The 115,343-nt window shown below is 41.4% G+C and carries 94 protein-coding genes, 1 tRNA gene and 1 riboswitch (2 of these 96 cut by a window edge); of the genes, 46 read left to right on the forward strand and 49 right to left on the reverse strand.

What is annotated here, in order from left to right; all coding sequences use genetic code 11:
- The 3 genes from ACHUGF_RS00255 to ACHUGF_RS00265 all read right to left on the reverse strand — a co-directional run.
- A protein-coding gene (locus ACHUGF_RS00255; protein WP_394128761.1) for a Na+/H+ antiporter NhaC family protein crosses the window boundary here: on the reverse strand, positions 1 to 1,375 show its 5' portion. It extends 203 nt beyond the left edge of the window; the window shows 1,375 of its 1,578 coding nt (coding positions 1-1,375); its start codon is at positions 1,373 to 1,375; its stop codon lies off the left edge, out of view.
- Between the two features lie 76 nt (positions 1,376 to 1,451).
- Positions 1,452 to 1,666: riboswitch (Lysine riboswitch) on the reverse strand.
- 327 nt (positions 1,667 to 1,993) lie between these two features.
- The gene (locus tag ACHUGF_RS00260; RefSeq protein WP_394128762.1) at positions 1,994 to 2,917 is read right to left on the reverse strand and encodes an electron transfer flavoprotein subunit alpha/FixB family protein; all 924 of its coding nucleotides are present in this window, start codon (positions 2,915 to 2,917) and stop codon (positions 1,994 to 1,996) included.
- Position 2,918: 1 nt separating this feature from the next.
- The gene (locus ACHUGF_RS00265) at positions 2,919 to 3,668 is read right to left on the reverse strand and encodes an electron transfer flavoprotein subunit beta/FixA family protein (RefSeq protein WP_394128763.1); all 750 of its coding nucleotides are present in this window, start codon (positions 3,666 to 3,668) and stop codon (positions 2,919 to 2,921) included.
- A 421-nt stretch (positions 3,669 to 4,089) separates the two neighbouring features.
- Between ACHUGF_RS00265 and ACHUGF_RS00270 the strand changes: the two genes are divergently transcribed.
- From ACHUGF_RS00270 to ACHUGF_RS00290, 5 genes are all read left to right on the forward strand, one after another.
- Positions 4,090 to 4,497, forward strand: a complete 408-nt coding sequence (locus ACHUGF_RS00270) for an H-NS histone family protein (protein ID WP_394128764.1) — start codon at positions 4,090 to 4,092, stop codon at positions 4,495 to 4,497.
- A 110-nt stretch (positions 4,498 to 4,607) separates the two neighbouring features.
- Positions 4,608 to 4,994, forward strand: coding sequence for an Rcs stress response system protein RcsF (gene rcsF / locus ACHUGF_RS00275; protein WP_394128765.1), 387 nt, complete (start codon positions 4,608 to 4,610; stop codon positions 4,992 to 4,994).
- A 112-nt stretch (positions 4,995 to 5,106) separates the two neighbouring features.
- A complete protein-coding gene (tsaA, locus tag ACHUGF_RS00280; RefSeq protein ID WP_394128766.1) occupies positions 5,107 to 5,853 on the forward strand; it encodes a tRNA (N6-threonylcarbamoyladenosine(37)-N6)-methyltransferase TrmO in 747 nt (248 codons plus the stop codon).
- Entirely contained in the window at positions 5,850 to 6,458 is a 609-nt protein-coding gene (locus tag ACHUGF_RS00285; protein WP_394128767.1) for an acyltransferase, read from the forward strand. The genes tsaA and ACHUGF_RS00285 overlap by 4 nt, the downstream gene beginning before the upstream one ends.
- Positions 6,459 to 6,604: 146 nt before the next feature.
- Positions 6,605 to 8,320 (forward strand): proline--tRNA ligase, encoded by a 1,716-nt coding sequence (locus ACHUGF_RS00290; protein ID WP_394128768.1) that lies wholly within the window; start codon positions 6,605 to 6,607, stop codon positions 8,318 to 8,320.
- 100 nt (positions 8,321 to 8,420) lie between these two features.
- Here the strand turns inward: ACHUGF_RS00290 and ACHUGF_RS00295 are convergent, their stop codons facing one another.
- Positions 8,421 to 9,791, reverse strand: coding sequence for a sensor histidine kinase (locus ACHUGF_RS00295; protein WP_394128769.1), 1,371 nt, complete (start codon positions 9,789 to 9,791; stop codon positions 8,421 to 8,423).
- A 12-nt stretch (positions 9,792 to 9,803) separates the two neighbouring features.
- Positions 9,804 to 11,360 carry a DUF3369 domain-containing protein gene (locus tag ACHUGF_RS00300; protein WP_394128770.1) on the reverse strand — a complete coding sequence of 519 codons (1,557 nt, stop codon included), beginning with the start codon at positions 11,358 to 11,360 and terminating at the stop codon, positions 9,804 to 9,806.
- A 368-nt stretch (positions 11,361 to 11,728) separates the two neighbouring features.
- Between ACHUGF_RS00300 and ACHUGF_RS00305 the strand changes: the two genes are divergently transcribed.
- Both ACHUGF_RS00305 and ACHUGF_RS00310 read left to right on the forward strand, forming a co-directional pair.
- On the forward strand, positions 11,729 to 12,862 hold the full coding sequence (locus ACHUGF_RS00305; RefSeq protein ID WP_394128771.1) for a patatin-like phospholipase family protein: 1,134 nt from the start codon (positions 11,729 to 11,731) through the stop codon (positions 12,860 to 12,862).
- Between the two features lie 247 nt (positions 12,863 to 13,109).
- Positions 13,110 to 13,979 (forward strand): tetratricopeptide repeat protein, encoded by an 870-nt coding sequence (locus ACHUGF_RS00310; protein ID WP_394128772.1) that lies wholly within the window; start codon positions 13,110 to 13,112, stop codon positions 13,977 to 13,979.
- A 66-nt stretch (positions 13,980 to 14,045) separates the two neighbouring features.
- Here the strand turns inward: ACHUGF_RS00310 and ACHUGF_RS00315 are convergent, their stop codons facing one another.
- Positions 14,046 to 14,588: a YfaZ family outer membrane protein gene (locus ACHUGF_RS00315; protein WP_394128773.1), complete on the reverse strand. Its 543-nt coding sequence runs from the start codon at positions 14,586 to 14,588 to the stop codon at positions 14,046 to 14,048.
- A 233-nt stretch (positions 14,589 to 14,821) separates the two neighbouring features.
- Here ACHUGF_RS00315 and ACHUGF_RS00320 point away from each other — a divergent pair, with 233 nt between their 5' ends.
- Positions 14,822 to 15,313 carry a glutathione peroxidase gene (locus ACHUGF_RS00320; RefSeq protein WP_394128774.1) on the forward strand — a complete coding sequence of 164 codons (492 nt, stop codon included), beginning with the start codon at positions 14,822 to 14,824 and terminating at the stop codon, positions 15,311 to 15,313.
- Between the two features lie 1,627 nt (positions 15,314 to 16,940).
- Here ACHUGF_RS00320 and ACHUGF_RS00325 read toward each other — a convergent pair.
- The 4 genes from ACHUGF_RS00325 to ACHUGF_RS00340 all read right to left on the reverse strand — a co-directional run bounded on the left by ACHUGF_RS00325 (position 16,941) and on the right by ACHUGF_RS00340 (position 21,368).
- Positions 16,941 to 17,912: a PstS family phosphate ABC transporter substrate-binding protein gene (locus tag ACHUGF_RS00325; RefSeq protein WP_394128775.1), complete on the reverse strand. Its 972-nt coding sequence runs from the start codon at positions 17,910 to 17,912 to the stop codon at positions 16,941 to 16,943.
- Positions 17,913 to 18,185: 273 nt separating this feature from the next.
- Positions 18,186 to 19,481, reverse strand: a complete 1,296-nt coding sequence (phoR, locus tag ACHUGF_RS00330) for a phosphate regulon sensor histidine kinase PhoR (protein ID WP_394128776.1) — start codon at positions 19,479 to 19,481, stop codon at positions 18,186 to 18,188.
- A 104-nt stretch (positions 19,482 to 19,585) separates the two neighbouring features.
- On the reverse strand, positions 19,586 to 20,272 hold the full coding sequence (phoB, locus tag ACHUGF_RS00335) for a phosphate regulon transcriptional regulator PhoB (RefSeq protein WP_394128777.1): 687 nt from the start codon (positions 20,270 to 20,272) through the stop codon (positions 19,586 to 19,588).
- A 169-nt stretch (positions 20,273 to 20,441) separates the two neighbouring features.
- Positions 20,442 to 21,368, reverse strand: coding sequence for a porin (locus tag ACHUGF_RS00340; RefSeq protein WP_394128778.1), 927 nt, complete (start codon positions 21,366 to 21,368; stop codon positions 20,442 to 20,444).
- A 294-nt stretch (positions 21,369 to 21,662) separates the two neighbouring features.
- On the opposite strand from ACHUGF_RS00340, the gene rdgC reads away from it, so the two are divergent.
- Complete coding sequence (gene rdgC, locus ACHUGF_RS00345; protein ID WP_394128779.1) at positions 21,663 to 22,574, forward strand: recombination-associated protein RdgC; 912 nt, start codon at positions 21,663 to 21,665, stop codon at positions 22,572 to 22,574.
- A 1,500-nt stretch (positions 22,575 to 24,074) separates the two neighbouring features.
- Here the strand turns inward: rdgC and ACHUGF_RS00350 are convergent.
- The 3 genes from ACHUGF_RS00350 to ACHUGF_RS00360 form a co-directional block, all read right to left on the reverse strand.
- A complete protein-coding gene (locus tag ACHUGF_RS00350; protein ID WP_394128780.1) occupies positions 24,075 to 24,413 on the reverse strand; it encodes an Mpo1-like protein in 339 nt (112 codons plus the stop codon).
- Positions 24,397 to 25,029, reverse strand: a complete 633-nt coding sequence (locus ACHUGF_RS00355) for a GNAT family N-acetyltransferase (protein WP_394128781.1) — start codon at positions 25,027 to 25,029, stop codon at positions 24,397 to 24,399. The genes ACHUGF_RS00350 and ACHUGF_RS00355 overlap by 17 nt, the downstream gene beginning before the upstream one ends.
- A gap of 154 nt (positions 25,030 to 25,183) precedes the next feature.
- Positions 25,184 to 25,567 carry a DUF3192 domain-containing protein gene (locus ACHUGF_RS00360; protein ID WP_394128782.1) on the reverse strand — a complete coding sequence of 128 codons (384 nt, stop codon included), beginning with the start codon at positions 25,565 to 25,567 and terminating at the stop codon, positions 25,184 to 25,186.
- Positions 25,568 to 25,715: 148 nt separating this feature from the next.
- On the opposite strand from ACHUGF_RS00360, the gene ACHUGF_RS00365 reads away from it, so the two are divergent.
- Together ACHUGF_RS00365 and ACHUGF_RS00370 are read left to right on the forward strand one after the other, a co-directional pair.
- The gene (locus ACHUGF_RS00365) at positions 25,716 to 26,036 is read left to right on the forward strand and encodes a hypothetical protein (protein WP_394128783.1); all 321 of its coding nucleotides are present in this window, start codon (positions 25,716 to 25,718) and stop codon (positions 26,034 to 26,036) included.
- Positions 26,036 to 26,809, forward strand: a complete 774-nt coding sequence (locus tag ACHUGF_RS00370; RefSeq protein ID WP_394128784.1) for a Zn-ribbon-containing protein — start codon at positions 26,036 to 26,038, stop codon at positions 26,807 to 26,809. Before ACHUGF_RS00365 ends, ACHUGF_RS00370 begins: the two co-directional genes overlap by 1 nt.
- Positions 26,810 to 26,855: 46 nt before the next feature.
- On the opposite strand, the gene syd is transcribed toward ACHUGF_RS00370, so the two are convergent.
- On the reverse strand, positions 26,856 to 27,512 hold the full coding sequence (gene syd / locus ACHUGF_RS00375; RefSeq protein ID WP_394128785.1) for a SecY-interacting protein: 657 nt from the start codon (positions 27,510 to 27,512) through the stop codon (positions 26,856 to 26,858).
- Between the two features lie 55 nt (positions 27,513 to 27,567).
- Between syd and queF the strand changes: the two genes are divergently transcribed.
- Positions 27,568 to 28,425 (forward strand): NADPH-dependent 7-cyano-7-deazaguanine reductase QueF, encoded by an 858-nt coding sequence (gene queF, locus ACHUGF_RS00380; protein ID WP_394128786.1) that lies wholly within the window; start codon positions 27,568 to 27,570, stop codon positions 28,423 to 28,425.
- A gap of 84 nt (positions 28,426 to 28,509) precedes the next feature.
- On the opposite strand, the gene ACHUGF_RS00385 is transcribed toward queF, so the two are convergent.
- The 3 genes from ACHUGF_RS00385 to fusA form a co-directional block, all read right to left on the reverse strand.
- The gene (locus tag ACHUGF_RS00385) at positions 28,510 to 30,381 is read right to left on the reverse strand and encodes a putative bifunctional diguanylate cyclase/phosphodiesterase (protein WP_394128787.1); all 1,872 of its coding nucleotides are present in this window, start codon (positions 30,379 to 30,381) and stop codon (positions 28,510 to 28,512) included.
- A gap of 479 nt (positions 30,382 to 30,860) precedes the next feature.
- Positions 30,861 to 31,826: a 4'-phosphopantetheinyl transferase family protein gene (locus ACHUGF_RS00390; protein WP_394128788.1), complete on the reverse strand. Its 966-nt coding sequence runs from the start codon at positions 31,824 to 31,826 to the stop codon at positions 30,861 to 30,863.
- Positions 31,827 to 31,998: 172 nt separating this feature from the next.
- The gene (gene fusA, locus ACHUGF_RS00395) at positions 31,999 to 34,026 is read right to left on the reverse strand and encodes an elongation factor G (RefSeq protein WP_394128789.1); all 2,028 of its coding nucleotides are present in this window, start codon (positions 34,024 to 34,026) and stop codon (positions 31,999 to 32,001) included.
- A gap of 373 nt (positions 34,027 to 34,399) precedes the next feature.
- Here fusA and ACHUGF_RS00400 point away from each other — a divergent pair, with 373 nt between their 5' ends.
- From ACHUGF_RS00400 to ACHUGF_RS00425, 6 genes are all read left to right on the forward strand, one after another.
- A complete protein-coding gene (locus tag ACHUGF_RS00400; protein ID WP_394128790.1) occupies positions 34,400 to 35,272 on the forward strand; it encodes a transcriptional regulator in 873 nt (290 codons plus the stop codon).
- Positions 35,269 to 43,758 (forward strand): phosphopantetheine-binding protein, encoded by an 8,490-nt coding sequence (locus tag ACHUGF_RS00405; RefSeq protein ID WP_394128791.1) that lies wholly within the window; start codon positions 35,269 to 35,271, stop codon positions 43,756 to 43,758. Before ACHUGF_RS00400 ends, ACHUGF_RS00405 begins: the two co-directional genes overlap by 4 nt.
- Positions 43,755 to 46,061, forward strand: a complete 2,307-nt coding sequence (locus ACHUGF_RS00410) for a PfaB family protein (protein ID WP_394128792.1) — start codon at positions 43,755 to 43,757, stop codon at positions 46,059 to 46,061. Before ACHUGF_RS00405 ends, ACHUGF_RS00410 begins: the two co-directional genes overlap by 4 nt.
- A complete protein-coding gene (locus tag ACHUGF_RS00415) occupies positions 46,058 to 52,135 on the forward strand; it encodes a hotdog fold thioesterase (protein ID WP_394128793.1) in 6,078 nt (2,025 codons plus the stop codon). Before ACHUGF_RS00410 ends, ACHUGF_RS00415 begins: the two co-directional genes overlap by 4 nt.
- A 9-nt stretch (positions 52,136 to 52,144) precedes the next feature.
- The gene (pfaD, locus tag ACHUGF_RS00420; RefSeq protein ID WP_394128794.1) at positions 52,145 to 53,776 is read left to right on the forward strand and encodes an eicosapentaenoate synthase subunit PfaD; all 1,632 of its coding nucleotides are present in this window, start codon (positions 52,145 to 52,147) and stop codon (positions 53,774 to 53,776) included.
- A gap of 112 nt (positions 53,777 to 53,888) precedes the next feature.
- The gene (locus tag ACHUGF_RS00425; protein WP_394128795.1) at positions 53,889 to 54,146 is read left to right on the forward strand and encodes a hypothetical protein; all 258 of its coding nucleotides are present in this window, start codon (positions 53,889 to 53,891) and stop codon (positions 54,144 to 54,146) included.
- A gap of 81 nt (positions 54,147 to 54,227) precedes the next feature.
- On the opposite strand, the gene ACHUGF_RS00430 is transcribed toward ACHUGF_RS00425, so the two are convergent.
- Entirely contained in the window at positions 54,228 to 55,109 is an 882-nt protein-coding gene (locus tag ACHUGF_RS00430) for a LysR family transcriptional regulator (RefSeq protein ID WP_394128796.1), read from the reverse strand.
- 95 nt (positions 55,110 to 55,204) lie between these two features.
- Here ACHUGF_RS00430 and ACHUGF_RS00435 point away from each other — a divergent pair, with 95 nt between their 5' ends.
- A complete protein-coding gene (locus ACHUGF_RS00435; RefSeq protein ID WP_394128797.1) occupies positions 55,205 to 55,573 on the forward strand; it encodes a DoxX family protein in 369 nt (122 codons plus the stop codon).
- Positions 55,574 to 55,786: 213 nt separating this feature from the next.
- Positions 55,787 to 56,872, forward strand: a complete 1,086-nt coding sequence (locus ACHUGF_RS00440; protein WP_394128798.1) for an acyltransferase family protein — start codon at positions 55,787 to 55,789, stop codon at positions 56,870 to 56,872.
- 106 nt (positions 56,873 to 56,978) lie between these two features.
- Here ACHUGF_RS00440 and ACHUGF_RS00445 read toward each other — a convergent pair whose 3' ends face one another.
- The 20 genes from ACHUGF_RS00445 to ACHUGF_RS00540 all read right to left on the reverse strand — a co-directional run bounded on the left by ACHUGF_RS00445 (position 56,979) and on the right by ACHUGF_RS00540 (position 76,560).
- Positions 56,979 to 58,409, reverse strand: coding sequence for a sigma-54 interaction domain-containing protein (locus ACHUGF_RS00445; protein ID WP_394128799.1), 1,431 nt, complete (start codon positions 58,407 to 58,409; stop codon positions 56,979 to 56,981).
- Positions 58,410 to 58,802: 393 nt separating this feature from the next.
- Entirely contained in the window at positions 58,803 to 59,213 is a 411-nt protein-coding gene (gene fliS / locus ACHUGF_RS00450) for a flagellar export chaperone FliS (protein WP_394128800.1), read from the reverse strand.
- 7 nt (positions 59,214 to 59,220) lie between these two features.
- Positions 59,221 to 59,538, reverse strand: a complete 318-nt coding sequence (locus ACHUGF_RS00455) for a hypothetical protein (RefSeq protein ID WP_394128801.1) — start codon at positions 59,536 to 59,538, stop codon at positions 59,221 to 59,223.
- 9 nt (positions 59,539 to 59,547) lie between these two features.
- Positions 59,548 to 60,918, reverse strand: coding sequence for a flagellar filament capping protein FliD (gene fliD, locus ACHUGF_RS00460; RefSeq protein WP_394128802.1), 1,371 nt, complete (start codon positions 60,916 to 60,918; stop codon positions 59,548 to 59,550).
- A gap of 87 nt (positions 60,919 to 61,005) precedes the next feature.
- Positions 61,006 to 61,410 carry a flagellar protein FlaG gene (locus ACHUGF_RS00465; RefSeq protein ID WP_394128803.1) on the reverse strand — a complete coding sequence of 135 codons (405 nt, stop codon included), beginning with the start codon at positions 61,408 to 61,410 and terminating at the stop codon, positions 61,006 to 61,008.
- 161 nt (positions 61,411 to 61,571) lie between these two features.
- Positions 61,572 to 62,387, reverse strand: coding sequence for a flagellin N-terminal helical domain-containing protein (locus ACHUGF_RS00470; protein WP_394128804.1), 816 nt, complete (start codon positions 62,385 to 62,387; stop codon positions 61,572 to 61,574).
- 334 nt (positions 62,388 to 62,721) lie between these two features.
- Positions 62,722 to 63,540 carry a flagellin N-terminal helical domain-containing protein gene (locus ACHUGF_RS00475; protein WP_394128805.1) on the reverse strand — a complete coding sequence of 273 codons (819 nt, stop codon included), beginning with the start codon at positions 63,538 to 63,540 and terminating at the stop codon, positions 62,722 to 62,724.
- A gap of 113 nt (positions 63,541 to 63,653) precedes the next feature.
- Positions 63,654 to 64,853, reverse strand: a complete 1,200-nt coding sequence (gene flgL, locus ACHUGF_RS00480; RefSeq protein WP_394128806.1) for a flagellar hook-associated protein FlgL — start codon at positions 64,851 to 64,853, stop codon at positions 63,654 to 63,656.
- Positions 64,854 to 64,864: 11 nt separating this feature from the next.
- A complete protein-coding gene (gene flgK, locus ACHUGF_RS00485) occupies positions 64,865 to 66,781 on the reverse strand; it encodes a flagellar hook-associated protein FlgK (protein ID WP_394128807.1) in 1,917 nt (638 codons plus the stop codon).
- Complete coding sequence (gene flgJ, locus ACHUGF_RS00490) at positions 66,781 to 67,902, reverse strand: flagellar assembly peptidoglycan hydrolase FlgJ (RefSeq protein ID WP_394128808.1); 1,122 nt, start codon at positions 67,900 to 67,902, stop codon at positions 66,781 to 66,783. Before flgJ ends, flgK begins: the two co-directional genes overlap by 1 nt.
- A 29-nt stretch (positions 67,903 to 67,931) precedes the next feature.
- Positions 67,932 to 69,032: a flagellar basal body P-ring protein FlgI gene (locus ACHUGF_RS00495; protein ID WP_394128809.1), complete on the reverse strand. Its 1,101-nt coding sequence runs from the start codon at positions 69,030 to 69,032 to the stop codon at positions 67,932 to 67,934.
- 9 nt (positions 69,033 to 69,041) lie between these two features.
- The gene (flgH, locus tag ACHUGF_RS00500; RefSeq protein WP_394128810.1) at positions 69,042 to 69,716 is read right to left on the reverse strand and encodes a flagellar basal body L-ring protein FlgH; all 675 of its coding nucleotides are present in this window, start codon (positions 69,714 to 69,716) and stop codon (positions 69,042 to 69,044) included.
- A gap of 10 nt (positions 69,717 to 69,726) precedes the next feature.
- Positions 69,727 to 70,515 carry a flagellar basal-body rod protein FlgG gene (gene flgG, locus ACHUGF_RS00505; protein ID WP_394128811.1) on the reverse strand — a complete coding sequence of 263 codons (789 nt, stop codon included), beginning with the start codon at positions 70,513 to 70,515 and terminating at the stop codon, positions 69,727 to 69,729.
- A gap of 11 nt (positions 70,516 to 70,526) precedes the next feature.
- Positions 70,527 to 71,270, reverse strand: a complete 744-nt coding sequence (gene flgF / locus ACHUGF_RS00510; protein WP_394128812.1) for a flagellar basal-body rod protein FlgF — start codon at positions 71,268 to 71,270, stop codon at positions 70,527 to 70,529.
- Positions 71,271 to 71,522: 252 nt separating this feature from the next.
- The gene (gene flgE, locus ACHUGF_RS00515) at positions 71,523 to 72,884 is read right to left on the reverse strand and encodes a flagellar hook protein FlgE (RefSeq protein WP_394128813.1); all 1,362 of its coding nucleotides are present in this window, start codon (positions 72,882 to 72,884) and stop codon (positions 71,523 to 71,525) included.
- A gap of 83 nt (positions 72,885 to 72,967) precedes the next feature.
- Positions 72,968 to 73,753 carry a flagellar hook assembly protein FlgD gene (flgD, locus tag ACHUGF_RS00520; protein WP_394128814.1) on the reverse strand — a complete coding sequence of 262 codons (786 nt, stop codon included), beginning with the start codon at positions 73,751 to 73,753 and terminating at the stop codon, positions 72,968 to 72,970.
- Positions 73,754 to 73,777: 24 nt separating this feature from the next.
- Entirely contained in the window at positions 73,778 to 74,194 is a 417-nt protein-coding gene (gene flgC / locus ACHUGF_RS00525; RefSeq protein ID WP_394128815.1) for a flagellar basal body rod protein FlgC, read from the reverse strand.
- Between the two features lie 2 nt (positions 74,195 to 74,196).
- Complete coding sequence (gene flgB / locus ACHUGF_RS00530; protein WP_394128816.1) at positions 74,197 to 74,595, reverse strand: flagellar basal body rod protein FlgB; 399 nt, start codon at positions 74,593 to 74,595, stop codon at positions 74,197 to 74,199.
- Positions 74,596 to 74,749: 154 nt separating this feature from the next.
- Positions 74,750 to 75,583, reverse strand: coding sequence for a CheR family methyltransferase (locus ACHUGF_RS00535; RefSeq protein ID WP_394128817.1), 834 nt, complete (start codon positions 75,581 to 75,583; stop codon positions 74,750 to 74,752).
- A gap of 56 nt (positions 75,584 to 75,639) precedes the next feature.
- On the reverse strand, positions 75,640 to 76,560 hold the full coding sequence (locus tag ACHUGF_RS00540; RefSeq protein ID WP_394128818.1) for a chemotaxis protein CheV: 921 nt from the start codon (positions 76,558 to 76,560) through the stop codon (positions 75,640 to 75,642).
- 368 nt (positions 76,561 to 76,928) lie between these two features.
- Between ACHUGF_RS00540 and flgA the strand changes: the two genes are divergently transcribed.
- The 3 genes from flgA to ACHUGF_RS00555 all read left to right on the forward strand — a co-directional run bounded on the left by flgA (position 76,929) and on the right by ACHUGF_RS00555 (position 78,562).
- The gene (gene flgA, locus ACHUGF_RS00545) at positions 76,929 to 77,636 is read left to right on the forward strand and encodes a flagellar basal body P-ring formation chaperone FlgA (RefSeq protein ID WP_394128819.1); all 708 of its coding nucleotides are present in this window, start codon (positions 76,929 to 76,931) and stop codon (positions 77,634 to 77,636) included.
- A gap of 75 nt (positions 77,637 to 77,711) precedes the next feature.
- Positions 77,712 to 78,044, forward strand: coding sequence for a flagellar biosynthesis anti-sigma factor FlgM (gene flgM, locus ACHUGF_RS00550; RefSeq protein WP_394128820.1), 333 nt, complete (start codon positions 77,712 to 77,714; stop codon positions 78,042 to 78,044).
- A 92-nt stretch (positions 78,045 to 78,136) separates the two neighbouring features.
- Complete coding sequence (locus ACHUGF_RS00555; RefSeq protein WP_394128821.1) at positions 78,137 to 78,562, forward strand: flagella synthesis protein FlgN; 426 nt, start codon at positions 78,137 to 78,139, stop codon at positions 78,560 to 78,562.
- A gap of 85 nt (positions 78,563 to 78,647) precedes the next feature.
- Here ACHUGF_RS00555 and ACHUGF_RS00560 read toward each other — a convergent pair whose 3' ends face one another.
- From ACHUGF_RS00560 to ACHUGF_RS00570, 3 genes are all read right to left on the reverse strand, one after another.
- Positions 78,648 to 79,208, reverse strand: coding sequence for a chalcone isomerase family protein (locus tag ACHUGF_RS00560; protein WP_394128822.1), 561 nt, complete (start codon positions 79,206 to 79,208; stop codon positions 78,648 to 78,650).
- Between the two features lie 32 nt (positions 79,209 to 79,240).
- On the reverse strand, positions 79,241 to 79,720 hold the full coding sequence (locus ACHUGF_RS00565; RefSeq protein WP_394128823.1) for a DUF2947 domain-containing protein: 480 nt from the start codon (positions 79,718 to 79,720) through the stop codon (positions 79,241 to 79,243).
- Between the two features lie 166 nt (positions 79,721 to 79,886).
- Positions 79,887 to 82,352 carry a 6-hydroxymethylpterin diphosphokinase MptE-like protein gene (locus tag ACHUGF_RS00570; RefSeq protein ID WP_394128824.1) on the reverse strand — a complete coding sequence of 822 codons (2,466 nt, stop codon included), beginning with the start codon at positions 82,350 to 82,352 and terminating at the stop codon, positions 79,887 to 79,889.
- 406 nt (positions 82,353 to 82,758) lie between these two features.
- Here ACHUGF_RS00570 and pseB point away from each other — a divergent pair, with 406 nt between their 5' ends.
- The 18 genes from pseB to ACHUGF_RS00660 all read left to right on the forward strand — a co-directional run bounded on the left by pseB (position 82,759) and on the right by ACHUGF_RS00660 (position 101,039).
- Positions 82,759 to 83,754 carry a UDP-N-acetylglucosamine 4,6-dehydratase (inverting) gene (gene pseB / locus ACHUGF_RS00575; RefSeq protein WP_394128825.1) on the forward strand — a complete coding sequence of 332 codons (996 nt, stop codon included), beginning with the start codon at positions 82,759 to 82,761 and terminating at the stop codon, positions 83,752 to 83,754.
- A complete protein-coding gene (pseC, locus tag ACHUGF_RS00580; protein WP_394128826.1) occupies positions 83,751 to 84,899 on the forward strand; it encodes a UDP-4-amino-4,6-dideoxy-N-acetyl-beta-L-altrosamine transaminase in 1,149 nt (382 codons plus the stop codon). The genes pseB and pseC overlap by 4 nt, the downstream gene beginning before the upstream one ends.
- Positions 84,896 to 85,585, forward strand: a complete 690-nt coding sequence (gene pseF / locus ACHUGF_RS00585; protein WP_394128827.1) for a pseudaminic acid cytidylyltransferase — start codon at positions 84,896 to 84,898, stop codon at positions 85,583 to 85,585. Before pseC ends, pseF begins: the two co-directional genes overlap by 4 nt.
- A 4-nt stretch (positions 85,586 to 85,589) precedes the next feature.
- On the forward strand, positions 85,590 to 86,705 hold the full coding sequence (gene pseG, locus ACHUGF_RS00590) for a UDP-2,4-diacetamido-2,4,6-trideoxy-beta-L-altropyranose hydrolase (RefSeq protein WP_394128828.1): 1,116 nt from the start codon (positions 85,590 to 85,592) through the stop codon (positions 86,703 to 86,705).
- Entirely contained in the window at positions 86,698 to 88,920 is a 2,223-nt protein-coding gene (gene pseH / locus ACHUGF_RS00595; protein ID WP_394128829.1) for a UDP-4-amino-4,6-dideoxy-N-acetyl-beta-L-altrosamine N-acetyltransferase, read from the forward strand. Before pseG ends, pseH begins: the two co-directional genes overlap by 8 nt.
- On the forward strand, positions 88,917 to 89,642 hold the full coding sequence (locus ACHUGF_RS00600; protein WP_394128830.1) for a VOC family protein: 726 nt from the start codon (positions 88,917 to 88,919) through the stop codon (positions 89,640 to 89,642). Before pseH ends, ACHUGF_RS00600 begins: the two co-directional genes overlap by 4 nt.
- Positions 89,643 to 89,663: 21 nt before the next feature.
- The gene (gene pseI, locus ACHUGF_RS00605) at positions 89,664 to 90,713 is read left to right on the forward strand and encodes a pseudaminic acid synthase (protein WP_394128831.1); all 1,050 of its coding nucleotides are present in this window, start codon (positions 89,664 to 89,666) and stop codon (positions 90,711 to 90,713) included.
- Between the two features lie 3 nt (positions 90,714 to 90,716).
- Positions 90,717 to 92,264, forward strand: coding sequence for a glycosyltransferase family 61 protein (locus ACHUGF_RS00610; RefSeq protein WP_394128832.1), 1,548 nt, complete (start codon positions 90,717 to 90,719; stop codon positions 92,262 to 92,264).
- A 36-nt stretch (positions 92,265 to 92,300) separates the two neighbouring features.
- Complete coding sequence (locus ACHUGF_RS00615) at positions 92,301 to 92,759, forward strand: acyltransferase (protein WP_394128833.1); 459 nt, start codon at positions 92,301 to 92,303, stop codon at positions 92,757 to 92,759.
- A gap of 61 nt (positions 92,760 to 92,820) precedes the next feature.
- Complete coding sequence (locus ACHUGF_RS00620) at positions 92,821 to 93,240, forward strand: sugar 3,4-ketoisomerase (RefSeq protein ID WP_394128834.1); 420 nt, start codon at positions 92,821 to 92,823, stop codon at positions 93,238 to 93,240.
- Positions 93,241 to 93,288: 48 nt separating this feature from the next.
- A complete protein-coding gene (locus ACHUGF_RS00625; protein WP_394128835.1) occupies positions 93,289 to 94,398 on the forward strand; it encodes a DegT/DnrJ/EryC1/StrS family aminotransferase in 1,110 nt (369 codons plus the stop codon).
- Positions 94,398 to 95,450, forward strand: coding sequence for a CDP-glycerol glycerophosphotransferase family protein (locus ACHUGF_RS00630; protein ID WP_394128836.1), 1,053 nt, complete (start codon positions 94,398 to 94,400; stop codon positions 95,448 to 95,450). Before ACHUGF_RS00625 ends, ACHUGF_RS00630 begins: the two co-directional genes overlap by 1 nt.
- Before the next feature lie 2 nt (positions 95,451 to 95,452).
- Entirely contained in the window at positions 95,453 to 95,974 is a 522-nt protein-coding gene (locus ACHUGF_RS00635) for an adenylyl-sulfate kinase (protein ID WP_394128837.1), read from the forward strand.
- Entirely contained in the window at positions 95,956 to 96,564 is a 609-nt protein-coding gene (locus ACHUGF_RS00640) for a hypothetical protein (protein WP_394128838.1), read from the forward strand. Before ACHUGF_RS00635 ends, ACHUGF_RS00640 begins: the two co-directional genes overlap by 19 nt.
- Positions 96,561 to 97,298 carry a formyltransferase family protein gene (locus ACHUGF_RS00645; protein WP_394128839.1) on the forward strand — a complete coding sequence of 246 codons (738 nt, stop codon included), beginning with the start codon at positions 96,561 to 96,563 and terminating at the stop codon, positions 97,296 to 97,298. Before ACHUGF_RS00640 ends, ACHUGF_RS00645 begins: the two co-directional genes overlap by 4 nt.
- A complete protein-coding gene (locus ACHUGF_RS00650) occupies positions 97,291 to 99,669 on the forward strand; it encodes a PEP/pyruvate-binding domain-containing protein (protein ID WP_394128840.1) in 2,379 nt (792 codons plus the stop codon). Before ACHUGF_RS00645 ends, ACHUGF_RS00650 begins: the two co-directional genes overlap by 8 nt.
- The gene (locus ACHUGF_RS00655) at positions 99,669 to 100,283 is read left to right on the forward strand and encodes a glutamine amidotransferase-related protein (RefSeq protein WP_394128841.1); all 615 of its coding nucleotides are present in this window, start codon (positions 99,669 to 99,671) and stop codon (positions 100,281 to 100,283) included. The genes ACHUGF_RS00650 and ACHUGF_RS00655 overlap by 1 nt, the downstream gene beginning before the upstream one ends.
- 6 nt (positions 100,284 to 100,289) lie before the next feature.
- Positions 100,290 to 101,039: a phosphocholine cytidylyltransferase family protein gene (locus tag ACHUGF_RS00660; RefSeq protein ID WP_394128842.1), complete on the forward strand. Its 750-nt coding sequence runs from the start codon at positions 100,290 to 100,292 to the stop codon at positions 101,037 to 101,039.
- 39 nt (positions 101,040 to 101,078) lie between these two features.
- Here ACHUGF_RS00660 and ACHUGF_RS00665 read toward each other — a convergent pair whose 3' ends face one another.
- The 4 genes from ACHUGF_RS00665 to ACHUGF_RS00680 all read right to left on the reverse strand — a co-directional run bounded on the left by ACHUGF_RS00665 (position 101,079) and on the right by ACHUGF_RS00680 (position 104,059).
- Complete coding sequence (locus ACHUGF_RS00665; protein ID WP_394128843.1) at positions 101,079 to 101,330, reverse strand: hypothetical protein; 252 nt, start codon at positions 101,328 to 101,330, stop codon at positions 101,079 to 101,081.
- A gap of 1 nt (position 101,331) precedes the next feature.
- Positions 101,332 to 102,642 (reverse strand): motility associated factor glycosyltransferase family protein, encoded by a 1,311-nt coding sequence (locus ACHUGF_RS00670; protein ID WP_394128844.1) that lies wholly within the window; start codon positions 102,640 to 102,642, stop codon positions 101,332 to 101,334.
- Positions 102,643 to 102,705: 63 nt separating this feature from the next.
- Positions 102,706 to 102,781 (reverse strand) — tRNA-Arg (locus tag ACHUGF_RS00675).
- Between the two features lie 75 nt (positions 102,782 to 102,856).
- A complete protein-coding gene (locus tag ACHUGF_RS00680) occupies positions 102,857 to 104,059 on the reverse strand; it encodes a flagellar assembly protein T N-terminal domain-containing protein (protein WP_394128845.1) in 1,203 nt (400 codons plus the stop codon).
- Between the two features lie 316 nt (positions 104,060 to 104,375).
- On the opposite strand from ACHUGF_RS00680, the gene ACHUGF_RS00685 reads away from it, so the two are divergent.
- Both ACHUGF_RS00685 and ACHUGF_RS00690 read left to right on the forward strand, forming a co-directional pair.
- A complete protein-coding gene (locus tag ACHUGF_RS00685; protein WP_394128846.1) occupies positions 104,376 to 105,086 on the forward strand; it encodes a FlgO family outer membrane protein in 711 nt (236 codons plus the stop codon).
- On the forward strand, positions 105,083 to 105,532 hold the full coding sequence (locus ACHUGF_RS00690) for an LPP20 family lipoprotein (protein WP_394128847.1): 450 nt from the start codon (positions 105,083 to 105,085) through the stop codon (positions 105,530 to 105,532). Before ACHUGF_RS00685 ends, ACHUGF_RS00690 begins: the two co-directional genes overlap by 4 nt.
- Positions 105,533 to 105,615: 83 nt before the next feature.
- Here the strand turns inward: ACHUGF_RS00690 and ACHUGF_RS00695 are convergent, their stop codons facing one another.
- Positions 105,616 to 106,527, reverse strand: a complete 912-nt coding sequence (locus ACHUGF_RS00695; protein ID WP_394128848.1) for a DUF6268 family outer membrane beta-barrel protein — start codon at positions 106,525 to 106,527, stop codon at positions 105,616 to 105,618.
- A 236-nt stretch (positions 106,528 to 106,763) separates the two neighbouring features.
- Complete coding sequence (locus tag ACHUGF_RS00700) at positions 106,764 to 107,408, reverse strand: TetR/AcrR family transcriptional regulator (protein ID WP_394128849.1); 645 nt, start codon at positions 107,406 to 107,408, stop codon at positions 106,764 to 106,766.
- Between the two features lie 279 nt (positions 107,409 to 107,687).
- Here ACHUGF_RS00700 and ACHUGF_RS00705 point away from each other — a divergent pair, with 279 nt between their 5' ends.
- From ACHUGF_RS00705 to ACHUGF_RS00715, 3 genes are all read left to right on the forward strand, one after another.
- Positions 107,688 to 108,779, forward strand: coding sequence for an efflux RND transporter periplasmic adaptor subunit (locus tag ACHUGF_RS00705; protein WP_394129127.1), 1,092 nt, complete (start codon positions 107,688 to 107,690; stop codon positions 108,777 to 108,779).
- Entirely contained in the window at positions 108,776 to 111,847 is a 3,072-nt protein-coding gene (locus ACHUGF_RS00710; RefSeq protein WP_394128850.1) for an efflux RND transporter permease subunit, read from the forward strand. Before ACHUGF_RS00705 ends, ACHUGF_RS00710 begins: the two co-directional genes overlap by 4 nt.
- A gap of 163 nt (positions 111,848 to 112,010) precedes the next feature.
- Positions 112,011 to 114,020: a methyl-accepting chemotaxis protein gene (locus ACHUGF_RS00715; RefSeq protein ID WP_394128851.1), complete on the forward strand. Its 2,010-nt coding sequence runs from the start codon at positions 112,011 to 112,013 to the stop codon at positions 114,018 to 114,020.
- A 784-nt stretch (positions 114,021 to 114,804) separates the two neighbouring features.
- On the opposite strand, the gene cydX is transcribed toward ACHUGF_RS00715, so the two are convergent.
- Together cydX and cydB are read right to left on the reverse strand one after the other, a co-directional pair.
- Entirely contained in the window at positions 114,805 to 114,915 is a 111-nt protein-coding gene (gene cydX, locus ACHUGF_RS00720) for a cytochrome bd-I oxidase subunit CydX (RefSeq protein ID WP_394128852.1), read from the reverse strand.
- Between the two features lie 14 nt (positions 114,916 to 114,929).
- On the reverse strand, positions 114,930 to 115,343 hold the final stretch of the coding sequence (cydB, locus tag ACHUGF_RS00725) for a cytochrome d ubiquinol oxidase subunit II (protein ID WP_394128853.1). 726 nt of this gene lie beyond the right edge of the window; the window shows 414 of its 1,140 coding nt (coding positions 727-1,140); its start codon lies beyond the right edge, outside the window — the gene reads right to left on this strand; it ends in the stop codon at positions 114,930 to 114,932.

Here is a 115,343-nt window from a genome sequence, read left to right on the forward strand (position 1 = left end):
CTGTTGACGACAAAATAGTTGTGTCAGAAATCGGTGAACAATGGTCGCCAAATACTGCGCCCGCTAATACTGCAGATAACATAGGTAGCATCATAGTGCTATCACTACCCATCGCCATATCTGCTGCAATGGGTAGCATAATACCGAATGTACCCCAGCTAGTGCCGGTAGAAAATGCCGTTAAACCCGCAAGTAAAAATAACATGGCAGGTAACAAGGCAAACGGAATATTACCCGTGGCTAGGCTCGCCATGTACTTACCTGTTTCCAACTGACCAATGACACCGGCAATCGTCCAAGCAAACAATAAAATATAGATAGCAGGCAGCATTGATTTGGCGCCAACCAGCATGCCTTGAACAATCAGCTGACGATCAACTTTTTGTACAATTGACAACACTAGGGTGACAGCAAAGCCGATAATAGAACCGTAGAATAATGCCCATGCAACATCGGTATTTTCAAATGCACCAAGAATTGAGAATGCTTTGTCATCTGCCGCTAAAGCCGAAGCACCACTTGAAACCATTAAAGAAATAGTGGCAAATATCAAAGCCAAGATAGGCACAAATAATCCGTATATTTTACCTGTTTCACCTTCAGGCAAATCAGATGTCGCCCCAGGTGGTTGCCCTTTTGACTCATCAAACAATTCACCACGTTGCGCATTCAACTCATGTTGACGCATCGGTCCAACATCAAGAGTGAAGAAGGCGACGCAAAGTAACAATAACAATGCAAATACCGCATAAAAGTTCATTGGGATCATCTGTACAAATGCACTGAGATGACCAACTTCAGTGAAACCATGTGTTACCAGAATGCCGCCAATCAGTGCAATAATGTAAGCCCCCCAACTTGAAATAGGCGAGATAACACACACAGGCGCTGCTGTTGAATCTAACAAGTAAGCAAGTTTGGCACGCGAGATGTGGTAACGGTCAGTGATTGGACGAGAAATAGAACCCACGACTAAGCTGTTAAAGTAGTCATCAATAAAGACCACACAGCCTAAAAACATGGTCATTAGCTTTGCATCACGCTTATTACGAATGCGTTGTCTTGCCCAATGAGCAAATGCACGAGAACTACCACTCACAGTAATGAGCGCAGTGATCATGCCTAGGAAAATTAAAAAGCCCAGTAAATAAACGTTCCAGTCATTAACTGCACCGTCTTCCCAAAATAACCCTGTAACCGTATCACCCATGAAACTTGCAGTGTTTATTGGTGAAAAGTCGGTTAAAAGCAGTGCACCAATAATGATCCCCACCCCAAGAGAAAGCAGTACTTTGCGAGTCACAACCGCAAGCAAAATAGCAATAACAGGAGGTAATAGAGACAAAGCCGAGTCGGCATAACTTGTAATTATCATTTTCTTATATTTTCTTCGTTGAATACGAGTGAAGAGAAACTGATAAGGTAAGATAATATAAAATATCATCTGAAGACTTTTCAGTAGCACTCCACAGTAACTCGATATCAGTTGATATCATCTCGCTTATGTCGCCATAAACATTACTATGACAGTGCAGTTCCTTTCGGAAACTGCCCCAACAGCGTGTTTTGATATACACAACTGCTTCGGCATCAAACCCTTTCCAGTTAAGTTATTGGCATCACCCAACTTAACTTTACTCTTACCTGATGCGCCTCTACTAAGTATTGATAACAATCTAAGAAGTGATTGCTATCAACGCTCAGACCCATACAAACATAGAGTATTAGATTATTGCCAGCCTAAATTAGCTTATAGAGTGATAAATAACATCTCAACCTAAAACTGCGAACAACCCCACCTCAATTACAACAAGCCGACAACACAAATCACTGTAGTTATACTTTTTATCGTTTTTACTTTGTTTGGACAGTGATTGATGGTCTTGTAATATAATCCTTGGTCATAAATAGCTTTGCCATAAAAAAAGGTTCTCGTATACACGAAAACCTTTTATAAAGGCTTATTGCCCATTATGTGAATGGGCAGAGAAAGCTATAGCTGTGCATTCAGTGCTGGAATAGCATCAAACAAGTCAGCTTCTAAACCATAGTCAGCAACTTGGAAGATAGGCGCTTCAGGATCTTTATTGATTGCGACAATCACTTTTGAGTCCTTCATGCCCGCTAAGTGTTGAATAGCACCTGAGATACCGACTGCAATGTATAAGTCTGGCGCAACAATTTTACCTGTTTGGCCAACTTGCAAGTCGTTCGGCACAAAACCAGCGTCAACAGCAGCGCGAGATGCCCCCACTGCAGCACCTAGCTTGTCTGCTAATTGCTCAAGAATGGCAAAGTTTTCACCACTTCCCATACCACGGCCACCAGAAACAATCACCCCGGCGTTACCTAGCTCAGGGCGCTCTGACTCTGTCAAAGTTTGTGATACAAACTCAGTACGCGCTTCAATCACTTGAGATAATGCTTCAATCTCTGCATTGCCTGTAGGCTCAACGGCGTCAAACGCACTCGAACGTACCGTAATGACTTTCTTATCATCTAAGCTTTGTACTGTTGCCAGAGCATTACCTGCATAAATAGGGCGAACAAAAGTGTCAGCACTCACCACTTCGATTATTTCAGAAATTTGAGCAACATCCGCTAATGCAGAAACTCGTGGAAGTGTCGCTTTACCCACACTTGAAGCTGCCGCTAGTACATGAGAGTAATCAACTGCTATTGCAGCAATCAGTTTTGATAAGTTTTCTGCAAGGTGAGCGGCATAAACACTGGCATCAGCGACAAGTACTTTTGTCACGCCAGCTAATTGTTTAGCTTGCTCTGCAACTGCTTGGCAATTTTCACCTGCAACTAACACATGAATGTCACCACCAATAGCCGTTGCTGCGCTAACTACTTTAGCCGTATCAGATTTTAACTGCTGATTGTCGTGTTCAGCCAATACTAAAATAGTCATATTAAATCACCTTCGCTTCGTTTCTTAATTTCTCGACTAACTCTTCAACTGAAGAAACCATGATGCCTGCTTGACGCTCAGTAGGTGGCGTGACTTTTACCACTTGCTGATGCGACTTGAGCGCGACACCTAAGTCGTCAGGAGTCATTGTTTCTAACGGCTTGCGTTTCGCTTTCATGATATTAGGCAATTTTGCATATCGTGGCTCATTTAAGCGTAAATCAGCGGTCACAATTGCAGGTAAAGGCATAGCGAGTGTTTGTAAACCGCCATCAACTTCACGCGTCACAGTTAGCTTTCCATCATCTACTTTTACTTCTGAGGCAAAAGTGGCTTGAGGCATATCTGCAAGCGCTGCAAGCATTTGTCCTGTTTGGTTATTGTCACCATCAATAGATTGCTTACCTAGCAACACGATATCGGCCTGTTCTTTTTGTTGGATAGCATGCAAAATTTTCGCAATAGAAAGAGGCACTAAGTCGTCCGCTGCATCAACATGAATAGCACGGTCTGCACCTAAGGCCATTGCGGTTCTTAATTGTTCATGAACGGCTTTACTGCCCACACTGACCACAATGACTTCTGTGGCTTTGCCGGCTTCTTGTAAACGTACGGCTTCTTCTACTGCAATTTCACAAAATGGGTTCAACGCCATTTTAAGGTTTGCAGTATCTACATTAGTATTATCAGCTTTTACCCTGACCTTAACATTGGCATCGACGACGCGCTTAACTGGCACCAATACTTTCATATGGTTTCCTTCCTACATCTTCATGTATATGGGCGACACATTGGCTAATGCCAATGCAAGATAGCTCAACTGTACTTCCTGTTGACGTTAACGTCAATGGAGTTCAAACGCTTGTTTAGATTATTTTGTGCCTGTGTTTTGGCAATGAAATTTGACAACGACAAGAAATAGTTAAAAAAAAGTGTAATATTTACATTAAACCCCTCTTTTTTGTAAATATATTTTGAACTGGCTAAATAATAGATCTATTATTTAGCTGATTAATATAAAAACAACGAAGAAGTTAATATCATCTCTCCTATCAGAAGTTGATATCGTAAATAATATGCCCTTAGGTGCTATTATTTGAATTGAATAAGTTTAGTTTCATAAATAAGTTTTAAACATCAAGACAAGTTTAATAATCAGGACTAATACCACCATGAGTGATTTTTTAGATATTTTGACACACGGTCGTCGCTTTAAAGCCGCAGTAAAAGAGCTTTCACTAATTGAACTGAAAGAAACTGCTGAAAAACTAAATAAGATAATTGATGACCGTGAGCAACAACTGCAAGCAGAGCAAGCAGCAAATGCTGAAAGAAATGCTCGTATTGCTGATATTCTTGCGCAAATTGAAGACAGTGGCTTATCAATTGAAGACTTAGGTGATTTAGCTGCAGTTAAACCTGCTCCGAAGAAGCGTGCTCCTCGTCCAGCCAAGTATGAGATTACAGTTGATGGTGAGCACATTACATGGACTGGTCAAGGCCGTATGCCTACCGTATTTAAAAAAGAAGTCGACAGTGGCAAATCAATGGATGACTTCTTGATTCCTGGGATGAAATAACACCTTCTAACAATTATCTACTTTTAAGAGCCGAATCATTGATTCGGCTCTTTTACTCCAAAAGCAATTCCTCTAGACTTACACCACTACTAATCTCTTATGGCAAGCAAATGAACATATCTACACCTCAACTGATTGCAGTTTGTGGACTGTCTCTTCTTTTAAGTGCGTGCGCTGGAGAATACAGCTTTAACAGCAATTTAAATGGCGAAGCCATTAATGAATATTTTAAGCCCGGTGAAGTCACCCTTTATGACCAAAACAATCAACCAGCCAAAGGTTATACTATTTTAGGTTTGGTAGAGGGAAGTGATTGTCAGGTTGAGGCAAATGATGTGCCAGCAAGTGCAGCTCAAGCCAGGACTGAAGCAAGAAAAAAAGCAGCCGAAATGGGTGCTAATGGCATTATTATTCAACAATGCTTACAAAACGATAAACCAGATGACACCTGCGTTTCTCAATCATTTTGCATAGGCAAAGCCATTAAAACTCAATAATTGGCAATATCGTTTATTAACTAATCTGTGATGAGTTTTATATCGAATATATGCCTTTGCTAAATATTGATAATTAATATTTAACCTCAACCTAATTAAAGAACTCATAAACATGATCTCAACTGATTTTCAGTCAAATATCACTGCGGTAGCATATTGCCGTACGCCATATAAACAGAAGTTTGGCATTCCCAGACAACCTGGCTTAGTTGATGTTAAAGGCTGGGTAGAATTAGTTGGTGACTTTAATCATATTGATTGCGTCAGAGGCATTGAACAATACTCGCATATTTGGTTGGTTTTTTGTTTTCATGAAAACCTATCTCAAGGCTGGAAAACAACGGTTAAGCCACCACGTTTAGGCGGTAATGATAAGCTTGGCGTATTTGCAACGCGTGCGACCTTTAGGCCAAACGGTATAGGGCAATCTGTTGTTAAACTACATAGGGTAGTGCAAAAATCCGCTAAGGTTATGTTAGAGATCTCTGGTATGGATCTATTAGATAACACGCCAGTCATTGACATCAAGCCTTATATCCCCTTTTCAGACTCGTTACCTAATGCTGTAGGTGGTATGGCACAGCAAGCACCAGAGCTCATCAAGGTAAATTATTCGGCATTATCAATACAGCAGATAAATGCTTATCAAACTGCCCACCCTGAAATTGATGATTTTCAAAAATTAATTACAGGCGTTTTAGCTCAAGACCCAAGACCTGCATATAAAAAAGCAAAAGCGGATCCCAAAATTTATCAAGTGGCTTTGTATGATCAAGATATTTTATGGCAAGTGACCAGTCACCAAGTTCAGGTATTGGAGCTAAAACCCAGTTCCATAGAAAAGTTTGAAATGTCATGAATATTGATTATCAAACCCAGCATAAAAAGCGCCTATCTTGGATGCCTTGGTTATATTTTTCATTGAAACCCAAGCATCTAATTTGGGCTGAACCCTGGCAACAACATATTCAACAGCAATTAAGTCTTCTTGAGACAGTCGAAATAGGTAGTCATTGCTTTATTGCACCTGAAGCAAATATCTTTGCCGAACCAGGACGCACTATTACCTTGGGTGATAAATGTATGATTGCTGCTGAGTCTTTCTTACATGGTCCAATCACCATGGGCAATGAAGTCGCCATTAATCACGGTAGTAGCTTAGATGGGGGCAAAGCTGGTATCCACATAGGTGATCGTACCCGCATAGCCAATAATGTCACTATTTATGCTTTCAACCATGGTATGCAACCTGACTCGCCTATCTATCAGCAAGGTGTAAGCTCTAGAGGTATCACCATTGGTGAAGATGTATGGGTTGGTGCACAGGCTGGGATTGTTGACGGTGTCACTATTGGCAATCAAGCAATTATTGGCATGGGCTGTATTGTCACTAAAGATGTACCCGATTTTGCGATTATGGCCGGCAACCCAGCGAGAAAAATTGGCGATAGACGTGATAAATAAGTTTTAGTCTAATCTTGTTCTCTCCACTAGCTTTTATAAATGGCTCCTACTGTGTTTATTTGCCCCTTTGAGGCCAATTATCGAGTGACAACCTCACTTCAAGTGCTAAAATGTCGCTCATTATTAGCTACTATTGGATCTTGGGAATGCGAGTTAGCAACTACCTGCTTTCAACACAAAAAGAAACTCCTGCAAATGCTGAAGTAATCAGCCATCAATTAATGCTACGTGCGGGCTTTATCCGTCGTAATGCATCTGGTTTGTACAGCTGGCTACCATCAGGTTTACGTGTTTTACGTAAAGTTGAGGCGATTGTTCGTGAAGAAATCGAGAAAGCAGGTGGTATAGAAATACTCATGCCTTTAGTACAACCTGGTGACTTATGGCAAGAAACTGGCCGTTGGGAGAAGTTCGGTCCTGAATTACTTCGTTTCCAAGACCGCCATAACCGTGACTTTGTTCTGGGGCCAACCCATGAAGAGGTCATCACTGATTTAGTACGTAAAGAAATTAACTCGTACAAGCAGTTACCAACGACCTTATACCAAATTCAAACAAAATTCCGCGATGAAGTTCGTCCACGTTTCGGCGTGATGCGTGCACGTGAGTTTTTGATGAAAGATGCTTATTCATTCCACTTAACACAAGAGTGCTTGGATAATACTTATAGTGCCTTACACCAAGCTTACTGCAATATTCTGACTAGAATGGGGCTGGAATTCCGCCCAGTTATTGCAGATACCGGTTCTATTGGTGGTAGTGCTTCCCATGAATTCCATGTTTTGGCCAATAGTGGTGAAGACCTTATCGCCTATTGTACTGACAGTGATTATGCCGCCAATATTGAGAAAGCGGAATCTCCAATACCGACTACTGAACGTGCAGCACCAAACCAAAACTTGACCTTGGTTGATACACCAGATGCGAAAACAATCGCTGATTTAGTTGAACAGTTTGAACTAGACATTCAAAAAACAGTGAAAACCTTAATTGTAAAAGGCGCAACAGACGATGCACCTCTGGTTGCATTGGTTATTCGTGGTGACCATGAATTAAATGAGTTAAAGGCCGATAAGCATCAATTAGTTGCTGCGCCATTAGAGTTCGCTACTGATGAACAAATTCGCCAAGCGGTAGGTGCAGGTCCTGGTTCACTTGGCCCAGTCGATTTATCTTTACCAGTCATAATTGACAATGACGTTGCTGTAATGAGTGACTTTTCTGCTGGCGCAAATCAAGAGGGTAAACATTACTTTGGTATTAACTGGGAACGTGATGTACCACTGGCTGAAGCCATGGATATTCGTAATGTTGTTGAAGGTGAGCCAACACCTAATGGAGCGGGAACTTATGCAATGGCCCGAGGTATTGAAGTCGGACATATCTTCCAATTAGGTACTAATTATTCTGAAGCTATGGGTGCGACTGTACTGGATGAAAATGGTAAGTCAAAAGTCATGACCATGGGCTGTTACGGTGTTGGCGTAAGTCGCATTGTGGCTGCTGCTATTGAGCAAAACCATGATGACAGAGGCATGATGTTACCAGAAAGTCTAGCACCATTTACTGTGGGAATATTGCCAATGAATATGCATAAATCTCACCGCGTAAAAGAAATAGCTGAAAACTTATACCAAGAATTAACCGATGCAGGTTTCGAGGTATTATTTGATGACCGTAAAGAACGTGCTGGTGTTATGTTTAATGATATGGAATTAATCGGTCTACCACACGTTGTGGTAATTGGTGACCGTAACATCGATGCGGGTGTATTTGAATATAAATGCCGACGCACAGGTGAAAAGCAAGAAGTGCCTTTTGCACAAATCAGTGAATTTCTTAAATCAGCAAGTCACGGCTGAACACTCTCGCCTGACTGAAGTATTAAACAGATAGTAAGAATATAAAACGCACCTTAATCGGTGCGTTTTTTTTGCATTCCACTTAAAAGCTACACATACATTAATCCGGTGTATTTTTATCAATGATAATATCTATCTCAAGCCCTTGGTTAATACCAGAAATTATTTCGATCTTCCCTTTCAGCTTTTGCGTCACTAGATTATAAACAATTGACATACCCAACCCTGTGCCACCATCTTTGCGCGCCGTGGTAAAAAATGGTTCAAAGATTTTGTTTTTAACTTTATTACTTAAGCCTATTCCATTGTCTTTATAAAACATCTTAACTTTATCGCCTAAATCTTCAGCACCCAACACGATAATTTTTTCACCCGAAAAAGAAGGTGGATATGCGTGTCGAAAGCAGTTCGATACTAGGTTAGTAAAAATTTGCGCAATTGCACCGGGGTAGGAATCAATAAACACATCCTGATCTAAGTTGATGACTAACTGAATATTCTGTTTTCGTGTCAACGGCCTTAACGGGGATGATATCTGCTCCAAGTATTTAGTCAGGTTAAAATGTTCACGCTCTAATAATAATTGGTCGGCAGCCGTTCGTTTAAAATTGTGTACTAACTCTGCGGCCCTTGATAAGTTTCTTTCAACCAGTTGCAGTCCATCTGTCATTGTCTCAAGGAAGTACTGAAAATCTTTTTCTTCTAACTCTCCATTTTCAAACTTCACCTTTAATTTTTGCAGCTCATCGATACAATGGCTTGTTGAAGTGACTGAGATACCTAATGGGGTATTGACCTCATGAGCAACACCGGCGACTAAGTTACCTAATGCCGCCATTTTCTCACTTTCTATTAAATTATCTTGAGTAGATTTTAACTGACCAATAGTAAAATTGAGCTCTTCAGTACGGTTCTCAACCTCTCTTTCGAGCACAGCATTGGCCTGCTCTAACTTTTGTTGGAAGCTTCTAACTTGATTAGCGTTAACAGCTCGGCCATATAAATCAGCCATGGCACCGACAAAGACTTCTTCATCTCCTGACCATTGGCGGCATTGACCTCGGTGTTCGCAACAAATAATGCCTATCATGTCACCTTTATGTCTAATTGGACTATCAAGCATTGACACAATATTGTTGGGAACAAGATAAACCTGTTTAAACTCGGCCGTTGCAGAGTGTTCACAAGCATCTTCAGCTACAATGACTCTCTCAGAATCTAGTGCTTGAAAATAAAGGGGGAACTGCTCACGAGTTAAGGATATATTCTCTAAAGTGGCATTTTGATCCAGAAGCAGGATGCATTTAATTTCTTGTTTGTTTTTACACAAAAGCCAAATGCCGGCACGATCGATATTTAGCCCTTCACAAACAGATTTAATAATAAGCTGTGAGGCTCTATCTAAATCACCTTCATCGATGACACTTGAACGGCTAACAGACAGTAATATGTTCTCAAGGGAGCGTTTCATTATTCCTCCCTGTTATTCATTTTTCACGGCTTCATCAGGTAGCTCACGTTGAATTGCCACAAATTTAGGCATTAACTCAACAGTCGCCTCGCACAAAACTGGATCAAATTGCTTGCCAGACTGCTCTTTAATGTACTCTTCAACTTTTTCTGCAGGCCAAGCCGGTTTGTAGCTTCTTTTCGATAACAATGCATCGACCACATCAACTACAGCCATAATTCTACCTTCTAGAGGCGTTTCATCACCGACCAATCCTCGTGGGTAGCCTTGACCATCCCAGCGTTCATGATGCGTATAGGCAATGCGAGCCCCCATTTTAGCAATTATCCGATTCGAAGCCGCTAGTAAGTCATAGCCTTTTTCTGCATGGGTTTTCATGATTTCCCATTCATCAGCATCTAGCTTTCCTGGTTTATGCAAAATACTCTCTGGGATGCCAATCTTACCGACATCGTGTAATGGCGCCGCATAGCGAATTGTTTCGATAAAGTCTTCACTTAAATTTAAAAACTTCGCTAGCATCTCACACATAATTGCGACACGTCTTACATGGGCACCAGTTTCTTTACTGCGTTGCTCAATCGCATCACCAATAATGAGGATTAACTCTCTTTGGGTTTGTTGGACGTTTTCTTTACCTGATAGGTTCTCAAAAGTCAGGCTGACATTCGCAGCAAATAGCTCAAGAATGCGAACTTGCAAAGGGGTTAATGAGGTATCGTGTTTAATATATAGAAGGCTGGTTACATCTTTACCAAACTGGTAATAACCAACATAAATGTTATCGTGAACCACAGACTTTTTAAGAGCCATGGCTTCTATAATGTACTCTTTTACTTCTCCAGGCAGAGATTCAACACTATCAATCTCTTTATAGCTAACCATTTCACCGGTCGCTGCCAACAAATTCATTTGTGTATCTTGATATAAATCCTGGTGATAACTTGTCAAATATAATGCAGAGCTATTTAGGCTAAGTAATTGCAGGGTTTGTTCAAGTACAGCGCTTCCAAAATGATGTAAAGTTTGACTCTGTAATACTGATGAAGAGGCAGATATCACTCTCTCCATTCCTTTTTGGCTTTGCTCGATAATTTTGATATCTCGATAAGAGCGTAAGGAAGTGTATACACAGGATTTAAGTTTTACAGCAGTCAACTCTGTTTTAGCCTTGTAATCATTAATATCAAAATCTCTGATTACTTTTTCCTCTGGTGCACTCCCCGGTTGGCCGGTACGTAAAATAATTCGGGTGCAATGATTATCGAGTTCGTTTCGAATACGCTCTACTAGATTTAATCCGGCATGATCGTTTTCCATTACAACATCAACAAACGCTAATGCAATATCAGGTTCATCCCGAAGTAATGCAAACCCTTCTTCTGCACTATAACAAGAGTGAAATACAAGGCTACGCCCATCTAAACTAAAGTTACTCAGGGCAAACTTTGTCACTTCATGAATGCCGGGCTCATCATCAATGATAGCCACCTTCCAAGGCGGTAAACTCGACCGCTTATCTACTTTCCCTGAAGATGTCATTTCTGAAGATTTTTTAAACAGAGGCACACTATATCCTTAGTGATTTGGTCAAGATACACATCTCTTTTTGTTAGATTCGACACAGATATAAAAGAGACGTGGCAAACCGTATTTGTTTTTGAGAAATGCTAAACGTTGTTATAGTTAATAGCTGATAATGTGACCATTTGTCAAAGAATTGAGTGTTATTTATCTTCATAGAGCACTGCTTTACCACGTGCTATTGGCAATATAACTGTAAGTGACGATATAAAATCACTAACACATACTCAAAAAGATAGTATTTATGGCCTATCTACATGTAAAGTCGTGTTTTTTATCTAAACTTAATGGTAACAACTTAATAGTAACCATATTGTTTCACTTCGTATCGACCCAACCCCAAAGGAGGCAGTTTGAATTCTGATATTGCTTTAGTATTAGGAGGCGGTGGTGCAAGAGCGGCTTACCAAATTGGTGTGTTAAAAGCCTTGGTTCAATTTTACCCTCGCAATCATCATATTCCCTTCAATATTATCAGTGGCACATCTGCTGGTGCGATCAATGCAACATCGCTGGCAACACATGCATCCTGCTTTCATTTGGGCGTAAAAAAATTAGACTGGGTATGGCGTCATTTTCACACCGGAAAAGTATACAAATCTTCAATATCCGGTGTTGCAAACCATTTATGCAAAATGGCAATAAAAGGCATGCAAAATGATAGAGTCAGTACAGATGCGGGCAGTTTATTAGACAACCAACCACTCAGAGTATTACTGAATCAACTTATCGACTTTGCAAGAATTGATAGAAATATTGCCTCTGGTGCGTTAAAAGCAATCAGCGTCGACACCTCTTGTTATAATGACTCACATTCTTACAGTTTTTTTCAGAGCAATGATGCTATTTGCAATTGGCAAAGAGCGAGAAGACATGGTGTTCGCTGTTCATTACATACTGAGCATCTGCTTGCAAGCTCTGCTATTCCTTTAGTTTTTCCTTCAATTCAATTAAATCGCGCCTATTTTGGCGATGGTTCCGTTCATCAGCTTTCACCTTTATCCAGCCCAATTCATCTAGGGGCAAATAAATTGTTCATTATCAATTTAGACAGTCCTCATAAGCACAATTCAAATGAATTAACACATCACCCCAAGTCAGCAACAATAGCAGGCCATTTATTAGATACGATATTCTCTGACACCTTAAATAGTGACTTAGAACGATTGCAAAGAGTGAATCAGACACTGAAGCTCATACCGAAAGACAATCAGCAAGATTTGAAACTGCGCCAAATTGATACCTTAGTGTTTAAGCCCAGTGAAGACCTAAGTGATATCGCCTCTCGATATTATGATGAACTGCCCTTCGCTATTAAAACACTACTGAGGATGATTGGGATAAACGAGGAATCGGACTCAAGTATCGTATCGTACCTGTTATTTGAACCAGGTTACACTGCCACATTAATAGATTTGGGATATCAAGATGCCATGACACGAATAGATGAAGTAGCCGAGTTTTTTGGTGTTAATTTGAGAAAATAACCAAGCTAATAGCCTTATTGATAAGCTACGAACAAGAGTATGCAATTTTTAAATACATTCCACGGTATTGGAGCGTTTTTAACTGAGCCGGTAACACCAAGATTGACATAGCGCTATTAACTGTTACCAAGGTAATAGTGCTCAGTTCAAAAAAGTCTAAACGAAAGCATTAGTTCTTTCTTACTATAGATTTATGAGAATTTATCTTGGATATTATAAATTCAAATTTATAAATGGAACTTATAACGTGAATAAAATATCTTCTATTTTTCTAATCTTTACCTTTGCTTTAACAGTTGTTTCTTCTGTTGGAAACTCACAGGAGAAAGCGAACACAGCTCAACTTGAACCCTGTAATACTAAAGAGTGCAAAGAGTTCTTTAAAGCATACAAAATATTAACCAAACGAGGGCATTCTGAAGCCATGGCCACTTTGGCCGAACTATATTATGTTGGTTATGGAACAGAGCAAGATATAGAAAAAGCGCTAAAATGGTTTAGGAAAGCTGGCAAGTATGGCGTTTTGGCGGCAAAACATAAAGCTGGGGTAATATATCTACAAGATACTGAATTCAAAGACGTAGACAAAGGCATTGATTTACTAGGTTATGCGTCAAGACGTGGCTTTTCTCCATCATCATATTTACTTGGTAAAATATACTTAACTGATAGCTTCGTAGAAACGAATATTAAACTGGCCGATGAACACCTTTCAACGGCTTATAAGTTAAATAATAACGTGGCTAAACAATATGCCGAAAAGCTTTATCAGAACCCAGCAACACGTCAATTGGAGTTAACTGAACTATTTACGTTATACAGCAACGATTTATCTGCAAGTACAACCGTAGATGGAAGCGGTAGCAAAGTAGTTTTCCCAGTGAATGAAATGGAAACGATTACCGTTAGCGCTATGTCTTTTGAGGAATTATTTAGAGAACAAATTGCACGTTTAAATAACTCTCGACCTGACACAGAAACGGGGACTGGTTCTAAAATTGCTGGTAAATCATGTGCAGATCTTTGGGCGTGTAGTACAGAGCAAGATGGAGAAAGAATTAGAGATGTTTTATTTTCTGATTGGGGTCTTGTTGCTGCTAAATTTCGTTTAAATTAGAAAATAATAAGATGGATGGAGATACTCACCTCTCCATTCACCTTTCTTATCACTACATACAGAGCGTTAAAACCTAAGCGTTGCTCCTAGGTAATAGCCGCTGTCAAAGGTCACTTCACTTACCTTTTTATAATCAATATTTTTATTGCGGTAGCCTAGATGCAGTCCAAAATCTTCTGACAAATTTAATTGAACCTTAGCATCGTACTCTAAGTAACCTTCTACATTTGAAAACGATAATACTGAAGGCGCATAATAAGCTGATGCATGGAGCGAGATAAGGTTGCTAACCATTAGTCGATAACCACCACCCACTGCGATTGCACCACCACTGTTGGTCTCTTTAGCCCATGCATAAACCCACTTAGGGCCTATCTCTATATGATGTGGGCCATTATCTATGGTGACATGTACAGCAATATCAGCCAAATGCCCTTTATCTTCGGAGTATAAATACCCTAGCTTATAGTTAGCATTGGGGCTAATTTGATTACCTATACCAGCCGAAAAAGCATGCTCTCTTAAACCAATCGTTAACTCTTCTGCGTCCACTTGGTTTTGGACTAACCCAGTTGCAAGTACCGCACTCATTAGCACAATTTTTTTCATCGTTGTCTTCTTCTATCTGATTCCATCCTATTTAAAGACATTATATGTTCTTTCAATACATGAACTTAGTTAATACTTGACATCAGCAAGAACAATTACATGACGTCAACATTTATGACAATTTACGCTAACACCAACAACAGAAACCCAAAATACCGCAATTAAATTGTGCGCAATTTATTTGCGGGCTATTAATTTTGTGTGTATAGTTGATTTAACAAAGGAGAGAACCAATGCAGCAAACTATTTACCCATTTGAAGTCACTGATATCAGTGGTAAAACAGTATCTATGGAACAATTCCAAGGGAAGGTACTTTTGATTGTGAACACGGCCAGCAAGTGCGGATTTACTCCGCAATACAAATCTCTTCAAGCCTTATACGAGAAGTATCAGGAAAAAGGGTTGGTTGTTTTAGGCTTCCCTTGTAACCAATTTGGCCAGCAAGAACAGGGGGATAATGATGAAATCAACCAGTTTTGTGAATTAAATTATGGGGTTAAATTTCCACTATTTGCAAAGATCGAAGTGAATGGACCAAACACAACGCCTCTATATCAGTTTTTAAAACAATCAGCCAAAGGCCTGTTAGGAAGTGAATCAATCAAATGGAATTTCACCAAATTCTTAATTGATAATAGTGGCCAAGTTGTCACTCGCTTTTCTCCAGCAACCAAACCAGAAAAGCTAGAGAGTAGCATTGTTGATTTATTGAACAAGGCTTGATGTTCGACTATGCTCTGAATGAGGCTTACATAAATGTAAAGTTAACAATCCACCTTCTGTATAAGGTAGTTTTGTGTTTACCTACTAAAAGGCGCGTTTCAGGTACTTTATAGCCTAAATTACACCTATAAGCGGTAACATTTATGGCCGTTCAAACATGGATATTTAGTCGAGCCTTCTTATACAACAAGAAAAGGATGTGCTTACTACCAGATTAAATGACAGCTTTAAATAACATTGCATATCTGGCTCAATCTCAAACTAACATGCCATGTAAAGCGGAAAATGACAGACAAAGGCAATTGAATGATAACTACCTACTGAAGTAAATAGTTTTGGGACTATAAATAAAAGCCTTTAAAATCAGCCAATAACAAATAACGACTTAATTTTATACTTTTTTTGATTTTGTTTGAACTTTTTTAAGATATGACTCTCTAATCTTATAACAGTGACATTCACTTTGTTCATCATCTCCCTGGGACTTCTAGCGCAGTCCCCCTTGATCTAAAGTAGATCAGTAGGCAATCATTTGATTGCCTTTTTTTATGTCCATCATTCAGCGGGAAACGTTTAAGAAAATTAAATAAAAATCTGAACTTATAAAGTAATCTTCTGTCTATATAAGTATATGGCACATATCTAGGATTAAGTTTTAAGGTTCAAGGTGTAACCATTTTGTTTTCATCATCCCTCCATTGACTTTTGGTACTTGCTAGTTTGAATCAAAAGTGATTTACATGTTTTGGCAACCTATTTGGTTGCCATTTTTTTTGCTGTTAACTTAAGCAATGAAAGTTACTGGCTGAACCAATATCATAATCAAGAACGACTATTACAAAACATTTCGAAATAAAGCTAACGATCAAACCTATTGCCTTTCAATGACTTAGACGGGGACCACAGAAAGATTTGAATTTATCTAATTATTCTGTGAACTTTTATCAAAGAGCACGGTCTTATATTATGAACCGAATCTTATATCATTTTGAGTTTCATTGTTCATCATCATCCTCCCTTCGATAACTTTGTTATCAACCATATTGCAAATGCAGTATCAGCAACCTCAAAGTAGGTTGCTTTTTTTTATCAAAATTTCGAGATAGGAAAATAAATTCAATTGCATTTAAATTTGGTTATATTGGCTAAATCTGCTTGATGACATTCCCAATAAACACCACTACATGAAAGAAATTTTTGCTGTAAATAATTTGATATGACGCTATAGCGATGTGTAAGCAGCTTCTATGAAACAACTTGTTTCCGGTTAAGCAATTTTAGCTCATTACCCGTAAGTTAACCGTTAATCAATGATGTGGAATGAAAGCCCCCTAAAAGGGGGCGTTTCAGTTATTTTGTAGCCTCAGTAGCATCTATGAGTAATTATATTTAAAGCCGTTGAAAACATGGATGTTTTCGTCGAGCCATCTTTTAAAACAAAGAGGGGATGTGCTTGCTGCGTGCTTTAAATATCATTGCATAGCTGAATCAACCTCAAGCTGGCATGCCATACAAACAAAGATACAGGCAAACCCTAATTGATGATAACCACCTACTGAAGTAGGTGGTTTAGGGCTGAAAACAAAAAAGGCCTCCATAGGAGGCCTTTTAATATAAAGCTATTTGATTATAAACGAATACCAGCTTTAGCTAAGTCTTTTGCGACAACTGAAGATGGTAGTGGAACATAACCATCTTTTTCAACAATTTGCTGACCTTGCTTAGAAAGCATGTACTTAATAAACTCGCGATCCATTGGTGACAAATCTTTGTTTGGATGCTTGTTGATGTATACATATAAGTAGCGTGAAAGTGGGTAAGTACCTTTAGCTGCATTTTCATGTGTCGCAGCAATATACTTATCACCTTTCTTAGAAATGGCTACTGCTTTAACACCAGCAGTTTTGTACCCAATTCCTGAGTAACCAATTGCATTAAGAGATTGTGACACTGATTGAACTACTGATGCTGAACCTGGTTGCTCATTTACGTTTGGACGAAAATCACCTTTACAAAGCGCTTGCTTTTTAAAGTAACCGTAAGTACCAGATACTGAATTACGACCATATAACTGAACGTCTTTCGCACTCCAATTGCCATCTAGGCCAACATCGCCCCAACGTTTAACTTCGCTACCACCACACTTGTTAGTAGAAGAAAAGATTCCGTCAATTTGTTCAATGCTTAAACCTTGAATCGGGTTATCTTTGTGAACAAATACAGCAAGTGCATCAATTGCAACTCGGATAGCAGTAGGTTGATACCCGTAGTGCTTTTCAAACGCTTCAATTTCATTTGGCTTCATTTTACGGCTCATAGGGCCGAATTGAGAAGTACCTTCAGTTAACGCTGGTGGTGCAGTGGAAGAACCAGCAGCTTGGATCTGAATGTTTACATTTGGATAGATGTGTTTAAAATCCTCTGCCCAAAGTGTCATCATGTTAGCTAGGGTATCTGAACCTACTGAAGATAAGTTACCTGATACACCACTTGTTTTTTCATAAACAGGTAGCGTTTGATCAATCGCAGCCATCGCGCCTGCAGTGAATACACTAGCGGCAGTAAGGGTAAAAGCGCCGACAAGTTTTTTCAGTTTCATTGTATTGCTCCAAATTAAGCGTACTTAGTTTTTGTTGAACAAGCTCAGTATTAATTGCAACGATGACAAGTCTATTAACAAAAGATGACAAACTTATTACACAATTACATTTTTGTGGCATTTGTGTCTTTATCTTTTACAACTCGCTTTTCTATTGCTCAATCAAGTGATTTATTTAGTTAAAATATAAAAACCGCCAAATATAGGCGGTTTTATAAAAATTAAGATTCATTACATCGTTAATTAGCGACTTGCCAAGTCACCATTGAAGACTTATTGAGACTCAAGCAGAGGCAGGGCTATGACGAAACTGAAGGTACTGCCTTTTCCTAGCTCACTAGTCACTAACAGTTCACTGTGATGATGGTTTAAGGCATGTTTAACAATAGCTAAGCCCAAGCCACTCCCCCCAGTCTTACTTGAGCGAGCATTATCCACTCGATAAAACCGCTCAGTTAACCTGCTAATATGTTGCGGCGCAATACCTACTCCATTATCAGTAACTGCAAACTCTGCACCGGCAGCAACTCTTTTCCATGAGATTGCAATATGTCCGCCTGGCGCAGTGTAACGAATTGCATTTGAAATTAAGTTTGAACAGGCACTTCTTAATTGCAACTCAATTCCATGTACATTCAAGGTTTTGTCACAATCAAACGACAAAGTATAATCATCTAGCGCTAATGCTTGTGCCTCTTCTTTGAGCACCTCAAACATAAATTGCATATTTACAACTTGTGTCAAATCAACATCACCAGCAGCTTCAATGCGTGACAGTGCCAACAATTGCTCAACCATCGATTGCATACGAGTGGTTTGTTGCTGCATTAATGCCAGAGGTTTCGCGTTGTGAGACCCATCCCCTTCCATGCTTTGCATGATTTCAAGATACCCTTGCAACACAGTCAATGGCGTTTTTAACTCATGTGAGACATTCGCCACAAAATCTTTGCGCATGCCTTCTAGTTGATTAAGCCTTGTAACATCTCTCGCCATTAATAATAACTGCCTATCACCGTAACTCATGATGCGTATTTCTAATAGGCGGTTTTCTGATACTGGAGAAGGAATTTCTAACGGGACTTCATAGTCACCTTTTTTCAAATAATTGGAAAAGTCCGGGTGACGAATGAGATTATCAATTCTTTGACCATTGTCTTGTGGCCAAACAAACCCAAGCACAAGTTGGGCGAGTTTGTTACACCATAAAATGTTATAGGTTGAATCTAATACAACTGCTGCATCGGGTAATGCTTCTGCACCTTGTCTAAAACGGCCTAATAAAGAAGCAAGCTGCCCTACACGACGACGGTTCTTGCCTTGCAAACGATATATACCATTAAACACCCCTTCCCAACTACCTTGGCCTTGAGGTGGTGTAATGCGTCTATCTTTCCATAACCAAAAATTGAGTCGAGCAATTTGTCGATAGTGCCATACAAGTAATAAAATTGTACCAATAATCACAGTCCCCGTGACTTGGCCAATCATATAACCTAAAAGAAATAAAGCAGTGATTATCAGTGATAATCGGAGAATTAACCGATACCCAGAGTATGATTCAAGCATAATTAACCTAAACGGCAGGGTTAATAGCAACATTAACCCTTAATTATATTTGCTAATTTTTCAACACCATAACGTAATAGTAAGCGGGTGACTACCCAAAACAATTAACGAGTCGAAAATCGATAGCCAGCTCCACGTACAGTTTGAATTAATTTATCATGACCGCCATGTTCTACAGCCTTTCTCAAACGACGGATATGTACATCGACAGTCCTGTCTTCAACATACACATTCGTTCCCCATACATTATCTAACAGCTGCTCACGGCTATATACACGCTCAGGGTGGGTCATAAAGAAGTGTAATAGCCTAAACTCAGTTGGGCCCATGTCTAATACGCTTTCACCGAAGCTCACACGATGGCTAACCGGATCCAGTTGTAAGCCCTTAACATCAATCACTTCTTCTAAACGAGTTGGGGCGCTACGACGTAATACAGCTTTAATTCGCGCCACCAATTCTTTTGGAGAAAAAGGTTTGGTGATGTAATCATCTGCACCAACCTCTAGGCCTTTAACTTTATCTTCCTCTTCACCACGTGCGGTAAGCATGATAATTGGGGTTTGACGGGTAAACTCATCTTGCTTGAGTCTTTTCGCTAATTGAATACCACTACCGCCAGGGAACATCCAGTCCAAGAGGATTAGATCTGGGTATGGTTCTTTTAGTAGCTCCAATGCTGAATCAAAATCTTCAGCTGCGCTGGTCGTAAAACCATGTTGTTCCAATACGAAAGTCAACATTTCACGAATTGCTGCTTCGTCTTCTACTATTAAAATCCTTGCTGTCATAATCGCTTTCTATAGGTGATTTGCCACAGGGTTATTATTGGTCACTTTTATTACAGATTTATGATCAACGGGTTATCTACTGTCATAATAGTTCAATTTAGGTCATAAAAATATCATTGAACTGAAACGCAAAAAGGGCCGAAGCCCTTTATTATTAGCGCAACAAATTTTAGAAGCTGTGCTCTAAGCCAATACCGAAGTATTTATCATTATCATCACCTGATTCAGGTGTGTTATGCGTATAGAATGCAAATAGTTTAGTAGGCTTAGCAAGTTTGTAATCACCACCTACTGACCATGAATCACCATGGCTCTCATTTTCTTGATACTGCGCTTTTAAAGTCACATTATCAATCTTGTAAGAAGCACTCAATAGGTAACCGCTATCTTCAACGCCGCTATCTAACTCTTCTTCTTGTTGGTACATACCACCGATAACTAGCCCAGCAATTTTACCTTGAACTGTTGCACGAACAATGTCATAACCTGCAACTTTTGAGTCATAAGCAATTGCAGCGTAAACGGGTGTATTGTTTAAACGTGAATCACCGTACATTGCAGCTAAACTGAAACCATCTTCGCCTTCTTGCTTGTTATCATCAGTCGCAGCGTAAGTTACGCCCGCTTGAAAGTTATTGAATGATGGCGTGACATAAGTAGCAGTTTGGGCTAAACGGTTTTCACCTGCAAATACATTTTTCAAATCACCGTCAAGGTCGTTGAACAAGTCAACACGTCCTTGAGATTTCTTTAACATTGTGTCGTTACGACCTACAGAGATGGCACCAAAATCACCTTTTAAACCTACAAACTGGTTACGAGCAGTAAAATTACTAGAACTGCTATTACCCGTATCTACTTGATATTCAATAGTGTAGAAGGCTTCAATTGAACTGTTGATTTCAAAAGTACCTTTAAGCCCGAAGCGTGAAGCATTACTTTGAATAGTCGTCTCGCTCTCACCCGCTATATCATTCGATTGCGCTGTCACATTTAACTTACCATAAAAATTGATAGGCTCTGCAGCATAGGCACTAGTCATTGAAACTGAAGCGATTGCGCTCGCAAGTAGAGTTTTGGTTAATAGTTTCATCATTTCATCCTTTGTGACGTTTAATCGTCTGGTTATCGTTTTGAACGACGGCAATTCTGCCGATGAAATGTTTCAAAATTATTTCAGCTTTTAATAATATAGCTATCACTATACTTTTTTTGCTTTTTCCATAAAGCTCAATTGCTTGTAACTACAGATGAACAGCGGCCTCCAGCCTTTCATGACAGTTTTATTAAATTGGAGGAGACTAACTAAGTTGAGACCAATTGATTGTTTACCCTTACTGCATCATGCCGTAAACTGCATCACAATTTTGTTTCACACTTAGGTAACTGCATGTGGTTTAAAAATCTCACCTTATATCGTTTCAACAAACCTTTTACAACGGATACTGAGTCGCTCGAGTCAGCATTATCTGATTTCACTTTTTCTCCTTGTACTAGCCAAGATGTCAGCAAGTTTGGTTTCAGCTACGCGCTAGGTAAACAAGGACAAGCATTAGTACATAGCGCAGAAAACCGTCATTTAATTAGTGTGACCAAAGAAGAGAAAATTTTGCCTAGTCAGGTGATTAAAGAAGCTTTAGATGAGAAAGTTGCTGAAATAGAAGCAGCAGAAAGCCGTAAAGTCACTAAGAAAGAAAAAGACACCATTAAAGACGAAATTACCATGACATTGCTGCCTCGTGCTTTTTCCCGCCGCAGCCAAACTCGTGCTTTAATTATGCCTGAATTAGATATGATATTAGTTGACAGCTCAAGTGCTGCAAAAGCAGAAGAGTTATTAGCCTTGTTACGTAAAGCTTTAGGTAGCTTACCCGTCATTCCAGTTCACTTTACCACGCCTATTGAAAACACGATGACGCAATGGTTGAAAGATGGCCAAGCACCTCAGCCTTTCGAAATGCAAGATGAAGCTGAGCTAAAGTCTGAATCAGATGAAGGTGGAATAGTTAAGTTTAAGCAGCAAGTTTTACAAGAAGATGAAGTACTAGCTCACATTGAAACGGGTAAGCAAGTCCATAAACTAGCATTGCATTTTGGCCAGTCTATTGCTTGCGTATTACAATCTGACGCTAGCGTTAAGCGCATTAAGTTTTCTGAAGAATTCAGAGCAAACAATGATGAAGTCGGTACCGAAGATCCATTAGCTCGCCTTGATGCAGATTTTGCGCTAATGGGCAGTGAGTTAATCGCACTTATTAATGGCTTAAAAGATGTATTAGGTCCATTAGAGCAACAAGTTTAAATGCTATTGCGCTAATTTTTTTCTTTAGCAAATACAAATAAAGAAAGGCCGCGATGTTGCCATCGCGGCCTTCTATTCTCTTGTTAAGCCTTCCCGCTATTTATAATGCTCCCTGCACCAATCCATGCGTATAATTTGCGTCCTGCACTTTCCGTGTTCATTCCGTGATTTCCGTGTACTTGCGTACTTCCTTCTTTCTCAGCTGTCCTTTTACTGAGCCTGCTCAATCCTAAGCGTGTCCTATATCTTCCTTGAAATTCCTTTTTCACCGTATACATCTTGTATTGGTGTGTTGCTGTCCTAGCAATATTATCATCCTGATAATATGAATCCTACTTTCCGACTTCTATGTCAGTCAGCTGCGACCTCATCCAATGACATCACGTTTATCCATAACTTGCTTATTCAGCAACGTCCAATGGCATCCCATCCACTCTGCCTTGAGTGATTCCAGCTCCTTGGAATGAATATATAGTAAGTGAAAAACGAAGACGATAGTACTAGCCGTTAACAGTTTAAACATAAAATTAACAACACCAAACCGCCTACAAAAATAACAAACTATTTAAAACCAAACACTTAGAATTAACGCCGTATATAAAACCTAAGTATGAACACCTACTTATCTCACACGCGTGTGAGATATATCTCACAAATTTTTTATCAATTTGGTAAGCATCTCATTTTTACATCAAGCTGATGTTCTGTTCAGTGAAAATCTGTAGTTGTGTTTCTAATTTGTTGCACATAAACATTCGAGCTAAAAGAATTAGTGGATCAATAAGGTGAACTTTATTGCACAATCAAATATTTAAAAAAGGCTTTATAAGGGGCTAAGGTGAATTGTCGATATAAGCGATATTTACAAACGAAAAAGGCACAACCCTATAAGGGTTGTGCCCATTTTCGCTCTGTCAGCTACCTTGCTAAATTAAGCTCCCTGCCCATCCTTGCTATAAACAAATCCCTATGTGTCCATTTCCATATAACTCAAATTCCATGTAAAAATTTACTTTGAGGGTCATTCCTTTGAACAGCCATCCTTTGACTGAGCACTCATATCCTTATGAGGTTCCTAGACATCCTTGCCAATCCATCCATTATTCCTTGTGCTAATTTTCATTAACACTCATCCTTGATTCGGCTATCCCTTTACCGAGCTTATGCATTAATCCCTATGCGTGTCCTACTATCATCCGTGAAATTTGTTGTCATATTTTGATTAACTTCCATCTTGGATGTTAATCAAATATCTCATCCTGAGAGTGCTAAACAACTTAATTAATCCACACAAATAGTATATCTATTTACGCAATATTTTTAACAGTCTCGCAAACAAAAAAGAAATAACCAAGGTACTTTTTTATACAAGCACAAAATGTAAGCGTTTGAAATATAACCATTAAAAATCACTAAGGTAGGAAGGAGTTAAGACTTGTCAGTATAAAGACCTACAACAATGTAAGATATCTCTCACAAACCAAGAAGGGAAAACACCAATTAGGCACTTCTAATAAAGATTTTCTTTAACATTTGCCAAAACATAACCCAGTCGCCTAGCAGGCTGTACAGTGGATAAGTAAATGTTGCTGGTCGGTTTTTCTCAAATACAAAATGGCCAACCCAAGCAAACCCATAGCCAATCACAGGTAATAAGAAAACCATCCACCATGTTTGAGTTATTAAGATATAACCGAATACCAACACAATCAGTAATGAACCGGCAAAATGTAACCATTGGCATACAGGATGCTGATGCTGTGACAAATAGAAAGGATAAAAGTCTTTAAATTTAGTGTACTCTTTTGGCTTCATTGTTGTTTCACTTGTGCTTTTCATAAAACAATACATCGCCAACTTGGCTACCGACTTTAACAGGTGCAATCACTTTAAAACCTTGCTTTACCAATAATGCCTCGTGTTTTTTGTTATTCACAAATACACCAATGCCATCAATATCCACTTGTTCATCACACCAACTCAATACCGCTTGTACTAATCGAGCCCCCAATCCCTTATTTTGTTCATTAGGAGTCAACGCAATAAATTGCAAAATTCCACACTGACTTGATGGTAAGTGCTCTAACATACTGGCTTCTTTTTTTATCAAGCCTTGAGTTGATTTCCACCCAGTTCCTAACACCATTTTCAAGCGCCAATGCCAATAGCGAGTTTCTCCTAGTGGAACTTGCTGTGTGATAACGCAAGCGACGCCTAGCAGCTTGTCTTCATCAAATAAGCCGATTAGTGGCTGATCTTGTTGCCACAACTCGTTCAATTCTTCGCGAATCGCCGCACGCAGCTTTTGTTCATACTGTGCAAGATCACCTTGGTCCAGCAACTCAACGAAAAAAGGGTCATCATGATAAGCATTGTAGATAATTGAGGCTGCAACCCTGAGATCTTCAGCAGTTAAGTAGACTGCTCGCAGCTGATCTAATGTAAATGCTTCCATTTGCTTGAATCCGTTTCTGATTAGTTATTAACCAATAACTTAGCAATTTAACAATTTAGAAACAATGGTTATTTTAGATATGAACAGAGAAATAAAATCGCCTTGCATAACACATGCAAGGCGATTGAGAATTTGGAGCAAAATGGATTATAAATTAGATTTTTCCGTAGGCTGAATCACCCCAACCAATTAACTTATTATCGCGAATAACAACTGGCGTACATTCATCTTTTGTAGTTTTGCCGTCGCCTTTAGCCCATTGGGTACGATAGAAGAATACCTGTACTTCTTGTTTTTCGCCTTCACTATTAGGGCTTAGGTGTGCTTCACTGAAATCAGCTGTGCCCATTATTACAAGTACTTGATCGCGGGTCATGCCCATCTGTAGTTTTGTAAGGTTACTGCGATTTGTTGCTTGTTGCACTTCCCAGTAGTTATCACCACGACGAGATTCATGATCTCCAACATTTAATACACAGCCGCTCATGGTAAGTGTTGTTGCCGCAATTAATAAGCTAGCTAATAGTTTTGATTTCATCTTTATTCCTTTTTGATAAACTACTCTGACAAGGTTTACTAAGCTACTTTCATGCCAAAAATACAACAGATTGATTTATATGAACTTTTAAATTAACACTCATACTATTTGTGCATGTTTCACCATAATGTAAGGAATTTCACTAATCATGAGCTCAATTAACCACGTTTTGAGTGCTGCCAAAGCGATTGCAGACAAAGGACATACTCCTAACATAGCCTTACTTAAAGGAAAGCTTGGTAAGCAAGTTCCCATGCCGACACTCATTCAAGGTTTGCGTCAATTTAAAGCCATGTCGGACCAAGAGATCCAATCAATAAACGCTTACGTTGAACCTGCACAAAAAAATACACAGCCAGTTCAACCCAACATCGAACAACTGATGCAGCAAGTAAGTGAAATGCAAAGCCAGATAAAACAACTTGAGTCGCGCATATCTCAATTAGAAAGCCTACAGGATACAAAATAATGTTTGTGGTTGAATTACGCTTTGAATGTTTTGCAGATACGACGATTACTGCGGCAGAGAAAGCCATTAACAATTTATTAGAAGCTTATCGGGCCAATGGTCAAGTCTTAGGTAGAGAGTTTGCGGTAGCATTTAATGAAGGCGAATTTAAAGTCAGAATGTTACTTCCTGAGAAGACAAGCTTACATCCACGCAATCACAGTTACTGGGTAAAAGTGGCCCTAAATGATTTAACCAATGCAAAAATATTAGCACCGCGAGAAAAGTACATTGGCCAAGATATTAATTCTGAAGTAAGTAATGTTGAACAGCCTAGCTGGCAAGTCTTATATACCAGCTATGTGCATATGTGCTCACCTGTAAGAAGTGGTGATAACTTACTCCCTATCCCGCTGTACCACCTGCCAGCTACTTTTAACGGTGATCACAAAAGGATAATTAAGTGGCAAACAGAGTGGCAAGCTTGTGACGAACTACAAATGGCAGCCGCCACCCAAGCCGAATTTGCCGCACTGACTGAAATAACCTCACATGAAAGTGACTTATTTCGCCGAGGATGGGATTTGCGCGGTCGTATTGAATACCTCACGGGCATCCCCACTTACTATTACTTGTATCGTGTCGGGGGTGAAAGTCTAGTTAGTGAGCAAAATCGCACGTGCCCGAAGTGCGGCTCAGAAAACTGGAAACTAGCGACCCCTTTATTGGATATGTTCCACTTTCGTTGTGAACCTTGCCGTATCGTATCGAATCTATCGTGGGATCATCAATAGCACAGTATTTATAAGGCCAAAATCTCAACTTTACACAGGCATAGTACTAAAACTTATTGTGCCCCATAAGGCTGGCCCACATACCTTTGATCCGTTGCCATATTCCAGGGTGAGATGCGATAACATCTTGCTCGGCTTGTGGCATAATCGCTGGCTTAACTACCACATTGAGCTTAGGTAAAAAATCAGCTAATGACTCAGCAAGTTGGGTTTTAGGTTTATCACCGGGAATCTCAAGCCAAACACTACCTGTTTCGTTATCTACCGTAATCATTTGGTCGCCATCAGCTATCACTCCAATAAACCAAGTGGCAGGTTGTTTTAGTTTTTGCTTCATCATCAAATGACCAATGATATTTTGCTGTAAATACTCAAAATCTTGTTGATTCCATGCTTGCAGCAATTCCCCTTCACCCCATTCAGAATCGAAACTTAAGGGAGCACAATAATATCTGCCAAAAAATGCATTGATATCATCATGCAGTGTCATTTCCAGAGCTTGTGCCACATTGTCAAAACCTCCTGAGTTTTGTCTCTTTACAGGTTGCCAGAACACAGCGGTATCATGGGTTAACTCCTGCTCACCTTCTATACAAGGAGAGGCTTCTCCTAAGGGGTAATATCGCGGTAATTCAGACAAAGCATTGTCATAGGCTTTTAAATATCGTTGAATGAAATTATCTAGGGCTGATGAACAAGACACTATAGCTTCTCGTGGTTTATAATAGTGACCATATTTTGACATGGAATAAGATTAGATGACACAAAATCATGACCCATACAGTGAAGCGAAAGAGTTAGCAGGTTTAACTTTAGGCAAGCAAACTGCTTACCAAGAACATTATGACGCATCACTGCTGCAAGGGGTTGCTCGTAAACTCAATCGAGATGCGATTAATTTACAAGATGATTTACCTTTTCATGGTAGTGATATTTGGACCGGTTACGAACTTTCTTGGCTCAATGCGAAAGGTAAACCTGTCGTAGCTTTACTTGACGTAAATCTAGACATCAAAAGCACGAACCTAATTGAGTCTAAATCTTTTAAGCTATACCTAAACAGTTTTAATCAAACTCGCTTTGATTCAGTTGATGCTGTGCAGCAAACCATCTCAAAAGACTTATCGGCATGTGCTAATGGTGAAGTTTCAGTGAAAGTCATTGAACCTAAGCATTTTAGTCATGCGCGCATAGTAGAATTACCTGGTACTTGCATTGATGACTTAGATATCGAAGTTGAAGATTATCAGTTTAACCCAGAGTATCTCGTTGATAGCATTGACCAAGAAAAGAATGTTGCTGAAACAATCAACTCTAACCTACTTAAATCAAACTGTTTAATTACTTCACAACCCGACTGGGGTAGCGTGATGATCCGCTATCAAGGCCCTAAAATCGACCGAGAAAAGCTGCTGAGATACCTTATTTCATTCAGGCAGCATAATGAGTTTCATGAGCAATGTGTTGAGCGTATCTTCATCGATTTAAAACGATTCTGCCAATGTCAGAAGTTAACTGTGTACGCCCGTTATACTCGTAGAGGTGGGCTGGACATAAACCCGTTTCGCTCAGATTTTGAAAACACCCCAGAGTCTATCCGTCTAGCTCGCCAGTAAACCCAAGCTTCTCAGCCACATAACGACATAGTACTTATGTGGCTGTAGCCAATATTCATTGTGCATAGACTTTATTGTTTCGATTTAACCTTGCTGGTTTGCTTGCACGCTTTTATCAATAAACAATAACTTGGTAGCCTCATCAACCGGCATGGGCTTGGCAAACAGGTAACCTTGCACCTGATCAAAACCAATATTCTGCGCCATCCGCAAATGGGGGTAGGTTTCAATCCCTTCTGCGACAACTGTTTTACCTAGTTGCTGGCACAAAGGTACCAGTGCCCGTAAGATATTTTCCGTCGCTTTATCCGCTGTCATTGATTTGATAAAGCTATGATCAAATTTAATTTTATCGGCAGGAAATGACTTCAAATAATTTAATGATGAATAACCCGTACCAAAGTCATCCAAAGAAATATTCACCCCCAAATCACTTAAGCTCGCTATTGCATTTTGCCCAAGGCTAATACTTTTCATTGCCGATGATTCTGTAATCTCAATATTAAGACGATTAACATCTCGCCCTAGCTTCTCCAACAAGGCTTTAGCCGAAGTCATATACTGGCTGTCATTTAACCCTTCAGCAGACAGATTAATCGCAATTGACTGGTTAAATGCGTAGTTTTTCTGCCAATCTTCCAGTACTTCAATGCTCTTTGCTAATACCCACAGGTCTAGCTTTGGCATCAACTGTAACTGAGATAAAAAGGGAATGAACTCGACTGGGGAAAGAATGCCACGGTGTGGATGCTGCCAACGTACCAGCACCTCAAAGCTCTCAACTTTATTTGCACTTACATTGTAAATCGGCTGCAAATATAAACAGAATTCATCATTTTTCAGTGCACGGCGCAGTTCATGCTCTAAAGATATTGAACTGATATGTTCTGGGGTTAAGTCACTGTAAAAGTGACATTGACGTCCACCCATTTTCTTAGCTTGTGATAAAGCACGCTGCGCATTCAGTAATGTCACGTCATCTGCTTGATGTTTATCAATTTTCGCTGCGCCTAAACTGAGATCTATATGCACAGGATGATTAGGAATTGCCACTGATCTCGCCATGGTTTTACGTAACATTTCTAACTGTTTTGGTGTTGCAATACTGGCATTCATAACACACGCAAACACATCACCACTAAGCCTTGTTTTAGCAATTGCAGTTTCAGGCATTTGTTTAAAGAAATCAGCCAATGCAATTAACACTTCATCACCGAGTTTGACACCACCTGCTTCATTTATACGTTTAAAGTTATCAATACCAAACAGCACAACTAGCGCATCATCATCGTTATTTAACACACCAGCTTGCCAACGTTTAATCGCTTGCTCCAGACCTTCACGATTATTAAGACCTGTCAAAATGTCTTGGTGGCCAATCACATTAAGTCGCTCACGCATCGACTGCTGCTTAGCTTGCTCAAATTCCAGCAACCACATCACTAAGCCTAAACCAATAGTCGAATAGGCGAGTAACTCAAAAGCACCATGGTAACGGACAATATCTGCGATTAAATTCCACTCTCGAGAAAAGCTTGCCAACCCCAGCAGTAACATTTCTAAACCCAGCAAGAAAAAAGTAAGGGTAACAATGTTGCGGCCTGTGCTTTGTTTATTAATTTTCTTAAAGAGATAATATCCACAAAGGCAGAAGCAAAGACCACCGAATACATAACGACTACTCGTGCGGATCATATGTCTTAATAAAGCAGAGTCAGGGTCAAAGGCATACAGGGTGGCTAAAACAACACCTAAGGCAATGCCGATGTACATCAGGTGCTTTTCATATTTAAAAGGAGTTGATTGGGGACGGGCAAGTTCGAAACACCCTAACAATAGCCACAAGATTTGCAGGAAGCCGGCACAGAGCTTTAGGGTGCTAGCGATATACATGCCAAATGAGTGATAAGCCACACCTTGTTTAGCCAATATAGACAACACAATACCTAAACTCAAAAAAAGCGCCAAGCACGCAAAGCTCTTTGCCCAGTACTTTAAATATGGGCGCCTGTAATGACGAAAGTAATGAGAAAACACGATACTTATGATTATCGCGCTAAATACTTGAAGGCTAGAAATCACCAAATAGGTCATAAAAAAGCTCAATCCTATGCTTACAAAGTCAATGTCATCATTTGAGTGATAATCTTATTATAAAACCGTTACCAACATGACTAACACTAGCACGTATACCGAGTTTCTCGTCAAAGTTCAAAGTCTTTATATACGCACAAGCCATTTCTCAAGTAAAAGACCAGACAGAATTGCTGGTCACATCTAAAACAACAGAATTAAATACTGCAAAGCACTGACTAACAGAATAAAAGTTTAGCTCGCTTTACATTAATAACACTTCCACCCCAATTTTACTTATTTGTCACAAACTTTGTCAGTCGACACTATTTCAGCTCAAAGTATTTATGCTAGGTGGCATATCAGCGGCGCTGTTGTAGAAATATATTTGACCAATCAATGAACTTGGCAGTGACTGGTGCAGGTTGCGCACCATGATATGAATGAGACCGTTCACTGCATTCATTGGGTAGCACTGCAGCATCATTGATTGTCCCTTGATGCTGAAAATATACACTCATGGCAAAGCGATACTCCTCATCTAAACGACCTAAAAAACAGCGCCAATGGCTTTCATCGGAACATTTCAACTGACTGTGATAAGTATTGTTGTTATCAAGCAAATGACGGTTTATCTGCAAAGTAACTTGAGAGCTTATTTGAAAATATTGCTTGTCGGTAACACTCGCTTCAATTGGATTTGTTGCTTCTTGCTGATTTATTGCAAGCCATTGCCAAACTATGTTTTCAAGGTCAAAACTAAATGCCTTTAGTGATAACGATAAGCCTAAGCCTGTCGCTTTAATAAATGACTCTTTTAGTGCCCATAAATCAAAAAATCGCTCACGCTGCTGACTTTCAGGTAACACCAATAATGCAGCTTCTTCTGGTTTTGAAAAATAATGATGTAAAATTGAATGGATATTCGTGCTTTCTCGGCGGCGTTCAATATCGACTCCCAATTGAATGGGCATTGAAGCGTCCTCTTTTGAGTGAATAACCCCAATAAGCAACCAGTTACCACTGTGACTTAAATTAAACTGCAAGCCAGTTTGTTTATATTGCACAGCCGATAACCTAGGTTTGCCTTTCTCACCATACTCAAATTGCCATTCGTCTGGTTCGATATTAACAAAGCTAGATAATACGCTGCGCAAATACCCACGCACCATTAACCCTTGCTGTTGAGCAGCGTGTTGAATAAAACGATCCACTTTATTTATCTCAGCGTCAGATAACCATGAACGCACAATAGAGACGGTTTTCTCATCTAATAAATTGGTATCTAAAGGACAAAAAAATAATTGAATAGTGGGTAAAGGGCTCAAACAAATCTCACATTTATAATAGCAATAAGACATTGTCGCTTGTTCTAGGTCGCTAATTCAACACATAAACAATGTTGATTGAAAATGTCGCATAAGGTTTAAACAAATAAAAAGGGTTAAGCCATCCTTAACCCTTTGCATATCATCTGTTATTTAAAAAAGTATTAGCCAATCAATCTACCAGTGCTTTTACCGCCTTTTCAGGTAAAACATCATAACGGCTAAACTGCATTGAAAACTGACCTTCTCCACCGGTCATAGATTTCAGCTTTGAAGCGTAGCTACTGACATTGGCAAGTGGCACTTCAACACTGACTTCAACAAGTCCATTGGCATTTGCCTGCGTTCCACAAATAATGCCTCTAGATGCACTAATGTCACCCGTCACTTCGCCGACATGTTCTTGCCCAACTAAAATGCTCATATCAACTAATGGTTCTAACATTACAGGTTTTGCTAACGAGACTGCTTCTATAAAAGCTTTTTTACCCGCCATCACAAAGGCAATTTCTTTAGAGTCTACACTGTGATGTTTGCCATCCAATAACGTGACTTTTATGTCTTGTAATGGATAGCCACCTAACTCACCGGCTAGCATGGCTTCTCGCACGCCTTTCTCTACTGCTGGAATATATTGACTTGGCACTGAGCCACCAACCACCTTCGAAATAAACTCAAAGCCTTCCCCACGCTCAAGTGGCTCTATGGCTAATTCAACTTCACCAAATTGGCCAGACCCGCCTGATTGTTTTTTATGGCGGTAACGGCATTGTGCTTTCTCGGTGATGGTTTCTCGATAAGCCACCGCCGGCGTATCAGTATCCATGTCGAGGTGGAACATATTTTGCGCTTTTTCAAGCGCAATTTTTAAATGCAAATCCCCTTGACCTTGCAATACGGTTTGCCCTTCCACTTCACTTCGAGTGATGTGTAAACTAGGATCTTCAGCGACCAGTTTATTGAGAACATCGGAGATCTTTTGTTCATCACCACGACGTTTGGCTGATACAGCCAGACCAAAAATAGGTTGCGGCACTTCCAGTTCTGGTAAATGAAATTCATCTTCATCATGGCTATCATGTAATACAGAGCCAACAATTAATGCATCCAATTTTGCAATAGCACAAATATCGCCAGGAAACGCTTGAGATACATTAATTTGTTTATCGCCTTGAAGCTTCATTAAGTGAGAGACTTTGAAAGGTTTGCGGGCTTGGCCAATAAACAGCTTCATGCCAACATTCAGCGTCCCTTGGAACAACCTAAATACACCCAGTCTTCCTAAAAATGGATCAATTGAAACGCTAAACACATGGGCTAAAACATGATCAGTTGCCTTTTGTGTCACTGTTACTGGTGTCGCCTGTTCACCAAACCCTTTCATAAATTGTGGTGCATTGGCTTCAAGTGGACTTGGCATGAGTTTGATCAGCATTTCTAACAATGAGCTAATCCCAATATCTTGTTCTGCACTTGTAAAGCAGACTGGCACTAAGTGCCCCATTCTGAGTGCTTTTTCTAGCGGAGCATGAAGCTGCTGAGGCGTTAACGACTCACCTTGCTCTAAATACAAGGTCATTAACGCTTCATCTTCTTCAAGTACCGTATCAACTAGCTCATCTCTAGCACTAGCAGGTTGACTAAATAACGCCTCTGCACTTTCATCACAATGTAAATAACAATCAACAACGGCTTTTCCATCGGCACTGGGCAAGTTAACCGGCAAACATCCATGTCCAAATTGATGCTGAATGTCGATCATCACATCCGACACTCGCGTGAGATTACTATCAAGGTGGTTAATGGCAATAATCACCGCTTTACCTTGCGCTCTTGCAGCTTCAAAAGCACGTTTAGTCACAGACTCTATGCCAACAGCGGCATTAATAACTAACAATACTGACTCAACGGCAGGCAGAGGTAATAAGGCTCGCCCGAAAAAGTCAGGTAAGCCTGGCGTGTCGATAAAGTTGATATGATGATGTTGATACTGAAGGTGTAAAAATGAAGGCTCTAAACTATGACGGTGGGATTTTTCTTGGGCAGTGAAATCAGCATGATTTGTGCCCTTGTCGACCCTGCCCTTTAACGATATTGCTTTTGCTCTATACAGTAACGCTTCAATCAAGGATGATTTGCCAGCTCCAACATGTCCGAGCACAGCCAAATTACGGGTTTGCTCACTAGTAAACTCAGCCATAATGGCCTCCTGTTTTCACATTATTAAACTTTCCATATTCTTGTCTAACTTTGTTTACGTTTGGCTATTTATTGCGCATAAAAAATAGTATACGGGGCTAACAAGTCAGATGAATTGACCTAGATCAGTGTTTACATCAGCAACGTTTTTTATAACAAAACCACCCATTCAGCTTACAAGTGTCAGCTGATCCTGGTCATATCAGTGATTAATTAGTTTCGGGTGATTGTATCGACCCGAAACCTCAGGTACTCTGCATGCTCGATTGTGCTAAAACGCTAATTTTGAAGATGAACAAACGTTAATCTTCACGTTTTTATACCGAGTCCCAACAGATTATACGGAGTATTCATCGAACTATGGCAGTCCTTAAATGACCGCAAATAGAAAAGCTCACGCTGTAACTCAAACAGCCGCTAAGAAAGCCACATCAGAATCCGATGTTGCGATGGCCCCTGTTCGCCATCGCAATGCAACAACGACTCCTGAAATGCGTCAATTTATTCAGACTTCCGATTTCAGTGTTAGTCAATTGGCTAAGATTCTTAATATCTCACAATCCACTGTCAGAAAGTGGCGCAATCGCGACTCAATCATTGATACGCCCAATACTCCGCATCATTTGAAAACCACTCTTTCACCAATGGAAGAATACGTGGTTGTGGGACTTCGTTATCAATTAAAAATGTCACTGGATAGATTGCTTCACGTCACACAACAATTTATCAACCCTAACGTCTCTCGCTCTGGTTTAGCCCGATGTTTAAAGCGCTACGGCATATCAAAACTAGATGAATTTGAAAGCCCTCATGTGCCTGAGCGTTATTTTAATCAGCTGCCTATTGTTCAGGGTACAGATGTAGCGACATATACACTGAACCCTGAAACACTCGCTAAAACCCTTGCATTACCTGAAGCGACACCAGATAACGTTGTACAGGTTGTATCGTTAACGATTCCACCTCAACTCACTCAAGCAGACAGTTATTCCATTTTACTCGGTGTCGACTTTGCAACCGACTGGGTGTATCTCGACATATATCAAGACAATCACACACAAGCGACAAATCGTTATATCGCTTATGTGTTAAAGCACGGCCCGTTTCATTTACGTAAGTTATTAGTCAAAAATTACCACACCTTTTTAGCCCGCTTTCCTGGCGCAACAGTTTTACAATCTACGGAAGCGGCAAACCAAATAAATAAATCAGCTAAGGATCAGCTGAACACTGGAGACTCAAAATGAGCCAAGCCCCTACAAATCCTGAGACAAACTCTCAAGATAATAACGAGTCGCAAGATACAAGACTGAATAAACGTCTTAAAGACATGCCCATTGCCATTGTCGGCATGGCCAGTATCTTCGCCAACTCTCGTTACCTGAATAAGTTTTGGGACTTAATCAGCGAAAAAATTGATGCTATTACCGAAGTACCTGATACCCACTGGCGCGCTGAAGATTACTTTGATGCTGACAAGAGCACGCCAGATAAGAGCTACTGTAAACGCGGTGGTTTTATCCCTGAAGTGGACTTTAACCCAATGGAATTTGGCCTGCCGCCAAATATCCTAGAACTGACCGATACTTCGCAATTATTGTCATTAGTGATTGCCAAAGAAGTGCTAGCAGATGCTGGTGTCACTTCTGAATATGACACTGATAAAATCGGTATTACTTTAGGTGTGGGCGGTGGCCAAAAAATTAATGCCAGCCTAACAGCACGTCTGCAATACCCTGTGCTTAAAAAAGTATTTAAAAGCAGCGGCCTAAGCGATGCCGACAGCGACATGCTTATCAAAAAGTTCCAAGACCAATACATTCACTGGGAAGAAAACTCGTTCCCAGGATCGCTTGGTAATGTTATTGCTGGTCGTATTGCTAACCGCTTTGACTTAGGCGGTATGAACTGTGTGGTTGATGCAGCATGTGCAGGTTCACTTGCGGCAATGCGTATGGCGTTAACCGAACTGGTTGAAGGCCGCAGTGAAATGATGATCACTGGTGGCGTATGTACCGATAACTCGCCATCGATGTACATGAGTTTTTCAAAAACCCCAGCGTTTACCACCAATGAAACCATTCAGCCATTTGATATCGACTCAAAAGGCATGATGATTGGTGAAGGCATTGGCATGGTGGCATTAAAACGTCTTGAAGATGCTGAGCGTGACGGTGACCGTATTTACTCAGTCATTAAAGGTGTCGGCGCGTCATCTGATGGTAAGTTCAAATCAATTTATGCACCTCGACCTGAAGGCCAAGCTAAAGCGCTGAAGCGTGCTTATGATGACGCAGGTTTTGCACCTGAAACCGTTGGCTTAATTGAAGCTCACGGAACAGGCACTGCAGCGGGTGATGTGGCAGAATTTAATGGTCTTAAATCGGTATTTGGTGAAAATGACTCAACCAAGCAACACATTGCTTTAGGTTCTGTTAAGTCGCAAGTGGGCCATACTAAATCCACAGCGGGGACCGCGGGTGTGATTAAAGCGGCATTAGCACTGCATCATAAAGTGCTGCCGCCAACCATTAACGTCTCAAAGCCTAACCCTAAGCTTAATGTAGAGGATTCACCGTTTTTCATTAACACTGAAACTCGCCCTTGGATGCCTCGCCCTGATGGCACACCACGCCGAGCGGGTATTAGCTCGTTTGGGTTTGGTGGAACTAACTTCCATTTAGTATTAGAAGAATACAGCCCTGAGCACAGCCGTGATGATAAATATCGTCAGCGCCAAGTCGCACAAAGCTTATTGATTAGCGCTGACAATAAAGCTGAGCTCATTGCAGAAATCAACAAGCTTAACGCTGAAATCAGCGCGCTTAAAGGCACAGATAACAGCAGCATCGAACAAGCTGAACTTGCCCGCATTGCTAAACTATATGCTGTTCGCACTTTAGATACTTCAGCAGCCCGTTTGGGTCTTGTGATCTCAAGCCTTAATGAATTAACCGCTCAACTTGGTTTAGCGTTAAAGCAGCTAAGTAACGACGCCGAAGCATGGCAACTACCATCAGGTACGAGCTATCGCTCATCTGCGCTCATCACGATTAATGCAAACCAAAAGACGACTAAAGGTAAAAAAGCGGCTAACGCACCGAAAGTAGCAGCATTATTTGCAGGACAAGGTTCTCAGTACGTCAACATGGGTATTGATGTTGCTTGTCACTTCCCTGAAATGCGCCAGCAATTAATCAAAGCCGACAAGGTATTTGCAAGCTTTGATAAAACGCCATTATCGCAAGTGATGTTCCCTATTCCGGCATTTGAAAAAGCAGATAAAGACGCTCAAGCTGCTTTACTCACTAGTACTGATAATGCGCAAAGCGCGATTGGTGTGATGAGCATGAGTCAATATCAACTGTTCACACAATCAGGTTTTAGCGCTGATATGTTTGCAGGTCACAGCTTTGGTGAACTTTCAGCTCTTTGCGCTGCTGGCGTTATTTCTAATGATGACTACTACCAACTTTCATATGCTCGCGGCGCTGCAATGGCAGCATCAGCAGTTGATAAAGACGGCAATGAATTAGATAAAGGCACCATGTACGCCATTATCTTGCCAGCTGATGAAAATGATGCCGCAAATAGCGATAACATCGCTAAGCTAGAAAGCTGTATTAGCGAGTTTGAAGGCGTTAAGGTGGCTAACTACAACTCAGCCACTCAGCTTGTTATTGCTGGCCCAACACAAAGTTGCGCCGATGCAGCTAAAGCCATTGCAGCGCTAGGCTTTAAAGCTATCGCGCTACCTGTTTCTGGCGCCTTCCACACACCACTTGTGGGGCATGCGCAAAAGCCATTTGCTAAAGCCATTGATAAAGCTAAGTTCACAGCGAGCAAAGTCGACTTGTTCTCAAATGCCACTGGTGACAAACACTCAAGTGACGCTAAATCAATTAAAGCGGCGTTCAAACAGCACATGTTGCAATCAGTGCGTTTCACTGACCAACTGAACAATATGTATGATGCTGGTGCGCGTGTATTCGTTGAGTTCGGACCTAAGAACATTCTGCAAAAACTGGTTGAAGCAACCCTAGGTAATAAAGCTGAAGCGATATCCGTTATCAGTATCAATCCAAACCCTAAGGGCAACAGTGATATGCAACTTCGTGTTGCAGCTATGCAACTTAGCGTTTTAGGTGCGCCACTCTCAAGCATTGACCCTTATCAAGCTGAAATTGCAGCTCCTGCTGTACCAAAAGGCATGAACGTTAAACTCAATGCAACCAACCACATCAGTGCACCTACTCGTGCCAAGATGGAAAAATCACTAGCAACAGGCCAAGTAACCTCTCAAGTTGTCGAAACAATTGTTGAGAAAGTTATCGAAAAACCTGTTGAAAAAGTAGTAGAGAAAATCGTGGAAAAAGAAGTCATTAAAACTGAATACGTTGAAGTAGCCTCTGGAACATCAACATCAGCCAACATTGCTCAGCCTCAATTAGCCCAATCGCATGTTGCACCGCAAACGGCTAGCACCTTAGATGCGTTTTTTAATGCACAGCAACAAGCCGCTGAACTGCATCAACAATTCTTGGCCATTCCACAACAATACGGTGACACCTTTACTCACTTGATGGCAGAGCAAAGTAAAATGGTTGCTGCAGGCCAAGCCATTCCAGAAAGCTTGCAACGCTCGATTGAGTTATTCCATCAGCATCAAGCGCAAACGCTACAAAGTCACACCCTGTTTTTAGAGCAGCAAGCTCAGGCAAGCCAAAATGCATTAAACATGCTAACGGGTCAAACACCTGTTACAGCTCCTGTTGTTAATGCACCAGTTGTTAATACGCCAGACGTTAATTCACCAGTAGTTGAAGCGGTGAAAGTAGCACCTCCTGTACAAACTCCTGTCGAAAACACGCCAGTAGTAAAAGCCACACCTGTAGCTCAACCAGCTGCGATGGCCGCTCCAGCCCCACGTGTTGAACCAGTTAAAGCACCGACTCCTGTAGCCGCTCCTGTAATAAGTGCGCCTGTAGCTCCTACTCCTGCAGGCTTAAGCGCTGGAACAGCTCTGAGCGCGCAAACAGCCCTGAGCTCACAAAAAGTTCTGGATACTATGTTAGAAGTCGTTGCTGAAAAAACCGGTTACCCAACCGAAATGCTTGAACTCAGCATGGATATGGAAGCTGATTTAGGCATCGACTCAATTAAACGAGTTGAGATCTTAGGTACTGTTCAAGACGAACTACCAACACTGCCAGAGCTAAGCCCTGAAGATTTAGCCGAGTGTCGTACTCTTGGTGAAATCGTTGACTACATGAACTCTAAGCTACCCGCTGCAGGCGCTAAGCTTCCTACAAGTGACGCTGAAGGCACTAAGCTACCCGCTGCAGGTTCTGCCCCAGTTGCATCACCAGTTCAGTCTTCGGCTACAGCACCAGGCCTTAGCGCTGAAACAGTTCTGAATACCATGCTAGCAGTCGTTGCTGAAAAGACCGGTTACCCAACTGAAATGCTTGAACTCAGCATGGATATGGAAGCGGATTTAGGCATCGATTCAATCAAACGAGTTGAGATCTTAGGTACTGTTCAAGACGAACTACCAACACTGCCAGAGCTAAGCCCTGAAGATTTAGCTGAGTGTCGTACACTGGGCGAAATTGTTGACTACATGAACTCTAAACTTCCTGCAAGTGCAGCTGAAGTAGCTCAAACCCAAACTGCGCCAGTTCAAGCTGCATCAGGCCTTAGCGCTGAAACAGTTCTGAATACAATGCTAGAAGTGGTTGCTGAGAAAACCGGTTACCCAACTGAAATGCTTGAACTCAGCATGGATATGGAAGCGGATTTAGGCATCGATTCAATCAAGCGAGTTGAAATTCTAGGTACTGTTCAAGACGAACTGCCAACGCTACCAGAGCTTAACCCAGAAGATTTAGCAGAGTGTCGTACACTAGGCGAAATTGTTGACTACATGAACTCTAAGCTACCTACAACTTCAGCTGCAGGCGCTAATACACAGGCCGCTGCAGGCGCTATGAACAGCACAGCCGTTGTAGCTCCAGTTGCTCAAGCTTCTGGTTTAAGTGCACAAACAGCCCTGAGCGCAGAGCAAGTTCAAAGCACTATGATGACAGTCGTTGCTGAAAAGACCGGTTACCCAACTGAAATGCTTGAACTAAGCATGGATATGGAAGCGGATTTAGGTATCGATTCAATCAAACGTGTTGAGATCTTAGGTACTGTTCAAGACGAACTGCCAACACTGCCAGAGCTAAGTCCTGAAGATTTAGCTGAATGTCGTACCCTTGGCGAAATCGTTAGCTATATGGGTAGTAAACTACCCGCAGCAGGCGCTATGAACACTAAGCTTCCTGCTGAAGGAGCTAATACACAGGCCGCCGCAGGGGCTGCTGCACCTTTAACACAAGCATCAGGTTTAAGCGCACAAGAAGTACAAAGCACGATGATGACTGTAGTTGCTGAAAAAACCGGTTACCCAACTGAAATGCTTGAGCTAAGCATGGATATGGAAGCGGATTTAGGCATCGATTCAATCAAACGTGTTGAGATCTTAGGTACAGTTCAAGATGAACTTCCGACGCTACCAGAACTTAACCCAGAAGATTTAGCTGAGTGTCGTACACTAGGTGAAATCGTATCTTATATGGGGAGTAAACTACCGGCCGCAGGCGCTATGAACACTAAGCTACCTGCTGAAGGCGCTAATACACAGGCCGCAGCAGGCGCTGCTCAAGTAGCTGCCTCAACCGCTGAAACAGCCTTGAGCGCCGCGTCAGCATTAACAGCAGAGCAAGTACAAAGCACCATGATGACTGTGGTTGCTGAAAAAACCGGTTACCCAACTGAAATGCTTGAATTGAGCATGGATATGGAAGCGGATTTAGGCATCGATTCAATCAAGCGTGTTGAAATTTTAGGAACGGTTCAAGACGAGCTTCCGGGCTTACCTGAATTAAATCCTGAAGATTTAGCAGAGTGTCGCACCCTAGGTGAAATCGTTAGCTACATGAACTCTAAGCTACCTGCTGAAGGCTCTAAACTCTCAACAAGTGCAGCTGAAGGCTCTCAGCCAACGCTAAGCTCAGCAGACACTTCACTTGCCACAGCTGAGTTAGCAACTGACTTACCTCCTCATCAGGAAGTTGCGCTAAAAAAGCTACCAGCGGCGGATAAGTTAGTTGACGGTTTTTCAAAAGACGCCTGTATCGTTATCAATGATGACGGCCATAACGCAGGTGTTTTAGCTGAAAAATTAGTAGCAACAGGCCTAACCGTCGCCGTTATTCGTAGCCCTGAGTCAGTGACATCTGCGCAATCACCGCTAAGCAGTGATATTGCCAGCTTCACTTTACCAGCGGTCAATGACGACGCGATTAGCGATGTTATTGCTCAAATTAGCAAGCAACATAAGATTGCCGGTTTTGTTCACCTACAACCTCAACTAACAGCACAAGGCGCTTTGCCTTTAAGTGATGCTGGTTTTGTAGCTGTAGAGCAAGCTTTCTTGATGGCTAAACACCTTCAAAAATCATTTGCTGAGCTGGCTAAAACTGAGCGCATAAGCTTTATGACCGTTAGTCGCATTGATGGTGGTTTTGGTTACTTAAACAGTAACGAGCTCGCAAAAGCAGAGCTCAACCAAGCGGCATTGTCTGGCTTAACGAAAACACTTAGTCATGAATGGCCAACCGTGTTCTGTAGAGCATTGGATATTACCCCAAGCTTTGAGGCTGTAGAATTAGCACAAGCCGTTATTGCAGAGTTATTTGATGTTGATACAGCAACTGCTGAAGTGGGTATTAGCGACCAAGGTCGTCATACTTTATCTGCAACGACAGCTGCTCAAATCCGTTACCAAAGCACATCTTTAAACAGCGAAGATAATGTATTGGTGACTGGTGGCGCTAAAGGTGTGACATTTGAATGTGCCCTTACCCTTGCCAAACAAACACAGTCACACTTTATCCTTGCTGGTCGCAGTGAGCACTTAGCGGGTGATTTACCTCAGTGGGCAAAGAGTGTCATAGCGGCTGCGCCTAACGTTAGTGAAGTAAACACAAGTCAGTTAAAAGCTGCTGCGATTGGTTTTATTCAATCTCAAGGTAACAAGCCAACACCTAAGCAAATTGATGCCTTAGTTTGGCCGATTACCAGCAGTTTAGAAATTGATCGCTCATTAGCAGCATTTAAAGCTGTCGGTGCAAGTGCTGAATACATCAGCATGGATGTCAGCTCAGATACCGCCATCAAGCAATCTCTTGCTGGCCTTAAACCGATTACAGGCATCATTCATGGCGCGGGTGTACTCGCTGATAAACACATTCAAGACAAAACCTTAGCTGAGTTAGGCCGTGTCTATGGCACTAAAGTGTCGGGCTTTGCTGGCATCATCAATGCGATTGATGCAAGCAAGTTAAAACTGGTTGCTATGTTCTCATCAGCAGCCGGTTTCTATGGCAATACTGGCCAAAGCGACTACTCAATGTCTAATGAGATCCTCAACAAGACAGCACTTCAACTTGCAGCTAACTACCCGCAAGCTAAAGTCATGAGCTTTAACTGGGGCCCTTGGGATGGCGGAATGGTCAGTTCAGCATTGAAGAAAATGTTTGTTGAGCGCGGCGTATACGTTATTCCACTCGATAAAGGCGCAAACTTGTTTGCTCACAGCCTATTGTCTGAGTCGGGCGTACAGCTATTAATTGGTTCAAGTATGCAGGGCTCAAGCTCAGCAGATAAAACAGGCGCAGCTGTAAAAAAGCTTAATGCGGACTCTTCGCTTAATGCCGAGGGTTCGCTGATTCTTTCTTTTACTACTCCTGCTAACCGTGTTGTCAACAACGCGGTTACTGTTGAACGTGTACTAAACCCAGTTGCAATGCCCTTCCTTGAAGATCATTGCATCGCGGGTAATCCAGTACTGCCAACAGTATGCGCTATACAATGGATGCGTGAAACAGCGCAACAATTGTGTGGTCTGCCTGTGACGGTTCAAGATTATAAATTGCTGAAAGGCATTATTTTCGAGACTAAAGAGCCACAAGTATTAACGCTGACATTGACGCAAACTGAATCAGGCTTAAAAGCACTGATTGCTAGTCGTATGCAAAGTGACGCCATTGATAGCTTGCTAAGACCTCAGTATCAAGCAAACCTGATTGTTAATGAGAAGGTTATTAATGAGAAAGTTGCTAAAGAAGCGGTTTCAACCACGCTACCAACAGCAGCAAAAAATGCGCAGCAATTAGCAAACTCAGACAAAGTCATTAGCACTGATAGTGAATTGTATAGCAATGGCAGTTTATTCCATGGCCCTCGCCTACAAGGAATAAAGCAGTTGTTAATTGCCAACGATGAACAATTGGTTTGTTCTGTTGAGTTGCCTCAAATTAATGCTTTAGATTGCGCAAGCTTTACACCGCAACTAGCGTTAGGTGGCAGTCAGGCTTTTGCTGAAGACTTACTTTTACAAGCCATGTTAGTGTGGGCGCGTATTAAGCATGATGCAGCAAGCTTGCCGTCGACTATTGGTAAGTTAACGACTTATGCACCATTTGCATCAGGCGATAAAGGTTACTTGGTGTTGAATGTGCTTAAGAGTACCAGCCGTTCGTTAACAGCTGACATTGCACTTTACCATCAAGATGGTCGCTTGAGTTGCACTATGAGCAGTGCAAAAACAACAATTAGCAAAAGCTTAAATGAGGCATTTCTTGCCCCTGCAAAAGCAATTGCTGACTTGCAGGAGTCTGTGTGAGCATTCAACTGACTGCAAAAACGGCTGCAATCAACAGTATGCGTATAGCCTTAAAACTGGTCGCGAATGATCAAACATCACTCGCACCAGCACAAAATGCTGATGACATATTTGCAGCCATAAAACCGTGTTCATTAGCGCAGGTCATTGGCGAGTCTGCCATTGACCTTGAAATTGATGTATCAAGCTTAGATGCTGGCATAGATAACCTTGCTACAGCAAGCCAACAAACGCTTAGCTTTAGTGATTATTTTGCCCAAGCGATTGCCCATATTGAGCAGCAACATACTGTGTTACTGAGCCATCCAGCAATACCGTATCGAGTATTGATGATGCCAGCCATTGTGGCGGCTAAGCATCGCTGTCATCCCCACGCCTATTTAACGGGTTTGGGAGAAGCTGATGATATGCAATGCGCAATGCAAAGCGCCTTAGCACAAGCTAAACGTGAGCACATTACTCCTACCTTGGTCGATGTCACTGAGTTAACTTGTTATAAAGACAAGTTTACTCAGCTTGTCATGTTGATAAGCCGTATTGCTGCACGTCGTTTACCTGACAGTAAAATGCCTACTGTCACTAGCGATAATAGTCATGCCATTTCAGGCGCAGATGCGAATAGCCTCAAGCAGAGCAATAGCAACCAAGCCAATGCCAAATATTGGTTTACCAAAATGCACCAAAACCGTGTTGCTAGCTTTAACTTTACTGAAAATGGCAAGCAACATGCTGCCGTTTTTGTTCAAGGTACTGAACTGGCGCAGGCCAGCTCGATGCTTGATGAAAACAGACTATTCTTCCCCCTAGCAGCCGACACCTCTGCTTGCATGACCCAATCTTTGCTTGAACTATTGGCGGCGCTCAACACGCTTAATCAGCAACAGAGCAATCAATTAGACAACCAGCAGCTTCAAAACAAGCCTCGCCATGTTATCTCTTTAATGCTCAACTACTTAAAGACATTTGATCAAACCAAACCCTTGTCTGCCGTTATCATGGCCAACTCTGTAGTCACTGCAATCGCAGAAATTGAAGCCATGTTAGCCAAAATCAGCACAGCAAGTGATGACACCTCTGGATCGATAAATGAACTTGAGTACAAAACGCCTTCGGGGAGTTGTCTAACCATCACTCAGCATGAAGCTCTTGGTCGCAGCGGCGTGTGTTTTGTGTATCCGGGTGTGGGCACGGTTTATCCGCAAATGTTTGCACAACTGCCACAGTACTTCCCCGCTCTGTTTGCTCAACTTGAACGTGATGGCGATGTTAAAGCCATGCTTCAAGCTGATTGTATTTATGCAGAAAATGCCAAAACCTCAGACATGAGTTTAGGCGAGCTTGCTATTGCAGGGGTTGGCGCAAGTTATATCTTGACCAAAGTGCTTACCGAACACTTTGCCATTAAGCCTCATTTTGCAATGGGCTACTCTATGGGTGAAGCATCAATGTGGGCCAGCCTTAATGTCTGGAAAACGCCTCACAATATGATTGAAGCCACTCAAACTAACAGTATTTTCACCTCTGATATTTCGGGCCGACTCGACTGCGTCCGTCAAGCATGGCAACTCGAACAGGGTGAAGATATTGTTTGGAATAGCTTTGTTGTGCGTGCTGCGCCGACTGAAATAGAAGCCGTGCTTGCCGATTACCCTCGCGCTTATTTAGCGATTATACAAGGTGATACCTGTGTATTAGCGGGTTGTGAGCAAAGCTGTAAAGCCTTATTGAAACAAATCGGTAAACGTGGCATTTCAGCAAATCGTGTCACAGCAATGCACACTACACCTGCAATGCTTATTCGCGATAATGTTCAAGCGTTTTATCAGCAGCCTTTACATGAGCAAGATGTTATTGCACCTTTCGCAAGCCAAATTAAATTTATCAGCGCTGCCAGCCAATTGCCGATTAATTTAACCAGTGAAGCGATTGCAGCATCCATTGCCGATACCTTTTGTCAGCCGTTAGATTTTACACAATTAGTCAATAATGCACGTCAATTGGGCGCCTCGCTTTTTGTCGAAATCGGCGCTGACAGACAAACGACAACACTGATTGACAAAATCTCTCGCACCTCTGAAATAGTGCAAACATGCCAAGCCATTTCAGTGAATGCAAAAGGCGATGATCAAACGGCGCTGCTTAAATGTATTGCTCAACTGATTACTCATAAAGCCCCAATTTCGCTCGATTATCTTATTGCGACCTTGTCGAGTTTACTGACGACAACATTGGCGGCAGAAAAACGAAGTAATCACCACACAGACAATATGTTGGCCCCTCAATTAGAAGGAGAACAATCTTGAGTTCTCAATCAAACGTTCCCAAAATTGCCATCGTAGGTTTAGCCACTCAGTACCCCGATGCTGATACACCAGCAAAGTTCTGGCAAAATTTATTAGATAAAAAAGACTCTCGCAGCACCATTAGTCAGCAAAAGCTCAATGCAAACCCTGCAGATTTTCAAGGTGTTCAAGGCCAGTCTGACCGTTTTTATTGTGACAAAGGTGGCTACATTCAAGACTTTAGTTTTGATGCCAATGGCTACCGTATTCCAGCTGCGCAGTTTAATGGTCTTGACGACAGTTTTTTATGGGCAACAGACACAGCGCGCAAAGCACTCAATGATGCTGGTGTGGATATCACTAACAGTCAAGATAATGCGGTATTAAATCGCACTGGTATTGTCATGGGTACCTTGTCGTTCCCAACGGCAAAATCTAACGAATTGTTTGTGCCGATTTATCACAGCGCCGTTGAAAAAGCGCTACAAGATAAGCTGCAACAACCCAGTTTCACATTGCAGCCTTTTGATAGTGAAGGTTATAGCGAGCAAACAACGCCAGCCTCTTTGTCTAATGGCGCCATTGCACATAATGCATCAAAACTGGTGGCCGATGCCCTTGGGTTAGGCGCAGCACAACTCAGCCTTGATGCCGCGTGCGCGAGCTCAGTTTACTCATTAAAGCTGGCTTGTGATTACTTGCATACAGGCAAAGCTGACATGATGCTTGCTGGTGCGGTTTCAGGCGCAGATCCCTTCTTTATTAACATGGGCTTTTCTATCTTCCATGCTTACCCAGACCATGGCATTTCTGCGCCTTTTGATAGTAATTCAAAAGGGTTATTTGCAGGTGAAGGTGCTGGCGTTTTGGTACTCAAACGTCTTGAAGATGCTGAGCGTGATGGCGACCATATTTATGCACTTGTCAGCGGCATTGGCTTATCCAACGATGGTAAAGGTCAATTTGTACTGAGCCCAAACAGTGATGGTCAAGTCAAAGCCTTTGAGCGTGCCTATGCAGATGCAGCCATGCATGATGAACATTTCGGCCCTGATAATATTGAGGTCATCGAGTGTCATGCCACTGGCACACCGCTGGGTGATAAAGTTGAGCTGACCTCGATGGAACGTTTTTTTAGCGACAAACTCAATGGTAGCCATACGCCATTGATTGGCTCAGCTAAATCAAATTTAGGTCATTTGCTGACGGCTGCAGGTATGCCTGGGATCATGAAAATGATTTTTGCCATGCGCCAAGGCATGTTGCCACCCAGTATCAACATTAGTTCGCCAATTACATCACCAAATCAGATGTTTGGCCCTGCTACATTACCTAATGATGTATTGCCTTGGCCTGATAAAGCGGGCAATCGTGCTCGTCATGCTGGTGTATCAGTATTTGGCTTTGGTGGTTGTAATGCCCACTTATTGATTGAGTCATATCACGGACAAACTTCAACAGCTCCAGCTGCTAATACCATTAATGCACAGTTGCCTATGCATATTACTGGCATGGCATCACACTTTGGGCCGCTGAATAATATTAACCGTTTTGCCAATGCAATAAACCAGCAACAAACGGCGTTTACTCCGCTACCGACAAAACGCTGGAAAGGCTTAGATAAACATCCTGAGTTATTGCAGCAGCTTGGTTTGGCGCAAACACCGCCAACAGGGGCTTATATTGATCAGTTTGATTTTGACTTCTTGCGTTTTAAAGTGCCACCTAATGAAGACGACCGCCTGATCTCGCAGCAGTTATTGTTGATGAAAGTTGCAGACGAAGCGATTCATGATGCCAAACTTGCATCTGGCAGCAAAGTCGCTGTACTGGTTGCAATGGAAACCGAGCTTGAACTGCATCAGTTCCGTGGGCGAGTTAATTTGCATACTCAAATCGCAGCTAGCTTAAATGCGCACGGTGTCAGCCTATCTGACGATGAGTACCAAGCCCTCGAAACCCTTGCGATGGACAGTGTTTTAGATGCGGCCAAGCTGAACCAATACACTAGCTTTATTGGTAATATTATGGCGTCGCGGATCTCATCGTTATGGGACTTTAATGGCCCAGCCTTTACGATTTCAGCAGGCGAGCAGTCGGTAAATCGTTGTATTGATGTGGCGCAAAACCTATTGGCCATGGAATCACGTCAAGAGCCGCTAGATGCCGTGATCATCGCAGCAGTTGATTTATCTGGCAGTATTGAAAATATCGTCCTGAAAACGGCAAGTCTAGCTAAAACGGGTCAACAACATCCGCTCAGTATTGGTGAAGGTGCAGGTGCGATAGTACTGCAGGTTGCCAACCAAACAGCGACTGACTCTGAACCGCTAGATTTAATTCATCAAGCACTTGGTGCAGTAGACACACCACTAGCGGCGATATCAGGTTCAGCAGAACGAAGCAGCAGTGACTCCATCAACTGCCATGGGGCGTTAAACAGCTACGCTACAATCAACAGCTTATCATTTGGTCACATCAGCCAACTTGAAGCCATGAGTGATGAATTACTCACCCCTGCAGGCTTATCGACAAGTGATATCGGCATGCTAGAGCTAAATCAAGCGCCAGACTTAACCCATATTGATTCAGCGCAAGCGCTATCTCAACTTTACAGTCAGTCTGCAACAACTCAAGCCAAGTCTTGTATCGGCCATACTTTTGCCGCTTCAGGAATGGCAAGCTTGCTGCACGGACTGCTCAATCAACAACAAGATGCGCATTCAGCCCAAACGCTTCAGCCCTTAAATACCATTGTCGCCACACTCAGTGAGAACCAGTGTTCACAGTTGCTGCTGAGTCAAATAGCTGAACAAATCTCGGCTTTAAACAATCGAATTAATACTGATATTGGGCAGCAAACCGCTAAAAAACTCAGCCTTGTTAAGCAAGTGAGCTTAGGTGGACGTGACATTTATCAGCATATTGTCGATACGCCATTGGCTGACATCGACAGTATTCGCGCTAAAACGGCAAATCTTATCCCTGCCGCAACCAATACAACGACGAACATGCTTGAGCGAGATCAGTTTGTGTCTCCAGAACAGACTCCTTTAACGCCAATGTTCGACAAGAATAACGCTATGACAACAGAGACTTCTATGCCGTTTTCAGATCGTTCTACCCAGTTCAATCCAGCTCCTAAAGCTGCAGCGCCTAATGCCAAAGCTAATGCCAAAGCTAATGCCAACGTTAAAGCTAACGTGACGACAGCAAACTTCACAGCAGCAAACCAAGTGCCACCAGCACATTTAACGGCTTTCGAGCAAAATCAATGGTTAGCACATAAAGCGCAATTAGCATTTTTAAACAGCCGTGAACAAGGTTTAAAAGTGGCTGATGCACTCTTAAAACAACAGCTTGCTCAAACCAATGGGCAACCCCAGAGTGGTTTCACACAACCTATGCCTGCAGCTAATGTGACAGTGCAAGCTGCAAATGTGTTAGCGCAGCCACTGACATCACAAGCGCCACAAGCCCCTGTTAAGCGTCCAAACCATGCCTGCGTGCCACCTTACACAGCGCCTACTCCTGCTGATAAGCCATGTATTTGGAATTACGCTGATTTAGTTGAATACGCTGAAGGCGATATCGCTAAGGTATTCGGCCCTGATTACGCTGTGATTGATAACTACTCGCGCCGTGTTCGCCTACCGACCACTGATTATTTGTTAGTATCTCGCGTAACTAAACTCGATGCGACCATGAATCAGTATAAACCGTGCAGCATGACAACAGAGTACGACATCCCTGAAGATGCGCCGTACCTTGTCGATGGTCAAATTCCGTGGGCGGTCGCCGTTGAATCTGGTCAATGTGATTTAATGTTGATCAGCTACTTAGGCATTGATTTTGAAAACAAAGGTGAACGTGTTTATCGCTTACTTGACTGTACCTTAACCTTCTTAGATGACTTACCACGCGGCGGTGACACACTGCGCTACGACATCAAGATTAATAACTTCGCTAAGAATGGCGACACCTTACTATTCTTCTTCTCGTATGAGTGTTTTGTTGGCGACAAGATGATCCTGAAAATGGACGGCGGCTGTGCAGGCTTCTTTACCGACCAAGAATTGGATGACGGTAAAGGCGTTATTCGTACCGACGATGAGATTAAACTGCGCGAAACTGCGCTAAACAATCCTAATAAGCCTCGTTTTGAGCCATTATTGCATTGCGCTCAAACTGAGTTTGATTATGGCCAAATCCATCATTTGCTAAATGCAGATATTGGTGACTGTTTCGCGGGCGAACATCATAAGCATCAACAAGCTGCAGGTAAGCAAGATTCACTATGTTTTGCGTCTGAAAAGTTCTTGATGATTGAGCAAGTAGGCAACCTTGATGTTCATGGCGGCGCATGGGGCTTAGGCTTTATTGAAGGTCATAAGCAACTGGCACCTGATCATTGGTATTTCCCATGTCACTTTAAAGGTGACCAAGTGATGGCCGGTTCATTAATGGCTGAGGGTTGTGGTCAATTACTGCAATTCTTTATGCTGCACATTGGTATGCACACGCTAGTTAACAATGGTCGCTTCCAACCACTTGAAAATGCTTCACAAAAAGTGCGTTGTCGTGGTCAAGTTCTACCGCAACACGGTGAACTGACTTACCGGATGGAAATCACTGAAATTGGCATTCACCCCCGCCCATATGCCAAAGCCAACATTGATATTTTGCTTAACGGAAAAGCGGTTGTCGACTTCCAAAACTTAGGTGTCATGATCAAAGAAGAAAGCGAATGTACTCGCTACCTTAATGATACGCCAGTTGTTGATACCTCTGCTGAACGAGTTAATTCAGCAACCAATAATATTCTATTCCCAGCGGCTTCAATCAATGCGCCACTCATGGCTCAACTGCCTGATTTGAATGCCCCAACCAATAAAGGCGTTATCCCACTGCAACATGTTGAAGCGCCGATAATTCCAGATTATCCAAATCGTACTCCTGATACCCTGCCATTCACGGCGTATCACATGTTCGAATTTGCCACTGGCAACATTGAAAACTGCTTTGGGCCGGACTTTAATATTTACCGTGGTTTCATTCCACCGCGCACACCATGTGGCGATTTACAGCTAACGACTCGGATTGTTGATATTCAAGGTAAACGTGGCGAATTGAAGAAGCCGTCATCGTGTATCGCAGAATATGAAGTGCCAACTGATGCATGGTATTTCGCTAATAACAGCCACGCCTCGGTCATGCCTTATTCAGTGTTGATGGAAATTTCATTGCAACCTAACGGCTTTATTTCAGGCTACATGGGCACCACATTAGGCTTCCCTGGTGAAGAGTTATTCTTCCGTAACTTAGACGGTAGTGGTGAACTATTACGTGATGTTGATTTACGTGGCAAAACCATTGTTAACGATTCAAAGCTATTATCAACCGTTATTGCTGGCAGCAACATCATTCAAAGCTTCACATTTGATTTAAGTGTTGACGGAGAGCCCTTCTACAAAGGCAGTGCGGTATTTGGCTACTTTAAAGGCGATGCGCTTAAAAACCAGTTAGGTATTGATAACGGCCGTATCACTCAACCATGGCATGTTGAAAATAACGTTGCTGCTGATATCACTGTTGATTTACTTGATAAGCAATCTCGCGTGTTCCATGCTCCCGCGAACCAACCACATTATCGCTTAGCTGGCGGTCAACTTAACTTTATCGACAAAGCTGAAATCGTTGATAAAGGTGGTAAAAATGGCTTAGGTTACTTGTCGGCATCTCGCACCATTGACCCAAGTGATTGGTTCTTCCAATTCCATTTCCATCAAGATCCCGTGATGCCAGGTTCATTAGGCGTTGAAGCCATTATCGAGTTAATGCAAACTTACGCCATCAGCAAAGACCTAGGTAAAGGTTTCACTAATCCGAAATTTGGCCAGATTTTATCTGACATCAAATGGAAGTACCGTGGCCAAATTAACCCATTGAATAAGCAAATGTCGTTAGATGTGCACATCAGTGCAGTCAAAGATGAAAACGGCAAACGCATCATCGTAGGTGACGCAAACCTCAGTAAAGACGGGTTACGCATTTACGAAGTAAAAGATATCGCTATCTGTATCGAAGAGGCATAAAGAACAAACATGACAATTAGCACTCATAACGAACAATTATCTCCTTGGCCTTGGCAAGTTGCCCCGACTCAGGCGAGCTTTGAACAAGCGCAAATGGCTAAGCATTTAAAAGATTTAAGCCAACCTTGCTACCTGATTAATTCTCCTGAGCAAGGTTTAGGCGTGTCTAATCAGGCACAAGTTATTAATAATCAACAAGCCCCTGCTACAGCATCGCTGCCTGTTAGTGCATTTGCCCCCGCATTAGGTACCCAAAGTTTAGGTGACAGTAACTTCCGCCGTGTTCATGGGGTTAAATACGCTTATTATGCTGGCGCCATGGCTAACGGTATTTCATCAGAAGAGCTCGTTATCGCACTGGGTCAAGCGGGCATTTTATGCTCGTTCGGCGCTGCGGGACTCATTCCATCACGTGTTGAGCAAGCCATTAACCGCATTCAAGCAGCATTGCCAAATGGCCCATACATGTTTAATTTAATTCACAGCCCAAGTGAGCCAGCGCTAGAACGTGGCAGTGTTGAGCTGTTTTTAAAACATAAAGTGCGCACGGTAGAAGCTTCTGCATTTTTAGGTTTAACCCCGCAAATTGTTTATTACCGCGCCGCAGGATTAAGTCGTGACTCACACGGTGAAGTCGTCATTGCTAACAAGGTTATCGCTAAGGTCAGTCGCACAGAGGTAGCCAGTAAATTTATGCAACCAGCACCTGCAAAAATGCTGCAAAAGCTTGTTGATGAAGGCTTGATTACCCCAGAGCAAATGGAGCTCGCCCAATTAGTGCCAATGGCTGATGACGTGACTGCAGAAGCCGATTCTGGCGGCCATACTGATAACCGTCCGTTAGTCACGCTATTACCAACAATTTTGGCGCTTAAAGACAAAATTCAAGCACAGTACCAATATAAAACGCCTATTCGAGTCGGTTGTGGCGGCGGTGTCGGAACCCCTGATGCAGCACTAGCAACCTTTAATATGGGCGCAGCATACATTGTGACAGGCTCAATCAACCAAGCTTGTGTTGAAGCAGGCGCCAGTGAACACACGCGTAAACTACTTGCTACCACTGAAATGGCCGATGTCACCATGGCACCAGCTGCTGATATGTTCGAGATGGGCGTTAAGCTACAAGTGGTTAAGCGCGGTACGCTTTTTCCAATGCGTGCTAATAAGCTTTATGAGATTTACACTCGTTATGAGTCGATTGAAGCCATCCCTGCTGAAGAGCGTGAAAAGCTGGAAAAACAAGTCTTCCGCTCAAGCCTTGATGACATTTGGGCTGGCACAGTGGCGCACTTTAATGAACGCGATCCTAAACAAATCGAGCGCGCCGAAGGTAACCCTAAGCGTAAGATGGCGCTGATTTTCCGCTGGTACTTGGGCTTATCAAGTCGTTGGTCTAATTCTGGTGAAGCAGGCCGTGAAATGGATTACCAAATTTGGGCAGGTCCAGCACTAGGTGCGTTCAACGAATGGGCAAAAGGCAGCTATCTAGATGATTACCGTCAACGCCATGCAGTAGACTTAGCCAAGCACCTGATGCACGGTGCTGCCTATCAGGCTCGTGTTAATCTGCTCACAGCACAAGGCATTGTATTGCCGGTTTCAATGCAACGCTGGCAGCCACAAGATCAGATAAATTAATCAAGTGACTTGATTACCGAAACGAGCATTATGGGTTAACATAGGCTGTATCAACCGTTAAGTAACACACTAATGGCAGTGCAAATGCACTGCCATATACAAGGTAATTTGAATGAGCGATACTCAAAAAATCGATTTTTCAGTGATTAACGACACCACGCTTGCGTCGTTTAACCAACACAAAAATTTGATCAAGCGAATGATGAAAGGTAATAGTGCACAATGTAGTGAGTGCAAACAACCTTTGACACTTTTGCTGCCGCCCAATGACAAAAATGCCAAGCCTATTGATAAAGCACCGGGTATCTACTGCAAAAAAGGCTGTACTGACATTGAATTAGACGTTGAAGCAGTGGCTATGTTGAAGTAGAGCAAATACTGCTTAGCAATTTCACATGATGATTTAAGGCACCTATTTGAGGTGCTTTTTTATTGCTGATTATCAAGGCTGTTATCTGAAGTATTCCCCTAAGAAGTCGACAAAAACCCTTATACGCTTTGGCAGGAATTCACTATTCTTATAAAGCAGGTACATTGGCAGCTTCATAGCATTATATTGCTCAAACAGTCTAATTAGCTGCCCGGATTGTAACTCATTTTCTACCATCCAACTTGGCATGGCCGCAATACCTCGACCCAACTTTGCCATTTGCACCAGTAACTCTGGGCTATCACTCCTCATCTTCTCATGAACTTTCACAGTTAACGCTTCTTTCCCCAGATTAAAACGCCATATATTCGACGGATTAGATAACGAGTAAGTTAAACAATGGTGATTGATTAGTTCATTGGGATGTGTGATTTCAGGTTGTGTGGCTAAGTAATCAGGTGAAGCAAAGACAACGAGTTCATTGTCCATTAACCATTTAGCTCTTAAGCCTGAATCGTCCAAATAAGTTGCTCTAATAGCAATGTCGACGTCTTCATCAACCAAATCAACGAATTTATCGGACACAGAAATATCTACGGATATGTCTGGGTGAATTTTCATAAATTCATGCAGAGGTTTAGATAGCATCTTAATACTAAAAGCACTTGGCACAGATAACTTCAACTCCCCAGTAACAGAAACTTGTTCCAGTCGAAGCTGAGACTCAAATAAATCAAGTTCATCAGTAAGCTTTACTGCAATGCCTAAGTATTGCTCTCCGCCCTTAGTGAGATTAATTGCCCGAGTATGCCGGTGGAATAATGTCACTCCAACTTGCTTTTCTAACCAAGCTATTTTCTTGCTCACGGCACTTTGGGTTGTATTTAGCTCTATTGCAGTTGAAGTAAAGCTTTTATGGTGTGCCACCCGAATGAACACTTTAAGACATTCAAACTTATCCATATCCATTCCATTTTGGAATTATAGTTAGTCAAATTCTAGCCTTTTTCAACCCATATTAGAATGGTTAAATACACATATTCATTAGGGAGGCAACCATGTTAATTATTCAAAGTGTTTTAGTTTTTTTCTTCTTGTTTGCGAGTTCCATCAAGATGTTTGGCTGGATCAATAAGGTGTTCACGCTACAGTTAGCGTTCTTTAAACGATATGGACTTAATCGTACTGCAATGTTTATAGTTGGCGCAATGGAAGCATTTGGTGCTTTGATAATGTTATCGGGTATGTGCATACAAGAGCAATTGTTAATTGCTATAGGTGCGGGCTTTTTCATTTTGACATCTATTGGCGCAATGTACTTTCATTTTCGATTTGATACTTGGAAAGATGCAGTGCCATCAATCATAACATTTGGCTTATCTTTAGTAGTAGCTTTGCCATATATCAGCACAATAACTCACAGTTAAACCTGAAACTTCAGGCCTAGTTACAGAACTAACTAATTAAAAAATAAAAATTACTTAGTTTCGATTAATTAAGTATGACAATGATACCAATGGACTGCACAACTCAATTTTGTAGCATGTTACTTATTGACTTACACTCTTAATGTATAAATGTTTTAATGGCACTATCTCATACAAGTGCTCTATCACATTGACTAAAAGGAAGTGTCTGTAGTGAAGCCCGTTAATCAACCTGCCAATAGTGCACCAAAACCTAAAAAAGCATTTTTAAATAGTATTAACCATTTTCGAGGCATTGCGATTATCTTTATTGTGATGGCTCACTGCTATCGTCCAGCGGGTTGGCAGGTAGAAACACTGGCCGATAAAGCCTGGTTCAACTTAATGATGAATGGCACTGTGTTCTTTGTGTTTATTTCTGGCTTTTTATTTCATCACGTATTTTCCCACCGTTTGGATTATAGAAAGTACATGACAAACAAAACTAAGTTTGTTTTTCTCCCCTATTTATTGCTCTCTATTCCCTGGATTGTGTGGCATATCACAGCAGGTACAACGCCGCAGATGCACCTGAACTACACTGAACTAACACATCCCATGAGTATTGCGAATTGGTATGTCATCACGGGCAGAACGTTAACAGCATATTGGTACATCCCCATGGGAATGATGCTTTTTGCTCTCGCACCGTGGGTTATGCACCTACTAAAGAAACAACAATTACTATTAATAGCCATTCCGTTGTTTATTGCAGCCATGATCATCCACCGCCCGCTCGCCAACCTCAATGCCATTCAATCTTTGGTGTATTTTTTACCGGTATATTTGTTCGGAGTGTGGAGCAGCGAAAATAAAAATAAACTATTCCCGTTCATCAATAAGTACTGGCTGGCGATGCTCGTCACTGCAATTGCATTAGCTATCATTCAAGCCCACTATTTTGGCGCGGGAACACTCAATAAAGCGGCATTTGAGTTAACCGTACCTGACTTGATGTTGCCTCAGAAAATGTTACTGGCATTAGTCATATTGGCTATTTTGAATAAATTTGAACATGTGCAAATCAAACCGTTACAAAAACTAGCTGATGTCAGCTTTGCGATTTACTTTATTCACCCTTGGATCACAACGCCGTGGTGGATGATATTTGATAGCCCCGACTTACTTCATATGGACAACCAAGGAAACCTCATCAGCACTTTGTTAGTCACCTTTGTCGTCATTGCCATATCCTATGTTATTGCTATCACTATAAAGCGGCTGATGAATAAGCGCAGTCGGTATTTAATTGGTTGGTAAATGGTCGAGAAAATAGATATGTAAAGTACAAAAAAGCGCACTGTTGTGCGCTTTTTATTAGTATGAATCGTTCAATCAAAAATAATGAAGACTTAATGCATATAATCTAGTCTTTGCTTAAACCGTACTTGCGCATTTTTTCCACTAACGTAGTGCGGCGAATTCCCAGCATTTCTGCAGCACGGGCAACCACACTGTCTTGCTGATCTAAAGCTTGTCTGATCATGTCTATTTCAAGCTCTGCCAATAAATCTTTTAAGTTAACCCCTTCCGGTGGTAACTCTGTTGGGAAGCGACTTTCAGGTATTTCAATCGGTTCATCATCAGTGAAAATCGATGCTAATGCGTCTCGCTCAAGTTGCTCTTCACTTACCTCAACGCAGTACTCAGGGACATCAATATGTCTGTACTTAAGGGGCAAGTCATTCACATCAACTAAACCACCTGGGTATAGAATTGTGAGACGTTCAACTAAATTAGATAACTCTCGTACATTGCCTGACCAGGTATGTTCTTTTAATGATTCAATTGCACGTTGAGTAAAACGAACTTTGCCTCGTCCCTCATTAAATACGCGGCTGACCAACTCTTGCAGCAATAACGGAATGTCTTCATTACGTTCACTAAGGGTTGGCATATCGATTGGAAAAACATTTAAACGATAATATAAATCCTCACGGAACTCATTACGTTCAATCATGCCTTCTAATTCACGATGAGTAGCTGCAACGACACGCACATTAGTAGAAATGGTTTTAGTTCCACCAACACGTTCGAAAACACGTTCTTGCAGTACACGTAACAGCTTAACTTGCATTTGCAGCGGCATATCACCAATTTCATCAAGAAACAGCGTGCCACCTTCTGCTAACTCAAACCGGCCCTTACGTGAGGAAATCGCACCGGTAAATGATCCCTTTTCGTGACCAAATAGCTCACTTTCAAGTAACTCAGGCGGTATAGCGCCGCAGTTAACAGGGATAAACGGCCCATCTTTTCGCTCTGAAAGATAATGAATATTACGTGCTACAACCTCTTTACCCGTTCCTGATTGGCCTAAGATCAACACAGATGCATCTGATCCTGCTACTTGACTGATCAAATGACGCACATTGGCAATACCTTCACTACGACCAACTAAGCTTCGAAATAATTTGGTTTGATTTGCACTGACTGGTGTTTGAGTTTTCTTCGCTTGACCAAAAACTTGGCAGAAATGGAGAAGTTCAGTTAGTTGGCCATAATTTAATGGCTCTTCAATCGAGCCTAATATATTTGACGAGTTAACTAACTCACTGCCATACAAGAGAATTGGTTGCCAAGGGGCAATCAAAGACAGGTTTTTAATGGAATCTTTGTCAAAGACATCAGTAGAGATGACCACAGCACGGTATCGAGCTTCTTCCACCATTTCAAGTTGTTTTTCTGGAGAAACAATTTCGCACTGCTCACCTAGAAACTCAAAAATACAACAAAGACGGGAAATGCGCTCTGATGGAGTACCGACAACTAATATTTTTTGTTCTATTTGCATCATTCAGAAGGCCAAAACTCTATTATTCATAAGTTTTATCGAATCATTTTACGCGAATCATAATTCAATCAACAGTAATGTTAAGTCACAAAATGTGACCCTCAATCAAGAATATGGACTAATTTATTAATAATTGCCATTTTCTACAGGTAACGCCATGCACTGATAACTCTATAGAGTCATAAGTCACACACGGTGTCAGGACTAAATTCGACACTACAAATAGTGTATTATCACACTGCCATTGGCAAGCTTATTGCTCATTTTATCTAACAATATCTTTATTTTAGCCCATGACTGCTTAAATTATCTGCGACTTATTGTGTATTTAACTAGCCGTATAGCTTAAACACAAAAATGGCGCTAAAAAGCGCCATTAATATGTTAACAATTTGTCTAGCCTGCAGAGGATTCTGCACTGATATGATGCTTATCTGTAGGAATGGCATCCCATCCTTCTTTAATCGTTCTCAATACATCAGTAACATCATCAATTGCCTGAACATCATTATTCATATTTGCTTCAGCTAACTTCACCAGCATAAAGTCATAAAGCCTAGCTAGGTTTGACGAAATCTCACCACCCTCATCCATGTTTAGGCTATTGTTCAAACCATTAATCAATCCAATAGCCTTGCCAATGAATATGCCCTTCTTCTCGATATCGTTTTGTTCAATGAAGTATCGAGCTTGAGCTAACCTCTCGAGTGCACCTGTAAACATCATTTGAATTATACGATGTGGTGACGCTACTGAAATCTCATTCTCAACCGATACTTTTCGATAAGATTGTAAAGAACCTCTCATTCTACACCTACCTGTTTGACTCTATGCTTTTATAGACATTCATTTTTTGCTTATTTGACTTACGTACACTGAGTAAGTCTTGACGATGCTTTAATGCAACTGTCGCTTTAGCCAAAAATACTTGAGTAAGATCAATCTCTTTCTGTAAGTCATTGGCAATAATTGAATCATCATCAATGAACTGACTTACAAAAGTTTGACGCTTATTAACCATATCTAGCAAAGACTGTACCAAGTCATCAGATTTATCATCTTCTGCTGGTGAACTTTCAATATCAATTAAAAGCTTTTCTATTTCTACATTTAATTCTGCTAAGTTTTTCATAGATTATTTTTAGCTATTTGGCACAAGCCCTGGTAATGAATTCAATCTATCTGTCAGGCTGGCACTTTGTGCATTTAATTGAGCAACAACAAGGTCCATTGCATTAAACTGTTTCGTTAATCGAGCCTCTAATTGCTCCATTTTTAACGTAAATGCGTCTCGCTGTTCATCTAGTCTTTTTTCACTTTTTGTATAGCTATTATTACGGTCATCAATAAGGCCACCGGTTTTAGTATAATTATCGACCAGGTCATCGAATTTATTTGCTAAGCCCGTTGTTTCTGTAGCAAAAATAGCCTCTAGTTTATCCATATCATTCGCGATAATGTCATCGAGCTTGTCATCATCAATTGACAGCTTACCGTAGCGATCTGTAGTAATACCAAGCTCATAGAGTGCTGTATCACTACCATCTTCTAATTCAACTCTGTCACTGAGTACATTTCGGAACTGCGAATTAATAGAGCGAAGCATCGCATCACCCTGCAAAACTGATGCTGTTTCATTTTCAGTATCATACTTTGAAAGATTGTCCACCGTCGTAATGAGGGAGTTGTACGCATCAACAAAACCTTGAACTGTTTCCTTAACGGCAGCAGAATCTTGAGCAATAGTTAAAGTGGAGGTTTCATTGAGGTCAGCTTTGGTTAAATCTAACGTGACGCCAGTAATTGCACCTTGAACAGAATTTGTCTGTGAAGTGACTTGTTGTCCATCAATATGCACAATAGAATTCTGGGCAGGCTGAAGCTCGGCTAAATTAGTTCCATTGAACATATCATTTAAACCAGTACCTGAAGTATCGGTCGCAGCGACTGACACTTGACTATCAGTTCCTTCAATATCTGAGCTAAATACTAGACGGCTACCATTATCACCGGTGATGACGGTTGCAGTAACGCCAGAATTGTCATTGGCATTATTGATTTTATTTGCAATCGAATTGAGATCATCAGTTGCTTCAATATCAACACCGAAAGATTCAGAACCAACAGTAAAATCTAAGCGGCCTTCACCCACTGTTTGTTGCGCATCAGTTGTATAAGCCCCACCCACCTTATGAACTTTAGCGAGCTGTTCAACTTGGATACTATAGCTGCCATTTTGAGCAGATTTAGTAGTAGATGCAGTAAAGAATGGACTATCACCCGTTGTAACGGTTCGATGGTTAATTAAGTCAACATCTTGCAAATTTTTCAGCGCATCTTGAAAGCTAGACAAACTACTCTTCAATGTTCCCATAGCAGAAACTTGAGCCTTGATCGTTTGTTCAGTTTTATCAAAAATCGCTTCTTTAGGCACTTTTTCGGCATCAACTAATGCGTTCACAATTGCCGCAATATCAAGGCCAGAGCCAATACCGGGTGCTGATAATGCCATAAGTTACTCCTAAAGGTGTTTGCAAGATAATGCAAAATACTACTCAAAATATTAAGCAAGAATCAAACCATTAAAGACGGTTTAAGTCTACACTTCAATTTTCATTAAAATTCCTGAGACCTCACTCAATTTCTCAGCTAACTTGAGTGCTTCCTCACTAGGAATTTGTCTAATAACATCACCAGAGTCAATATCTTGAACCTTAATGACCTGTTGTCCGGAGTCTTTATCTACAGAAAATTTTAGGCCTTTTTGCATCATTGCCACCATTTCTGTCAAATCATCTGCAATTTGCTCAATTTCATCGTCATTTTTTTGTTGTTTATTTTTTTCCGACTCTGCAATATCTTTAACAGCTTGGATAGACGAACTGCGACTGATACTGACTTGACCATTATTGGCATCAGCAGCTAAAGGTTCTTGATTCAATGTCTTCTTCGTATGTTCAGATTGTGAAATAAACTGTGCTGTTTGGGTTTGATTAATTTCCATGTTCTACCTCACTCTCCAAAAAAACTATACTTTCCTTTATTGATAAAGCATTTATTCCATCTAATGCCAGCTATCAATCAGATATACATTAAAACGACAAAGGGAGATCCGTAATCGAACCTCCCTATCAACTTACCACTTTGTTCTAGTTTATCTCTAGATTATAGAAGCGATAACGCTACTTGTGGTAATTGATTCGCTTGAGCTAGCATTGCAGAACCTGTTTGTTGCAATACTTGGTTCTTAGTCATCTCAGATGTTTCTTTTGCGAAATCCACATCAACAATACGTGATTTAGCATCTGCAACGTTAGCTTGCGTATTTGCACTGTTACTGATGTTGTGAGATAAACGGTTTTGCGTTGCACCTAATGTTGCACGTTGACCGTCAATAGTACCGATTGCAGCATCGATTGCTGCGATAGCTGCAGCACCACCACCAGCAGCAGTTACGTCAAGTCCACTTACCGCAAGAGTGTTTGAATCAGTTGCAGTAATAGAAATACTTACGTTTTCGCCACCTTTGTGACCTACTTGGAAATCTTTACTTGTGTAACCACCACTTAGAAGCTTGGTGTCACCAAATGCAGTAGTGTTTGCAATTGCAGTGATTTCAGTGGCTAGCTCATCAATTTCAGCTTGGATTGCTGTTAAATCAGCTGTTGAGTTTGCACCGTTCACAGATTGAACTGAAAGGTCACGCATACGTTGAAGCATGTTTGTTTGCTCTTGCATTGCACCTTCAGCAATTTGCGCTACCGAGATAGCGTCATTCGCATTACGCATACCCACTTCTAAACCACGAACCTGAGAGTTCAGACGGTTAGAAATTGCAAGGCCTGCTGCATCATCTTTTGCACTGTTAATTCTTAGACCAGAAGATAGACGCTCCATAGAGGTGGCTAAAGCACTACCTGATGCGTTTAAGTTTTTCTGAGCTTTCATCGATGTGACGTTAGTATTTACTGTAATAGCCATAGTGTTTTCCTCTATAAATTACCTGACTTAATCTTTAAGCCTGTTTGCTTTGGCTTAGCAAGTCAGGCATTTCAAACTGGTTACAGTATATTTAACGGCCAAGGGCTATTTTGCTTTAGTTATTTTTAGCAAAAAAGATCATTTTTTTTATCAAAAATAAATAAATCATTTATTTACAGACAGTTATAAAGTGGGTGGGGTTGTGATTTTCATTAAAACACTAGAAATAAATGTATAAACAGAGGAAAAACAAAGCGAGGAACAATGAAAAATATAACGCAGCCTCTTAGCTAGTCATAAATGAATAGCAAAGAGGCCTGAGTCACGGTTTAGCCTACCCTAGTAGCGACAATGCCACTTGAGGCAATTGGTTTGCTTGCGCCAACATTGACGAACCAGTTTGTTGCAGTACTTGGTTTTTGGTCATTTCTGCCGTTTCTTTTGCAAAGTCGACATCAACAATACGTGATTTCGCATCAGCAACGTTGGCTTGGGTATTAGCACTGTTGCTAATGTTATGTGCTAAACGATTTTGCTTAGCACCAAGTTCTGCACGTTGACTATCAATTTCTACTATTGCAAGGTCAATTGCGGCAATTGCAGTAGCGCCACCGCCAGCTGCGGTAACATCCAGTGCACTCACACCCAATGTATTTGAATCTGTTGCACCTAGTGTAATACTAACATTTTCACCGCCTTTGTGACCCACTTGAAACTCTTTCGTTCCATAGCCACCACTTAGCAATTTAGTATCACCAAATGCAGTCGTTGATGCAATTGCAGTAATCTCTGTAGCTAACTCAGTGATTTCAGCTTGTATTGCGGCTAAGTCTGCTGTTGAGTTAGCACCATTTACTGATTGAATTGACAAATCACGCATACGTTGCAACATATTCGTTTGCTCTTGCATCGCACCTTCGGCAATTTGCGCTACCGAGATAGCGTCATTAGCATTTCGCATACCGACTTCAAGGCCTCGAACCTGAGAGTTTAATCGGTTAGAGATAGCTAGACCTGCCGCATCATCTTTTGCGCTGTTAATCCGTAAACCACTTGATAGACGTTCCATTGACGTCGCTAGCGCTTGACTTGAAGTATTCAAGTTTTTCTGCGCCTTCATTGATGTGACGTTAGTGTTAACTGTAATAGCCATATTAATTTCCTCATTCTTAGTTTTGTTGCCAAGACTGTGGAGCTTGGCCGAATTTTACTTTCGATCGTGTTACGTCGTTTGAATCCTTTCTAGCGGTATACTATTCGTGCCAACTAGATATAGTTAAACAAAGACAGTGAACCTATTTTGCCAAAGGTGCTTGATACTGCATTTAACGCAAGTTGCTGCTTTTCAAACTCAGTAATCGCTTCGGCATAATCTAAGTCTTCCAACATTGAGAGCGCACTGCTATTCACAACTTGCTCTTCTTCATGGTTGCTTGTGAAACTTTCCAGTGACTTCAAAGTATTACCGGCAGTTCCCCTCGCTGTACTGACTTGATTTTGACCACTATCTATATTATTCAAGAGCTGTGCCAACTTTGATGCGTTTTGCGGCGTTTCTGTTGCTTGAGGGTCTTCAAGGTAAGCAATAGCATCATTTAAAGATTGCAAAATACTCACAGACTCCTGTGGTTGCATGGTAAAGCTGTCGCCTGCAACAGGCGTGCCTTCAATGCTTACCTCAATACCACCAACTGTCACAGGGTTGGTTGGATCGAAATTAGGGATCGTTGTCGTGACACCATTAGGATCAATCACTTGAAGATCGATCACCCCCGCGTTATCTACAAAATTAAAAGTGTAATCACCTTCTATATGCGCCGTTTCATCGACTATTTTGGCGCTATTGACGAATAAATCTCCCTGCTGAGACGCTAAATAATTGACGCCATAATCACCAAGCGGGTTTGGCGCATTCATAAATACTGCATCACCAGGGACATTCGTTGGTAATGTCACGCCGCTTGCCACAATCGCTTCTCTGATATTACTGTTACCGCTATATACGATATTGCCATTGCTATCAAAATCGAACGGTTTGATATTGCTATCTGTGCCAGCAAAGATGTAATTTCCATCTGCATCTTGTGAATTGGCTATCGACATCAGCTCTTCAAGACTTTGTTTCATCTCTTCGGCAATCATTTGCCGCTCATTGGGGGCTAAACTGCCGTTTGCCCCTCTTTGTAATTGTTCACGCATTGATGAAATTAATGTTTCAGCGCTACCAATTTTGCCTTCTGTCACAGCTTGATGCTTGTAGGCGTAATCAATATTCTTCATATATTGATCCACAAGCGCATTTTTTTGCTTAAGGTTACCAATACCAACAGCAGCAACAGGGTCATCACCAGCTGTGTTGACTTTTTTACCACTAGCAAGTTGCTGCAATATTTTGTTAGTCGCCGATTGCTTTTGCAAAATACTCGTAGTGTTTTGTTGATATACCTGTCCGGTTGAAATTCTCATTGACTCATCTCCTATCTAACCGAACTTATCAAAGTGTCAAAAATGGTTTGTGCTGTAGTCATGATCCGAGCTGAAGCTTGATAAGACTGTTGGAAACGAATTAAATTTGACGCTTCTTCATCGAGGTTTACACCTGATTCAGATTGAACACGATTGTAAGCTTGCTGATAGATCGCATCAGCAGAAATGACTCTGGTTTCAGCGGCCTTGGTTTTATCACCTATTTGCATTTTTGTGTCTTCAAACACACCAGAGAAGGTACTACCGCCACCATTCATGGTTTTAGCTTCCGCAAGTTCTGCCATAGCAATGACGTTTTTGTTATCGCCTTCTGAGAAATTTAAGTCGAAGGTAAAGCGCTCAGCTGTCGCGCCTGAAGTGTTTTCAACATTGAAGTTCATACCAAAGGCATCGATTTGAGGTGGCGTGTAACTACCAGTACCTAATGACACACCATTAGCATCAAATGCTTCGTATGTATTACCTGCTGTATCAATTTCAAAAGTAATTGATGAGCCAACCCCTTGAAAACCTGGATGACTAGGGTCCATACCATTGAGTGACACAGTGGCATTTGAAGTGTTATTTTCATCGACGATAATATTAGGGCCAGCAGCAGCGATACCTTTAGGGTCAGTCATTTCAACGGCAATACCTGTGGCAGCTGATGCAGTTGGCCTGATTTCGAATCGATCGCCATCATTCATCGCACCAGCGTCAATATTAATAGTAAAACCATCCCCACCACTTAACTCACCAGGAGGTGTAAAAGTCAAAGGTGTCACGCTACCCGTTTTAGTATCGGTCAACTCATAGGTACTTGGCGCGGTAAACTTTAACTCATAGCTTGCGCCAGTTAGATTTGAAGCATCATCAATATTTACCGACAGTGCCGCATTACCAGTGTTAGTAGAGAATCCACCAGCACGACCAGCAGCCATAATAGGATCGTTAATATCTCTAAAAATGTTGCCGCCAACTTCACCATTTAAATCAAAACCTTTAGCCTGCATTTGATTAAAAGCATCACTTACACCTAAAGCGAGCTGGCCTAGCTCAAGACTCGCTGAGGTTAAACTTTCATCTCGGAATTCAAATAAAGCACCAATCTTGCCACCTAACTTACTCGGGTCAACCACAATACTTTTATCACCCGTACTTGCCGTTAACCTAGGTTCATTAGGAAATGGGTCTCCTGAAGTCGTGCCCATCTCCATGGCAACTTCACCAGATACCAACATGACTGAACCACCTAGCATCACCGATTTTGCACCCGATTCAAGTGGAATTACATTTACCTGAGCATACTCACTTAGCTCAACAAGCAAGGCATCTTGTTTATCAAGTAGTTGAGGATCTTGATTGGGGTTTTGCATTAACTCTTGGTTAATGGCAGCCAGCTCCTTACCAATTTCATTCATACGAGAAGCAACTGACTCAATCTCACCATTCACCTGCTTCATCTGGTTATCAAGCTGCTTTTGCATTTGATTAATGGCATTGGCTAACTCTTGAGCGGAGCCTAGTGTACTGTCACGAAAACCGAGGTCACCGGGTTGGTCCGCTAAACTATTTAAACTAGCAAAAAAGTTATTTAACCCATTGGGCACCATTTCACCAACATTAGAAAATAACTGATCTAAGCCACTCATTTTACTGTAGGTGGTTTCAGCGGCTCCCATGGATGTTTGACCAATGCGCAGCTCTCTCGCTGCAAACTCGTTATAGATCCGCTTAACATCAGAAACATAAGAACCCGAACCAAAGAACTTATTGTCTAGTAACTGAGAATCTAAACTGCGCTGCTCAGCCACTTGGCGGCTATAACCTGCTGTATTAACGTTAGCAATATTGTTACTGGTCACCGCGAGTTGCTGTTGCGATGAAGAAATCCCAGTCCGAGCAATATTTAATAAGTTCATTGACATTATTCACTCTCCCTTTGTACTAAGGGCTTGATGCTTTCAGTAACCGAGTTCATCACTCTTAATACCTTGTTGGCATATTGTGGGTCTGTGGCATAGCCTGCTTGTTGCAACGCATGAATAAATTTAGCTGGCGACGCTGCCACATCTCTGGCTTGTTGATAACGCTCGCTCTGACTAATGAAATCGACAAAGTCATTGAAGCTTTGCTCGATGCTGTCGTACACACGAAACTCTGCCTGTTGGCGTACAGCGACACCTTGTTCATATTCAAGTGTGCTCACTGTGGCTTTATCACCCTGCCAACGTCCATCCGCTTTGATATTAAATAAGTTGTTACTCATATCGCCATCAGGCTGTCTAATCACTTTTTGACCCCAGCCTGTTTCTAAGGCAGATTGCGCAATTAACACGTCAGGGGTTGTACCCAATGATTCAGCAGCTTTCTTGGCGTGAGGGTATAACACTGAAACAAAATGCTCTGGGCTTTCAAATTGACTTTCTTTAACAGAGACACGAGAGTCATGTGGCAAACTGTTGCCGACTTGAGAAGGCATCACTTTGCCAGCTAAGATCTGCTGCATATCATCTTTAGCTTGGTTAGCTTGAACTGCGGGCGTGTGTAAAATGTTATGTGATAAGGCAATCTCATCACCTTGTGCCAATGATGCAACATCTAATTTTGCTTGTTCAATATCTTGCTGTTGTAATGGCGATTGGCGTGAGGGCATCTGAAAACCTGAAAGTTTATCAATACTCATTTGAGCTTGAGCATTGTAATTATCACGCAACATCGAAGCGGGTTTTACATCACTATTTTGTGGGTCAAGTTGTTGCACCATCAACTCTGCAAGGCCAAGCATCCCTTTTTGTGATAAATCAACAGACATTTGCTGATCACGCATTTGCTCAAAAAATTCAGTTGTATCACTATTGAGTGGACTGTCTGACTTAAACGCTGCGTTGGCATCACGCATGCTTTTCATCAGCATTTGAATAAAGATACCTTCAAACTGCTTTGCTGCTTGCTCAAGTGCCCCCTTCTCATCTTTCTGAGCCTGGGTACGTAATGAATCTAGTCCCCCCAGATCCAAAAAGTTTGATGAATTTGACAACTTTTCCATATGCAACCCATTCACAATAGTGACAAAAATTAGATGATGATAAGTTCACCATGCAAAGCGCCTGCCATTTTAAGCGCTTCTAATATAGCCAACACATCAGACGGTGCAGCTCCCACTAAATTGACTGCTCTGACTAGCTCATCTAACGACGTACCGGGGTCAAACATAAACATTCTGTTATCACTTAAATTAGCGTCAATGGTACTGTCATTTGTGACCACAGTTTCACCACCAGCAAGAGGGTTAGGCTGTGAAACCTGCGTAGCTTCAGCAATAGTGACGGTTAAGCCACCATGAGTGACAGCTGCGGGTAGCAATTTGACGTTCTGACCGACCACAATGGTGCCGGTTCTGGAGTTAACAATCACTTTGGCGGATTCGTCCGCAGGTTCTACTTCTATATTTTCAAGAGTGGCCAGAAATGACACCCGATGAGATGCATCTCTTGGGGCATTAACCTGAATCGAGCTTGCATCTAAGGCTCGAGCAATACCAGGGCCCAATAAGTCATTAATCGCATCAGCGGTACGCTTAGCTGTAGAAAAGTCTGCGCGACGTAAATTAAAGGTCAAATGATCACCATTATTAAACGGTGAGGTAACCCCACGCTCAACCATTGCACCTGCAGGGATCCGCCCTACAGTTGGCGTGTTCATGATCACTTGAGAACCATCAAGCCCCTCAGCACTAAAGCCACTCACCACCAGTGAGCCTTGAGCAATGGCATACACATTACCATCAACCCCTTTTAAGAAGGTCTGCAATAAAGAGCCTCCGCGTAAACTTTTCGCTTCACCAATACTTGATACGGTTACGTCAATAGTTTGACCGGGCTTTATAAAGGCGGGCATCTCTGCATGAACTGCCACAACCGCGACATTCTTCACTTTTGGGCGAACAGATTCAGGCAAGTTAATGCCGAAGTTTTTAAGCATCGTCTTAAAAGTCTGCTCGGTATAACGAGTCTTCTCACCGGTTCCAGGCAAGCCCACCACCAAGCCATAACCAACAAGTTGGTTAGTACGCACACCTTGAATATTGGCAATATCTTTAAGTCGTTGTGCAACAGCACTCGAGCTCAGCACCACACTCAATAACAATAAAGATATAAATAATGATTTAATTTTCATGGTCACTCCTTAGAAAGGCCACCATTCACCTAAAAAGAATTTACTCAACCAACCCACTTTTTGTGAGTCAGCAAAGGTGCCGGTTCCGCTATACTGAATACGCGCATTCGCTACACGGGTCGACTCGATGGTGTTATTCGGGCTAATATCTTCGCTACGAACAATACCTGTGACGCGTATAAACTCATCTCCGTTGTTGATCGATATCCACTTTTCACCACGAATGACGAGATTGCCATTACCTAGCACTTGCATAACATTGGCTGAAATACTGCCGCTTAAACTGTTAGATTGATCAGCATCAGCTTCTCGTTTGGTATTCATGCTATCGGTATAACGAAAATCTAATGGCACACCTTTCACGGTCACATTGCCGCCGCCAGCATAAATAGGTTCGACATTTATATTGTTGTCTTTGCTTATTTCGTTATTGGCGCTTTTTGAAGCTTGTGTCGACTCTTGAAGTACAACAGTAATAATGTCGCCGACTTTATGCGCACGAATATCTGAATATAAACTTGCTGCTTGGCTGTCCATAAAGATGGACCCTGTCAACTCCATCTGATTGCTTGGCGCTTCTGGGTACACTGGCGCATAAAAAGGATCGTCAGGTATCGGCTTTTGTTGTGTAGAGCCACAACCCACCAATAAAATAGACAATATCGCTAGTAGGTATTTACTCATAGCCCACCCCTTATAAATTCTGATTCACATAAGCCAGCATTTGATCCACGGCTGAGATGACCTTAGAGTTCATTTCATAAATGCGCTGACTTTGAATGAGGTTAACCAGTTCTTCAGTGACGTTTACGTTCGAGGTTTCCAACGCACCTTGACGAACTGAACCTAAACCATTTTCAGAAGGTGTTCCTTGAATAGGCGCACCACTTGCGCCAGTTTCGGTGTACAGATTTTGCCCTAATGGATCTAACCCAGATGGGTTAATAAAGTCTGAAACACTAAATTGACCAACAACCTGGTTTTCGGCGCCATCAGGTAACTTGACTGACACTTCGCCTTCAGCTGAGACCGTAATACTTGTCGCATCTTCTGGAATTGTAATGCCTGGGAGAACAACATAACCTGAACCAGGTGTCACAATTTGACCGGTATCATCAAGACTGAACTGACCATTTCGTGTGTAAGCCGTATTGCCATCAGGTAGCTGTACTTCAAAAAAGCCTGGTCCCTCAATCATGACATCAAGTGCATTATCTGTTGTTAGCATATTGCCTTGAGTAAACAATTTCTGAGTGGCGACCACTTTGGTACCCGCCCCCATGTTTAATCCATTGGGTAACTTAGTGTTATCAGCACTGATCCCGCCAGCCTGATTAACAGTTTGATAAAGTAAATCTTCAAATACGGCACGGCTTTTCTTATAACCGACGGTACTAGCATTAGCGACATTGTTAGAAATAACTGCAATGTCTGTTTGTTGGGCATCTAGGCCGGTTTTACTGATCCACAGAGCTGGGTGCATAATTCTTACTCCTAACTAACTCGTAATAACGAAGCTGATGCGCGATCGATTTCTTCAGCGTTTTTCATCATCTTCACTTGCATTTCGTATTGGCGTTGAATACTTATCATTGCCACCATTTCATCTACAGCATTGACGTTACTGCCTTCGACTGCACCGCTTTCCACATTAACAGTGTCATCTTGCGGCGCTGGTAAACCTGAAGTTAAACGGAATAATCCGTCTTCTCCCCGCATCATTTGCTCATTTCCAGGATTAACTAATTTGAGCCTAGCCACTTCCTCAATTACCTCAGCAGTAGCCCCTTGTGGACGCACTGAAATAATACCGTCAGGAGAAATTTGCACTTTATCGATGGGTAAAGGCAGCACAATGGGACCGTTTTCACCCATTACCGGTCTTTCTTGGTTATTAAGTAATAAACCGGTGCTATCGAACTTGAGACTGCCTGTTCTTGTATAGGCTTCCTGACCGTCAGCTCCTTGAACAGCAAGCCAACCATCACCTTTTATTGCCACATCCATATCCCGCCCGGTGGTTTTTAGCGGGCCAGCGGAAAAATTAGCACTTGGCTTTTCAATCATTGAAAATACCCGTGTAGGCATACCTTCACCGAAAGCTTGCATCGCACGAGCTTGAGTCATGTCAGACTTGAAGCCGTCAGTATTAGCATTTGCAAGGTTGTTAGCCCGCACTGCAAGTGCGTTCATTCCTTGTTTTGCCCCTGACATGGCAACATATAAGAATTTATCCATAACAGCTCCGTCAAACTTTCTACTTTAGCGAGAGATTAGTATGAACAAAGCAATCTCTATGCCAATGTAAAAACACAACCAAACTTAGTCGTTAAACTGTTGATTTAGAGGCACTTAAATTTTGATTGTTGGTGTTGAAATGTCGTGAGAAGCAGGGTCAAATTTCTAACGAAATAGTGGCCTGTTAAGGTAGAGATAACTGAGGTTAAAAGGAAAAGTGTTGCCGCTAACGGCAACACTTTTTCAAAGAGACTATCGGATCTGCAGTACTGTTTGGTTAAGTGTATTATTTACTTCTAGCGTACGTGAGTTAGCTTGGAAATTACGCTGAGCAGAAATGAGATCAACTAATTCAGTCGTTAGGTCAACGTTAGATTGTTCCAACGCAGACGAACGAATATTACCAAAAGTACCACTGTTCGCTTCACCAGCGAGTGCAGGGCCAGAATCTAAGCTGGCTTGCCATGCAGTGTTACCTACCTGAGTTAAGCCTTGCTCATTGGCAAAACGTACCAAAGCAACACGCGCCAACGGTACTGTTGAACCATTACTATAACTAGCATTCACTAGACCATCACTGCCAATTGAAACATTGGTTAAGCGTCCAACAGTACTACCATTTTGAGTTAATGCGGTGACTTCAAACGGTGATGCATATTGAGTAGGGTTATCAAAATCGATAGTTATTGTTTGTGTGCCATCCGCACCAGGGCCAAGAACATCAGCACCATTACTACCTAATTCTTCGGTGGTAATTGTCGCAGGGTCAGTACCAATATAAGCCCCTACATCATTGAACTGTACAACCGCACCAGTCCAACCACCAGTAGTTTGCGCAGAACTTGTCGAATCAGGGTTGCCATCACCCGTTGTATCCTGAGGGTATTGACCGGCAGCGCCAGACATATTGACCGGCTTCCCATCCATCGCATAATACGCGACCCAGTTGTTACTGCCTGAGTGCGAGCCGCCTTGAGGCTTAACAAAGTAAGTTGTTAAAATATGAGACTCACCTAAAGAGTCATATACCGTCACTGAAGTTGAGTTATTGTAAGTATCTGGATCATCTGGGTCAAAAGCTGCAGGATCAAGCTCATCAGCTCCACCATCAAGGTTCATTTGTAAGCCAACATTTGTTGACATCACAGGGCTACCAGCTGTATCAGGAATTTGAATTGGCTGCGTAGTCGTTAAGCTCACTGAAGTTGAGTTACCATCATCATCAACAGGAAAACCTTGTAAAAAGTTACCGTTAGAGTCAACCATGAAGTTGTTACTATCTACTTTAAATGCACCTGCACGAGTGAAAGATTGCTCACGGGAGATTTGATCTGGTGACGTTACAAAAAAGCCACCACCGCTAATCGCTAGATCCAGTGAATTATTGGTGAACTGTAAGCTTCCCTGATGAAACTGCTGGGCAACTTGTGTTGTAGTAACACCGCCACCCACTGCGGTTTTACTATTAGCAAAAATAGAGTTCGCATAGACATCGGCAAACTCCGCGCGAGACTCTTTAAAACCAATCGTGTTTACGTTGGCAATGTTATTTGCCGTCGTATTCAAGTCTTTCTGCGCTGCAGAAATACCGCTCAATGCAATATTAAATGACATAATACACCTCTATTCTTATTGCTTAATTCTGGTCAATTTATTAACAATAATGTGTAATCACATTCTGTCTGTAATGATTAAAACTATGTTTCTGAAACTGCTAATACGTCTGATAATAAAATGCCGCCAAGACCACGAAGATTCAAAATAGGTCCAGAAGACGTATTACCTAAAGACACGCTCGTCACATGTGCATAGGTCGAAACAGGTAACTCTTGAGACTGACCTTCAACATCACCACTGGCTTTTAACGAGTAAATGCCATCCGCAACAGGCTCACCTTTGCTATCTAGCCCATCCCATTCAACTTCGACATTGCCTCCTTCACTGCCATCAATTTCAAATGTAGTCACTAACTGGCCTGACTCATCTTCAACCCGGATAGTGATTTTCTCAATTGCTTCTGGTGTACTGACTACACCTGATACGCCGCCACTTTCAGCAGTAACATGGCCTGAGTCAGATGGAATAAGTACCTTACGACCCACTAAACTTGACGCTTGTAATGCCTGGCTGGAACTCATCACCTCATTGAGGTTCAAAATTTCCTGATTAAGATTGGCAATACCATCTACAGTTGAAAATGATGCCATCTGCGCAATCATCTGGTCATTTTCAACAGGTTTAAATGGGTCTTGCATTGACAACTGTTGACTGAGCAAAGCAAAAAAATCTTCCTGCTTAAGCATATTGTCATTGGGTTCTGGCGTTGCATTACTGTCAGGCAAACGCACATTATCTAAAAATGGATTACCAGTTGAAGATTCCGTGGTTTGCGGTTGCACAGATGCAGTTGTCGATGCTGACGTATTTGAACTGCTCGCCCCTACCTGAGGTAAAGACTGACTATATGGATTAACGAGGTTCACTTAATACCCCCTAGTAAAATCATGCTATTTACCCATTCTAAGTGTTTGTTGCAACATAGATTTAGTTGCATCAGCCACTTGTACATTCATTTGATACGAGCGTGAAGCGGAGATCATGTTTGCCATTTCTTCCATCACATTGACATTAGGCTTATAAATAAAACCATCAGCATCTGCCATTGGATGACTAGGTGAAAACTCTTTCAAAAGTGGCTTATCACTTTCAACAATTCCGGCCACCTTTACTGATGCAGCAGGACTCTGTTGTCCTTGTGCTCTGGCTAACTCAGCTTCAAATACCGGATGTCTTGCACGATAGGTTTGATCACTGCTACTTGATACAGACTCTGCATTGGCAATATTACTGGCAGTTGTATTCAACCGAACAGTTTGTGCACTCATACCTGAACCAGAGACATTAAAAATATTGAATAAACTCATTGCTAGTTCCCTGTCAATGCTTTACGCATGCCGTTGAATTTGCCCTCAAGAAAACCAAGTGACATTTGATACTCCAAGGTATTCTGCATAAAGGCCGATTGCTCTTGCTGCATATCAACCGTGTTGCCATCACCGGTATCAGGTTGATTAGGGACACGGTACTGAACATGTTGCTGAGTAAGCGCCGCCAAATCGAAATGTTTATCGGTTGTCTTGGTCATAGACAGACCTTGCTGGCGAGACTTTGCCGCCTGCATTGCCGCGTCAAAATTTACATCTTGTGCTTTGTAATGCGGAGTGTTGGCATTGGCTATGTTGCTCGATAACACCTCAGCACGTTGTGCACGTACGCCGAGAGAGTACTGATGAACGCCGAGTGCATTGTCAAAATTGATCGCCATAAAATTGCCTCCGATAACTAACTATAATTATCAAAGCAAAGGCTATGCCATTTCTATAGGAATGAGTGAAAAATATTGAGTTGAATTGAATAGCGCGCATTTCATAGAAAAATGCGCGCCAAAAGCATAATAAGCTGAATATTTAAATCAAAGGTTAGACTTTCTTCTGGTAATAAATACCTGGGTTACATCTGACCATATCAAATTCATCAGTTAAACCTGCAATAGACTCTGATGCACCTAAAAACAATATTCCCTTAGGGTTTAATGCGGCAGCAAATTGCCGCAGAATTTTCGCTTTTGCCTCAGGGGCAAAATAAATAAGTACATTTCGGCAAAAGATAATGTCGTACTTACCCAGTAAAGAATAACTTTCAAGTAAATTGTGTGCTCTAAAGTTTACTAGGCGCCTAACATTATCTTTAACTTTCATATTACCCGACGGCAAAGCATCAAAAAACTGACGCTTACGCTCTTCAGATAAACCACGGGCTAGAGCTAGACTGTCATACTCAGCTTCTTTACAGCGCTCTAGCATTGAAGGTGATAAATCGGTCGCTTGAATAGATGCGCCTCCAACAAACTGCCCAGGCCTTTTCTGCTGATATTCGAGAATTGTCATTGCCAATGAATATGGCTCTTGCCCAGATGAACACGCTGCCGACCAAATTTTTAGCGGCCGACCTAATTTGGCATAATTTGGCAGCAAAGTATTTTGCAATAGCTCAAAGGGGTAACGATCACGAAACCATAGGGTTTCATTGGTAGTCATCGCATCAATGACTTCAGCTCGTAGTTGCCTTTCTGTCGGCTTCATTGAGCTTTTAACTACCTCAGATAATGAAGGCAAATTATATTTCCCCATTAAAGGGGCTAAACGCGAACGCACTAAATATTGCTTATTTTCACCGAGTACAATCCCGCTGTGCTGCTCTAAGAACAGCCTGAATTGATTGTACTCTGACTCAGCAAGTGATTTGTTTGGCACATTTACTTCCTAAATAATGAGCGAAAACTCGCTCGATACAAGACACAGGGTCTAGCTTATAAACTTAAATGTTTATTTACGGATTCGGCTAATTCATCAGGGTTAAATTTAGCAATAAAATCATTGGCGCCTACCTTCTCAACCATTGCCTGATTGAACACACCACTTAACGAAGTATGTAACACAACCTTGATATCTTTAAGTTTAGGATCATCTCTAATTTCAGCTGTAAGAGTATAGCCATCCATTTCAGGCATTTCGATATCTGAAATAATTAATGGTATTTCAACAGACACATCATCCATCTCTGCTGCAACAGTTTTGAGTTTATCAAGCGCTTCCTTGCCATCTTTAGCAGTATCAATTTGTAGATTAAGCGATTCTAGTGAACGAATGATTTGCTTACGTGCTACAGCTGAGTCATCTATTACCATAATGTGGTAATTACGCTCTCTATCAATCGTTAGCGTCTCATTCACTTCATCACTGATCGCTGTTTTCACCGGTGAGATTTCATCAAGAATTTTTTCCACATCTAAAATTTCAACCAACTCACCTTCTATTTCTGTCACTGCTGTCAAGTAAGAGTATCGACCTGCGCCTTGCGGCGGTGGCATGATAGCTTCCCAATTCATATTGATAATACGCTCAACAGAGCTCACCAGAAATCCTTGAACACTTCGGTTGTATTCAGAAATAATAATGAAGCAGTTCTCAGTCGATTCTAATGGACGGCCACCCGTTGCTGCACTCAAGTCAATCACGGAAATCGTCGCACCGCGAATATGGGCCACACCTTTGATAAAGGGGTTCAACTTTGGGAGGCTGGTTAAAGGCGGACATTGTAATACTTCTTTCACTTTAAATACGTTAATACCAAAGCGTTGACGGCCGTTTAATTTAAATAGAAGAAGCTCTAACCTGTTTTGACCGACGAGTTGGGTGCGTTTGTTTACTGACTCAAGAATACTCGACATAACACTGCCTTGTTGTAGTTAATTTTATTTCTCATTCGCAGACTAAGAATAGTCGATAGCAAATCGGTTGCTATACAAATAATCGGCATATAATTGTTTCTATGTACCAAGAAAACAATTAAAGGCACACATTTTGCTGTTATCGTATTGAAACACCCTAAAAAGTGAATTCATTGACGTCATACATACGTATTGCATATAAAAACGCTATTTGAACAAATTGTCTGTTATAAAACTAACATTTATTGTCAAAAAGTCGACTTGCTAACAATTTGTAAAGCAATAGTAAACTGAAAATGCAGATTTAAGTTAGACAACACAATCAAAAGTATAGGTGAAATCTGGTAAAACTAACCAGTATCTTCAATATGAAAGTTAATTTTTTAATCATTTTTAGTCTGTATTTGAACATTTTACCTGCTTTCGCCGGTGAAGAATTCATCACACCTAGCTTATCGACCTTAAATGAACTTGCTAAAGAGGCTGTCGCAAAAAAAATTGAACCTCGACCAAACTCAAAAATTAACATTTTGCCGCAAAGCCTTGACGGTAGACAGCCTCCACCGAGGTGTATTGAACCAATTACTGCTACGTTAGCGACAGATAGGCCTATTGGCCGAACTAATACAGTCAAAATCAGCTGCAATAGCCCTGACTTAGCCTACCCTTGGCAAATATACCTTTCAGTAAGAGTAGAAGTGTTGTTTCCTGTTGTTATCGCTAATGAAATCATTAGTCCAGGTGAAGTGCTCACCCTAGATCAGATAAGTACTCGTTATATCGACCAATATAGCTTACGTGGAGACTACTATAGTCAAATAAGTGACGTCGTAGGCACACGGGTCAAACGTAGAGTAAGCAAAGAAACCCCTATCCTGAAACGTAATTTGTGTTTTGTTTGTAAAGGTGACGCAGTCTCTATATGGGCAATTACTCCCTCATTGCAAATAAAAACCTTAGGAGAAGCTATGCGTGATGGTAATGTGGGAGATGTCATTAGAGTAAAAAATACTAATTCAAATAAACAGATAGATGCCATTGTTATAGGCGTTGGCGAAGTCGAAGTTAAAATGTAAAATACCCCTAAAGGTTTTTCTTTGCTCGCCGATAGAAGGTCAGGGAAACCTAACTTCATAACGTTGGAGCCGACAATGGCAATTGACATTAACAAGATAAAAACTGCGACGAGTACTCCTTTGCACACGAATAAAGGTGCGAAAAACGCTCGTCAAGCTGAAACAGCACCTTCGCATTCTGCTGATAGTACTGTTAAAAGTGACTCTGTGAGTATTACATCACAAGCCCAAGGACTACAAAGCGCACAGGCAAAGATGGCTGAACTACCAGAAATCGACCAAGTAAAAGTTGCTGAGATTAAACAAGCGATTTCTGAAGGTCGTTATAAAGTTGACCCAGAAAAGTTGGCAGCAAACATTGCTAACTTTGAAGCTGAACTGTCGGGTTTAAACTTAAATAACGAGTAGCAGATTTTTGTTACTCTGATACAGCGCTAAGTTTTCTTTATTGAAGGCATGTTAATCTTATTCAAAAATTTAGCCACAAAATGAGTAACCTAATGACTGAACTACAACAAATGCTCTCTTCACAGCACGCAACTTTGGCGTCGCTGCGTCAAATCATATCTGCAGAAAAGCAGGCCTTGATAGATCAAGATGCGGACAAATTATTAGATATCGCAGCTCAAAAGCAAACTCATCTAAGCCAACTTGAAACTCAAGATAAAGCACTTGCTCAACACCCAGAGCACACCTTACTGGCAAGTGAAGCATCATTAGTCGAGCAAGTTCAAAAAGCCAAAAAATTACTTCAAGAGTGTAAAGAGCTCAATCAGCAAAATGCAAATTTGATTGAATTGAGTATGGCAAGCATTAATCGCTTTACTCAGGCGCTACAAGCAAGTAGAAACTCTTCTAGTATGACCTATGATGACAAAGGAAAAACCTCTACTATTTCAACCCTTGGTAGTGATTTCAAGGCCTAGATAGCATTACTAGTGGCCTCTTCATATTCAACATAGATACAAAAAAAGCGCCTTCTGGCGCTTTTTAGATTTATGCAAAGTCAGTTTATTGCGCGAGCATAGCCTTACGTAAACTGCGTTGGGCAGGCTTATCGCCTAACCAAATTTTCAGCAGCGCTTGTCTAAAGTCTTCACCTTCAATACTGCCTTGTGATTGACCATTCTTAAAGCTTTCAACCCCTTGGTCTTTAGTCGTGACAAAAGTAAATTGGTCACCTTCAGTAATTTCATCAGTGAACATTGCCATAAAGGTATCCACTTTCTCTTGTAGCTTTGGCAAATCATTACCCGCAGCTAGCTCAAAACCTTCTGTAATGGCGTCAGTCATTCGTTTAGAAGTAATCATGCCAGAAGTAATATTGAGTCTAACAGCAGCAACATTCTGCGCTAATACAGCTTCAAGTTGAGTCTGTGGTTCAGGCAAATATAAACTGCCAACATATAAGTCCATAAAGAACTTACTTCTCACGCCTGCACCGTTAAGCTTTAACTCTTGACCTTGTGCCGATACCCTAGTTTCTAACTCGATACCCGCGACTTGCTTAGCTTGTACACCCGCAGTCACCACTGACATCAACAATGCACCACAGCATAGTAATTTCTTCATTTGTATCCCCAAAATAGTAAAATTGAAGGTAACTATCCTCGTTGACCCAGTTTAAATTGGCCTGACTGTTCAAACATCACCGCTTGTTTATGCGGCGGTGCAATCAACAACGGGCCATCATCGAAAAATAAAAAACACTTCCAGTTGCGTACAAAAACGTCCCATCGAGTCTCAATGACTTGGTACTTTTCGTAGCAAAAAAACACAACGTCATCATCTAGCCAATCAATATGTTCAAATAAACCTTCTGGCAGACTATTGTCTTCTGAGTCCCAAGCGGATTGCCAATGCTCAGTTACACTCCAGGCTGAATCTTTAGCTGCCCAATCCCCTTTAGCAAATTGCTCAGCTCGACTACTTTTATTACTGATCCATTTATTCCACACTTGCATCGCACTCTTATCACTTAGCGGCTTTATCTGTAGTTGATCCGCTTCTGTGACAGGCAGATCTTTATGATTAAAAATCCACTTTCGTTTGTATTGATTTAGGGGGATATAAGTATGGCTCAAAGCATTTCCCAGTAGTTCAAATAATAAAGCGGGAATTATATGTGCTTTTAGTTAGCTTTGAAACCAAATGAGTGGGTTATATAAGCATCTTGTACTCAGATAGTGCTCGGCTCGGTACACAAGTTAATATGTCACCGAGCTCGAATATAAAATGTAAACAATGACATTACTTGTTAAGTTTATGTATATATTCCTGCGCTACTGTATTTGTAGGGGCCACATCTAATGCATTATTGAAAGCAGTTAATGCTGCATCTTGCTGATTGATATCATACATAAACACCCCAAGCGCCAACCAAGCGCTAAGATCTTGTGGATACCTATCTAGGTGATCTAAGTACAAATTAACAGACTCTTGGATATTACCTTTAATCTTCAACACTTGCGCATGTTGCAAGCAATGAGCATCAGTAAATTGAAATATGGCCTCAAAGCCTTCAATGGCTGTATCCAAGTTGTTCGTTCTTAATGATAAATTGATTATCTGCTTTAATTCCGCAAGTTCGCGATCATTTTTTGGCACCTTCAGAATACTAGCTAGAGCCTCTTCTAAATTATCTTCTATTTCTAACTTACTACTCAACGCCAGCAAGTATAACTTGTCAGCTTGTGAGTCACCTTTACCTACATATGGATGAAGAGAGTCAACCATCAACCTCAGACCAGGCAAGTGGCGCTCACCTCTTAAAAATAAGATTTTATTATAAACTGGCTCTAGTTTGGATAGTGATTTAATGTAGCTTTGGTAAGGCTTGCTAACCGGCTCAGCCTGGCTCATCAACTCATCATATAATTGAGTAAATTCTGGGTCATTATCTGCTAAATGACTGTGCATAGTTTGCCAAATAGCTATTCTAGCTGGCTGGTTTTGCTTAAGCCAAACTGGTGTTAATACATTTAATGGGGTGTTCTCATCAAGTTCACTTATGCGAGTAGACACATTTCTAGATGCAAGTTCAATCGCTGAAGACAAAGCGAGAATGGCAGATTTAAAACACTGATAGTAAAGCATTGTTTTTTCAATATCATTGTTTGTACCTGACTGCATTTGATCTTGAAACGCCAAAAAGTCCATAAAATGACGGTAACCATAAGTTTTCAATAACTTAACCAAAGCCTCATCTATCTGATTAATTTTAGTTTCATTCCGGTTGAGCTGTTTTTGTGCCTTAGTTAGCTGGTTAGGTTTTAGGCCAAGGTTTAACTGTTCACACAACTGAATCGACTCATGCACCAACCCTTTTAACTTATCTAAAGTGACCTGACGGCTGTTAAGCTGCTTACTAATCTGCTGCAGGGTCTGTTTAATATTAATCGCTTTAATCTTAGTATTGACGCTTAACAGTAGCTCTTTGGCATTGATAACAGGTTGCCCAATTCTGATATCTTCACAGGCAATGCAGTCAACGCCTTCAACTTTACCCGCTTGGGGCGCTAAGTTAATAAATTTAGCATCTTTGCTAGCTTCTACTTCTGTTTGTAAAGAGCGTAGCGCGGTAAACATTTGAATGGTGGTTTCAGCAAGCAGTCCATCATTAGTTTCAACCCATTGACCAATATGACCTAACATGACTGGGTTTATTTCAGCTTCTAAACTACCTTTTGCATGAGTATGTCCTTGAGGCGAAAAACACAGATCCACTCCACTGAAAATGATTTGTTTAAAGCCAGCTTCCACCGCAATACTCACTGCAGCATTTGTGACTGTTGGGCCTGCAAGAAAATAATTATCTTCTTGTTGCCATGGGTATTGGTTACCCAAATAACATTTTGTACCTGACCATTGTCCAACTATTTCAGAGGCTGCGTGGTAACCGTTAACCAATATGCAATGTTGCGCTAATTCAAAGAGTCCTCGGCTAACACTTAAACTTAAATTCAATGGGTCAATAGTCACCACAAGGTGTGGTGTAATCCCGGCTTTAAACAATTTGCCTGCGACTCTAGAAATTGCAATAACAAACAACCTGTCATTGTTGCTTTTTATCCAATCAATATGCTGATCTAACGAAGGCCCTCCTGCCACCACAATGCATGTTTTATTGTTAGTATCGATATCCTTCAATACCGACTTTGCACTGTATTGATTATCAGCAAGATTCTCTAGTTGCTTATCGACAAAACGCTGCACACACAAAATATTTGCTAATTGTAATGAAGACTGTTTTAACAATGATTGCACAGCATTTTTAAGAGGCAGATACCCTTCAAGGTGCAGTGCTGCTGCGCCAAGAGAGTCCGTTACTCGACATTCAAACTTTTCAAAATAAAGCTGAATCGACGGTTTAGCGAGCAGTAGCTGCAATTGTTGTAGATTACATACAAAAATATCGTTCTGTTGCTCAGGTTCTATCTCAATATTCAGTACTTGGGTAACTTCATCTAACTCAACAAAGATAAACTTACTGCCTTTAGGTAAATCCATTTCCATGACATAATTTGCTAATAAGCCAGAATCAAGACCGATGACAAGGTTCAATGTATTGGGCTGTAAAAAGTCGCTAAAGCGTGATTTAAACAAAGAAGATGAGTCTAACTTTTCAAACTGATTTTGATTAATTGCCGGAAAGTAATGCTCATCAAATCGACTTTGTTTGACTGTTTGTAGTGCTGGGTTGATTAACGTATCCATTATTTTCCTTCACAAATCTATTTTTCAGCGTCAAAAATTTATTGTTTGACCACAATAAATACACTGATTGTATGCATATTGATATTAATTCCATCAAATAAGCAATATCCAAGCCATAATCTCAAATACACATTTTCAGTAAACGAGATTAAATATACACCGTTATTTAAGCTTCCTATTTGCAGCTTGTAAGCCTTGTCATTCTCAGATGCACATCATCAATTTAAGATTAAAAAACAATCAAATAACTAAAGAGTTACTGTACAACATGAAATATAACTTGCCCAATGTATCGCAACTGGTCTATTTTTTGCTTTGAGTAAAAGATACTTTATAGTGTCATTTAATTAACACTGAATCTTGCTTGAAGCGTAAAAGGTTTGCACAAATCTTTTTAGGAGAAATTATGTTCAACAATAAGTCCATACTCATTACCGGAGGCACTGGCTCATTCGGGCATAAATATACCCAAACACTACTAGATAGATATCAACCTAAGCGGATTATTATTTTTTCTCGTGACGAATTAAAGCAATTCGAAATGCAGCAAAAATTCAATGCCCCTTGTATGAGGTATTTCATAGGTGATGTCAGGGATCCTGAAAGATTAAAGCAAGCCTTTAAAGATGTAGATTATGTAATTCACGCCGCAGCAATGAAACAAGTGCCTGCCGCTGAATATAACCCTATGGAATGCATCAAAACCAATATTCATGGCGCTGAAAACGTTATTCGTGCGGCTATTACAAATGGCGTATCCAAAGTGATAGCCCTCTCAACTGATAAAGCAGCAAACCCTATTAACTTGTATGGCGCGACCAAATTGGCCTCTGATAAGTTATTTATTGCCGCTAATAATGTGGTTGGTACAGGTAATACTAGGTTTGCAGCTGTACGCTACGGTAATGTCATTGGCTCGAGAGGCTCTGTTGTGCCTTTCTTCAAACAACGTATTGCAGAAGGTGCCACGTCGCTACCTATCACCCACCCTGACATGACACGTTTTTGGATTACTTTGCAAGATGGTGTCGACTTTGTGCTTAAAAACTTTAAGCGTATGCAAGGTGGCGAAATATTTGTTCCTAAAATTCCTTCTATCAAAATCACTGAGCTTGCCAAAGCTTATGCACCTGATTTAGATCAAGAGGTGGTAGGCATCCGCCCAGGTGAAAAAATGCATGAAATAATGTGCCCTGCTGACGACTCACACCACACAATTGAATTTGATGACCACTACGTTATCTCGCCCAGTATAAAGTTCTTTGGCAAAGAAATGGATTATTGCGTTAACGGTTTAAATGAGTCAGGAACACCCGTTGAACAAGGGTTCGAATATCACTCAGGTAATAATCAGCATTTCTTGACCATTGATGAAATCATTGAGCAGGATGCTATTGCATGATCCCGTATGGAAAGCAAAACCTTGATCAATCTGATATCAACCAAGTATTAGCGGTTCTGCAATCCGATTTCTTAACTCAGGGCCCAAAAGTGCCAGAGTTTGAGAAAGCCATGTGCAACTATACAACTGCATCTTTTGCTGTTGCAGTAAATAGTGCTACCTCAGCACTGCACATTGCTTGTCTATCCCTTGGCATCAATAAAAGCTCCCGAGTATGGACTTCACCCATATCGTTCGTCGCTTCTGCAAATTGTGCAAAACTATGTGGTGCAGAAGTTGACTTTGTGGACGTAGACCCTGCAACTGGCAACATGTGTGCTAAAGCGCTTGAGAACAAATTAATCAAGGCTAAACAACATAATAAATTGCCCGACGTCATCATCCCTGTGCATCTTGCTGGCCACCCATGTGATATGAAGCAAATAGCCCAGTTAGCAAAGGAGTATAGTTTTGCCATCATTGAAGATGCTTCTCACGCGATTGGCAGCGAATACCAAGGTGATAAAGTCGGCAGTTGTAGCCACAGCGATATTTGTGTTTTTAGCTTTCATCCCGTAAAAATTATCACCTCGGCAGAGGGCGGGATGTTAACGACAAACCAACCACAATTAGCAGAAAAACTGTCTCTATTGAGAAGTCATGGTGTCACCCGCCAGCTTGAAAGTCTAATCAGACCAAATGAAGGCGATTGGTATTATGAGCAACATGCTTTAGGACTTAATTACCGCATGACAGATATTCATGCAGCCCTTGGTGCAAGTCAGATGACACGATTGGATGATTTTGTTAAGCGTAGAAATGAGCTAGCAAAATATTATGCGCATTCACTCAAGTCACTACCATTAGATATCGTTTCACCTTTGGCTACGAGCTACTCTTCAAGACATCTATTTATTGTAAAGTTGCATGATAAGAGTAAGCGAAAAAAAACGTTTGAAAAAATGCGTGAAGCAGGCATTCAAGTACATGTTCATTATTTCCCAATTCACCTTCAACCTTACTATATGGAACAAGGTTTTAAAGAAGGTGACGTTGAACAAGCAGAGCTATTTTATCAACAAATTTTGACCTTGCCGTTATTCCCAGATCTCACTACTGAACAGGTCGATTATATTTGTCAGACTTTGAGCGATTGTTTGTCATGAATATCGCCATCATTCCAGCCCGAGGCGGCAGTAAAAGGATCCCTAAAAAGAACATCAAAGATTTTGCAGGTAAACCTCTGATTGCATACTCAATCGATGCAGCGGTTAATTCAGGTTGTTTTGATAAAGTCATCGTCTCCACTGACGATAGTGAGATAGCAGAAGTCGCAAGGTCTTATGGCGCAGAAACACCTTTTATTCGCCCTGATAATATTGCTGATGATTATGCTACAACTGCAGTAGTCATTGCCCACGCGATTGATTGGTGCCAACAGCAAAACTACTCTATAGATTTTGTTTGTTGTGTATACGCAACAGCACCTTTCATTCAAATTGAGCATATTAGAGATAGCCTTGCATTAATTAAACAGCATGGCAGTGCTAGCTATTGCTTCCCGGTATGTGAGTTTTCTTTTCCTATTCAACGTGCCATTTCAATTGATGAACATTCACGTGTGTCAATGTTCCAACCAGAACATTTTAATACTCGCTCACAAGATTTAACCCAAGGCTTTCATGATGTCGGACAGTTTTACTGGGGCAAACCACACGCATTTGTTCAGCAAATTCCGATGTTTTCTGAGGCTGCAATCGCCTACCCCATCTCGCGCAAGTGGGTCATCGATTTAGATACGCAAGAAGATTGGGAATACGCTTTGCTACTACAAAAAGCATTGAAAGGATAATACTTTGCAAGTCGTCATTAGAGTTGATGCATCCACGACCATGGGCACGGGGCACGTGTATAGAATGCTCACTCTAGCGACAAGGTTGCAGCAATCAGGCCATCAGGTGTTATTTGTTTCAAGAAAGCTCAATGGCAATCTATTTGACATTATTAAAGCTCAATTTGAACTTATAACGTTGCCCTCTCCTAAACAGCACTGCCAAAATGCCCACAACCAACATGGTGATTGGCTTGAAGTTGATTATGAAACAGAGATAAGTGAGATAACGTCGGTGCTTCGCCAATACCTCAATAATCTCAAGATAAACAAGTTTGATTGGGTAGTGGCAGATCATTATGCAATTGATCACACTTGGCACAGAGCGGTTAAAGCATTAACTCACGCGATTATGCAAGTCGATGATCTTGCAGATAGAAAACATGAATGTGACTTATTACTTGACCAGAACTTTTACTCTGATTCATCTGTTCGTTATCAGCAACATGTCCCTGCACAATGCATTACTTTATTAGGGCCTGAGTATGCCTTGTTACGTGATGATTTTTTGCCATACAGACAACAACTTAAGCCTTACTCTGAAAGAATCAATCAAAAAAGGGTTGTGTTATTTTTTGGCGGAATGGATAGAGATAATGAAACAGAAAAAGCGTTACTAGGATTGCTTGGCGTCCATTCTGACCATATTTTTGATGTGATTATTGGCCAGCATAACCCACATAAAGATCGTCTTCAGGCATTGTGTGACGCTGAAAAAAGTCGAGTGATATTGCATATACAAACTAAGAAAGTGGCTGCTATTTTCGCTGAGGCCTTTCTCTATGTTGGTGCTGTAGGCGCCACCACATGGGAGCGTTGTGTGCTTGGCTTGCCAGCGATTGTCTGTAGTCTCGCGCTAAACCAACGTCAATTGTCACAAGACTTACACCTCATTAATGCACATATGTATCTTGGTGAGCATACTAAGCTGTCTTCTGCTCACTACCAAGATGCTTTTCAGCGCATGATATCCGATAAAATGGCATTAACTTTGCAATCTAAGCTCTGTATGAAACTGATTTCAGGTAAAGGCTGTCAAAAAGTCGTCAGCACCATGGAAGAGATCCGAGCGAATGGCTAGATATTCCCTGCGTCAAGCTACAGATAATGACTTACATCAGGTGCTTCAATGGCGCAATCACCCTGATGTCAGAAGCGTAATGCTTACAGACCATGAGATTTCACTTGTCGAACATCAAGCTTGGTGGTCTAAGACCAGACAAGCTGAAGATCGCCAACTGCTTATTTTTGAATGCGATGAGACCGCGGTGGGGGTTATCAATATATACCAGTGGGAAAAGAGTGATGCTTCTGCCTGGTGGGGTTTTTATTTAGATAACGCCAGCTTAAATCAATCTCAAAAAACCACAATATGGATTAATCTAGAACAAGCCGTCATTGAATATGCTAATAAGACCTTGAAGTTACATCAGTTATTTTGTGAGACTAAGCGCCACAACACGCTCGCTTGGACCTTACATAAAAAAATGGGCTTTACTCAATGCCAACCACCAGCAAATGCAACAACGACAGACCAAGATGTTATCTATATGGTGTATACAAATGAAGCTAATGCACTAGACTCTCGCCCAGCTTTATATTTGTTAGCATCCCACAATACTGACTTTTTAACACAAGCATTAATTAAGCAAAGTGCTCATTACCCTCAATTGCCCTATCAAATTAAAAGCGTCGACTTCGGGCAATATCCAATCTTGCTGCATAGCCCAAAAGGTAGTGAAGATGCCTTAGGACTTCATCATCCAGATAATGCGTTAATGTTTATTGAGCGTATCGAAGACTTTTTAGAGGACAGCTGCGACACAATCACATTGGAAAACCTCGCTAAAGCAGAGGATAAATTCCAGGCATATATACAACTGATAGCAGCTGCAGCAAAAAACAATTCCAATGTGTTTGTGGCTGATTTGCAAGTGCATAAACCATTTCCACATAGTATTGAACAGCGAAAATGCAACAGCCCTTTGCAGCAATTAATTTCGAGCTGGAACCAATCCATTTATGATCTACAAAGCCAGCTAAATATCCATGTCCTGCCCTATCACAACCTTATAAACCAAATGGGTTGCGGGTTTTCTGATAAGTACTGGTATCTAGCCCGTGCACCATTTACGCCAATCGCATTAGAACACTATAGCAATATGATTATAGGTAGTGTGCTAGCCACTCATTCAAGAACAGCAAGAGTCATAGTGTTAGATTTAGATAACACTTTATGGAAAGGGGTCATTGGCGATGATGGTATTGAAGGTATTGAGTTAGGCGGTGATTATCCTGGGAATATTTATCAAGCATTACAAGAACTATTCCTGTCATTAAAACAACGTGGGCTGTTATTATGTCTGTGCAGTAAGAACACCGAAGCAGTGGCACTTCAGTGTATTAACCAACACCCCGAAATGAAGCTATCACAACAGGATTTTGTCAGCTGGCGGATCAATTGGCAGCCCAAATCGGGTAATATACAGAGCCTAGCCGAAGAGCTCAATATTGGATTAGCTTCTTTTTGTTTTATCGACGACAATCCCGTTGAACGTGCTGAAGTTGCGGCTAATTTACCTCAGGTATTTGTGCCAAACCTGCCTCAAGATCCCAGTCAGTGGTACCAATTTATTAGCCAATTACCTGAATTATGGCAATGCCACGTGACCGAGTCAGATAAAGCAAGAAATGAGCTTTACCAGCAACGCAAAGCATTGACTGTAGAAGCGGCATCGTTTTCTAATAGAACAGACTTCCTATCGAGCTTGCAAATGCACCTCGTCATCGAAACCTTATCAAAGGATAATCAAGCTAGGACACTGCAGCTATTTAATAAAACCAATCAATTTAATACAACAACACTCAGGTACCACCAAGCACAGCTTATAAAACTGGCCGAAGCTGATACCAGTATGGTGTTACATATCAAACTCAAAGATAAATATCGCGCACAATTTGAAGGCGTTGCAGCACTCGTCATCACTCACACAAACACGCAACAGTGGGTAATTGAAAACTTTGTCATGTCGTGTCGTGTAATGGGTCGAGATATAGAAAAAGTCATTATTGATGAATTATGCAAACTGGCACAAACACAACAAGCCAGCTCAATCATCGGACATTACATTGAGTCGCCCAAAAATGCACCCGTCAAAACGCTTTACAAAGATAATGGTTTCACCATAAAAGATAAAGATTGGGTAATAGCGCTACCTCAATCCAGCCAACAGGCAGATTTACCAGAAATAAAGGTTGATTGGCATACCCGTTCGATAGGAGAAAAAACGCAATGAGTCATTTATTTGCAGCATTAAATATTGAATATGTTGACCATTATGCAGTGACATGTCGTGACTTAAATCGCACGTTAACTGACTACCTTTCAATTAATGGCAGTCGACTAATAAGAGGTCCCGGTGAAAATCATGCACAAGATGTACGCTATGCATTTGTCGATTTGCCCGGCGCTGGCACCATAGAAATATTGGCACCATTATCAGCAAACTCCCCCATTAATGGCCATATATCATCTGGGGGCGGCGCTTATCACCTTTGTTACGCCGTGAACGATATAGATCAAGCTATTATTGCCGCTCAAACATGCCAAGCAAAAGTCATTGTAGAGCCGCGAGCAGACGATGCTTTTGACGGTAGAAAAGTGGCTTTCTTAATCCATGAAGACCACGGATTATTTGAGCTATTAGAAGCCAAACCAGCACAATTACAGGTGCAAGCATCAACGATTTGTACGGTGAAGGTACCTGTGCAAAAGACAGCCATCCACTGTGATAATGAGCGTCTATTGCTAAAGATTTATAACCAGCTATTTGATACCCAAGAAACTGACATCAGCAATGCAAAAATGGACGCACAACCTCAATGGGACTCATTTAAACATCTAGTACTGACGATGGAAGTCGAAAAAGCGTTCGACATCAATATCGGTACAACTGAACTGGCCAATATCACTGAACTTACCCAATTTAAACACTACCTGAAAAACCATGACAAGTAGAAATAGAGAAGTAGATGCCATATGAAAATAGCCAATAGAAATATCGGCCCCAGCGAGCCACCGTTCATTATTGCAGAAATGTCAGGCAACCATAATGGCGATATTAACCGTGCTATAGCCCTTATTCATGAAGCTAAAAAGGCAGGAGCAGACGCTGTTAAGCTACAAACTTATACTGCTGATACCATCACAATAAATCACGACAGTGAAGAGTTCATGATATCTGGTGGCTTATGGGATGGCTCAAAACTGTATGACTTGTATGAAAAAGCGCATACGCCATGGGATTGGCACGCACAATTATTTGAAGAAGCAGATAAAGCTGGCATCATAATTTTTAGTTCACCTTTCGATCCTACTGCAGTGGACTTTCTAGAAGAATTAAACGCCCCTGCATACAAAATTGCTTCTTTCGAATTAGTCGATATTCCGCTGATTGAGAAAGTCGCCAGTACTGGTAAACCCATAATTATGTCAACGGGTAATGCCTGCTTGGGTGAAATCGAACTCGCGGTCACTGCTGCTAGAAATGCTGGCGCAAAGGACATTGCGTTGCTGCATTGCACTAGCGGATATCCTACTCCCGCCTCCCAAGCAAACATATCAACAATGGCCGTAATAAGGGATACCTTTCAATGCCAAGTAGGCTTATCTGACCATACCCTTGATATTGGTGTCTCTGTTGCTGCTGTCGCACTCGGTGCGAGTATCATTGAAAAGCACTTCACCCTTTCTCGAGCTGATGGTGGACCAGATAGTGCCTTTTCGCTTGAGAAACAAGAGTTAAAACAGCTCGTGGACAATTGTCAAATGGCTTATCAATCCATTGGACACCCCAACTTCATCAGTACTGAGGCAGAGCGACAAACTAAGTGCCACCGTCGCTCTTTATATGTCACAAAAGCGGTTGCAAAAGGGGAAAAGTTAACTGCTAGCAATGTCCGTTCTATCAGGCCGAGTAATGGCTTATCGCCAAAACATTATCACACTGTCCTTGGACAGACGGCACTAAGGGACTTGCAGTTTGGTGAGCCACTAGACTGGACCATGTTCCAGAAAGCAAAGGACTAATGCATGTTTAGGTCATGGTTTGAAAAAGAAAGAATAATCATCTTTGGTACTGGAGGGATGGCTAAAAAACTCAGCAAAGATCTCCCTTTTAGTGTCAATGTATTAGGTTACAGTGATAACAATGCTGCAACTCATGGTAAACGCTTTCTAGGCAAACCTATCATTGCGCCAAAAGATATTGAATCTATTGATGTTGATTATGTTGTTATTGCGAGTCAATCTTACAAAGCTATCGAAGAAGGCTTACTGGCTCAAAAGATCATTTCCAAAGAAAAAATTGCGTATTTTTCAAAATATGAGATAAAACCCTCCGCCCTCAAAGAGCAAACGATTAAATGGTCATTTGAGTTTTTTTCTTATTGGTTAAACCCTGTCACTCGCAGCATGAGTCATCAACTTTTTGTTGAACCAGGTTGCCAACTAACTCCTATCAATTGGCTTGACACGCAATCAGCATCAATTCTCAAAGAGATTGAACCTCAAGCTATTTTTACTGGCCAAGGCCCTAAGTTTATAGAAAAGCCTCAGCAATTTGCCAAGGTCAATATGCCAGCGGTACGTGCATATCAATTCTCTAATACCTGCATAGAAAGCGCTAGTCGTTTATTCATTCAACATGACAAAGCGCTGCTAGAAAGAGGATTAGAAAAAGACTCTTTTCAAGGCGATTTTTGTGGTGGTGCCATTGTTCAACAAAGCCAAACAGCAGTCATACACAAGCAATACCCTACGTTAGAATTAGAAAAAGGCATTGTGATTAATGGGGTCGCTGAAAGTAATTATTATCATTGTATTATCGAAATACTGAGTCAATTATATTACCTCGATAAACTAGGGGCAGAATATGATGACTACCCTCTGTTGATATCAAAGAATATGCTTGCGATACCATCAGTCAATGATTGCTTTAATAGCCTGAATATAACCCGACAAGTTATCCCTTTGACTGCTGGCCACTTTTATAATGTAAAGCAGCTCTTAGCCATCACTACGCCGAATAATAATCTCGCAATAAACTTGAACTATGGGCACTGTGAACCATCACAAAACTACTTTAGACAGAATAGCCTAGATTACATACGTGAACATAGTTTAGCTCTATTGAACAATAATAAAGTTGAGGCTAATAGGCGCATTTTTATGGCTCGAAAAGGGCCTATCAGAAGCTACAATCAACAAGCTGTATTTGAATTACTCGCACAATATAATTTTGAATTAGTCCACACCGAAGAAATGACATTCTTAGAGCAAGTCGCGTTAATGCAGCAAAGCCAATATGTTGTCGGACCAACGGGCGCTGCTTGGACGAACTTACTCTTTGCCAACTCTGGAACGAAAGCCTTGTGTTGGCAAGCCGAAAACCTTGCTAATTTTTCATGTTTTTCTAACTTAGCAAATATCTATGGCGTTGATCTTGCCTATTTAACTTATAGTACAAGAGCCAAAAGTACCCGAGATTTATTTTATGAATCTTATCAAATAGATATTGATAAAATCGAATCTTGGTTAAAAAGTATTAATCTTCAGGTAGTGAGTTCTCGTGATGAGTAAAACCTATCGACTTTAAAATGATGAGTAGAGGTTGCAGTGTTCATACATAAATTAAGTGATGTTGCGAGCAGCAATATTGGTGAAGGAACAAGAATCTGGCAATTTTCAGTTATTTTAGAAGGTGCCAGAATTGGAAAAGATTGCAATATTTGTGCTCATACTTTCATTGAAAACAAAGTATTAATTGGTCATCGAGTAACAATCAAATCAGGTGTCTATTTATGGGATGGCATTTTTATTGATGATGATGTCTTTATTGGCCCAAATGCCACCTTTACTAATGATAAATACCCTATTTCAAAGGTGTACTCAAAAGATATTTTAGAAACAAAAATTGCAAAAGGTGTATCCATTGGTGCCAACGCTACCATTTTACCTGGAATAACAATTGGAGAAGGCGCAATGGTGGGCGCAGGGGCTGTAGTCACTAGAAATGTCCCATCTAATACCCTTGTCGTAGGTAATCCAGCCAAAGTCATTAAGGTTTTACGTTAGGAAAAATTGAGTTAAGCCATTTGGGCAACCCCAAATACAATAAGATTCTTCGGAGGTAAATATGAATAATGTGACCTTGATAAAGTCACCCAGTTTCGGGGACGAAAGAGGAACGCTCATAGCATTTGAATCTGCCATAGATATACCTTTCGAAGTGAAAAGGGTGTACTGCATATATCATACAGAAGCGGGCGTATCTAGAGGGTTTCATGCTCACCGGAACTTAAAGCAATTTATTGTCTGTGTTTCTGGCAATTGTAGATTCAGAGTGCATGATGGCAAACATGCTGAAGACTATGCTTTAAACAGCCCTGAAAAAGGCCTACTTGTTGAAGGACTGATTTGGCGTGAAATGCATGACTTTAGTTCTGATTGTGTATTAATGGTTTTAGCCAGTGAACACTATGATGAGCAAGACTATATAAGAGACTTTAAACAATTTATCTCAATCACTAGAGAAGAAAAATCTAGCGCTACCTGATTGATTTATTTTAAATTTAGCAACCATTTAATCCATGGCACTTTTTAAATGACAAAATTTCTTGATTTACATTCAGTTAATCAACCTCATTCAAATAAGATAAGGGATGCGGTAAATCGTGTTGTCGACTCAGGCTGGTACATAAATGGCAATGAAGTATTACAATTTGAAAAAGAGTTCGCTGAATTTTGCGGTGTTAAACATGCCATTGGGGTGGGTAATGGATTAGATGCGTTAACCTTAATATTAAAAGCATGGCAAGCATTGGACAAACTAAAGCCGAATGATGAAGTCATTATTCCTGCTAATACCTTTATTGCCACAGCATTAGCCGCAACCAACTGTCAATTAAGCGTGGTGCTCGCTGATATAAACCCTGACACGTTTAATCTTTGTCCTAAATCGGTTGAAAGCGTCATTACCGAGAACACCAAAGTCATCATACCTGTGCATCTATATGGCCAACTGGTTGATATGGATGCAATCAACCAAATCGCCAAAAAATACAACCTCTTGATACTTGAGGATGCTGCGCAAGCGGCTGGAGCTAGCGCTCATACAACGCGCTCAGGTAATTTGGGCGATGCAGCAGGTTTTAGCTTTTACCCCGGCAAAAACTTGGGTGCGTTAGGTGATGGGGGCATGGTTACAACAAATGATCCTCAACTTGCAGATAAAGTTAGGCTATTGGCCAATTACGGCTCATTGAAAAAGTACCAACACAGTGAAATGGGTAGCAACAGTCGATTAGATGAAATACAAGCTGCAATTCTTTCTGTAAAACTGCCCCACCTTGAACAAGAGAATATGCAACGACGCTTAGTTGCCGAGCACTACGACCAAGCCATTAATAATAAATTTATCAGTTTACCCAAATTATCTAGCGATAAACGTCATGTATGGCATCTATATGTCATCACAACAAAACACCGAGAAGCACTAATGCAACACATGAGCGAACAGGGTATTCAGACAGCTATCCATTACCCATATACCATTAATAACCAACAAACATATGCAAGTCACAACTTATTACCTCAGCCCAATGCTGAAGCAATGCAGGATCAATTACTGTCTTTACCTATCAGCCCCGTGCTGAGTATTGATGATCAACAACGTGTAATTGACGCGGTGAATAGTTTTACGGTGGATTCATAATGACTAACAGGCACACATACGCTCGGCTAGGTTTCCTAGTTCACGCCGCAGAACTCTGTGTACATTTCCACGCGACCTGGCTTCTATTGGACGTTTCTGAGTTTGATGTTGTGATATATGGAACGCCTTACGAAAGAAGGAAAACTCGACAACTTGTTAACTCCATCGGGGTTAGAGCTGTTGATGCAGAATCAGTCATTACTGATAAATATCAATATGACGTCCTTATTTCAAACTTAAGCCTATTTAAAATTGCAGATAAGCCACTGACTAAGATATTGGGCAAATTCAATATTCGGCAAATGTATGCGCTAGGCAAAGGCAAACATAATTTCGCAAGCTGGAACAGCCATTATGATCTCATCATGTGTTTTGGTCCGTATCAGCGTGAGCGAATGGCGACAGTGTGCAACACACCTACAGTTGAAGTGGGATATCCAAGATACGATAGATTTTTCAATGAAAGCTATAACCATAAAGGAATGATGGAAGAGCTAGGGTTAGATCCAAATAAAAAAACTATCCTTTGGTTACCGACATGGTTACAACTTTCATCCATGGATGAATACGCAGAAGCTATTTCAGCGATATCAAATCAATACAATGTCATTGTAAAAACCCACCCTTTGTCACTTGAGGCTGAACCAGAACGAATTAAAACACTCAACACATTCGATTTTACTGTGATGATCAATGATGTGTATGACAATCTGGATCTATTCATTATCAGTGACTTTGTGATTTGTGACTATGGAGGCACCGCTTTCGGTGCGTTATACCTAGATTTAAACTTGTTGTTAGTCAACGTGGAAGATGCAGAACAAGACTCTCTTTCAGGGGAAGACTCACCAGACATACTGTTACGTGAAAGCATTATTAATATCGACAAAACTCAAAAGCATCTACTCTCAGACATTTTGCAGAACCAATCACTTTGGGATAAGCAAAGGCAAATAAGGCAGCAATTGAGGCAAACCTATTTCACCAATGAATATGGCACTGCATCACAACGAGTGGTTGAAGTCATTCACCAACAACTTGAGCGAGGATAATCATGGTAATTTGGTTAATCGGTATGTCAGGGTCTGGAAAAACCACAATAGGGAAAGAGCTATTCCAGAAAATGCAGGCAACAAAGCCTAATACGGTCCTGATTGATGGCGATCAGATACGAGAGATATTCAAGCACGATAAAGGTGATGCGCCATACACAATATCAGGGCGAAGAGCTAATGCCGAGCGGATACAAGCATTGTGTTATTGGCTTGAGCAACAAGGCATTGATGTAGTGTGCTGCATATTGTCATTGTTTCAAGACATTCAAGACAACAACCGTCGCAAATTCTCTGAATACCATGAAGTATTTGTTGATAGCCCGATAGAAACACTCATTAAACGTGACAATAAAGGCCTGTATCAGTCAGCATTATCGGGTGAGCAAACGAATGTCGTCGGTATCGACATCCCCTACACGCCACCAGCAAGCCCAGATTTGATCATTAACAACAGCTATCAACAACAAGATATTGGTAAATATGTAGAAGAAATCATCACTAGATGCGAGTTAACCAAATGAGTTATCAATATGCTCAAGGGGATTTATTAGCTGCCCCACAAACATATCAATACAGTGCTTATCAGGGTAAAGCCCTTGTCACATGGTGGAATGAAAGTCGCCAGAGTGTTATTACATCTTTGCCTGAGGCGCAGCAAATAACGCTGCCAGCAATATCGATAGAGCACACTATTCAAGATGTAATTAATACTGGAAAGTTACTCAGTGCTATGTGTGTGGTATACCGCAATTATTCCTCACACGAGCATACAAAAATCCAAAACCAATTGCAGCATTGGTTAACCGTTTTAATTAAAAAGTTTGAGGTCAGCAAACGCCTATATGAGTTTTATGAAGCGCAAACACCTCACAAGCGAGCGAGTGATAACTATCAAGCATTAAACACCTATTTGTTACTAGCTGAGTGCCTGATCTATGAGTGGAAAGTTGCGCCTAAAAGTTACCTTGCCAGTACTTTGTTAAAAATCTGCGATACACTTTGCACTCAAATCACTCACATGACACAACAGCAAAAAGCTCAATTTTCTTGGGTATTACAGCAAGAAAAAACGCTTCTCGAAGCTATTATGAATGATGAGGTCGCACAATGAAGCAACTCAACATCATATTACTGTGCGCATATAGTGCTCGCTCGAACGCTTATTTACAGGCGATTTCACAACACCAAAAACTCAAACATCAAATAAAAGCAATCGTCACTTACGGTGAAGACAATTATTCGATTCAATCTGAAAGGCAATTATCTCCTGTGGTGTTAGAGGCGTTATTTTGCCCTGATCTCACCTTACCTATTTCAGATGTAATAGATAGTTTCGATTGTGCTAAAACACATATCGAACAAAAATTCCTTGAAAATCCATCATTGCAACAAACACTTGCATCATATGAGCCTGACATCATCATTTACTCAGGGTATGGTGGGCAAATAGTGCCAGAGTCAATATTGGGGTTAGCTAATGTACTGCATGTACATAGTGGCTACTTACCTAATTTCCGTGGCAGCACGACCCTTTATCATGAAGTCATTGAACATAGTCAATGCGCTGCAAGTGCTATTTATCTTGAAAAAGACATAGACACAGGCCCAATTCTTAATCGAGAGCGTTATCCACTTCCTCCAAAAGGAATGGATGTTGACTACCTTTATGACAACCTTATTCGTGCAGACCTATTAGTGAAAACACTTGTACAAATAATTAATAATTACCAGCAAGTCATGCCACAACATAGCGAAATGCCTGCGTATTACATTATCCACCCTTTACTCAAGCACCTCGCCCTATTCAAGATTGATGCTCAAAATGAAGGCTTAAACCATGATTGATTTCGGGACAAAGTCAGAAACCTTAGCCAAATTAAGCTCTCAAACCAAGCAGAGTCGAATTCTGCCATTGATGTATTTTACTCAGCAGCAGTGGATGACCTCTCCATCAGAAGTGCTGTATGAAATAAAGTCTCAATTTCGTGAAGGTAAAGTCATTGTCAGAAGCAGTGCTATCAATGAGGATGGTGCCAACTCATCTATGGCTGGTGCATTTACGAGCGTACTAGATATCGATGTCACTTCTGAACAACAACTTGAAGGCGCAATCAATGATGTCATTGCATCGTTTGCTAACACGCCAACACTGTTAAACCAAGTGCTGATCCAGCCAATGCTCAAAGACATACAGATGAGCGGCGTAGTGATGACCCATGATATTCAAAATGGTGCGCCTTACTACACCATAAATTATGATGATGAGAGTGGAAAAACTGACACTATCACGGGTGGAATCGGTACACAAAAAACAGTATTGATTTACCGTGGCACTGCATTAGCGGATATTCGCTCAAGCCGTATTAGGCAACTTATTGTCGCTTGCCAAGAACTTGAGCTGCTTTTTGGGAAAGTACCACTCGATATCGAGTTTGCAATAAATACGCTTGAGCAAGTCTATATTTTGCAAGTAAGAAGAATCACATTAAGTAACACTTGGCACCCACTAACTGAAAAGCGGGTAGCTAGGCAATTACACTTTGTCAGCCAGTTTCTCACTCAACACCTATCGCGAAAGCCAAATGTATTTGGGGAATCATCTATTCTTGGTAGCATGCCAGATTGGAATCCAGCAGAAATTATTGGGGCAACACCGAGGCCACTAGCAAGTTCTTTATACCGCTATGTGATTACCGACAACATATGGTTAGTTGCACGGGAAAAAATGGGTTACTACGCGCCAGCTCAAAGAGAGCTGATGCAAGTTATCGCCAATCACCCCTACATAGATGTGAGAACCAGTTTCAACTCTTTTTTACCAAAAAGCATCGCACCAGATGTCGCAGAACGATTAATCGATGCTTGGATAATGAGACTATCTTCACACCCAGAGTTGCATGACAAAGTAGAGTTTGAAGTTGCATTTACCTGCTGCTTATTCAACTTTAAATCACAGTTTACTTCTCGTTATCCATCCCTGCTATCTGATGACGAATTAGACAGCTATCAACAGCAATTAACCGCACTAACGATGGCAGCACTTCAAGATGAGGGGGACGGAAGTTTATCAAAAGCACTAAGCGATATAGACACACTGGCAACGATACCTTCTCACACAACACATGAGACTGCTGAAGCCCAAATATCACATTTAAAACAACAATTAGCGTTAACGAAAACATTAGGTACGTTACCCTTTTCAATTATTGCTCGACATGCTTTTATTGCTGAATCACTGCTTCATTCAGCTGTAGAGTACGGTGCCCTTTCCCCATCAAGGCTTAACCAATGGAAACGTTCCATCTCAACAGTTTCAGGCAAACTGACCCAACACTATGCAGACGTACTAAGTGGTTCACTGCATCGAGATGAGTTTATTAAACAGTTTGGCCATTTACGCCCTTCCACGTATGACATCACATCATTGAGATACGATGAAAGAAGTGACTTATTTACTAATTCAACAGAACACATTGCTAATAGCGCCAATGAGCTCGATGCCACATCATTCGAGTGGGCGCAAATAGAAACAGATAAGCTCACGACACTACTGCAGGAGAGTGGTTTAGATATTTCCGTTGAGCGACTTTTTTCCTATGCTCGTCAAGCGATTGAAGCCCGAGAGTATGCAAAATTTGTGTTTACAAAACACTTATCTGATTCTCTTCATGTTATTGAGCATTGGGGACTGAGTATTGGCTTATCAAGAGATGATTTGTCATACCTTGATTTAAAGGACATCATAGACACATTAACAGTTCCCCTTTTGGATACTCCTGATAGGCTATGGTTTGATAAAGTGAACCAAGCAAAATTAACCTACCAACAGTCCTGCTTATTGAAGCTCGGTCATTTGATCTGTCAGCCCGATGATGTATTTGTAGTGCCTTTGCATCGCGCCATGCCAAATTACATTACACTCGAAGTAGTAACCGGTACTTGCATCAAGCTAACAGCCGATACTTCTGCAGCAACTAACTTAGCCGGTAAAATTGTTTGTATAGAAAATGCCGATCCAGGCTTTGACTGGATCTTCACCAAGGGCATTTCAGGCCTCATCACTCAATATGGTGGAGCTAACTCCCATATGGCAATACGTTGTGCAGAATTTGGTATTCCCGCGGCCATCGGATGTGGAGAGCAACTATTTGAACAATTAGCACAATCACAGGTTGTACTTAATTGCCGTGATAAACAGATAGTGAAAACATCATAATGAAACGAATTGGCATTAGTTTAAGAAGTAGTCACGCAACTCACTATCACGAGCATAGAGACGCATTAGCTCGAGATTGGTATGCATTATTTGCTCAGTTTAAAAGTGACTTTACTTGGATAATGCTACCCAATATTGGACACGACATCGAAGCTTACATAAAGCAGTGGCAACTGGATGGCATTATTTTATCCGGCGGCGATGATATAGGCGCGGAGCCGATTCGAGATACAACCGAAGAGCATTTAATCAATTACTGCATCGATAACCAATTACCACTCCTGGGTATTTGTCGCGGCGCACAGTTGATAGCGTTGCATTATGGATGCAAGCTAACGCACATTGATACCAAGGACCATGTGAATAGTCGCCATCAATTCGCCACAACGACATTGCCTTGGGCGGCTTCACAGTTATTAAACGTAAATTCTTATCATTCATGTGCAGTACAACTGCCACTGCCGCCCCCCTTGAATACTTTTGCAACTGTTGAACAAGTTGCCGAAGGCTTTATACATCGTACAGCGCCAATTGTTGGCATCATGTGGCACCCCGAGCGAGAGAACAACATTAGTGATTTCGACCAACAATTATTTCAGTGGCTTTTTAAGTGAGGTAACGTGAAAGCAATCATTCTAGCTGCAGGCCGAGGCTCTAGGCTCGGAAACTTAACAGATAACGCGCCAAAACCATTAACAAAACTATTAGGTAAGCCATTGATAGAGTGGCAAATAGATGCTCTTCAACAAGCTGGGATTAACAGTATCAGCGTCATCAATGGCTACAATGGTCGTTTACTTGAAAAATACGGTGACTCACCAATTCACAACCCCAACTGGGATAAAGGCAATATGGTTCGAACCTTGCTGTGCGCCGACACATTATTGCAACAGCAAACAGTGATTGTGAGTTACGGGGACATTGTTTACCGCAATGATATTGTTAAACAGCTACTAAAAAACAACTCCCCTATTGCAACAACCTATGACACACAATGGAATCAACTCTGGTCAGAACGCTTTGATGATCCGCTTTCTGATGCCGAAACGTTTCAGCACAACAATGGACTATTGACCAATATTGGTGACAAGGCCACATCAATCAAACAAATTAATGGCCAGTATATGGGGTTAATTAAGTTCTCACCTTCAGGTTGGCAGCAAGTTAAAGCATATTTACACACGCTCAGTGAACAACAAATTAATCAACTCGATATGACATCGATGTTGTCTAATCTGCTTCACAATGGTGTTGATATTGCGGTAACACCAATCTCTGGTGGTTGGGTCGAGGTAGATAATCCGTCAGATATTGCATTGTATGAAGCAGCTATCTCACAGTCTAACTGGCATCATGACTGGCGCAACTAAAACTAAATCAGCGACTTTGACTGCAAAGTCGCTTAGCAATTAGCTATGTTGTTTGATAAGTTCAACTAATTCATACTCAAGATAATCGGCAAGTCCATGCCAGTCTTGCCTTTCTTGAGCTTGGAGTGCTAAACCCAGCAACTGCTGAAACTCAGGGGCATTTAATAGCGCTAGGTAATCTTTCTCTAGAGTATCTAAACATGTCACCAGCGCTTCAGCGGCCAAAGGTTCTTTGGCTTGTCTGAATAAGTGCGCTGTCCGGTTCAGTAACTCATAAATGGTTGGGGTCATGTTATTTGCCTCCTTGCTGAGTATAATTATCTTTCAATAACTCGACACCATGGATTTTCGCACCCTCTTCACTCGCTTGATAAAACTTGATATTGGCATGCCCAGAGATAAGCTGCTCAAGACTTCTTAAGTAACCGCGGAAATTTAAATCAGTTGCCACTTTTTCACCTTTCCCATTAATTACCCAATGCTTTTTAGTCTCTACACCTAACACACCTAATTTCCCATTCTCCCAAAAGGCATGTGTTCGATTATTCGGGTAAGAGAAATCTGTCCCAAAGAAGATGACAGATCTAGGAGACAGTTTTATCGCTAAATCAGCTGCTGGATGAAATACACTGCCATTCGCGAACAAGTTCAACCTAGGTAAAATAGCATTTAACGAAGCGTATAGTGCACTAGTGGTATAAGCACTATACCTCGGCCCTTTCCAAACATTAATTAAGCCAGGCTGCGTTCTTGGGAAATAAACTAATGAAGTAGCAGACAAGCACTCATGCCATACCATCGTTGCTGTAATTTTCTCATCTAACGTAACAATGATATCTGGCGTAATGCCTGCATTGACAAGCGCCTTCACAGCAACATCGACGCAAATCAACACATTGCCGTTTTGACGATGAAAATGTTTAATTGTCTCATACTGTGTTTCAAGCGTAGGCCCTGCAGCAACGACTAAAACTTGTTTTGCATCATAGCGTTCCAGTAGTAAAGCGGCGTCATCATCTCGCTTAATCAACGGCATCGTTTGGCTAATTCGCTCATTGATTTGAGGGTCATTTTGCTGATGTTTTATATTAGCAAACTCAACATTAAGCTGGTGCACCACCACATCACGAGTAATGGCATGCTCTTCGTCAGTTAACTGCAGATCTGCCGCTATCGGTATGAAATCATTTGGCAATTGGTACAGTGCAGGTTCATCAATTAAATTCACCCTGTCATCAGTCAACCATTCACTCTGATCGGTATAGGTGAGTAATAATTTCAATAGTGCAGCGTTAAGCAAATACACATCAATAGAGGTTAGCTTTTGATTATCCAGCAATAAACTGGGCACATCGCCCATACCAATACCAAACACATGCGCTTGGGTTGCTGAATCATCAATTGTATTTTCGATTAGTAACTGAGCTTCGGCAAGCCTGTCATGACGACTGCTTAACTGAATACCATTAACGGAAATCGTTTGATTATTGCCAGAGACTAAAGCGGCATCAAGACCATCAACATTTGCTAACTGTATTTGCTGTGCAATACTCGGCCAGCGTTGTGTAATGATACTGAGATTCGACTCAAGCAGTTCAGACATCCTAAATCCTTATTGGTGGTATGTATCAAATGCAATAGGTACAAGGATGTAAGGAAGTAGATATGGTCTCCCCACAAGGACTCGAACCCTGATCGGCCGCTTAGGAGGCGGCTGCTCTATCCTGTTGAGCTATAGGGAGACTGAGCTGATTATACTGAAATTCAGCACGATGAAAACCCTTATACTCAGTTTAAATCTGTTATCTTTTAATTGGTTAAATCTTGATCGCTATGTCACTAATCTGAATATTATCTGCCATCTCAATCCCCGTAATATTCGCTGTCGCGGTGTCCGCTGTCACTTGGTCTATTTGAACAGTTGCCCTACTTTTAGTTGCCACTGCACGCATCATATTTAGTCTGTCAGGGATATTACGTTGCAGTACAATTTGGAACTTATCACCCATTTTAACGCCGCTGTTTCGCCCCATGTTGATAATGATACGCTCGCCTTGGCGAGCTATAATTTGCCCAAGCAAAGGACGGCAGTTCAGCTCTTGATCCAATTCAGTCAAGCTCTGTTCAAACAGTTCAGTCAGTTTAGTACCATAAGCAGAAGCCCAGAATGTGCGTGAGTTGGTAGCTACAGCTTGATTACGTTTAAATTGCCAAGGGGCTGAAGTCATAAAAGATTTGTGCCATAACTGCTCGCCACTGATACCATGAAAAAGGGTTAACTTGTAACGCATTTGGCGTTCAGGGTAATGATTAATCAGGCCAAACAGATAGTTCTGCTCTTGTTCTGTCGACATATCCTCAATTTCAGCTTGAAGCATGTAGTGACTATCAGTGACTTTACTGGTCCATGTCGGCAAACTATTGCCGCGATAACTCGTTAATCTAATAGTGTTATCAATGCGTTCATTAGCAAATACCCGCGCAAAGCTATATTGGGAATATTCGTTAATCACTTCACCAAACTTTTCAGAAAAGTCGCGTTCAAAATCACTTAGTTGACCATAAGCGAGATCACGACGCTCTTTAATGTAGGCTTTGGGTAAGAAAATGGCAGCTCTTAATGAATGGGAACTACATTGTGCATTCACTTCCTGCTCTATCACTTCAAGTTGTAGCGTCACCGTCAAAACATCATCACTAATAATCTCACTGACCAGTTGGATGTCATTGGCAACTCCCATGCGTTGAATCGCAAATGAATCCTGTGTTAACTGTCCTTGTTGAGTCTGTTGCATGCTCGAAAAATTTACCCCAGCTTTTAAACTGGCGTAATTCAAAGCTTGGTTAATCGCCCCTTCACGCGCACGTTCAACATTGCCATTGACTATAGTTGCCGAGCCAGTGACTTGTACTTGCTCAGCCATTGCTGCAGATGAAAATAGCCATAACATTGCTAAGCACAGCAATAAACTGGATTTGTGTTTAATTAAAGAGGTTTTGACCGTGTTTAATTGCATCATCTTGTCCGCATGTCAGTTTTTTGTCTTTCATGTATAAACTAAATAAAAGCAAAAACTGTGCCTAAAATAATTTAAAAATTGAATCAGCTTTGCTCGCTATAAAACTCTCTTTGTATATCTGTAGGTAACAAGTTGAGTAACGCGTTTGGGGTGTTCGTTTTAGCTGTGCTACTGCATATTTTTCCCAAAAAGCAGATACACAAATTAAGCAGCATTGGTCAGACAAAATAGATAAAGTTCTTGTGATAAGTGCCGATAGCATAAACAGATAAGTTATATAGCCCTAAGGCTTGCTCTCACACTAAGGACATGTTGAATGGAAAATACATTTCTTCTGCCCATTACTGCAGTGGTTTTATTGGCATTAACTGGGTGCAATAGCACACCGGATACGTCAACTGATCCCAACTTCTTTCCCGCTGATGTTCACAGCAATATGCTAGTCTCAAGCGACGAACCAGAAGCACAAACCAATGAGCCGCAAACTCCTGCTATTAAAGCACCAAAGGGGCAAGTAAATAGATGGGCAACGGCGATAGCAAATGAGTTGGTAGCACACAACGATAGTCTGCGTAGCGACCAACCACTTGTGATTGCAACACCTGTATTAACGGGTAACTTCAACCAAACTAATGCGTTAGGTATGCAATTGCAGCAAGGGCTCATTAGCGCTTTTCATAAACAATATTTCAATGTTGTTGACATTAATGTCGCAAGCAATATTAGAGTCACTGAGCAAGGCGAGTTTTTACTTAGCCGAGACTGGCAACAATTGGCCAGTGACTTACCCGTCGCACACGTTCTTGTTTCCACCATGGAATTAACCCGTGAAGGTGTGGTTTATAACGGTCGTATCGTCAATGTCACGAATAACAGAGTTGTATCAACAACTCAGTCATTCGTTGCAGGGAATTCGTTATCAGGCTACTTGCAACCACCTCAAAAAATTGAACAACGTGATGGATTAATCTACCGTCATGCCGATGCTAGTCACGGCCGATATACAGTATTAGGAGATGCCAAATGAACAAGGTGTTGTTATTAATTGGCGCAATTGTGCTAAGTGGCTGTGTCAGTCAGGACAAATATGTACAATGGGAAACCGAAGCGCCTAATAGCTTCCCAACAATCACTGCTGTTGGTTACGCACCATTGGAAGGTCAACCTGGTAATAGTCAATCTCAAAAAGTGATTAACGCGATGCAAGCTTCAAAAATAGCTGCTTATCGCGAATTAGCAGAACAAGTGTACGGTCATAGGGTTAGTGCCAATAGTAATGTAGACGACTGGCTACTCACTGATGACAGCATAAAATCGAGCGTTAATGGTATTATTCGCGGTGCAAAAGTAGTTAAAACTTACCCATCTGGTGATTTTTATATCACAGAACTCTCATTGGACTTCGAACAGGTCTGGCAGCTTTATCAGCAGCAAAACCGTCCGAGAAAAGTGAAAGAAGTCACTTACTTCTAAAGATATTAAAAAACCGTTACCCGAGGGTAGCGGTTTTTTGTTGTTAACTCTAAATAACTCCGTATAAGAGGTGAAATAATTACCTAGAATTTCACGTCAAAGGCCAATGCACCGGCAACTTGGTTTTCAATATCTTCTGTAATATCAGGGCTACTCAGATTCATTTCACCACCAAAATAGTAACCTGCATAAGCAGAGAGACTGGTACTTTTAGATAATTGCCAACCCGCTCTTAAAAAGCCCACCCACTCTTCAATTTCAACTGTGATGTCGTCATTTTCAATCAAAAAGCGTTGCGTTCGTCTTGATGAACCAACTGAGAAATCCCAATCTTGATTCAACTGATAACGCAGCTCGAGGCCCGCTGGCCCACTGAAACCGACTTGGAAAGGGTTCGCTAACGACCAACGCTCACTTAGCTGCCAATCAATCGCTAAAAAAGGAACGACCTTACTTTCTTCAATGTCATTTAAATAGGCTGCACCTAATCCAATTGAATTACCAGACTCATAACGGTAAAGCCCCATGGCGACTAAACCATAACTTCTGGCATTTGATGAAGAGGCTGTGTTGGCATAGGCATATTGCATTTTAGGTGAAGCAATAAACATCCAGTGTTTGTTGGGACGGTAATTCACCGATAGCCCCACTTCATAACGATTAATAGAATCCCAAGGCACGCTGGCTGTAATAATGTCACTGTCTTGGTTTACATGCCAACCGTAATCTAAATTGTCATACCCGACACTCGCGCCGATAGACCATTGTCGGTTAATAGACATGGATGCCTCTAGATCCATCATCCAAACATTGCGTTTAAGTTGATTCCCATCATTACCAACATCAGCAGTACCTGTAGATACATGGGCTACCGATAGTTTAAACGGTGAATACTCATACTTTGCTATAGCTGGTGTTGTGATGAACAATGAACTTGCCATAAGTAAGGCAGTTTTTGTTGAAATCGTAGAGTTGACTCGAGAAGAAAGTGTCATAATTTTGCATCCATTCATAACTGTGGATTCTTGTTTTACTCTCACTCAACACTGGAACTAGCACTTTCATTCACCAAAACATAACTAGGAGATATTTTAGTGATAAAGCATGCCAACCATGAGAGTGGGCCTCTTTAAAACAATCATACGCAAAAAACGGTGACATAGTTTACATTTTTGTTATTTTTTTAATTTATACCTTTTATAGTCAAGTAATTAGAGTGGTCAAGTTCAATTTACGATCTTACTTCATAGGCTCGCAAAAACATGCTTGCAGTGTCAGCTAAATAACTTGTGCGCGACGCGGTTAATAATTGTGCATCTAAACCCAATTCAAGCCGCATTCTTTGCTCGCCAAATAACATTAAACAAAGTCGAACTGCACAATCGCGTGGTTTATCGAAGTGATACTTTCCGAGTTTATTGATTTCACAAAAGAAGCTTTCTAACAACTGAAATACATGCTCTGGACCAGCATCATAATAGAGTTGAGAGGTTTCTGGATGCGTATCATATTGCGCAACACAAGCTTTGAATACCGTCAACGCCTCTTCTGTCACTATCATTTCACCAAAATGCTCTGCAAAGGTGGCTAACGCCTTTTCAGGGTTAGCAGGATCATCTAGCAAATACCCCGTCAGTTGATGAACAACGCACTTTGATTCAATGGCGGAAATGAATAAGTCATCTTTAGATCCAAAATGAGAATAAACAGTTTGCTTTGATACACCCGCATGCTTGGCAACTTCGTCCATGCTGGTATTAGGGAAGCCATTATTACAAAACAATTCTATCGCTGACTGAAGCACCTGCCGACGTTTTTGTTCACTGCGGGACATTGGCACTTGTGCATCAGGATTAGTGATAATTTTTTTATTCATATAACGCTCTGCATTTTAAGATTTTTTGCTAATTCAGCTGCTGTATTCATTTAGCACTGACTGTATTAAATCACAAAATGGACTAGACAGTCTAGTTTTATTAAATTAGACTTCCCAGTCTAGTTAACATGTAATTAGCATTATGCTTACTTCAAATTAATCTAACTGCAGTGTTAACCCGTTTTCATTGATATCGATATGAGCCGTAATATCAGCTGCATGACGAAAAGGATCAGTAACATGACTGCACCACACGCACATAACTTAACTAAACGAGCAATGAATATTGGTTCAGGTCTATTACTAGGATTAGCGCTTTTTGGCTGCAGCAAGGCTGAACAAACAGTAACTGAATCTGTTCACTTACAAACTGTCAGCACTCAAAGCTTGGTTATGTCAGCTCAATATTCACAGCAGCAAACATACACAGGGATTGTTAAAGCCACTAACACTACGGGTATTGGTTTCGAGCTCGCAGGTAAACTCAATAGCATCCTAGTTGACAGCGGTGATGAAGTTAAACAAGGCCAAGTGCTAGCCACTTTAGATATCAGTTTATTACAAGCAGAAGAAAAACAGCTTAAAGCCTCATTACAGCAAACCCAATCAGACATAGATTTAGCACTTAGTAATTTAGAAAGGGTCACTAAGCTGAGCACACAAAATTACGCTTCCGCCCAGCAACTCGATGAAAACCAACAGCGAGTTCAAAATCTCAAAGCTAACAAACTGCGTTTACAAGCCAGTTTGCAAGCGACAGAATTAAAGTTGGAGAAATCATCGCTCATCGCGCCGTTTAACGGCCGGATCAGCAAGCGCCAACACAACTTAGGCGAGGTAGTTGCATTAGGTAGCCCGGTCTTCAAATTAATTGGCGAAGATGCGCCACTGGCCTATATTGGTGTCCCTGTTCAAGTCGCCCAAAGCCTAAAGCAACATCAACAAGTCAGTATTACCGTGGGTGACCAAGCAATTTTAGGCTCTATTGCTGGAATAAGCGCCGAAGTTGATGCCATCACTCGAACTGTGCAACTGAGAATTCAACTTCCCAATACCACTGACATTATCAATGGTGAAATTGCATACCTGAACTACGAACAACCGATACAAACAGCAGGCTTTTGGATACCTATTTCTGCGTTAACTGACGGCGTTAGAGGGTTATGGAATGTGTATGTGGTCACAAAAGATGAGCAAGGAAGTCATACTATCGGCTTGCGTGATGTTGAAATCATCTACACTAACGATGCCCAAGCTTATGTGAATGGCGCAATTACAGAAGGCGACCATATTATCACTGCTGGGCTGCATAAACTGGTTGCAGGTCAAACCGTATCAGTGACCGAGCAGTTAGCTACGGAGGCATTATGATTAAAGCCTTCCTTGAAAATGGCCGACTAACAAGCCTAGTTATCGCCTTACTGATTGTTGCTGGCTTAGGCGCTATTTCTAGCCTGCCAAGAACTGAAGACCCGCATATTACTAACCGTTTTGCATCTGTGATTACACACTATCCTGGCGCTTCAGCTGAGCGTGTTGAAGCATTAGTCACGGAAGTATTAGAACAAGAACTAAGACGCTTAGAAGAGCTCAAACTTGTGCAATCGACCTCTCGCCCCGGCATTTCGGTTATTCAACTTGAGCTTAAAGATACCATCATAGATACCGAACCAGTTTGGTCACGAGCGCGAGACTTAATTGCTGACTCACGTCATTTACTACCAGCTTCGGCGCAAAATGGCATTTTGGATGATCAAGTTGGTTATGCCAACACGGCTATTTTAGGCGTAGTATGGAATGATGAATCTCCTGTTAAAGCTGACGTATTAAACCGCTATGCCATTGAGTTACAAAGTAAACTCAGAGCACTTAATGGCACAGACTTTGTTAAATTGTATGGTTCACCGGAAGAAGAAATACTGGTCGAATTAGATGGCCACAAAATCAGCCAACTACAGTTAACCCCAGCAACCATTGCTCAATCTTTAACCCAAGCTGACAGTAAAATTTCGGCTGGTGAAATCAATAACGACCATTTTAGGGCATTAGTTGAAGTCTCTGGCGAGCTAGATTCACAAAGCCGAGTAAGACAAGTGCCTTTAAAAATAGATGAAAACGGTCAGATTATTCGTTTAGGTGATGTTGCCACTATTCAACGTCAAACCAAAACGCCCGCAAGCAGCATTGCACTTATCGACAGCCAGCAAGGTGTGCTTGTAGCCGTTCGCATGGTTGATGATAGTCGGGTCGATATATGGCAACAAAAAGTCCAAACGGTTATCGAGCAATTTGCCACTCACCTACCTAGCAACATAGAAGTGCAATGGTTGTTTGATCAACAAGGCTATACTAGCGTGAGGTTGGGTGACTTGCTCATAAACCTATTACAAGGCTTTGTGTTAATTGTAATGGTGTTATTACTCACCCTTGGGCTACGTAATGCGCTAATCGTGGCACTTTCATTACCTTTAACAGCCCTATTTACCCTCGCCTGTATGAAATATACTGGCTTACCTATTCATCAAATGTCAGTCACAGGTCTTGTGGTCGCCTTAGGGATCATGGTCGATAACGCCATTGTCATTGTCGATGCGATTGCACAAAAACGTCGTGATGGCATGAGTAAACTGCAAGCAGTACAACAAACGATTCATCACCTTTGGTTACCTTTAGCAGGCTCAACCATTACCACCATGTTGGCTTTTGCCCCAATCGTATTAATGCCAGGTGCCGCCGGTGAGTTTGTTGGTGGCATCGCTATTTCAGTCATGTTTGCACTGTTAGGATCTTACTTAATCTCTCACACAGTTATTGCAGGTTTAGCTGGACGCTTTTCTGTCAGTGAAAAAAGCAGTTGGTATCAACATGGACTCGCATTCCCTCGATTGAGTAAAGCCTTTACTGCGAGCTTGCATTTTGCGTTAACTCGCCCGTTACTTACCGCATTAGCTGTGGGCTTTCTGCCAGTCGCTGGATTTATTGCCGCAGGTAAAATGACCGAGCAGTTTTTCCCGCCCTCAGATAGAGATATGTTCCAAATCGAGGTTCACCTAGCGGCTCATGTGAGTATTAACAATACCCTGCAACAGGTCAAAAATATCGACAATGAGCTGCAAGCTATCGATGACATCATCGAAGTGACTTGGGTTGTGGGCGGCAATACACCTTCATTTTATTACAACCTCACACAGCGCCAACAAGGGTCAACCAACTACGCGCAAGCCATGGTAAAAGTCACCGATTTTGAAGCAGCTAATCGACTCATTTTGTCGCTGCAACAACAGTTTGATAAGCAATACCCGCAAGCTCAAATCTTAGTCAGGAAACTTGAACAAGGACCGCCATTTAATGCGCCTGTTGAAGTGATGGTTTATGGACCTTCATTAGACAAACTAAAACAAATTGGCGATGAAGTTCGACGCATATTAATGGATACGCCAGATGTACTTCATACTCGCGCCACACTCAGCCCGAGCACACCAAAGGTATGGCTACAAGTTAACGAAGACGCAAGCTTACTCAGCGGTTTAAGCCTGAGTGACATTGCTAATCAAATACAAATGGCCACAACTGGCGTGACAGGTGGCAGCATATTAGAACGTACTGAATCCTTACCGATCCGCGTTCGTTTAGGGGACGAAAGCCGCCAACAAGCAAATCGCTTAGCCGACCTTAACTTGGTATCGCCAACTGGGAGCGGCATTCCGTTGTCGGCGTTATCTGAAAATCAGATCAATGTGAGCCGCAGTGCCATCCCAAGGCGTAACGGCGAAAGAGTCAATATTATTGAAGCCTACATCACCAGCGGTGTATTACCGGCAAAAGTGCTTTCTCAAGTACAAGATGATTTGGCCAAGGTGCAACTACCTGCGGGATATCATATTGAGATTGGTGGCGAGAGTGCCAAGCGCGATGAAGCTGTCGGTAACTTGTTATCCAATATTGTTGTGGTTGTCACCCTGCTGTTAACCACGGTCGTGTTGTCGTTTAATTCATTCAGACTCACTGGCATTATTTTACTTAGCGCGGTGCAATCTGCTGGACTAGGATTATTAGCTGTATATGTTTTCGGCTACCCATTCGGTTTCACCGTCATCATTGGCTTACTCGGATTAATGGGGCTGGCAATTAATGCTGCCATTGTTATTTTGGCAGAGCTTGAACAACACCCTGCGACACGGGAGAAAAACTTTGATTTAGTGGTCACTGTTGTAAACCGTTGTGGGCGACATATCGGCTCGACAACTATCACAACTATTGGCGGCTTCTTACCACTCATTTTAGCTGGCGGTGGTTTCTGGCCACCATTTGCCATTGCTATTGCGGGCGGAACGCTGTTAACGACTATGCTGTCATTAATTTGGGTGCCAACCATGTATATTTTATTTATGAAGCCCAAAAAAATTAACGCTCCAGAACCTGAAAGTATTACCGCTTAAACTCGGTGGTAACTTGCTATTCCACATAAAATACAGTGCCAATAATGGCATTGTATTTTATGTCACTTTTCAGCCATTTATTTAGCTAAAAGTGACTCTCATCAAGTTCACTTAGCCCAAATTCATTTACATTAACTAAGCCCCTTAGTAATGGAACTTGGTGATGAAAAATAATTATAAATATTGGCCCTTATCTCAGCAAATAGGCAGCTTGGCACTGGTGCTTTCCATCATTGTATTTAGTTTAATGTCTTATTTCTCGTACACCACTTCAAGCAGTGTGCTCACAGAAAAAGCCATGGAATCAATGGATGAGCAAATGCGCAGTAACGCTGACTTCATTGATTTGCAATACAATAGCATGATGCAACTTGCTAGACGTAATGCAGACATTTTGAAAGTAATGTATCCAGGTAAGTTTTTCCTCGATGGCAGAAAAGTAAAAGTACTAGGTGTCACCTCCCCTGCGCTAATGCATGAACATGAACAAATTAATTCATCACGCAGTAAAGTTGATCGGTTTTCAAAATTAACCGGCGGTGTGGCGACTGTCTTTGTTCGCGATGAGAACGACTTTACTCGGGTATCAACTTCACTGACTAAAGCAGATGGCAAACGTGCCATGGGAACCAACTTAGGCGTTAATCATCCGGGGTATCAACAACTGATAAACGGTCAAGAGTATGAGGGTTATGCTCGGCTATTTGGCAAAGATTACATGACTGTTTACCGACCGATTTTTGATGATGCCAGACAAGTAATTGGCATTATGTTTATTGGTTTTGATATTAGCAACGCAATTAGCCAAATTCAGGAAACCATCAAAAACTTAAATATCGCGCAAAGTGGTTATTTTGTGATTATGCGCAACAGCGATTCACACATCATGGCTCATCCCAAAATAGAAAAAGACAGCGAATTTAATCCGCAATTGCTTAATGGGCTGAGTAAAGAGCAAGCGCTAAGGTTGCACACTCATTTTGAATATACCTCATTAGATAACCAACAAATGACCAGTTACAGCGTACCAGTTCCCGGCTGGAGTTGGACTTTAATTGGTTTTGCAAAATTAGATGAGCTAAACAGCGGAAGCATGATGTTACTGCGGACGATTATCATCATAGCTGTTATTGGTATTGCATTGATCTCCATCTTGCTATACCTCGCGATTAATAAAACCACTCGGCCGCTTGAGACGTTACAAAAACAATTTGCCAACTTAGGCGAGGGAGATTTATCACAAACTTTTAATTCGGTTAACGCTAATAGTCGCAATGAAGTCGACCTGATAACCCATAGTGCTTCCAACATGGCTCAAAATTTAAAAACCTTGATCCAATCAATGCATGGCTCAGTAGCAGAACTGGAAACTCAGGCAAGTCATGGCCAACAACTGGCAGAGCAAAATGGTCAACAAGCACAATCATTACTGGCACAAACAGAGCAAATTGCCACAGCGATTGAACAAATGACAGCTTCGATTAAAGAAGTGGCCACCAGTGCAAATCATGGTGCAGATCAAAGCCAACAAGTTGATGATGCATCTCAAGAAGGTAACCAGCAACTGACTAAGGTTGTAAGTGACCTAGAATCATTAAGCCAACAACTTAATCAATCACAACTCAATATTGAAACGGTGACCAAAGAAAGCGAAGCCATTAGCAAGGTAACTGAAGTCATTAACGGTATTGCAGAACAAACTAACCTACTGGCACTAAACGCGGCAATTGAAGCAGCTAGAGCAGGTGAACAAGGCCGGGGCTTTGCCGTAGTGGCTGACGAAGTACGCTCGTTAGCACAGCGAACGCAACAATCTATCAGTGAAATTGGCGCAACGATTACAACATTGCAATCGCAAGTAAAACTCACAGCTAATCAAATGAGTCATTGCCAACACTTAGGCCAAGCATCTGCCGACAATGGTCAACAGGTAAATCAGCAGTTGACTCAAATTAGTGGAAGTATTCAAGAGCTAGCGTTATTTAACAGTAATATTGCCAGTGCAACCGAACAGCAAAGTTCTGTGGCTAATGATGTATCACAAAACTTGCACACCATTTCTAACTTAGCGAAAAACAGTGATGAACGCGCAGAACAAGGGCTGAATGCTTCAGCTGAACTAACTCAAATGGCTAAGGAGATTAAAAGCCAGATCTCAGTATTTAAGTTCTGATTGTGACTAATAATATTTAAGTTCTGATTGTGGCTAATAGTACTTAATCAATACTTGGCCTTGAAATACCATTTCAAGGCCTTTTTTATACTTATCAACTCTACTTACCAAGTAAAACCAAGGCGTCATGATTTCACTATTAATCAGTTACTCACCTTTAATTTACAAGACTAGTAGCAAACATATGCTCAAAACCAACCGCTCATTCAGTTAAGAATGAATTACCAAAGTGACCAGTTGTCTTAAGTTTTGATTGAGGGAAAATGCTACATTGCAGATCAAATAAACTAATCCACCATGACACGTGCCGATGAAGAGCGTTTAATTAAACTTTTCTCTGATTTAGGAAACGTGTATGTCCTTTATGAAGAACAACTTGAACCTTGCCCTATCGAAAGTTACCCCCTCAAGCAGTACAAACCACTAGATAAACAATATCTATTCGATAATTTTATCGCAGCTATAATCGAGGAAAGAGAAGGCACGGTTTATAACCGAACTGGTAAGCCCCTAATTTCTTAGACACTTAACTGTTTCTCAAAGTACTGTTTTTCAATTGCGTTAGCAAGTACGAGATTTTGTTTTAATCAGTTGAACAAACACACATCAACTCTGATAGAAACAGTTTGGGGCACAAACCTACTAGCCGTTATCGTTTGCTGGCACGCCTCAGAATAAAACTCTCAAGATAAACAAAGTTTTACCTCACCAAACCACTAAAAGCTAAAAACAAAAAATCCCCTCATCACAACGTAATGAGGGGATTGTTTAACGAACTAACAGATTAGTCTTCTTTAATTCTGTCCATGTTCTCAGTGTTTTCAAGCCATAGAGCATTAATAATGCCGAATGAACAGGCTAACAGAACACCTAAAATCCAAGCGAAATACCACATGAAATGCTCCTTAATTAATAAAGTGATGCTTTGTTCTTTTCAATGTAGTCACGGTTTAAGCGACCAAACATCTTGAAGTAAGTCCAAATCGTGTAACTCAGTACAATTGGTACAAAGATAATTGCAGCTATAGTCATCACCTGTAGGGTCATTTGACTCGCTGTGGCATCCCACATTGTTAAGCTGATATTTGGCTCAAGTGATGAAGGCATCACGAATGGGAACATTGCTGCGCCACACGTTAAGATCACACCAGCCATTGCTAATGAGCTAAACAAGAATGCAAAACCGCTACGGTTAAACTTACTGGCAACAACAGCAAGTAATGGCATTGCCAAACCAATCACAGGGAAAAGCATGGTCAATGGATACTTGTCATAGTTAGCTAACCAAGCACCAGATTCAATCGCAACAGTCTTTAATGCTGG

It is taken from the genome of Shewanella maritima (assembly GCF_043643735.1).
Taxonomy (GTDB): Bacteria; Pseudomonadota; Gammaproteobacteria; order Enterobacterales; family Shewanellaceae; genus Shewanella; species Shewanella maritima_A.

Excerpts from the sequence above, each read along its gene's own strand:
- ACHUGF_RS00680 (WP_394128845.1), bottom strand. The coding sequence starts at position 104,059 with ATGATGCAATTAAACACGGTCAAAACCTCTTTAATTAAACACAAATCC.
- ACHUGF_RS00270 (WP_394128764.1), top strand. The coding sequence starts at position 4,090 with ATGAGTGATTTTTTAGATATTTTGACACACGGTCGTCGCTTTAAAGCC.
- ACHUGF_RS00630 (WP_394128836.1), top strand. The coding sequence starts at position 94,398 with ATGACTAACAGGCACACATACGCTCGGCTAGGTTTCCTAGTTCACGCC.
- flgM (WP_394128820.1), top strand. The coding sequence starts at position 77,712 with ATGGCAATTGACATTAACAAGATAAAAACTGCGACGAGTACTCCTTTG.
- pfaD (WP_394128794.1), top strand. The coding sequence starts at position 52,145 with ATGACAATTAGCACTCATAACGAACAATTATCTCCTTGGCCTTGGCAA.
- ACHUGF_RS00340 (WP_394128778.1), bottom strand. The coding sequence starts at position 21,368 with ATGATGAAACTATTAACCAAAACTCTACTTGCGAGCGCAATCGCTTCA.
- ACHUGF_RS00495 (WP_394128809.1), bottom strand. The coding sequence starts at position 69,032 with ATGAAAATTAAATCATTATTTATATCTTTATTGTTATTGAGTGTGGTG.
- ACHUGF_RS00315 (WP_394128773.1), bottom strand. The coding sequence starts at position 14,588 with ATGAAAAAAATTGTGCTAATGAGTGCGGTACTTGCAACTGGGTTAGTC.
- pseB (WP_394128825.1), top strand. The coding sequence starts at position 82,759 with ATGTTCAACAATAAGTCCATACTCATTACCGGAGGCACTGGCTCATTC.
- pseC (WP_394128826.1), top strand. The coding sequence starts at position 83,751 with ATGATCCCGTATGGAAAGCAAAACCTTGATCAATCTGATATCAACCAA.
- ACHUGF_RS00645 (WP_394128839.1), top strand. The coding sequence starts at position 96,561 with ATGAAGCAACTCAACATCATATTACTGTGCGCATATAGTGCTCGCTCG.
- rcsF (WP_394128765.1), top strand. The coding sequence starts at position 4,608 with ATGAACATATCTACACCTCAACTGATTGCAGTTTGTGGACTGTCTCTT.
- tsaA (WP_394128766.1), top strand. The coding sequence starts at position 5,107 with ATGATCTCAACTGATTTTCAGTCAAATATCACTGCGGTAGCATATTGC.
- ACHUGF_RS00610 (WP_394128832.1), top strand. The coding sequence starts at position 90,717 with ATGTTTAGGTCATGGTTTGAAAAAGAAAGAATAATCATCTTTGGTACT.
- ACHUGF_RS00635 (WP_394128837.1), top strand. The coding sequence starts at position 95,453 with ATGGTAATTTGGTTAATCGGTATGTCAGGGTCTGGAAAAACCACAATA.
- cydX (WP_394128852.1), bottom strand. The coding sequence starts at position 114,915 with ATGTGGTATTTCGCTTGGATTTTAGGTGTTCTGTTAGCCTGTTCATTC.
- fliS (WP_394128800.1), bottom strand. The coding sequence starts at position 59,213 with ATGAGAGGTTCTTTACAATCTTATCGAAAAGTATCGGTTGAGAATGAG.
- ACHUGF_RS00355 (WP_394128781.1), bottom strand. The coding sequence starts at position 25,029 with ATGGAAGCATTTACATTAGATCAGCTGCGAGCAGTCTACTTAACTGCT.
- ACHUGF_RS00640 (WP_394128838.1), top strand. The coding sequence starts at position 95,956 with ATGCGAGTTAACCAAATGAGTTATCAATATGCTCAAGGGGATTTATTA.
- ACHUGF_RS00295 (WP_394128769.1), bottom strand. The coding sequence starts at position 9,791 with ATGAAACGCTCCCTTGAGAACATATTACTGTCTGTTAGCCGTTCAAGT.
- flgJ (WP_394128808.1), bottom strand. The coding sequence starts at position 67,902 with ATGGAAAAGTTGTCAAATTCATCAAACTTTTTGGATCTGGGGGGACTA.
- ACHUGF_RS00650 (WP_394128840.1), top strand. The coding sequence starts at position 97,291 with ATGATTGATTTCGGGACAAAGTCAGAAACCTTAGCCAAATTAAGCTCT.
- ACHUGF_RS00685 (WP_394128846.1), top strand. The coding sequence starts at position 104,376 with ATGGAAAATACATTTCTTCTGCCCATTACTGCAGTGGTTTTATTGGCA.
- ACHUGF_RS00425 (WP_394128795.1), top strand. The coding sequence starts at position 53,889 with ATGAGCGATACTCAAAAAATCGATTTTTCAGTGATTAACGACACCACG.
- ACHUGF_RS00655 (WP_394128841.1), top strand. The coding sequence starts at position 99,669 with ATGAAACGAATTGGCATTAGTTTAAGAAGTAGTCACGCAACTCACTAT.
- pseH (WP_394128829.1), top strand. The coding sequence starts at position 86,698 with ATGGCTAGATATTCCCTGCGTCAAGCTACAGATAATGACTTACATCAG.
- ACHUGF_RS00370 (WP_394128784.1), top strand. The coding sequence starts at position 26,036 with ATGTTTGTGGTTGAATTACGCTTTGAATGTTTTGCAGATACGACGATT.
- ACHUGF_RS00700 (WP_394128849.1), bottom strand. The coding sequence starts at position 107,408 with ATGAATAAAAAAATTATCACTAATCCTGATGCACAAGTGCCAATGTCC.
- ACHUGF_RS00350 (WP_394128780.1), bottom strand. The coding sequence starts at position 24,413 with ATGAAAAGCACAAGTGAAACAACAATGAAGCCAAAAGAGTACACTAAA.
- ACHUGF_RS00695 (WP_394128848.1), bottom strand. The coding sequence starts at position 106,527 with ATGACACTTTCTTCTCGAGTCAACTCTACGATTTCAACAAAAACTGCC.
- ACHUGF_RS00320 (WP_394128774.1), top strand. The coding sequence starts at position 14,822 with ATGCAGCAAACTATTTACCCATTTGAAGTCACTGATATCAGTGGTAAA.
- ACHUGF_RS00670 (WP_394128844.1), bottom strand. The coding sequence starts at position 102,642 with ATGTCTGAACTGCTTGAGTCGAATCTCAGTATCATTACACAACGCTGG.
- flgG (WP_394128811.1), bottom strand. The coding sequence starts at position 70,515 with ATGCACCCAGCTCTGTGGATCAGTAAAACCGGCCTAGATGCCCAACAA.
- ACHUGF_RS00560 (WP_394128822.1), bottom strand. The coding sequence starts at position 79,208 with ATGAAGAAATTACTATGCTGTGGTGCATTGTTGATGTCAGTGGTGACT.
- ACHUGF_RS00405 (WP_394128791.1), top strand. The coding sequence starts at position 35,269 with ATGAGCCAAGCCCCTACAAATCCTGAGACAAACTCTCAAGATAATAAC.
- ACHUGF_RS00365 (WP_394128783.1), top strand. The coding sequence starts at position 25,716 with ATGAGCTCAATTAACCACGTTTTGAGTGCTGCCAAAGCGATTGCAGAC.
- ACHUGF_RS00445 (WP_394128799.1), bottom strand. The coding sequence starts at position 58,409 with ATGATGCAAATAGAACAAAAAATATTAGTTGTCGGTACTCCATCAGAG.
- ACHUGF_RS00400 (WP_394128790.1), top strand. The coding sequence starts at position 34,400 with ATGACCGCAAATAGAAAAGCTCACGCTGTAACTCAAACAGCCGCTAAG.
- ACHUGF_RS00665 (WP_394128843.1), bottom strand. The coding sequence starts at position 101,330 with ATGACCCCAACCATTTATGAGTTACTGAACCGGACAGCGCACTTATTC.
- flgA (WP_394128819.1), top strand. The coding sequence starts at position 76,929 with ATGAAAGTTAATTTTTTAATCATTTTTAGTCTGTATTTGAACATTTTA.
- ACHUGF_RS00475 (WP_394128805.1), bottom strand. The coding sequence starts at position 63,540 with ATGGCTATTACAGTTAACACTAACGTCACATCAATGAAGGCGCAGAAA.
- flgL (WP_394128806.1), bottom strand. The coding sequence starts at position 64,853 with ATGAGAATTTCAACCGGACAGGTATATCAACAAAACACTACGAGTATT.
- ACHUGF_RS00325 (WP_394128775.1), bottom strand. The coding sequence starts at position 17,912 with ATGAAACTGAAAAAACTTGTCGGCGCTTTTACCCTTACTGCCGCTAGT.
- ACHUGF_RS00600 (WP_394128830.1), top strand. The coding sequence starts at position 88,917 with ATGAGTCATTTATTTGCAGCATTAAATATTGAATATGTTGACCATTAT.
- ACHUGF_RS00625 (WP_394128835.1), top strand. The coding sequence starts at position 93,289 with ATGACAAAATTTCTTGATTTACATTCAGTTAATCAACCTCATTCAAAT.
- flgB (WP_394128816.1), bottom strand. The coding sequence starts at position 74,595 with ATGGCGATCAATTTTGACAATGCACTCGGCGTTCATCAGTACTCTCTC.
- rdgC (WP_394128779.1), top strand. The coding sequence starts at position 21,663 with ATGTGGTTTAAAAATCTCACCTTATATCGTTTCAACAAACCTTTTACA.
- ACHUGF_RS00430 (WP_394128796.1), bottom strand. The coding sequence starts at position 55,109 with ATGGATAAGTTTGAATGTCTTAAAGTGTTCATTCGGGTGGCACACCAT.
- ACHUGF_RS00540 (WP_394128818.1), bottom strand. The coding sequence starts at position 76,560 with ATGTCGAGTATTCTTGAGTCAGTAAACAAACGCACCCAACTCGTCGGT.
- ACHUGF_RS00470 (WP_394128804.1), bottom strand. The coding sequence starts at position 62,387 with ATGGCTATTACAGTAAATACTAACGTCACATCGATGAAAGCTCAGAAA.
- ACHUGF_RS00455 (WP_394128801.1), bottom strand. The coding sequence starts at position 59,538 with ATGAAAAACTTAGCAGAATTAAATGTAGAAATAGAAAAGCTTTTAATT.
- ACHUGF_RS00285 (WP_394128767.1), top strand. The coding sequence starts at position 5,850 with ATGAATATTGATTATCAAACCCAGCATAAAAAGCGCCTATCTTGGATG.
- fliD (WP_394128802.1), bottom strand. The coding sequence starts at position 60,918 with ATGGCATTATCAGCACCCGGTATTGGCTCTGGCCTTGATATTGCGGCA.
- fusA (WP_394128789.1), bottom strand. The coding sequence starts at position 34,026 with ATGGCTGAGTTTACTAGTGAGCAAACCCGTAATTTGGCTGTGCTCGGA.
- ACHUGF_RS00260 (WP_394128762.1), bottom strand. The coding sequence starts at position 2,917 with ATGACTATTTTAGTATTGGCTGAACACGACAATCAGCAGTTAAAATCT.
- pseI (WP_394128831.1), top strand. The coding sequence starts at position 89,664 with ATGAAAATAGCCAATAGAAATATCGGCCCCAGCGAGCCACCGTTCATT.
- ACHUGF_RS00555 (WP_394128821.1), top strand. The coding sequence starts at position 78,137 with ATGACTGAACTACAACAAATGCTCTCTTCACAGCACGCAACTTTGGCG.
- phoB (WP_394128777.1), bottom strand. The coding sequence starts at position 20,272 with ATGACAGCAAGGATTTTAATAGTAGAAGACGAAGCAGCAATTCGTGAA.
- flgC (WP_394128815.1), bottom strand. The coding sequence starts at position 74,194 with ATGAGTTTATTCAATATTTTTAATGTCTCTGGTTCAGGTATGAGTGCA.
- flgF (WP_394128812.1), bottom strand. The coding sequence starts at position 71,270 with ATGGATAAATTCTTATATGTTGCCATGTCAGGGGCAAAACAAGGAATG.
- ACHUGF_RS00570 (WP_394128824.1), bottom strand. The coding sequence starts at position 82,352 with ATGGATACGTTAATCAACCCAGCACTACAAACAGTCAAACAAAGTCGA.
- ACHUGF_RS00620 (WP_394128834.1), top strand. The coding sequence starts at position 92,821 with ATGAATAATGTGACCTTGATAAAGTCACCCAGTTTCGGGGACGAAAGA.
- flgK (WP_394128807.1), bottom strand. The coding sequence starts at position 66,781 with ATGTCAATGAACTTATTAAATATTGCTCGGACTGGGATTTCTTCATCG.
- ACHUGF_RS00360 (WP_394128782.1), bottom strand. The coding sequence starts at position 25,567 with ATGAAATCAAAACTATTAGCTAGCTTATTAATTGCGGCAACAACACTT.
- ACHUGF_RS00290 (WP_394128768.1), top strand. The coding sequence starts at position 6,605 with ATGCGAGTTAGCAACTACCTGCTTTCAACACAAAAAGAAACTCCTGCA.
- ACHUGF_RS00465 (WP_394128803.1), bottom strand. The coding sequence starts at position 61,410 with ATGGAAATTAATCAAACCCAAACAGCACAGTTTATTTCACAATCTGAA.
- ACHUGF_RS00715 (WP_394128851.1), top strand. The coding sequence starts at position 112,011 with ATGAAAAATAATTATAAATATTGGCCCTTATCTCAGCAAATAGGCAGC.
- ACHUGF_RS00690 (WP_394128847.1), top strand. The coding sequence starts at position 105,083 with ATGAACAAGGTGTTGTTATTAATTGGCGCAATTGTGCTAAGTGGCTGT.
- flgH (WP_394128810.1), bottom strand. The coding sequence starts at position 69,716 with ATGAGTAAATACCTACTAGCGATATTGTCTATTTTATTGGTGGGTTGT.
- queF (WP_394128786.1), top strand. The coding sequence starts at position 27,568 with ATGACACAAAATCATGACCCATACAGTGAAGCGAAAGAGTTAGCAGGT.
- ACHUGF_RS00265 (WP_394128763.1), bottom strand. The coding sequence starts at position 3,668 with ATGAAAGTATTGGTGCCAGTTAAGCGCGTCGTCGATGCCAATGTTAAG.
- ACHUGF_RS00705 (WP_394129127.1), top strand. The coding sequence starts at position 107,688 with ATGAATATTGGTTCAGGTCTATTACTAGGATTAGCGCTTTTTGGCTGC.
- flgE (WP_394128813.1), bottom strand. The coding sequence starts at position 72,884 with ATGTCATTTAATATTGCATTGAGCGGTATTTCTGCAGCGCAGAAAGAC.
- ACHUGF_RS00710 (WP_394128850.1), top strand. The coding sequence starts at position 108,776 with ATGATTAAAGCCTTCCTTGAAAATGGCCGACTAACAAGCCTAGTTATC.
- pseF (WP_394128827.1), top strand. The coding sequence starts at position 84,896 with ATGAATATCGCCATCATTCCAGCCCGAGGCGGCAGTAAAAGGATCCCT.
- ACHUGF_RS00435 (WP_394128797.1), top strand. The coding sequence starts at position 55,205 with ATGTTAATTATTCAAAGTGTTTTAGTTTTTTTCTTCTTGTTTGCGAGT.
- phoR (WP_394128776.1), bottom strand. The coding sequence starts at position 19,481 with ATGCTTGAATCATACTCTGGGTATCGGTTAATTCTCCGATTATCACTG.